The organism is Hymenobacter sp. 102, assembly GCF_049949205.1.
GTDB lineage: Bacteria > Bacteroidota > Bacteroidia > Cytophagales > Hymenobacteraceae > Hymenobacter.
In genome coordinates, this window is record NZ_CP188172.1 from 4,072,509 (window position 1) to 4,186,933 (window position 114,425).

The 114,425-nt window shown below is 59.3% G+C and carries 96 protein-coding genes (2 of these 96 cut by a window edge); 41 read left to right on the plus strand and 55 right to left on the minus strand.

Features of this window, described 5'->3' with window-relative positions; genetic code table 11:
• The 3 genes from ACN19L_RS17570 to ACN19L_RS17580 all read left to right on the plus strand — a co-directional run.
• Window positions 1-1,873, plus strand: partial view of a TIM-barrel domain-containing protein gene (locus ACN19L_RS17570; protein ID WP_426490766.1) — the 3' portion only. Its footprint begins 560 nt before the window's first position; the window shows 1,873 of its 2,433 coding nt (coding positions 561-2,433); its start codon lies off the left edge, out of view; the stop codon is at window positions 1,871-1,873.
• 270 nt (window positions 1,874-2,143) lie between these two features.
• On the plus strand, window positions 2,144-3,037 hold the full coding sequence (locus ACN19L_RS17575) for a hypothetical protein (protein ID WP_426490767.1): 894 nt from the start codon (window positions 2,144-2,146) through the stop codon (window positions 3,035-3,037).
• Between the two features lie 2 nt (window positions 3,038-3,039).
• Entirely contained in the window at window positions 3,040-3,750 is a 711-nt protein-coding gene (locus ACN19L_RS17580; RefSeq protein WP_426490768.1) for a hypothetical protein, read from the plus strand.
• A 439-nt stretch (window positions 3,751-4,189) separates the two neighbouring features.
• Here ACN19L_RS17580 and ACN19L_RS17585 read toward each other — a convergent pair whose 3' ends face one another.
• The 3 genes from ACN19L_RS17585 to ACN19L_RS17595 all read right to left on the minus strand — a co-directional run bounded on the left by ACN19L_RS17585 (window position 4,190) and on the right by ACN19L_RS17595 (window position 7,262).
• Window positions 4,190-5,347, minus strand: coding sequence for an esterase/lipase family protein (locus ACN19L_RS17585; RefSeq protein WP_426490769.1), 1,158 nt, complete (start codon window positions 5,345-5,347; stop codon window positions 4,190-4,192).
• 112 nt (window positions 5,348-5,459) lie between these two features.
• The gene (locus ACN19L_RS17590; protein WP_426490770.1) at window positions 5,460-6,302 is read right to left on the minus strand and encodes a rhomboid family intramembrane serine protease; all 843 of its coding nucleotides are present in this window, start codon (window positions 6,300-6,302) and stop codon (window positions 5,460-5,462) included.
• Window positions 6,303-6,410: 108 nt separating this feature from the next.
• On the minus strand, window positions 6,411-7,262 hold the full coding sequence (locus ACN19L_RS17595) for a hypothetical protein (RefSeq protein ID WP_426490771.1): 852 nt from the start codon (window positions 7,260-7,262) through the stop codon (window positions 6,411-6,413).
• Between the two features lie 160 nt (window positions 7,263-7,422).
• On the opposite strand from ACN19L_RS17595, the gene ACN19L_RS17600 reads away from it, so the two are divergent.
• The 5 genes from ACN19L_RS17600 to ACN19L_RS17620 all read left to right on the plus strand — a co-directional run bounded on the left by ACN19L_RS17600 (window position 7,423) and on the right by ACN19L_RS17620 (window position 11,823).
• On the plus strand, window positions 7,423-7,728 hold the full coding sequence (locus ACN19L_RS17600; RefSeq protein ID WP_426490772.1) for a hypothetical protein: 306 nt from the start codon (window positions 7,423-7,425) through the stop codon (window positions 7,726-7,728).
• Between the two features lie 19 nt (window positions 7,729-7,747).
• The gene (locus ACN19L_RS17605; protein ID WP_426490773.1) at window positions 7,748-7,954 is read left to right on the plus strand and encodes a hypothetical protein; all 207 of its coding nucleotides are present in this window, start codon (window positions 7,748-7,750) and stop codon (window positions 7,952-7,954) included.
• A gap of 90 nt (window positions 7,955-8,044) precedes the next feature.
• Window positions 8,045-9,259, plus strand: a complete 1,215-nt coding sequence (locus ACN19L_RS17610; RefSeq protein WP_426490774.1) for a serine hydrolase — start codon at window positions 8,045-8,047, stop codon at window positions 9,257-9,259.
• Window positions 9,260-9,357: 98 nt separating this feature from the next.
• On the plus strand, window positions 9,358-9,981 hold the full coding sequence (locus tag ACN19L_RS17615) for a M15 family metallopeptidase (protein WP_426490775.1): 624 nt from the start codon (window positions 9,358-9,360) through the stop codon (window positions 9,979-9,981).
• A 69-nt stretch (window positions 9,982-10,050) separates the two neighbouring features.
• A complete protein-coding gene (locus ACN19L_RS17620) occupies window positions 10,051-11,823 on the plus strand; it encodes a glycoside hydrolase family 10 protein (RefSeq protein WP_426490776.1) in 1,773 nt (590 codons plus the stop codon).
• Between the two features lie 87 nt (window positions 11,824-11,910).
• Here ACN19L_RS17620 and ACN19L_RS17625 read toward each other — a convergent pair whose 3' ends face one another.
• The 3 genes from ACN19L_RS17625 to ACN19L_RS17635 form a co-directional block, all read right to left on the minus strand.
• Entirely contained in the window at window positions 11,911-13,188 is a 1,278-nt protein-coding gene (locus ACN19L_RS17625) for a hypothetical protein (protein WP_426490777.1), read from the minus strand.
• A 38-nt stretch (window positions 13,189-13,226) separates the two neighbouring features.
• A complete protein-coding gene (locus ACN19L_RS17630) occupies window positions 13,227-14,795 on the minus strand; it encodes a SusD/RagB family nutrient-binding outer membrane lipoprotein (RefSeq protein WP_426490778.1) in 1,569 nt (522 codons plus the stop codon).
• 66 nt (window positions 14,796-14,861) lie between these two features.
• Window positions 14,862-17,990 (minus strand): SusC/RagA family TonB-linked outer membrane protein, encoded by a 3,129-nt coding sequence (locus tag ACN19L_RS17635; RefSeq protein ID WP_426490779.1) that lies wholly within the window; start codon window positions 17,988-17,990, stop codon window positions 14,862-14,864.
• A 390-nt stretch (window positions 17,991-18,380) separates the two neighbouring features.
• Between ACN19L_RS17635 and ACN19L_RS17640 the strand changes: the two genes are divergently transcribed.
• From ACN19L_RS17640 to ACN19L_RS17650, 3 genes are all read left to right on the plus strand, one after another.
• Window positions 18,381-19,559, plus strand: a complete 1,179-nt coding sequence (locus tag ACN19L_RS17640; RefSeq protein ID WP_426490780.1) for an acyltransferase family protein — start codon at window positions 18,381-18,383, stop codon at window positions 19,557-19,559.
• 188 nt (window positions 19,560-19,747) lie between these two features.
• On the plus strand, window positions 19,748-20,881 hold the full coding sequence (locus ACN19L_RS17645) for an acyltransferase family protein (protein WP_426490781.1): 1,134 nt from the start codon (window positions 19,748-19,750) through the stop codon (window positions 20,879-20,881).
• Window positions 20,882-20,921: 40 nt separating this feature from the next.
• Window positions 20,922-21,431, plus strand: coding sequence for a DUF2059 domain-containing protein (locus ACN19L_RS17650; protein ID WP_426490782.1), 510 nt, complete (start codon window positions 20,922-20,924; stop codon window positions 21,429-21,431).
• Between the two features lie 217 nt (window positions 21,432-21,648).
• Here the strand turns inward: ACN19L_RS17650 and ACN19L_RS17655 are convergent, their stop codons facing one another.
• Complete coding sequence (locus ACN19L_RS17655) at window positions 21,649-23,271, minus strand: 3-(methylthio)propionyl-CoA ligase (RefSeq protein ID WP_426490783.1); 1,623 nt, start codon at window positions 23,269-23,271, stop codon at window positions 21,649-21,651.
• Between the two features lie 2,294 nt (window positions 23,272-25,565).
• Here ACN19L_RS17655 and ACN19L_RS17660 point away from each other — a divergent pair.
• Window positions 25,566-25,922: a T9SS type A sorting domain-containing protein gene (locus tag ACN19L_RS17660; RefSeq protein WP_426493599.1), complete on the plus strand. Its 357-nt coding sequence runs from the start codon at window positions 25,566-25,568 to the stop codon at window positions 25,920-25,922.
• Window positions 25,923-25,976: 54 nt separating this feature from the next.
• On the opposite strand, the gene ACN19L_RS17665 is transcribed toward ACN19L_RS17660, so the two are convergent.
• Window positions 25,977-26,129 (minus strand): hypothetical protein, encoded by a 153-nt coding sequence (locus ACN19L_RS17665; RefSeq protein WP_426490784.1) that lies wholly within the window; start codon window positions 26,127-26,129, stop codon window positions 25,977-25,979.
• 122 nt (window positions 26,130-26,251) lie between these two features.
• On the opposite strand from ACN19L_RS17665, the gene ACN19L_RS17670 reads away from it, so the two are divergent.
• The gene (locus ACN19L_RS17670; protein ID WP_426490785.1) at window positions 26,252-27,454 is read left to right on the plus strand and encodes a TIGR03435 family protein; all 1,203 of its coding nucleotides are present in this window, start codon (window positions 26,252-26,254) and stop codon (window positions 27,452-27,454) included.
• Window positions 27,455-27,490: 36 nt separating this feature from the next.
• Here ACN19L_RS17670 and ACN19L_RS17675 read toward each other — a convergent pair whose 3' ends face one another.
• Both ACN19L_RS17675 and ACN19L_RS17680 read right to left on the minus strand, forming a co-directional pair.
• Window positions 27,491-30,718, minus strand: coding sequence for a glycoside hydrolase family 3 N-terminal domain-containing protein (locus tag ACN19L_RS17675; protein WP_426490786.1), 3,228 nt, complete (start codon window positions 30,716-30,718; stop codon window positions 27,491-27,493).
• Window positions 30,719-30,806: 88 nt separating this feature from the next.
• Window positions 30,807-31,844, minus strand: a complete 1,038-nt coding sequence (locus ACN19L_RS17680; protein WP_426490787.1) for an alkaline phosphatase D family protein — start codon at window positions 31,842-31,844, stop codon at window positions 30,807-30,809.
• Between the two features lie 106 nt (window positions 31,845-31,950).
• Here ACN19L_RS17680 and ACN19L_RS17685 point away from each other — a divergent pair, with 106 nt between their 5' ends.
• A complete protein-coding gene (locus ACN19L_RS17685; protein ID WP_226266401.1) occupies window positions 31,951-32,091 on the plus strand; it encodes a hypothetical protein in 141 nt (46 codons plus the stop codon).
• A gap of 82 nt (window positions 32,092-32,173) precedes the next feature.
• On the opposite strand, the gene ACN19L_RS17690 is transcribed toward ACN19L_RS17685, so the two are convergent.
• The gene (locus ACN19L_RS17690; RefSeq protein WP_426490788.1) at window positions 32,174-33,466 is read right to left on the minus strand and encodes a carboxypeptidase-like regulatory domain-containing protein; all 1,293 of its coding nucleotides are present in this window, start codon (window positions 33,464-33,466) and stop codon (window positions 32,174-32,176) included.
• 199 nt (window positions 33,467-33,665) lie between these two features.
• Between ACN19L_RS17690 and ACN19L_RS17695 the strand changes: the two genes are divergently transcribed.
• Window positions 33,666-34,415 carry a superoxide dismutase gene (locus tag ACN19L_RS17695; protein ID WP_426490789.1) on the plus strand — a complete coding sequence of 250 codons (750 nt, stop codon included), beginning with the start codon at window positions 33,666-33,668 and terminating at the stop codon, window positions 34,413-34,415.
• An 81-nt stretch (window positions 34,416-34,496) separates the two neighbouring features.
• On the opposite strand, the gene ACN19L_RS17700 is transcribed toward ACN19L_RS17695, so the two are convergent.
• The 3 genes from ACN19L_RS17700 to ACN19L_RS17710 all read right to left on the minus strand — a co-directional run bounded on the left by ACN19L_RS17700 (window position 34,497) and on the right by ACN19L_RS17710 (window position 39,497).
• Window positions 34,497-35,588, minus strand: a complete 1,092-nt coding sequence (locus tag ACN19L_RS17700; protein WP_426490790.1) for a DUF6438 domain-containing protein — start codon at window positions 35,586-35,588, stop codon at window positions 34,497-34,499.
• A 133-nt stretch (window positions 35,589-35,721) separates the two neighbouring features.
• On the minus strand, window positions 35,722-37,602 hold the full coding sequence (gene yidC / locus ACN19L_RS17705; protein WP_426490791.1) for a membrane protein insertase YidC: 1,881 nt from the start codon (window positions 37,600-37,602) through the stop codon (window positions 35,722-35,724).
• Window positions 37,603-37,853: 251 nt separating this feature from the next.
• The gene (locus tag ACN19L_RS17710) at window positions 37,854-39,497 is read right to left on the minus strand and encodes a CTP synthase (protein ID WP_426490792.1); all 1,644 of its coding nucleotides are present in this window, start codon (window positions 39,495-39,497) and stop codon (window positions 37,854-37,856) included.
• 170 nt (window positions 39,498-39,667) lie between these two features.
• Here ACN19L_RS17710 and ACN19L_RS17715 point away from each other — a divergent pair, with 170 nt between their 5' ends.
• Window positions 39,668-40,975: a hypothetical protein gene (locus tag ACN19L_RS17715; protein ID WP_426490793.1), complete on the plus strand. Its 1,308-nt coding sequence runs from the start codon at window positions 39,668-39,670 to the stop codon at window positions 40,973-40,975.
• Window positions 40,976-41,124: 149 nt separating this feature from the next.
• Here ACN19L_RS17715 and ACN19L_RS17720 read toward each other — a convergent pair whose 3' ends face one another.
• Window positions 41,125-41,781: a hypothetical protein gene (locus ACN19L_RS17720; protein ID WP_426490794.1), complete on the minus strand. Its 657-nt coding sequence runs from the start codon at window positions 41,779-41,781 to the stop codon at window positions 41,125-41,127.
• 221 nt (window positions 41,782-42,002) lie between these two features.
• Window positions 42,003-43,424: a dicarboxylate/amino acid:cation symporter gene (locus ACN19L_RS17725; RefSeq protein ID WP_426490795.1), complete on the minus strand. Its 1,422-nt coding sequence runs from the start codon at window positions 43,422-43,424 to the stop codon at window positions 42,003-42,005.
• A gap of 173 nt (window positions 43,425-43,597) precedes the next feature.
• Between ACN19L_RS17725 and ACN19L_RS17730 the strand changes: the two genes are divergently transcribed.
• Window positions 43,598-44,614, plus strand: a complete 1,017-nt coding sequence (locus ACN19L_RS17730; RefSeq protein WP_426490796.1) for a dipeptide epimerase — start codon at window positions 43,598-43,600, stop codon at window positions 44,612-44,614.
• An 88-nt stretch (window positions 44,615-44,702) separates the two neighbouring features.
• Here ACN19L_RS17730 and ACN19L_RS17735 read toward each other — a convergent pair whose 3' ends face one another.
• The 11 genes from ACN19L_RS17735 to ACN19L_RS17785 form a co-directional block, all read right to left on the minus strand.
• Window positions 44,703-45,473, minus strand: coding sequence for a 3-keto-disaccharide hydrolase (locus tag ACN19L_RS17735; RefSeq protein WP_426490797.1), 771 nt, complete (start codon window positions 45,471-45,473; stop codon window positions 44,703-44,705).
• A 151-nt stretch (window positions 45,474-45,624) separates the two neighbouring features.
• Window positions 45,625-46,515 (minus strand): hydroxypyruvate isomerase family protein, encoded by an 891-nt coding sequence (locus tag ACN19L_RS17740; RefSeq protein WP_426490798.1) that lies wholly within the window; start codon window positions 46,513-46,515, stop codon window positions 45,625-45,627.
• 48 nt (window positions 46,516-46,563) lie between these two features.
• A complete protein-coding gene (locus ACN19L_RS17745) occupies window positions 46,564-47,820 on the minus strand; it encodes a nucleoside permease (RefSeq protein ID WP_426490799.1) in 1,257 nt (418 codons plus the stop codon).
• Between the two features lie 205 nt (window positions 47,821-48,025).
• The gene (locus ACN19L_RS17750; protein WP_426490800.1) at window positions 48,026-48,496 is read right to left on the minus strand and encodes a c-type cytochrome; all 471 of its coding nucleotides are present in this window, start codon (window positions 48,494-48,496) and stop codon (window positions 48,026-48,028) included.
• A gap of 18 nt (window positions 48,497-48,514) precedes the next feature.
• Complete coding sequence (locus tag ACN19L_RS17755; protein WP_426490801.1) at window positions 48,515-49,567, minus strand: sugar phosphate isomerase/epimerase family protein; 1,053 nt, start codon at window positions 49,565-49,567, stop codon at window positions 48,515-48,517.
• A 69-nt stretch (window positions 49,568-49,636) separates the two neighbouring features.
• Window positions 49,637-50,812, minus strand: a complete 1,176-nt coding sequence (locus ACN19L_RS17760; RefSeq protein WP_426490802.1) for a Gfo/Idh/MocA family protein — start codon at window positions 50,810-50,812, stop codon at window positions 49,637-49,639.
• A gap of 134 nt (window positions 50,813-50,946) precedes the next feature.
• Window positions 50,947-51,561, minus strand: coding sequence for a gluconate 2-dehydrogenase subunit 3 family protein (locus tag ACN19L_RS17765; RefSeq protein WP_426490803.1), 615 nt, complete (start codon window positions 51,559-51,561; stop codon window positions 50,947-50,949).
• A 12-nt stretch (window positions 51,562-51,573) separates the two neighbouring features.
• Window positions 51,574-53,250 carry a GMC oxidoreductase gene (locus ACN19L_RS17770; RefSeq protein WP_426490804.1) on the minus strand — a complete coding sequence of 559 codons (1,677 nt, stop codon included), beginning with the start codon at window positions 53,248-53,250 and terminating at the stop codon, window positions 51,574-51,576.
• 95 nt (window positions 53,251-53,345) lie between these two features.
• Window positions 53,346-54,230 carry a sugar phosphate isomerase/epimerase family protein gene (locus tag ACN19L_RS17775; protein WP_426490805.1) on the minus strand — a complete coding sequence of 295 codons (885 nt, stop codon included), beginning with the start codon at window positions 54,228-54,230 and terminating at the stop codon, window positions 53,346-53,348.
• A gap of 204 nt (window positions 54,231-54,434) precedes the next feature.
• Entirely contained in the window at window positions 54,435-57,251 is a 2,817-nt protein-coding gene (locus ACN19L_RS17780; RefSeq protein WP_426490806.1) for a substrate-binding domain-containing protein, read from the minus strand.
• Window positions 57,252-57,468: 217 nt separating this feature from the next.
• A complete protein-coding gene (locus ACN19L_RS17785; RefSeq protein WP_426490807.1) occupies window positions 57,469-58,035 on the minus strand; it encodes a DUF6799 domain-containing protein in 567 nt (188 codons plus the stop codon).
• 199 nt (window positions 58,036-58,234) lie between these two features.
• Here ACN19L_RS17785 and ACN19L_RS17790 point away from each other — a divergent pair, with 199 nt between their 5' ends.
• Window positions 58,235-58,684 carry a MarR family winged helix-turn-helix transcriptional regulator gene (locus tag ACN19L_RS17790; protein ID WP_426490808.1) on the plus strand — a complete coding sequence of 150 codons (450 nt, stop codon included), beginning with the start codon at window positions 58,235-58,237 and terminating at the stop codon, window positions 58,682-58,684.
• 55 nt (window positions 58,685-58,739) lie between these two features.
• On the plus strand, window positions 58,740-59,378 hold the full coding sequence (locus ACN19L_RS17795; protein ID WP_426490809.1) for a YceI family protein: 639 nt from the start codon (window positions 58,740-58,742) through the stop codon (window positions 59,376-59,378).
• A 79-nt stretch (window positions 59,379-59,457) separates the two neighbouring features.
• Here the strand turns inward: ACN19L_RS17795 and ACN19L_RS17800 are convergent, their stop codons facing one another.
• Both ACN19L_RS17800 and ACN19L_RS17805 read right to left on the minus strand, forming a co-directional pair.
• The gene (locus tag ACN19L_RS17800) at window positions 59,458-60,165 is read right to left on the minus strand and encodes a hypothetical protein (RefSeq protein WP_426490810.1); all 708 of its coding nucleotides are present in this window, start codon (window positions 60,163-60,165) and stop codon (window positions 59,458-59,460) included.
• Window positions 60,166-60,333: 168 nt separating this feature from the next.
• Window positions 60,334-60,891, minus strand: a complete 558-nt coding sequence (locus tag ACN19L_RS17805; protein ID WP_426490811.1) for a hypothetical protein — start codon at window positions 60,889-60,891, stop codon at window positions 60,334-60,336.
• A gap of 216 nt (window positions 60,892-61,107) precedes the next feature.
• On the opposite strand from ACN19L_RS17805, the gene ACN19L_RS17810 reads away from it, so the two are divergent.
• The 5 genes from ACN19L_RS17810 (at window position 61,108) to ACN19L_RS17830 (ending at window position 66,976) form a co-directional block, all read left to right on the plus strand.
• On the plus strand, window positions 61,108-61,389 hold the full coding sequence (locus ACN19L_RS17810) for an ATP-dependent Clp protease adaptor ClpS (protein WP_125422917.1): 282 nt from the start codon (window positions 61,108-61,110) through the stop codon (window positions 61,387-61,389).
• A 136-nt stretch (window positions 61,390-61,525) separates the two neighbouring features.
• Entirely contained in the window at window positions 61,526-62,140 is a 615-nt protein-coding gene (gene recR, locus ACN19L_RS17815) for a recombination mediator RecR (RefSeq protein WP_125422914.1), read from the plus strand.
• 159 nt (window positions 62,141-62,299) lie between these two features.
• A complete protein-coding gene (locus tag ACN19L_RS17820; protein WP_426490812.1) occupies window positions 62,300-64,294 on the plus strand; it encodes a glycosyltransferase in 1,995 nt (664 codons plus the stop codon).
• Window positions 64,295-64,546: 252 nt separating this feature from the next.
• Window positions 64,547-65,770 carry a pyridoxal phosphate-dependent aminotransferase gene (locus ACN19L_RS17825; RefSeq protein ID WP_426490813.1) on the plus strand — a complete coding sequence of 408 codons (1,224 nt, stop codon included), beginning with the start codon at window positions 64,547-64,549 and terminating at the stop codon, window positions 65,768-65,770.
• Window positions 65,771-65,962: 192 nt separating this feature from the next.
• Window positions 65,963-66,976, plus strand: a complete 1,014-nt coding sequence (locus tag ACN19L_RS17830; RefSeq protein ID WP_426490814.1) for a bifunctional heptose 7-phosphate kinase/heptose 1-phosphate adenyltransferase — start codon at window positions 65,963-65,965, stop codon at window positions 66,974-66,976.
• A gap of 88 nt (window positions 66,977-67,064) precedes the next feature.
• On the opposite strand, the gene hemE is transcribed toward ACN19L_RS17830, so the two are convergent.
• Genes hemE through ACN19L_RS17845 form a run of 3 tightly spaced genes read right to left on the minus strand, consistent with a single transcriptional unit; the run spans window position 67,065 to window position 69,335 of the window.
• On the minus strand, window positions 67,065-68,099 hold the full coding sequence (gene hemE / locus ACN19L_RS17835) for a uroporphyrinogen decarboxylase (RefSeq protein ID WP_426490815.1): 1,035 nt from the start codon (window positions 68,097-68,099) through the stop codon (window positions 67,065-67,067).
• 51 nt (window positions 68,100-68,150) lie between these two features.
• The gene (locus ACN19L_RS17840) at window positions 68,151-68,702 is read right to left on the minus strand and encodes a hypothetical protein (RefSeq protein ID WP_426490816.1); all 552 of its coding nucleotides are present in this window, start codon (window positions 68,700-68,702) and stop codon (window positions 68,151-68,153) included.
• A 6-nt stretch (window positions 68,703-68,708) separates the two neighbouring features.
• Window positions 68,709-69,335, minus strand: coding sequence for a MarC family protein (locus ACN19L_RS17845; RefSeq protein WP_426490817.1), 627 nt, complete (start codon window positions 69,333-69,335; stop codon window positions 68,709-68,711).
• 161 nt (window positions 69,336-69,496) lie between these two features.
• On the opposite strand from ACN19L_RS17845, the gene ACN19L_RS17850 reads away from it, so the two are divergent.
• A complete protein-coding gene (locus ACN19L_RS17850) occupies window positions 69,497-70,666 on the plus strand; it encodes an endonuclease/exonuclease/phosphatase family protein (protein ID WP_426490818.1) in 1,170 nt (389 codons plus the stop codon).
• Window positions 70,667-70,727: 61 nt separating this feature from the next.
• Here the strand turns inward: ACN19L_RS17850 and ACN19L_RS17855 are convergent, their stop codons facing one another.
• Complete coding sequence (locus ACN19L_RS17855; RefSeq protein WP_426490819.1) at window positions 70,728-71,876, minus strand: FAD-dependent monooxygenase; 1,149 nt, start codon at window positions 71,874-71,876, stop codon at window positions 70,728-70,730.
• A 183-nt stretch (window positions 71,877-72,059) separates the two neighbouring features.
• Between ACN19L_RS17855 and ACN19L_RS17860 the strand changes: the two genes are divergently transcribed.
• Window positions 72,060-72,488 carry a hypothetical protein gene (locus ACN19L_RS17860; protein ID WP_426490820.1) on the plus strand — a complete coding sequence of 143 codons (429 nt, stop codon included), beginning with the start codon at window positions 72,060-72,062 and terminating at the stop codon, window positions 72,486-72,488.
• Between the two features lie 122 nt (window positions 72,489-72,610).
• Here the strand turns inward: ACN19L_RS17860 and dnaK are convergent, their stop codons facing one another.
• The gene (gene dnaK / locus ACN19L_RS17865; RefSeq protein WP_426490821.1) at window positions 72,611-74,551 is read right to left on the minus strand and encodes a molecular chaperone DnaK; all 1,941 of its coding nucleotides are present in this window, start codon (window positions 74,549-74,551) and stop codon (window positions 72,611-72,613) included.
• Window positions 74,552-75,075: 524 nt separating this feature from the next.
• Here dnaK and ACN19L_RS17870 point away from each other — a divergent pair.
• Together ACN19L_RS17870 and ACN19L_RS17875 are read left to right on the plus strand one after the other, a co-directional pair.
• Window positions 75,076-75,801 carry a helix-turn-helix transcriptional regulator gene (locus tag ACN19L_RS17870; protein WP_426490822.1) on the plus strand — a complete coding sequence of 242 codons (726 nt, stop codon included), beginning with the start codon at window positions 75,076-75,078 and terminating at the stop codon, window positions 75,799-75,801.
• Between the two features lie 349 nt (window positions 75,802-76,150).
• Window positions 76,151-76,963: a CPBP family intramembrane glutamic endopeptidase gene (locus ACN19L_RS17875; protein ID WP_426490823.1), complete on the plus strand. Its 813-nt coding sequence runs from the start codon at window positions 76,151-76,153 to the stop codon at window positions 76,961-76,963.
• A 204-nt stretch (window positions 76,964-77,167) separates the two neighbouring features.
• On the opposite strand, the gene ACN19L_RS17880 is transcribed toward ACN19L_RS17875, so the two are convergent.
• From ACN19L_RS17880 to ACN19L_RS17895, 4 genes are read right to left on the minus strand one after another with little or no spacing between them, the layout of a single operon-like run.
• Complete coding sequence (locus ACN19L_RS17880) at window positions 77,168-78,133, minus strand: alpha/beta hydrolase (RefSeq protein WP_426490824.1); 966 nt, start codon at window positions 78,131-78,133, stop codon at window positions 77,168-77,170.
• On the minus strand, window positions 78,133-79,065 hold the full coding sequence (locus ACN19L_RS17885) for a pseudouridine synthase (RefSeq protein WP_426490825.1): 933 nt from the start codon (window positions 79,063-79,065) through the stop codon (window positions 78,133-78,135). The genes ACN19L_RS17880 and ACN19L_RS17885 overlap by 1 nt, the downstream gene beginning before the upstream one ends.
• 52 nt (window positions 79,066-79,117) lie before the next feature.
• Window positions 79,118-79,522 (minus strand): hypothetical protein, encoded by a 405-nt coding sequence (locus tag ACN19L_RS17890; protein WP_426490826.1) that lies wholly within the window; start codon window positions 79,520-79,522, stop codon window positions 79,118-79,120.
• A gap of 37 nt (window positions 79,523-79,559) precedes the next feature.
• On the minus strand, window positions 79,560-81,626 hold the full coding sequence (locus ACN19L_RS17895; RefSeq protein WP_426490827.1) for a VWA domain-containing protein: 2,067 nt from the start codon (window positions 81,624-81,626) through the stop codon (window positions 79,560-79,562).
• Between the two features lie 211 nt (window positions 81,627-81,837).
• Here ACN19L_RS17895 and ACN19L_RS17900 point away from each other — a divergent pair, with 211 nt between their 5' ends.
• On the plus strand, window positions 81,838-82,398 hold the full coding sequence (locus tag ACN19L_RS17900; RefSeq protein WP_426490828.1) for a hypothetical protein: 561 nt from the start codon (window positions 81,838-81,840) through the stop codon (window positions 82,396-82,398).
• Here the strand turns inward: ACN19L_RS17900 and ACN19L_RS17905 are convergent.
• Window positions 82,392-83,597, minus strand: coding sequence for an acetate/propionate family kinase (locus ACN19L_RS17905; RefSeq protein WP_426490829.1), 1,206 nt, complete (start codon window positions 83,595-83,597; stop codon window positions 82,392-82,394). The two genes, ACN19L_RS17900 and ACN19L_RS17905, sit on opposite strands and share 7 nt — an antisense overlap.
• A gap of 264 nt (window positions 83,598-83,861) precedes the next feature.
• Window positions 83,862-84,800 (minus strand): DUF808 domain-containing protein, encoded by a 939-nt coding sequence (locus ACN19L_RS17910; RefSeq protein ID WP_426490830.1) that lies wholly within the window; start codon window positions 84,798-84,800, stop codon window positions 83,862-83,864.
• Between the two features lie 420 nt (window positions 84,801-85,220).
• On the opposite strand from ACN19L_RS17910, the gene ACN19L_RS17915 reads away from it, so the two are divergent.
• Window positions 85,221-86,024, plus strand: coding sequence for a hypothetical protein (locus ACN19L_RS17915; RefSeq protein WP_426490831.1), 804 nt, complete (start codon window positions 85,221-85,223; stop codon window positions 86,022-86,024).
• 206 nt (window positions 86,025-86,230) lie between these two features.
• Here the strand turns inward: ACN19L_RS17915 and pta are convergent, their stop codons facing one another.
• The 5 genes from pta to fabG all read right to left on the minus strand — a co-directional run bounded on the left by pta (window position 86,231) and on the right by fabG (window position 91,169).
• Entirely contained in the window at window positions 86,231-88,321 is a 2,091-nt protein-coding gene (pta, locus tag ACN19L_RS17920) for a phosphate acetyltransferase (RefSeq protein WP_426490832.1), read from the minus strand.
• A gap of 116 nt (window positions 88,322-88,437) precedes the next feature.
• The gene (locus tag ACN19L_RS17925; protein WP_426490833.1) at window positions 88,438-88,779 is read right to left on the minus strand and encodes a DUF5615 family PIN-like protein; all 342 of its coding nucleotides are present in this window, start codon (window positions 88,777-88,779) and stop codon (window positions 88,438-88,440) included.
• Window positions 88,780-88,781: 2 nt separating this feature from the next.
• Window positions 88,782-89,012 (minus strand): DUF433 domain-containing protein, encoded by a 231-nt coding sequence (locus tag ACN19L_RS17930; RefSeq protein ID WP_426490834.1) that lies wholly within the window; start codon window positions 89,010-89,012, stop codon window positions 88,782-88,784.
• Between the two features lie 398 nt (window positions 89,013-89,410).
• Window positions 89,411-90,022 (minus strand): YiiX family permuted papain-like enzyme, encoded by a 612-nt coding sequence (locus tag ACN19L_RS17935; RefSeq protein WP_426490835.1) that lies wholly within the window; start codon window positions 90,020-90,022, stop codon window positions 89,411-89,413.
• Between the two features lie 397 nt (window positions 90,023-90,419).
• Window positions 90,420-91,169 (minus strand): 3-oxoacyl-[acyl-carrier-protein] reductase, encoded by a 750-nt coding sequence (gene fabG / locus ACN19L_RS17940; protein ID WP_125424454.1) that lies wholly within the window; start codon window positions 91,167-91,169, stop codon window positions 90,420-90,422.
• Between the two features lie 140 nt (window positions 91,170-91,309).
• Here fabG and ACN19L_RS17945 point away from each other — a divergent pair, with 140 nt between their 5' ends.
• Window positions 91,310-92,545, plus strand: coding sequence for a geranylgeranyl reductase family protein (locus ACN19L_RS17945; protein ID WP_426490836.1), 1,236 nt, complete (start codon window positions 91,310-91,312; stop codon window positions 92,543-92,545).
• Between the two features lie 183 nt (window positions 92,546-92,728).
• Here ACN19L_RS17945 and ACN19L_RS17950 read toward each other — a convergent pair whose 3' ends face one another.
• On the minus strand, window positions 92,729-93,466 hold the full coding sequence (locus tag ACN19L_RS17950) for a tetratricopeptide repeat protein (RefSeq protein ID WP_426490837.1): 738 nt from the start codon (window positions 93,464-93,466) through the stop codon (window positions 92,729-92,731).
• A 236-nt stretch (window positions 93,467-93,702) separates the two neighbouring features.
• On the opposite strand from ACN19L_RS17950, the gene lpdA reads away from it, so the two are divergent.
• Window positions 93,703-95,097 (plus strand): dihydrolipoyl dehydrogenase, encoded by a 1,395-nt coding sequence (lpdA, locus tag ACN19L_RS17955; RefSeq protein ID WP_426490838.1) that lies wholly within the window; start codon window positions 93,703-93,705, stop codon window positions 95,095-95,097.
• A 59-nt stretch (window positions 95,098-95,156) separates the two neighbouring features.
• Here lpdA and ACN19L_RS17960 read toward each other — a convergent pair whose 3' ends face one another.
• From ACN19L_RS17960 to argB, 5 genes are all read right to left on the minus strand, one after another.
• Window positions 95,157-95,822 (minus strand): hypothetical protein, encoded by a 666-nt coding sequence (locus ACN19L_RS17960; RefSeq protein WP_426490839.1) that lies wholly within the window; start codon window positions 95,820-95,822, stop codon window positions 95,157-95,159.
• 26 nt (window positions 95,823-95,848) lie between these two features.
• Window positions 95,849-96,382 (minus strand): TetR/AcrR family transcriptional regulator, encoded by a 534-nt coding sequence (locus ACN19L_RS17965; protein WP_426490840.1) that lies wholly within the window; start codon window positions 96,380-96,382, stop codon window positions 95,849-95,851.
• Window positions 96,383-96,938: 556 nt separating this feature from the next.
• Window positions 96,939-98,246 carry an argininosuccinate lyase gene (gene argH / locus ACN19L_RS17970; RefSeq protein ID WP_426490841.1) on the minus strand — a complete coding sequence of 436 codons (1,308 nt, stop codon included), beginning with the start codon at window positions 98,244-98,246 and terminating at the stop codon, window positions 96,939-96,941.
• A 155-nt stretch (window positions 98,247-98,401) separates the two neighbouring features.
• On the minus strand, window positions 98,402-99,469 hold the full coding sequence (locus tag ACN19L_RS17975) for a M20 family metallo-hydrolase (RefSeq protein ID WP_426490842.1): 1,068 nt from the start codon (window positions 99,467-99,469) through the stop codon (window positions 98,402-98,404).
• Window positions 99,457-100,239 (minus strand): acetylglutamate kinase, encoded by a 783-nt coding sequence (argB, locus tag ACN19L_RS17980; RefSeq protein WP_426490843.1) that lies wholly within the window; start codon window positions 100,237-100,239, stop codon window positions 99,457-99,459. Before argB ends, ACN19L_RS17975 begins: the two co-directional genes overlap by 13 nt.
• 603 nt (window positions 100,240-100,842) lie before the next feature.
• Between argB and ACN19L_RS17985 the strand changes: the two genes are divergently transcribed.
• From ACN19L_RS17985 to ACN19L_RS18025, 9 genes are all read left to right on the plus strand, one after another.
• Complete coding sequence (locus ACN19L_RS17985; RefSeq protein WP_426490844.1) at window positions 100,843-101,412, plus strand: GNAT family N-acetyltransferase; 570 nt, start codon at window positions 100,843-100,845, stop codon at window positions 101,410-101,412.
• 209 nt (window positions 101,413-101,621) lie between these two features.
• Window positions 101,622-102,812 (plus strand): argininosuccinate synthase, encoded by a 1,191-nt coding sequence (gene argG, locus ACN19L_RS17990; protein WP_426490845.1) that lies wholly within the window; start codon window positions 101,622-101,624, stop codon window positions 102,810-102,812.
• A complete protein-coding gene (argC, locus tag ACN19L_RS17995) occupies window positions 102,802-103,782 on the plus strand; it encodes an N-acetyl-gamma-glutamyl-phosphate reductase (RefSeq protein WP_426490846.1) in 981 nt (326 codons plus the stop codon). The genes argG and argC overlap by 11 nt, the downstream gene beginning before the upstream one ends.
• Before the next feature lie 161 nt (window positions 103,783-103,943).
• Window positions 103,944-105,083: an aspartate aminotransferase family protein gene (locus ACN19L_RS18000; protein ID WP_426490847.1), complete on the plus strand. Its 1,140-nt coding sequence runs from the start codon at window positions 103,944-103,946 to the stop codon at window positions 105,081-105,083.
• A 513-nt stretch (window positions 105,084-105,596) separates the two neighbouring features.
• Window positions 105,597-106,682 (plus strand): glutamine-hydrolyzing carbamoyl-phosphate synthase small subunit, encoded by a 1,086-nt coding sequence (carA, locus tag ACN19L_RS18005; protein WP_426490848.1) that lies wholly within the window; start codon window positions 105,597-105,599, stop codon window positions 106,680-106,682.
• A 168-nt stretch (window positions 106,683-106,850) separates the two neighbouring features.
• Window positions 106,851-107,258 (plus strand): hypothetical protein, encoded by a 408-nt coding sequence (locus tag ACN19L_RS18010; protein ID WP_426490849.1) that lies wholly within the window; start codon window positions 106,851-106,853, stop codon window positions 107,256-107,258.
• 117 nt (window positions 107,259-107,375) lie between these two features.
• A complete protein-coding gene (locus ACN19L_RS18015) occupies window positions 107,376-107,717 on the plus strand; it encodes a hypothetical protein (RefSeq protein ID WP_426490850.1) in 342 nt (113 codons plus the stop codon).
• Window positions 107,718-107,776: 59 nt separating this feature from the next.
• Entirely contained in the window at window positions 107,777-111,025 is a 3,249-nt protein-coding gene (gene carB, locus ACN19L_RS18020) for a carbamoyl-phosphate synthase (glutamine-hydrolyzing) large subunit (protein ID WP_426490851.1), read from the plus strand.
• 294 nt (window positions 111,026-111,319) lie between these two features.
• The gene (locus ACN19L_RS18025; RefSeq protein ID WP_426490852.1) at window positions 111,320-111,643 is read left to right on the plus strand and encodes a hypothetical protein; all 324 of its coding nucleotides are present in this window, start codon (window positions 111,320-111,322) and stop codon (window positions 111,641-111,643) included.
• 235 nt (window positions 111,644-111,878) lie between these two features.
• Here ACN19L_RS18025 and trpS read toward each other — a convergent pair whose 3' ends face one another.
• The 4 genes from trpS to ACN19L_RS18045 all read right to left on the minus strand — a co-directional run.
• The gene (gene trpS, locus ACN19L_RS18030; RefSeq protein WP_426490853.1) at window positions 111,879-112,856 is read right to left on the minus strand and encodes a tryptophan--tRNA ligase; all 978 of its coding nucleotides are present in this window, start codon (window positions 112,854-112,856) and stop codon (window positions 111,879-111,881) included.
• Between the two features lie 10 nt (window positions 112,857-112,866).
• Window positions 112,867-113,415 carry a hypothetical protein gene (locus ACN19L_RS18035; protein WP_426490854.1) on the minus strand — a complete coding sequence of 183 codons (549 nt, stop codon included), beginning with the start codon at window positions 113,413-113,415 and terminating at the stop codon, window positions 112,867-112,869.
• Between the two features lie 75 nt (window positions 113,416-113,490).
• Window positions 113,491-114,240: a queuosine precursor transporter gene (locus tag ACN19L_RS18040; RefSeq protein ID WP_426490855.1), complete on the minus strand. Its 750-nt coding sequence runs from the start codon at window positions 114,238-114,240 to the stop codon at window positions 113,491-113,493.
• A gap of 83 nt (window positions 114,241-114,323) precedes the next feature.
• Window positions 114,324-114,425, minus strand: partial view of a ribonuclease Z gene (locus tag ACN19L_RS18045; RefSeq protein ID WP_426490856.1) — the final stretch only. Its footprint extends 816 nt past the window's final position; 102 of the gene's 918 nt are visible here — the last part of the coding sequence; the start codon falls outside the window, past its right edge; its stop codon occupies window positions 114,324-114,326.

The following is a 114,425-nucleotide window of genomic DNA, read 5'->3' on the forward strand; positions in this document are numbered from 1 at the left end:
GGGCTCCGACCCGCTCTACAAGAACATTCCCTTCTTCCTGGCCCTGCACCAGAAAGTTGCCCACGGCATTTTCTTCGATAACACGTTCAAAGCCTCCTTCGATTTTGCCGCCGAGCGGGCCGACGTGGCCTCGTTCTGGGCCCAGGGGGGCGAGATGAACTATTATTTCATCTACGGTCCTTCCCTGATGGAGGTAACTGAGGAGTACACTCGCCTCACGGCCCCGCCCGAGCTGCCCCCGCTGTGGGCCCTGGGCTACCAGCAGTGCAAGTGGAGCTACTTCCCCGAGAGCAACGTGAAGGCCATTGCCCAGGGCTTCCGCGACCGGAAAATCCCCTGCGACGCCCTGTACCTCGACATTGACTACATGGACGGGTACCGGTGCTTTACCTGGAGCCCCACGCACTTCCCCGAGCCTAAGCGCATGGTGCAGGAGCTGGCCCAGGATGGCTTCAAAACCGTGGTGATTATCGACCCCGGCATCAAGATTGACCCCGATTATGCGGTGTTCCGGGAAGGCCTGAAAAATGACTACTTCTGCCGCCGCGCCGATGGCCCGCTGATGAAGGGCTCGGTGTGGCCCGGCCTCTGCAACTTCCCCGACTACACCCGCCCCGAGGTGCGCGAGTGGTGGGCCGGCCTGTTCAAGGGCCTGATTCAGGAAGTGGGCGTGAAGGGCGTGTGGAATGACATGAACGAGCCGGCCGTGTTCGAAAAGGGCACTTTCCCCGACGACGTGCGCTTCGGCTACGACGGCCACCACGCCTCCCACAAGAAGGCTCACAACATCTACGGCATGCAGATGGCCCGCGCCACCAATGAAGGCGTGAAGCGCTTTAGCTACCCCAACCGGCCGTTTACCATCACGCGCAGCACCTACGCCGGCGGGCAGCGCTACTCCTCCGGCTGGACCGGCGACAACATTGCCAGCTGGGAGCACCTGTGGCTGGCCAACATCCAGTGCCAGCGCCTGAGCATCTCGGGCTTCTCGTTTATCGGTTCCGATATCGGGGGCTTCATCGACACGCCCGATGGGGAGCTGTACGTGCGCTGGGTGGCTCTGGGAGCCTTCCACCCGTTCTTCCGCACCCACAGCTCCGGCGACCATGGGGACCAGGAGCCCTGGAGCTTCGGGGAGCACTACATGGAGCTGGCCCGGGGCTTCATTGAGCTGCGCTACCGCCTGCTGCCCTACATGTACACCACATTCTGGCAGCACACTACCCAGGGCACGCCCATGCTGCGCCCGTTAGCCTTTCTCGATCAGACCGATACTGACACGTACCTGCGCATGGCCGAGTTCAGCCTCGGCGACCATCTGCTGGTGTGCCCCATCACCACGCCCGGCGCCGATGGTCGCTGGATGTACCTGCCCCGCGGCGACTGGTTCTACTACTACACCGACGAGGCCAAAACCGGCGGCCAGGAAGTGTGGGCCGCCGCCGACCTGAGCCGGATTCCGCTGTTCATCAAGGCCGGAGCCGTGGTGCCCATGTACCCGCTCATGCAGTACGTAGGCGAGAAAGTGGTGGAAGAAATAACCCTGCACGTGTACTTCAAGCAGGGCACCGAAACCAGCGTGCTGTACGAGGATGGGGGCGAAGGCTACGGCTACCAGCAGGGCCAGAGCACCACCCGCCGCTTCCGCGTAACCGGCTCCGAACAGGGCCTGCTGCTGCAACAGGAGTTGGAAGGTCAGTACCAACCCACCTGGAGCACCTACCGCGTGGTGCTGCACGGCCTACCATTCCAGCCCACCGCCTTCAGCACCGACGGCCAGCCCGCCACCGCCACCGAAGCCACCCTGGAAACCGGCCTCACCCTGCCCGCCGTGGTAGTAGGTGCCGGCTTCACGGAGCTGGTGATTGGGTAGGCAGTGAGTGAGTGAGTGAGTGAGTGAGTGAGTGAGTGAGTGAGTGAGTGGCCGTCATTGCGAGCGGAGCGAAGCAATCCGTCCTTCACACGGCGCTAAACGCTGACCTAAATAAAAGCCCCTGGCGTTCGTGCTGGCGTCAGGGGCTTTCTGTATTTCAGATAGTGCGCTAGATGAAAAAAATAGTTGGCAATTCAGAAAATAGCTTTGATATTGGTGCCGTTAATCATTCAAGTAATAATTCTTTAGTGTCATGAGAAAAGTAGTACGATGGAGTATAGTAGCTGCTGTTTTTTTTGGGGGGTAAGCTGTGAGAAAGAAAATCCTGTAACCAAAACAAGGCCACAAAAGCAGCAGGAGGAAAAATTGTGGACTGAGTTTCTTAACCAGGTTGAAAAAGATGAGCAGGAGGATCCGCTAGGTCAGTACGTAAGTAAAAAGCATCAGCTAAAATCCAGTGCTGATGGCAGCCGGCCCGTTCGCCCGAAGTACAATGATTACGAGCGTTCGATAGAGAAAAAGGCGAACGGAAAATACAGCAGTAATAAAATTGCGCCGGACGAGCCTTGTGAAACGGGCGGCTGCGGTGGCGGAGGATACATCCCGCCCACGTTCGTGTCAAGCGAGAATCAGGGGGCTTATAGTGGTCCGGATAACCCTAATGGATATATCTATGACCTGAAAATTGTCAGTAACAGTGGCGTTAACCCTACTAATCCGCCGGGTTATACTCGTCTTCCTATAGACTTGAACGATAAAGCAGGAGGTAGTTATATATACCTGACTTTCATTCGTGACCCTAAAGGTGTTCATAACGGCGTAGAATACTATAGGAACCATAATTATGCATCAGGGCCAGTTACCAATGTAGAGATAAAAACTGGGGGAAGCAGTGCGCCTAGTCCTAGCTTTAATTATTATCATATATACGAATATAGCACCTACGGGTACGCGTATTACGGTCCGCAAGATTTGAATAATGGTGCATGGGGCTCATATATATGGTCATACCAGACGAAACAGCCTGGTATTCCAATAGAAATCGGTATTCTGTCGGGAGATAATGACAGAATACAGCCGCCTATAGGCTGGTATAAATATCCCACTGATCTTAATCAGGGTGCAGGCGGAAAGTTTATTTATTTGTGTAAAAAAGACAGATAAATATGAAGAAGTATTTTCAAATAATATTGTTGTTAGTATGTTGTTTTAATAGTAAAGCTCAGAATTTTAAGCCAAAAACAGCAAGTTATAAGCCGAGGTTTTATTTGGGTATAACGCGGGGGTATAGTAAACACGAAATTTTTTATAAAGAAAATATTGTTCAGCCTGGAACATTTTACTTTGGTCCTTGGCAGTTAGTTGGTGGCTTTACTATTCACGATAAACTAGCTGTTGAAACAATTTTACTTATTCACAAGGAAAGTAGTAGGAGTAGGGCTGAAGGAATTTCACTGGACGGCTTGCCAATGGCGGAGTATCTGAATAGTAATGCGAAAGGATTTGCTATACCTGTAAAGTTTAAATATGTAGTTAGAAAAAATAATATAAGTCCCTTTCAGATTGATATAATTGGAGGAGTTATATTAGTCAGGCAACAGGCAGATTCAGAGTTCACGAAAGTTAAGAATCAGCAGATAGTAGATTACTATTATATAGAAGGTGTGTCATCAAACATGTATGCTACATTTGGGATAAGCGGACGATACTTACTATGGAATCGGCTGGAGTTGGTGGCTGAATCAGGGTTCAACCGTATTTTGAAAAATGTCCCGGCAGAAGTTCATCGGAATATTATCGGCAATCCGTCGGGTCTGACCGGAAACCATAATATCGGCGTGCGCTACAGATTTGATTTAAAATTTTCGAAAAAGTAAATGTGGCGGTGGTCTAAAAGCAGGTGATAGTGTTTTGCTATCATCGGTAAAAAGGTGGCAGGCTTTTGCTACGTATGGCTTTCAGGCCATTCAGCAAAAACACTATCACCTGCTTTTAGACCACCGCCGTAAATATATTAGAGTTGCTTCACGAACGACGTAGTTGGGGCGTATGGTTGCCTGATTAAGTATTCGTACTGAAGACCCCACGGCGCAGATACGCGTCTGTGTACTGTTCGAAAACAGTTAGGGGTGCTATAGAAGCTGAGTTTGGTAATCGTCATCCTGAGCAGCGCGAGGGGCCTTATCATGCAGAAACGATAATCGTAGCAACAGCAACGATTCGTTCTTGCGTAATAAGGCCCTTCGCGCTGCTCAGGATGACAGTGCAATGACAGCCAACCCTTACCCTCTTACCCCCAAACCCTCCTACCCTAAACTACCCAACCCTCTTCCGTAGGTATTGGTACACTTCGGGGCTGCTGAGCAGGGTGCCGTGGTGGAGCTTGGAATACACGTGGGTGCTGATGAGTAGTTCGGGTGGGGCGGCGGGGTCCTGGAAGATGCGGCCCCGGGCGCTGCCCGCGCCCACCAGCCCGTCGCCGAAGTAGTCGTGCAGGGCGGAGGTAGCGGACTTCAGCAACGAGCCCACCAGAATATGGTAGCGCACTCCCGGCAGCGGCGGCACCACCGTGCGGGGCGGAAACAGGTCGTCGGCGTGCTCACTCTGCCAGTCCTCATCCACCAGCCGGGCGTGGCGCAGGTCCTTGATGCCGTTGCTGCGCTTGTCAATGAGGCCACTGATGGCACGGGTGGGCCAGAGGTTGATTTTGCGCAGAATCAGGCTGGTGAGGTGGCTGTTCTGCTCCAGAAATGACCCGTCATTGGGTACGCCCAGCAAAAAAACGTCCCGTAAACGGTTCAGCCAATGTGAGTTACTTGTTGCCGACTGCTCGTTGTTGGAGCCTGACAACTGACAACCAACAACTGACAACTCATCCCGACTTCCATAATACCCCGCCGAGCGAATGACCAGCCCGCCCATGCTGTGGCCCACCAGCACCAGCTCACCCACGGCGTCGGGGTAGGTGAGGAGTAGCTCGGAGAGCAGCTGGTGGAGCAGGCGGCCGTTTTCGGAAATGTGCAGGCCGGAGTTGTAGCGCACGTATAGGCAGCATACGCCGGTTTCCTGCTGCAGGCGCGGGCCGAAGCGTACATCGTCGGGGCCGTTGCCGGTTTGCCAGATGATTTCGTCGCCCATCAGCCCGTGCAGAAACACCACGGTTTTGCGAGGCCTGCCATCAGCCGCCGGCTGCAGGGCCAACTCCGCTACCGCTACATCGGCTTCGTAGCGGCGGAAGCTCATCCGGATGGCGCGCCGGTCGTGGCGGGCGGCCAGCTGGTCGCCGAACGCGCCATTGAGTACCGGCAGCGTGAAATGCAGATTATCCTGGCTTACCCGATAAAGCAGACCCGCCCCATCAAACGGGGCCCGGGCCGCGCGCCCCACGGCCGCCGCCACCCGCCGCCAGCGCGAAGGCCGCGGCGTTCCATCATCGGGGGTATTATCGTTCGGAAGGTCTGGTGATTCGGACACGGAAGCAGGAGTGATGCAGGTGCAGCGGGTGGGTGGCAGAAAGCCGGCAAAAGATACGCAGCTGCGAATGGTTATGCTGTGCGAGCCTGCACTTCGGTGAAGTTCAGGCAGCTTAACTGGTTGGCGGAGTAGCCGCCGCCGCTGGCGGAAACGCGGCCCCCAGCACCGCGCCGGTTACCAATCCGCCAAGGTGGGCGGCATTATCGGTGGTGTAGGATTGCAGCCCCCCGGCCAGGCTGCCGGCCAGCAGGTACAGCACAAACAAGCCCACGGTGTAGCGTTGGGGCCGGGAAAAGACCTCGGGCCGCCTGAGCAGCGTAGCCAGGAGAAGTCCATATAGTCCAAAAATAGCCCCCGACGCACCCACCGAGTTGACGCCCTGCGCGTGCCACCACAAGCTGGCCAGACTGCCTGCCACTCCGCACAGCAGGTAGATGAGCAGGAGCCGACGGGGGCCGGTCAGCCTTTCAGTAAGCAACCCCAGAAATACCAGCGAGGCCATGTTCATCAACAGGTGGCCCACGCCACCGTGCAGGAATACGCTGGTTAGCAGCCGCCAGGGTTGTCCGGGCAGGGTAAGCGGTGAGAAGTTGGAACCCCACTGCACCAGCGTCGCCGCCGTCGGCTGCCAGAAGTTCCGGCCGGCCAGGGCCAGCAGCGCGTAGCCCAGCAGGTTCAGCCACAGCAGCAAGGGCGTGATGCGGTAGCCCTCCCGGAATCCAAAAATGCCGGCCAGTGTGCTGCCAATGGTTGCCTCGGTGGTAGGGGCGGAAGAAGCTGCTGGCGGTGTCGGCTGTCCGGCCGAAATATCGGGTACCAGGCCCCGGCGCTGCAATTCGCGCACGGCGGCCTGCCCTACAGCGGGCGGGTACTGCCGGGCATGCTGCGCTAGGTACAGCAGCTCGGCATCCGTTTTCTCAGCAAATAAATCAGCGGGTGAATTGGGCTCCTGCATACCACAGCGCGCGTAGCAAAACCCCAACGGCGGGGCTTCACTACGCGCGTCATAAACCCTGCCAGCCCACCAAGCCTGACAGGATAGCACGATGCCAGTGGCCGGGGCTTACAATTCAGAAAGTTTACCCTGCATGGGAGCCCGCTTGATGGGCTGGCCCTGCAACTCCCCGCTAATGTCGGAAGCCTCAAAATCGGCGCGGTTCAGGTCCCGGTCCAGGTAGGTTTCTCCGTACGTTTCGTAGCGGGTTTTCAGGTTTTCGAGGGAGTTGCGACGTAACAGCAAGCCTTGCTGCATGAGCTGCAGCCGTTCTTCCATAACCGGCGTCAGGTGCTGATTATAGGCTTTGGCTTTCATAAACCAGGTAATGCGCTCCAGGGCAATCGTAACCTGGCCCGGAAACACGTCGGGTACCTTTTTGCTGGTGGCCTGCTTGGTGAGGTAAGCGGCGGCGTTTTCGGCCAGCCAGTAGCGGCGGGCCATGCGGCCGTAGCGGCCGGTAGCGGTAGTATCGGCCCGGTCAGTGGCCGAAAGCTGCCGTTTGGCGGTGGCTACCTGCCGGGCGGTTTCCGCCTCAAAATCGGGCATGCGGTCCGTCTTAACGGCTTCCAGCAAAATGGGCGCGGTGGAAGCGGGTTTGGCGGCCACTGCCGCTGACGTGGCAGTAGAAGAGTCAGACAGGCCCCACCACGCTAAGCCCGCCACGGCCACGGCAAGCAGGCCGGCGGGCCACCAGCGGCCCAGGGAAGAGGGAGCGGGTTCTTCGTAGGCATGGGCAGCGGAAACCGGAGCAGCAACAGTTGGCTCCGCTTCCTGATAACGCGGAAGCGCCACACCCCGGCGGCGTAGCTCCCGGCCGGCTTCCGCTACCAGCGTGGCATGATACAGCTCGGGATGCTGCACCAGATACAATAATTCTTCGCTGGTTTTCTGTAAAAACGAATCAGATGAGGCAGACATGGATAGGTAAGTAGGCGGGTAGACAAATGAAAACGGCCCTAATTTGACGAAATGCGCCCGAATTTCAAATGGCGCAGGCTGAACGCCGCCTGCCCTCGTGCGTATAGACAGCCAAACGGCCCGGCTCCTGTGCTGGGTATTTCACCGAACCTCTCTACCCATGACGCAGCCCCCCGAAAAACCCACCGACGCCCGGAACCTGCCCGAGGCTACTGATAACCAACCGGCTCAGCGCCAGCCTGAAGGCCGCCAGGCCCCCGGCAGCCACGATACCGGCCTGAACGCCGACGATAACTCCGGCAGCGGCGGCACCGACGGTGGCCAGCCCATCAGCGGCAGCCGAATCCGCTCCGGGGCCCCCACCTACGACGCCCCCGGCAATGCCCAGGACGGCGACGTGGGCGGCAACACTACCAGCAGCGGCACCGGTGTATCGGGCGGCGAAACCGGTCAGGTAAATCTGTAACTCTTTAGCACCTACTTCTATGACTCAGCACCCCCAACAACCAAGCCAGGAGCAGCCCGAACCTGCCAAAACGCCCGAAACCACTCAGGAGCAACTCCGCCACGACAGCGGGGCCGGCATCCGGGGCGGCTACGGCAACGCTGACCAGACCAACGGCCTGGAAGGTGGTCCCGATTCGCCCTCGGAAAACAGCCCTGCCACCCCTGATTCTGAGCGGCAGAAGTAGCGCGAAGTCAAACGATCAACACAACCGGGCCCGACTACCGCTAACTTGGTGGTCGGGCCCGGCTGCGTACAGACCAGTATCTTGCCAGCTATGAAACGACTACTGGCTTTGGGCGGATTGATCTGGCTGCTGGGCGGCAGCGCACACGCGCAGAATCCGCTGCCCCGCCTGCTGCGCTCCGATGCGGTGCTGGCCCCGGTAGTGCGGGCCGCCGGCCACTACCGGCTCCAGGTGCTGTACACCCAAATCCGGCGCGATAGGCAGGGCCAGCCCCATTTCCGGCAGTACCGGTACCGGGTGCGGCCTCGGGAATATTTTTACCCGGCCAGTGCTATCAAGTTGCCCACGGCCATCCTGGCCCTGGAAAAGGTACACCAACTAAGTCAACAGGTGCCGGGGCTAACCAGCAGTTCTCCGCTCCGCATTGATTCGGCTGCCTACGCGCAAACCCGGGTGCTGCGCGACACCAGCAGCCAAAACCAGCGGGCCAGTGTGGGACAGTACGTGCGTAAGTTGTTGCTGGTGAGTGATAATGATGCCTACAACCGATTGTATGAGTTTGTGGGGCCGGCCGCCCTGCAGGCCGGCCTGCGTCGGCATGGCCTGCGCCGCACGGTGCTACGCCACCGCCTGTCCGTCGGCGACCAGGATTCCACGGCCCGGCGCACCAATCCGGTAGCTTTTTTCACGGATTCCAGCCTCACGCGGCCCCTGTACGTGCAGCCGGCCGCCACGTTTGCGAGGCGCTGGCAGCCCGGGCCCCGGCAGCGGCGCACGGTGGGGGAAGCCTACCTGCAAAACGGACAGCGCCTCAGCCAGCCCATGGATTTCAGCACCAAAAACGCCACCACGCTGGCCGATTTGCAGCGCATCCTGCGGGCCGTGGTATTTCCGGCGTCGGTGCCCCGGCGGCGGCAGTTTCAGCTGGATTCGGCTGATAGGCGGTTGCTGCTGGATTACCTGCACCGGCTGCCCCGCCAGAGCCAGTGGCCGCGCTATCCGGCCACGCAGTACCCCGATAACTACGCCAAATTTTTGCTGGTGGGCGGAAACCCCGGACCGTTGCCGGAGGGCGTCCGTATCTACAACAAAATCGGGCAGGCCTACGGGTTTCTCATCGATAACGCCTACCTCACCGACCCGGCCCACGGCGTGGAATTCCTGCTCAGCGCAGTACTGTACGTGAACCACGACGGGGTGCTCAACGACGACCAGTATGACTACGACACCGTGGGGCTGCCGTTTCTGCGGCGGCTGGGTGAGGTCGTGTACCAGCGGGAACTACAACGTGCACGCAAACAATAGCCCCGCCTATGCAGTAGTAGCTGCATAACAGTATGATCCAGTTCCGCGTATGCCACCAGTACTGATGAGTTTCGGCTTTCGTTTGTTTTGAGTAGTGTATGGCCGTAAACTCTTTCGGACTCACCGTAATTTCTTCCGCTGATGAGTACCGGCAGCGTGTGGCCCACCAGGCGGAACGCGAACTGGTAGACCTCGCCGCCCTGATTCCGGGGCTGGTGCTGGACGTGCGGTACGCCACCGCGCGCAACCTGCTGGGGCGGCCGGCTTACCAGCAGGCCCGCGCCTTTTTGCGGCGGCCCGTGGCCGAGGCCTTGGCGCGGGTGCAGGAGGCGTTGGGACGGTTAGGACTCGGGCTGTGCATATACGATGCCTACCGGCCGTACAGCGTTACGGTACAGTTCTACGAGCACGTCCGCAACGAGAAGTTTGCGGCCCCGCCCTGGCGTGGCTCCCGTCACAACCGGGGGTGCTCCGTGGATGTGGGCCTGGTAGAGCGTACCACTGGCCGCCACTTACCGCTGCCGACTGATTTTGATGAGCTGACCCCGGCCGCCAATTCCCGCTACGCCGATCTGCCCCCGCATGTGCTGTTCAACCGCAGCATTCTGCTGGCAGCCATGAAGCGCCAGGGGTTTGTAAACTACGTGGATGAGTGGTGGCACTACGACCATAAATGCTGGTCAGATTTTGAGTTGCTGGATTTGCCGTTTGAGGAGCTATGAGGTAACGCGCTGACGCCGGGTCGCAAAAAAAGGCCGGGTTCCTGCGGCCGAATGCGCTATTTTTGGGTAATGACCCAGTTGCGTACCACCTACCGTTGCCTGTTTTTGCTGTTGCTGACCTGTGGTCTGCTGCTTTCCGCCAGTGGCCACGCCGCCGACGTACCGCCCAAGCGGGAGTTGCGCGGCGTCTGGATTGCCACCGTCGAGAATATTGACTGGCCCAGCAGCCGCAGCCTCACCCCCGAGCAGCAGCGCCGTGAATACCGCCGCATGCTCGATGACCACCAGAAAAGCGGCGTAAACGCGGTGTTTGTGCAGGTGCGGCCCGCCTCCGATGCCTTTTACCAGAGCAGTCTGGAGCCCTGGAGCAAGTGGCTCACGGGTACTCAGGGCAAAGCCCCCGCGCCCCTTTGGGACCCATTGCCGTTCCTAATCGACGAAGCCCACCAGCGCGGCATGGAGTTTCATGCCTGGTTTAACCCCTACCGCGCCACTATGGACACCGTGACGCGCCGGCTGGCTCCCAACCACCCGTACCGCCACCATCCCGAGTGGTTCATCCGCTACGCCGGCAAGCTACTCTACAACCCCGGTCTGCCCGAGGTGCGCACCTACATCAATGAGGTGATTCTGGACGTGGTGCGCCGCTACGATATTGACGGGGTGCACTTCGACGACTACTTCTACCCGTACCCCGAGGCCGGGCAGGTGATTCACGATGAGCAGGCTTACGCCCGCTTCAACCCCGATAACCTGCCCGTGGCCGATTGGCGGCGACAGAACGTAAACATCCTGATCCGGGATTTACACGACTCTATTCACCGGGCCAAGCGCTGGGTGAAGTTTGGCATTTCGCCCTTTGGCGTGTGGCGCAACCAGACGTCCGACCCCAACGGCTCGGCCACCAAAGCCTTCCAGGGCTACGACGGGCTGTACGCGGATGCTTTGGAGTGGACCCGCCAGGGTTGGGTTGACTACGTGCTGCCCCAACTATACTGGAGTACCGGCTTCAAGGTGGCGCAGTATCCGGTGCTGGTGGAGTGGTGGGCCCGCAACGCCAATGGCCGCCACGTGTACATCGGGCACGGGGCCTACCGCATGCTGGAAAGTACCCGCTCCGATACCGTGTGGCGCAACCCCCGCGAGCTGCCCCGGCAGGTACGCTTCAACCGCACGTTTCCGGCGGAGGTGAACGGCAGTGTGTTCTTCAGCTCAAAATCCCTGATGGCCAACGCCCTGCACACCACCGATTCGTTGCGGGAGCATGAGTTTCGGTACCCGGCCCTGCCGCCGGCTATGCCCTGGCTCGATGCCGTGCCGCCGCTGCCGGCCCAGCAACTCAGCGTGAGTACCCAGCTCAACGTGAATACGTTGAGCTGGCAGCCCGGCCCCGCCGCCCCCGATGGCGACGAGGCCGTCTACTACGGCCTCTACCGCTTTACTCCCGATCAAACGCCCTCGCCCGACGACCCCCGCAACCTGCTGGCCATCGTTCGGCCGCAAGCGGGCCGCAAGTTGCAGTTTCAGGATACCACGGCCCGCTTCGGCCATGCCTACGCCTACTACCTTACGGCTTTCGACCGGCTGCACAACGAAAGCCGGCCCATTTCAGTGCGTACTACAGGCCGCCCCGCCGAGGTGGTAGTGGCCCAGCAGGCCCCGCCTGCGCCGGTTCCCGCTCCGCCGTCTGCCCCGGCGCCAGGTACACCCCCACCAGCTGCGACGCCTCAACCAGCTGCCCCGCGGCCGGTAGTGACCCGCCCGGCCCCAGTACCTGCCAAGGTGAAGGTGAAAACCAAGGGTAAGCGCGGCGGCTTCTTCCGGCGACTGTTTGGTGGATGATAGCCTCGCTGTAATAGAGAGTACTCTTCACAAAAAAGGCCCTTTCTGAAACTCAGAAAGGGCCTTTTTTGTGAAGAGTACTCTCTATTACAGTGTCCGATACTCAAACTTTACGCGGCCGGTAGAGCCAGCAGAACTGCTTTTGATGCCGGTGACACGTAATAGCATCATCTCGCCGGTGCCCCGCACACGCACAGCGTACACGTCATTCACGGCCACGATACCCAGGTCGGCGGAAGTGGTGTTCTGGAACAGCAGCAGGCCAATGGCGTTGGCCGTGGCCGAGGTGTACAGGCCCGAAGCTACCTGCGCGGGCGTGAGCTTGTAATAGCGGGTGGTATTGGCCGCCGCCAGCGTAAAACTAGTGGTTGAGATGCCCGAGACATACAAATCCTTATTGGCCGTGGGGCCGTTGTTCGGCTCATTCAGGGCCGTTTTCAGGTTGAAGGCCACGGAATCGGCCGGAGCCCCGGCCCCAAATACTACCCGGCCGGTTTTCAGGGCCGTAGCGAAGGAAGTGGGCCCCACAATATTGATGGGAGCCGCCGTGAGCGAAGTGGACGTGTTCTGGGCGTAGGCCACGAATGAGTACGTGAGCGTCTGGCCGTTGGAGTTGGCCGGTACGGGCGCATTCACGGTGACGGTGGTAGCCGCGCCGGCCGAGGGGCCCCGTACTACACCCAGGCGCTTCGGGGCATCTGTGCCGCTCCGTACAAAGTAAGTAAGGCTATCCACGTTCTTGAACAGTGTAGCCGTGCTGCCGGCAGTGGGTACCGTGGCAATACCGCCTTCGTTCAGCAAAATAGAGTAACCCAGCACGTCGCCGGAAGACTGCTGGGTGGCACTCAGACCATTACGGTAAGTAACCGGCGTAGTTCCGAACTTAAGCGTAGGCGAGTTGGCCGCCGTGTACGTGAAACGACGCAGCCGCTTGCTACCATCGGCAAAATTCAGGGTCACATCTACCCGCACGGGCGTTTTGTTGGCAAGCGTGCCAGGCACCGTGTAGGGTACAATCTGGGTGTACAGTTGCGGGGTGCTTTGATATTGCCCATTAGCTGAATATGTACCCACTACCATGGAGTCCAGCTTATTAATTACCTGGAATACGGTGATGTCCTTCAAATTATCAGCTTGGTTGAAGGCCACAATTACTGGTACGGTTTCGCCGGGGGCATACTTAGTGGCCAAAGATCCACCTATTGTGGAAACAGAGCCAAAGCCGGCATCGTCCTGCAGGGTGTAATGGTCATCAAACTCTTCCTTTTGGCAGCTGGCTGTAACCAAGCCCAGCGCTAGGAGGCCGGTTAGTACCAGCGGCTGCCATCCGTGGGAGGAGACGAAAAGAGAACTATATCGTGTCATGAGAGAAGTAAATGAAAGAGGACAATTGGGTGCCAGCCTTACGGACGGTCCCACCACAGGGGCTTGCCAATGTAGTCGTCGTTGGAGGTAGCCATGGCATCGGCAAACAGCTTGGCTACGGCCTGTGGGTTGTACAATACCTCCGTGGCACCCGGCAGCATGCGTCGGGGCCACCGATCCTTGAAATCGGGCTTGGTAGCCAGGGTGCTGTTTATATTGGTGCCCGTGGGGTAGCGCAGGTTCGGGTAAATGGTAGGGTCGTAATCTAGGCGGCGCAAATCGGCCCACGACTCCGGATTCAGGAAAAGGGCAATATACTTCTGCTCCATGATGCGCTTGAGCGTAAGCTCGGAAGTATTCTGGGCAACAGCGGCGCTATTCAGGTAGGTTTCAATCTGAGCCCCGGAAATCAGGGGAAAAGAAACCGGCGGCACGGAATTGTTGCCGCCTACGCCAATTTTGGCAATGTGCGCCCGAATACCTTCCCGATACGCCGTCAGTGCCCGGTTCAGGTTGCCGGCCCGGAAAGCAGCTTCGGCCTCAATGAACTTGATTTCGTGGTAGCTCATCACCTCAAAATACCCCAGGTCGCGGGCATACCAGGAGCTGTAAAAGTCCGTAAAGCCATTCACCGTAGCCGCTGCCGAAGTGGTGCCCACGCCGGGGTCGGCGCCGGGGCTGCCGGCCGTAGCCATAATGGTCAGGCGCGGGTCCACTACACCGGGGTAGGCGGCACCAGCGGCGTTACCGTTCAGGTACTTAATGAGGTTGGTGGAAAAAGTGGCCGTGCTGAAGTTGTTGCGCGTTGTGCCGAAGATGCTGGTGGTACCCGTAAGCGGTGCTACCGCCACCTGATATTGCAGTTGCGCGTCATCGGCTGAGGAGGTCATGCTCTGATCCACCAGCGCCAGCACTTTGGCCGGGTCGTAGCTACTCTTCTTGGTGAGGTGGTTGAGCTGCCGTGCCTTCAAGCCGTTGGCGAATTTGATCCATTTTTGGGTGTTGCCTTGGAACAGGATGTCACCGGAAATGCTGGGCGACGTCACATACAGGGGCCGGAAGTTTTCTGAGGACGGCTTCTGCATCAGAGCAATGCCCTCGTCGCAGAGCATATTGATGGTGGCGTAAATCTGCTCCTGAGAATCGTACTTGGGGGTATAGTTGGCCGCGCCCTGGTATGCCTCCGAATACGGAATGTCGCCCAGCATATCGGTGGCGTGCGCCAGCAGCATGGCTTGGATGATTTTGGCCGCCCCGATGTAGTACGGCGAGCCTTCCTGCTCCGCCGCCTTCGTTAGCGTCGGGATGGTGCCACCCGAGTAGAAGTAGCTGTAGTTGAAGGTATTGGTGCTGTTGGCGTTGGTCAGAAGAAACTGGTCGGAGCCGCCAATGGCCGACTTGCGCACCAGATACTGCGTCAGGTAAGGCGTTACCAGGGAGGTAAACATCTGGGTCTGTACACCCTGTGAGATAATGCCGGGCAGTAGGAAGTTGGGTGTGGAGGTAACCGGGTTGTTGGGGTCAGTATTAACGTCGAAGAATTTGTCGCAGGACGTCAGTACCCCACTGCTTACGGCCAGTCCCAGCAGCAGAATATACTTTTTCATCAGAAGAAAGTCAGTTGAGAATAGAAATTACTCATTGTCAGTGTTATGCTGACAGCGAGTAACTGATTAAAAATTCACGCGCAGGCTCATATCTACGCCGCGGGTGCGGGGTACTCCGCCATAGTCGAAGCCACCCGAGCCGCCACCGCGTACCCCGGCACCGGCCGAAGATGTTTCCGGGTCGCCGCCCGAGTACTTGGTGAATAGCAGCAGGTTGCGGCCCGTTACCGACAGCTCCACGCCTTTCACTGACTTGGAATCAGTGAACAGCTTGGCTGGTAGCAGGTAGGAAAGTGTGGCGTAGCGCAGCCGGGACCAGGAGCCATCCTCAATAAAGGGAGTCCCAATCACGCCCAGAATATTCTGGTAATAGCTCTGCGTGAGTTCAACAGGGCGGGTGTTAGGTACATAAGTGCCATCGGCCTGCCGAATTACCCCATCAAATACGGCTGTTTTGTAGCGGTCCAAAGTCCGCTCGCTCAGGCCGGTGCGGGTGGCCAGCCAGTCGTTGCCATTCACCACTTTACCGCCTTTACGGAAATCCCACAGGAAGGAGAAAGACAGTTCTTTGTAGCGCAACGTATTGGTAACCTGCACTGTGTATTGGGGTGCACGGTTGCCAGCGTACACGAAGGTGCTGGTATTCACCAGCGGGTAGCCGGTAGTAGGGCTGATAAGGATCTGACCATCGGGGGCGCGCTGGTAGTCTAGGGCGCTGATGGAGGAAATAGCGTAGCCGGGGAAGGCACCGCCGCGGGCCACGTCAATCACCCAAGCGTCTGACTGGTACACCTCGGTGAGGAAACCGGGCAGCTTGTTGGCCTGGTTGCGGTTGGCGTAGTAGTTGGCCACCACATCCCAGGTAAAATTGGCCTGCTGCACGGGTGTGCCGCGCAGGGCAATTTCCAAGCCCTTATTTTCCACGGTGCCCCCGTTAATGTACTGCAGAATGAAGCCGGTGGCTTGGCTAACGCGCGGTGCAATCAGCTGGTCGCGGGTGGTTTGCTGGTACACGTTGGCCTCCAGGCCCACGCGGTTGCGCAGAAACTGCAGGTCTACCCCGAACTCGATGGCGCGGGTGTGCTCGGGTACCAAGTTAGCGTTTGAACCGTAGAAGCCGTTACGGAAGCCGCCGCCAATGTAAGTGCCCTGAGCCAGCGGCGAATCGACGCGGTAAGGGCCGGTGTCTTTGCCCACATCCGAGATGGAGCCGCGTAGCTTACCGTAGTTCAGCCAGGGATTCTGCGAGAGGCCCAGCAGTTGGGTGAATTCCCAGCCCGCTGAAACCGCGCCGTAGTAGAATACGCGGCCGTAGTTTTTGCCTTCGCCGGGGCGGGGCAGGGTAGAGGTCTGGTCGCGGCGTCCGTTCAGTTCCAGGCTTACCTGGTTGAATAAGTTCACGTTCAGGCGGGCGAAGTTGCCTATCAAGCGGCGCTCCGAGTTGGTGGTAAGGGCGTTGCGGTTAACCGTGTTGTTGATGGAGGGCACCGCCGGGTTCGGATTCTGGAAAATCAACCCTAGGTTGTCCACAATTTCTGAACGGCTCACGTCCACCATGTTGCCCAGCACCAATGCGCCTCCGATGTTGTCGGAGAAATTATGTTTGAAAGTGAGTAGGGTATTGGAGTTGAGCAGACGGCTCAGCGTGCTGGTTTCCGAAATACCGCCGTCCTGATTACCGGTGAGCGAAGTGCCCACGGCCCGCACCGAGCGGTCCTTTTGGAAATAGAAATCAGTGCCGCTGGTGTTCGATAGATTCAACCATTTCAGAATATCCAATGAGGCCTGAATGCTACCAATGAAGCGGTTGTTGCGGGTAGTTTGAGGGTTGCGGTAGATAGAAAAATACGGATTATCGGCATCGTTGGCCGAGGTAGCCGAGCCCAGCAAGCGACGGCGGGTACCGTCGGGGTTCAGGTACACACTTGCGTTGTCATTGCGGGGCCAATTGAGTAGGCTGGTATAGAAGCCGCCCGTACCGCCAAATAAACCTGGTCCCTGAATCGGCACCGTGCCGCCGGAGTTGATGTACTGCGTGGAGCCCGTCAGGCTCAGTTTCTCCGAAAGCTTAGCCGAGCCGCCCAGTCGCAGAGTAGTGCGCTCGTAGCGGCTGGTGGGCACAATCCCATCGGTGGTATTGCGTGAGGCCGAGAAGATAAAAGAGCTTTTATCTGAGCCGCCCGACATGGTGAGGAAGTGCTGCCAGCTTTTACCTTTCTGAAAGAAGTCACCCACGTTATCGTATACGGTTTCATCGGGCTGGAACTGAGGACCGAAAGAAGAGCGCACCGTAGGGTCGAACGTACCGTTGGTGCCCTGCTTGTACCGGTCTTGCAGCTTGGGTAGCTGCCGCACCTCATCAACCGAAAACTGCGTGCGGTAACTGATGGTCGTGCGGCCGGCGGTACCTTTTTTGGTAGTGATGATGACGGCTCCGTTAGCGGCACGTAGGCCATAAATAGCGGCTGCAGCCCCGCCTTTCAGCACCGTAAGGGAGGCAATATCCTCAGGATTCAGGTCGCCTACGCGGTTCTGGCTGGCCACCGAGCGACCCAACAGCCCGTTAAAGCCCGAGCCGCCGCCCGGAGCCGTGCTTTCCGTAAACGAGGAGTTATCCATAATTACTCCGTCAATCACGAATAGAGGCTGGTTATTCCCATCTAAGGAATTGCCGCCCCGGATTACAATGGCGGCTCCTTCGCCCGGCGCGCCACCCGAGGATGTGATGCTCACCCCAGCCACTTTGCCCTGCAAGGCATTCACGATGTTAGTCTGGCGGGTTTCCACAAGTTCGCCACCTTGTACTTGGGGGGCGCTATAATTCAACTCGCGCCGCTCCTGCTTAATACCCATGCCCGTTACCACTACTTCACTGAGGCTTTTGGAATCAGGGCCAAGGGCAATGTTGGCGGTAGTGTTGTTGCCTACCCGATACTCTTGCGAGGAATAGCCGATAAAACTAAATACCAGCGTACTGCCCGTAGGTACATTGGCCAGTAAATAGCGACCATCGGCTCCTGTCTGGGTACCAATGGTGGTGCCTTTTACCAGCACGTTCACGCCGGGCAGGGGCTGGCCGTCGTTGGTGCCCGTAACCACGCCTTGCATAGTTACAGTGGCCTGCTGAGCCCACGCAACCGGGGCAGCCAGCAGCAACCCCAGGGCCAGCGGAGAGGACCATAGTTGTCTTTTCATACGCAATAGAGAGAAGTGAGAGAAGGAGGGGGGAAAAGAGGAAGCCAGCGTACCGAAGACGGTGCGCGGCAGTTGGACTATGGCAGGATACCAGCGGTGGGAGGAAGGGGCTGAAAAAGAGGAGAATCAGCCTGGCCGGCTGAAAATTACAGCGGCTAGAACGAGCAACGGGTGGGAGAAGGAAAGGGCGGAAACGGATGGAATGCAGCTAAAACTAGCAGTTGTTGTACAGCGAAACAACTATATATGGTATTTTTTGAAGGCTATACCAACATTCGCACACGGTAACCTACTGGTATGCCTCCGCACGGTTGAGCTGCAAAACAGAAGCGTTAAAACTCAGTCGGATGCTGCATCTTGCTGGCAATTCCGCCCTTCGACCTTTTTCCCATGCAAACCACTACCCAGGCTGCCCGCACCACTACGGGTACCACGCCCTTGGCCGAAGCCTCCCAGCCCGGTCGCCTCATGAGCCTTGATGTATTCCGGGGCCTCACCGTTATGGGTATGATTCTGGTGAACAACCCCGGCGACTGGGGCCACATCTACGCCCCACTGGAGCACGCCCACTGGCACGGCTGCACCCCCACCGACCTGATTTTCCCCTTTTTCCTGTTCATTGTGGGTGTCAGCATTACCTATGCGCTGGACGGGGCCCGGCAGCAGCCCGCCATCCACGGCCGCACCATGCTGCGGGTACTGAAGCGGGCGGCCATCCTGTTCGGGCTGGGGCTGTTTTCGGCGCTGTTCCCGAAGTTCGACTTCAGCACAGTGCGCATACCGGGGGTGCTGGCTCGTATTGCGGTGGTGTTTCTGGTATGCGGCGTGCTATTTCTGAAAACTAACCGCAAGCAGCAGATTGGGTTGCTGGCGGCTATTCTGATTGTGTACAACGTGCTGCTGCAGCTAGTGCCGGTGCCCGGCTACGGGCCGGCCAACCTGGAGGCCGGTACCAACCTGGGGGCCTGGCTCGACCGCACGGTGCTGGGTGAGGCGCACCTCTGGAAACAAAGCCGCACCTGGGATCCTGAAGGACTGCTCAGCACGCTGCCGGCCGTGGGCACCGGGCTGTTGGGTATGCTGGCGGGCCAGTGGCTGCGCCGCCGCGAGGTGGAACCTGCCACCCGCGTGGCCTGGCTGTTTGTGGCCGGCGCGGGTGGCGTGGTGCTGGGTATGATCTGGAATGGGTGGTTTCCCATTAACAAAGCCCTCTGGACCAGTTCCTACGTGCTCTACACCGGCGGGCTGGCGCTGGCTTTTTTAGCGGCCTTGTACTGGCTGGTAGATGTGCAGCAGTACCGCCGCTGGACGCTGCCACCGCTGGTGTACGGCGTCAATGCCATTACCGTATTTTTTCTCTCGGGCCTGATTCCGCGGCTGCTGAATATGATAAAAGTAACGGGTGCAAACGGGCAGGAAACTGGTTTGCGCAACTGGCTCTACGATACCCTGTTCGTGCCCTATTTCAGTCCCGTCAATGCTTCTTTGGCCGGGGCCCTTGCCTGTGTGCTCATCTGGTTTGGGGTGCTGTGGCTGATGTACCGGCGGAATATTATCATCAAAGTGTGACAAAGTGACCAGTGAATTATGACAGGTGGATAGCGTGCAATGAGTATCAACAGAGTGTATAAGCAGCTGTTATCCTGAGCATGTTGCGCATCAAGCAGGGAGAAAGGACCTGAGCACTCCCAGGCCAGTTGCGTAAGCGGGTCCTTCCCAGGCTCAGGAACAGCCACCAATCAACAAGTCCCAACAGAATGTCCGCTGCTAAATCTACCCGTTTACTTTCCCTGGATGTTTTTCGGGGGCTGACGGTGATTCTGATGCTGCTGGTGAACAACCCCGGCGACTACACCCGGTATTACCGGCCATTGGCTCATGCACTGTGGCACGGCTGCACCCCTGCTGATTTAGTGTTTCCGTCCTTCGTGTTCATCATGGGCGTGGCGCTGGTATATGGACTTGCAGGGATACGGTCGCAACCAAAGCAGCATCCGGTTGCTCTTTGGCGCATTGGCCGCCGCATGGTGGTGCTGTTGGTGCTGGGCCTGCTCATTGGGTTGGTGCCCTATTTTTACTTTACTTCCTTCCGCATACCAGGTGTTTTGCAACGTATTGCGTTGGTGTACGGAGTGTGCAGTGTGCTTTTTCTGAAAACAAGCTGGCGCCAACAGCTCTGGATAGGGGGTGGGCTACTGGTAGTGTACAACGTACTGCTCCAGTTGGTGCCGGTTCCCGGCATTGGTTCCGCCAACCTGGAGCCCGCTACCAATCTGGGTGCCTGGTTGGATCGGAAGCTGTTTACATCCAGTCATTTGTACCTGAACCAGCAGGGCTGGGACCCGGAATCAGTACTGGGGACGCTGCCCACTATCGTAACCGGGCTGCTGGGCGTGCTGGTAGGGCAGTGGCTGCGCCGGCCGGGGTCCGATGCACCCACCAAAGCCGTCTGGATGCTGGTAGGCGGCAGCGGGCTGGTGCTGGCGGGCCTGGTTTGGAACGGGTGGTTTCCCATCAACAAAGCCCTCTGGACCAGCTCTTACGTGCTGTACGCCGGGGGCATCAGCGTGCTGGTGCTGGCCGTGCTGTATTTTCTGGTGGATGTGCAGCAGTGGCGCGGGGCCTGGACCAAGCCGCTGGTGGCCTGCGGCAGTAATGCGCTGCTGGTGTTCTTTCTGCCCGAAGCTCTGGAGCGCCTGCTCACCCGCCTGAAGCTGCACGATGCCCACGGTACCGTGTTTTACGCCCGCGACTGGCTGTATGAACACCTGTTCACGGCCCATATTGCCCACCCGTACCATGCTTCCCTGGCGTATGCCGTGTGCTACACGCTGGTATGGATAGGTATTTTGTGGGTGCTGTACCGCCGCCGGATCTTCTTCACGGTGTAATGTTGGCCGACTGCCCGCCCAAATTTTCCGTACTTCGGGTATGAAATACTGCTGGATATTGACCGCCGCACTGGCCCTGACTGCCTCCGCAACGCAGGCGCAGACAACTGCTTCCACCACCGCCGCTGCGGCCCAGGCGCCCCTATCGGCCAGCCAGCGCAAAGCCGCCGAGGAACTGCTGGCCGCTACCAACGCCGAGAAGAACCTCACCACATCCATCGACCGGATGCTGGCCATGCAGATAGAGCAAAACCCCGGCATGAAGACGGTGGAGCCCGAAATGCGCGCGTACATTACCAAGTACATGAGCTGGAGCGCCATGAAGGAAGACATGGTGCAGCTCTACGCCCGCGAGTTCACCGAGAAAGAACTGAAAGAGCTAGCCAAATTCTACCAAACGCCCATCGGCCGCAAAACCATCGACAAGATGCCCCAACTGATGGCTGCCAGCATGGAAATCGGCCAGCGCCGCATGCAGGAACACCTGCCGGAGCTGCAACAGGCCATTGCTGAAAAGATGAAAAGCCAGGCCCCAGCCGACGTGAAGTAGCCGGGTGGTTGCGCTAAAGCTACCGTCATTGCGAGGACGAAGGACGAAGCAATCCGTCCTTCACCCAGTTCTCAGCCCTGACCTACTTAAAAGCCCCTGACGCCAGTTCGGACGTCAGGGGCTTTGTGCTTCTTTAAGGCTTCGCATTCTGCAAAGGACGGATTGCTTCGTCCTTCGTCCTCGCAATGACGGTGGCTGTCTCGCCTTGATACTCAAGCTACCACTGGTAGCCGTCAAAATCCTTGCGGAGCTGGGTTTTGAGCAGCTTACCGGTAGCAGTGTGCGGTAGTTGATCCACAAACTCCACAGCCTCCGGCACCCACCAGCGGGCCACCTTGCCGTCGTAGAAAGTCAGGAGTTCCTCTTTGCTCAATTCCTGATTGGGCTTGCGCACCACTATCAGCAGGGGCCGCTCGCTCCATTTGGGGTGGGGCACGCCAATTACGGCGGCTTCGGCCACGCTGGGGTGGCCGATGGCCAGGTTTTCCAGCTCGATGCTCGAAATCCACTCCCCGCCCGATTTGATGACGTCCTTGCTTCGGTCGGTTATGTGCATGAAGCCAGCCGGGTCGATGGTGGCTACGTCGCCGGTGCGGAACCAGCCGTCGGGAGTGAGGTGGCCGGGCTCGGTGCCGAAGTACTCGGCCACGATAAAGGGGCCGCGCACCAGCAGGTCGCCGAAGGCCACGCCGTCGTGGGGCAGTTCCTGGCCTTCGTCGTCCACAATCTTCATATCTACGCCAAAGATGACGCGGCCCTGCTTGGTCTGGATGGCAAACTGCTCATCGGGGCTGAGGCTGAGCTGCTGGGGCTTGAGCGTGCACACGGTGCCCAGAGGCGAGGTTTCCGTCATGCCCCAGGCGTGGCGGATGGTTACGCCCAGCTCCTCATCGAAGGCTCTCAGCAGCGCCGGCGGGCAGGAGGCGCCGCCTACAATCGTCTGCCGCAATGTGGAAAACCGCAGCTGCTTTTCCCGCATGAAGGTGAGCAACCCAAACCAGATGGTAGGCACCCCGGCCGAAAACGTCACGCCCTCCGTCTCGAACAGCTCATAGAGGCTGGCCGCATCCAGCCCCGGCCCGGGCAATACCAGCTTGCAGCCCACCATGGGCGCCAGATACGGAATACCCCAGGCATTGACGTGGAACATGGGCACCACGGGCAGAATTACGTCGCGGGCCGAGCAGTTGAAGCAGTCGGGCAAGGCGGCGGCGTAGCTGTGCAGCAGGGTGGAGCGGTGCGAATACAGCACGCCCTTGGGCTGGTCGGTGGTGCCGGAGGTGTAGCACAGCGAAGAGGCCGTATTTTCGTCGAACACCGGCCACTCAAAAGCGTCGCTTTCGGCAGCCAGCAAGTCCTCGTAGCAGCGCAGGTCGGGCAGGGTGGAGGTTTCAGGCATGTGGGCCCGGTCGGTCATCAGCACCCAAGCTTCCACGGTGGGGCAGCTGGGCGCCAGCTTTTCCACCAGCGGCAGAAACGTAAGGTCGAAGAACAGCAGCCGGTCCTGGGCGTGGTTGATGATGTACACCAGCTGCTCCGGAAATAGCCGCGGGTTGCTGGTGTGGCACACCGCTCCTGAGCCCGAAATGGCATAGTACAGCTCCAGGTGGCGGTGCGTGTTCCAGGCCAGCGTGCCCACCCGGTCGCCGCCCTCAATACCCAGTCGGCGCAGAGCGTTGGCCAGCTGCCGGCTGCGGCGGCCCAGGCCGGCGTAGGTGGTGCGGTGCAGGCCGCCTTCGGGCAGGCGGCTCACGATTTCCGTGTCGGCGTGCCATTTTTCGGCGTGTTCCAGCAGCCCCGCAATGCGCAGGGGCGTGTTCATCATGAGGCCTTGTAGCATGGTCTGGTGGGGTTTCGCGCAGTGGTTGGGGGTGGAGGACGGAGGGTTTTGCAGGGATAAGGAAGCTAGTCAGAAAATCAGTAGGTTTGGCTCATTACTCCGCTATTCCTTCTGTTATTCTGATGCGTATTTCTTCTTTAGCCGGGACGGCTCTGCTGATGGTCTTGCTTCCCCTGTTTACGTGTGCAGCCTGGGCTGGCACCCCACCGGTCGTTTCCTCACTCGGCGTTCAGGCAATACCCGCGCTAGCTGATGTGTTAAGCCCGGATGGCACGTTGCGGACGGGGGCCAGCGGCTCGTTTGACCCTGCCGGCTACCGGCTGCGGATGGCACCTGACGGCAAGCCCGTGTTTCAGCCGGTTGGCGTTGCCGGTACGGGCGATGAGCAATGGCAAGATGGATTTGGACTAAAGGGCGTAAATGGTCGAATCTATGCGGTGGCCAGTTCAGGGACTGATATATATGTTGGCGGCTTATTCACCACAGCGGGTAATGTAGTCGCGAATAACATTGCTAAGTGGGATGGTACACGCTGGAGTAATCTTGGCTTAGGAGTAACATCTGCAGATTTTGATGGTGGGGTACGTGCGCTGGCCGTGAACGGCCACACGCTATACGTAGGGGGACGGTTGACTGCGGCCGGAGGCCTGCCTGTAAACAACATTGCCAAGTGGGACGGTACTACGTGGAGTAGCTTGGGCACCGGCACGAATGATATTGTGAATGCACTGGCCGTGAGCGGGACTGATTTATATGTGGGTGGAGTCTTCACTACGGCTGGAGGTATAACGGTAAACAGTATAGCTAAGTGGAATGGTACCCAGTGGAGCAGCATGGGAACCGGAACAAGTGGCCACGTCACGGCACTGGCCATAATGGACAATGACCTGTACGTTGGGGGTGGAGGATTCAAAGTGACAGGAACGCATAATTCCATCGTCAAGTGGGATGGTACTGGCTGGAGCTCTCTAGGACCCGAGATGAAAATGTATAACGTCGTGTATTCGATGGCTGTGAGCAACCACACGCTATACATTGGAGGGCGGTTTAGTGAGGTTGGGGGAGTAGCCATAAGCAACATTGCCCAGTGGGATGGTACTACTTGGAGTAGACTCGGTACTGGGTTAACAGAAGGCGTGTTGGCACTGGTAGTACATAATAACGCGCTGTACGCCGGGGGATACTTTTACAGGACTGGGGGTGTAAATACGCTTGCCCAGTGGGATGGAGCTACTTGGCGCAGCATCGGAAACGGAATAAATGGGACCGTGAGTGCGCTGGCCGTGAGCAACGGGAAGTTGTACGCCGGCGGAAATTTTACCACAGCTGGGAGCATAGTTGCCAACAATATTGCTACATGGGATGGTGTAACCTGGAACAGCCTTAGTACTGGGAAGGGCATGAGTGGTACAGTACGCGCCTTAGCCGTGAGTGGTACAGACGTATACGCTGCAGGCCAGTTTACCACGGCCGGAGGCGTAGTTGCCAATAATATTGCTAAGTGGGACGGTACCCAGTGGACGACACTGGGTACGGGAATCGTGTTAGACGGTCTAATGTCCAGCGTACGTGCGTTGGCCGTAAGCGGCCACGATCTGTATGTTGGGGGATCCTTCTTGATGGCCGGTGGGGTATCAGCTAGCTACATCGCCAAATGGGACGGCACAAGTTGGAGTAGCCTTGGCACTGGTATGAATGGTCCTGTGCTGGCACTGGCCATAAACGGCGGAGAATTGTACGCTGCGGGCAGTTTTACCACAGCCGGGGGCGTGGTTGCCAATAACATTGCCAAATGGAACGGCACGCGCTGGAGTAGCTTAGGAACTGGAGTAGATAACATGGTGACAGCGCTGACTCTGAGCGGCGGGGATGTGTACGTTGGCGGAACCTTTACTACTGCCGGGGGCATGGCCGCCAGTAAAGTGGCTAAGTGGGACGGCTCGGGCTGGAGCCCATTGGGAATGGGAGTGGATAGGTTTGGAGTTGTCATTTCGATGGCAGCCAGCGGCCCGAACGTGTACGTTGGGGGTGTTTTCACTTCCGCCGGGGGCGTGGCAGTGAACCATATAGCCAAATGGGACGGTGTGGGCTGGAGTAACTTGGGAACGGGAGTGAATGTGACAGGTGCGAACGGCTCTGGCCTATACGCACTTACCGCCAATGGCCCTAACGTATATGCCGGAGGAACCTTTACCACCGCCGGGGGCGTGACAGTTAACCACGTGGCTAAATGGGATGGTACACGCTGGAGCAGTCTGGGAACTGGACTGAATGACTTCGTGAGAGCACTGGCTATGAACGGGAGTAAGGTGTATGCGGGCGGGGAGTTCACCGGAGTGGGCGACGGCAGTAAAGCAACTGTGCACATTGGTGTTTACGAGAGTACGTCCAGCGGGCCGTTAGCCGCTGCTACGGCCCACGCTGCGGCATTACGGCTTATTCCTAATCCTGCGCGGAACTCCACCACGCTAACGCTGCCAGCTACGAGTCAGCGGCGGCGGGTACAGCTACTCGACGCGCTAGGCCGACAGGTGCAAACGGCGGTAGTTCCGGCCCAGTCAGTAACAGTAGTACTCGACCTACGCGGGCTGCCCGCCGGCCTCTACACCGTTCGGTGCGAAAGCGCTTCTTGTCGCCTCATGGTAGAATAATTCTCTATTTCCATTCTCCTTGAATTGTTGAGATCGAAACAGGATAGTAGATTTTTAGATGGCAGTGTTTATTCCAAGACAGTGTAGGTAGTGCAGGCCGCCTTCGGGCAGGCGGCTCACAATTTCCGTGTCGGCGTGCCATTTCTCGGCGTGTTCCAGCAGCCCCTCAATGCGCAGGGGCGTGTTCATCATGAGGCCTTGTAGCATGGTCGGGTGGGGTTTCGCGCAGTGGTTCGGGGTGGGAGACGCAGGGTTTCGCAGGGATAAGGAAGCTAGTCAGAAAATCAGTAGGTTTAGCTTACTACTCAATTATTCCTTCTGCTATTCTGATGCGTAATTCTTCTTTGCTCGGAGCGTTTCTATTGGTGTCCATACCCTTGTGTACCACCCAGGCCCAGGGGCTGCAAGAGGGCGCACAAGTGCCCTCATTTACGCTGACCACGCTCAACAGTACGCGCTCCACATTTACTTCCTCGGAAGCCGTTGGTAAGCTGCTGGTGCTGGAGTTTTGGGGTACGTGGTGCGGACCCTGCATTCCTGCACTTCAGCACCTTGATTCCTTACAGCAGGCATTTCCCGGCCAGGTACAGGTGGTAGGTGTCGCCAACGACTCAGAAGCGCGAGTGCGCACGTTTCTGCAACGCCGACCGGTGCATATTCCATTGGCACCACTCCCTGACCAGCAGGCCGTATTGTATCGTTATTTTCCCCATCGTACAGTACCACACACTGTAGTAATTGGTCCTACAGGAAAAATATTGGCTATTACTACGCCTGAGCTGATTACGGCGGAGGTGGTAGAAAAGTGGCTAGCTGGCCACAACGCAGCAGTGAAACCCAAACACGACGAACTGCGCAACCCTCTGAGTTTTTTTCCGGCCGATACCAGTACCCGCTTCGCCCTGAATGTGCTGCCTTACCTGACGGGCGTGGGCTCCCAGATGCGCCGCGACCAAACGCCGGGCCTGCGCGGACGCCGGGTGACGTTTATCAATACCACGCTGCAAAACCTGGTGCAGCAAGTGTATCACGTGTCGCATCTGCGGGTCAAGAATCAATTGCCGACCGACCGGAATAAGTACGAGCCTGCCAACCTGTTTTGCGTGGACCTGATTGTGCCCCGCGAGCAGGCCGGACAGCTGTTGGAGCGGCTGCGGCCGGAGCTGGAGCCGCGGTTTGGGTTACAGGTGTCGGTGCGGTCGGAAAACCAGCCGGTGTATGTATTGCGTCGTCTGCCTAATACTGCTGCTTGGCTGCAATCCAACAAAGCCGAACAGGTTTCGTGGTCGGGTGAAGGGTTTGAAGCGGAAGGTGGCCGCGTGGAAACGCTGCGGGAGTTCTTGGAGAATATGGCAAGCAGGCCTGTGGTAGATGAAACTGGTCTGGCAGGCCGCTATGATATGAAGTTGGCATTACAGCCGGAAGACAAAATCCTTGAGGTCAAGCAGCATTTGCAGAAGCTGGGTCTTACTCTGCAAGAAGCTACCCGGCCACTTGATATGGTATACATGGCTGAGAAGAAAACACCATAACGAAAGCGCCCCGACCATCTGGCCGGGGCACTGTGCTTATTCCTCCTTCGGAACGGTGCTTTCCACTTCCTGCTTTTGCGCTTGCCGGACGCTTTGCAGGGCAATCTGGAGCAGGTTGCTCCGCACGCTCAGCTCGGTGAGCTTGTTGTTGCGGCGGGTGGGGTTTACGCGGTTGGTGAGCAGAATGCAGAACAGCTCTTCCTTAGGCTCTACCCAGAAATACGTGCCGGTAAAGCCAGTGTGCCCGTAGCTCTGGGGCGAGGCCAGCGGGGCCGAGTTGATGGCCGGGTTGGCGGCGGGCCTATCGAAGCCCAGGGCGCGGCGGTTGTCGGGGCAGAACTGGCAGCGGGTGTACTCCTGCACGGTTTCGGCTTTCAAAAGTTGCTGCCCGCCGTAGCGGCCGTTCCAGGCATACATCTGCACCAGTTTAGCCAAATCGGTGGCCGAGCCAAACAGGCCGGCGTGGCCGGAGAGGCCGCCGAGTAGGGCCGCGCCTTCATCGTGCACGGTGCCGTGCAGTTGGCCGTGACGGAACAGGGAGTCATACTCGGTGGGCACAATGCGGCTGAGGGGGAAGCGGCGGGTGGGGTTGTAGCCCAGCGTGGTAGCGCCCAGCGGCCGGTATACCTCATCCGTTACAAACTGATTAATCGGCTTGCCCGACACCCGCTGCACAAAGCGCGGGTACAGAATAAACGATAAATCAGAATACACATAACCTGGCTTCTCGTTCAGAGGCGACTCCGCAATGGCCTTCACAATGCGCTCCGGGAAATCCTTGCGGGCCCACAGGCCGGGCCCGGCCGGCAGTGGGAACCGCGCCGATGAATCGGGGCGAAAGTAGCGGCGGTTCAGCTCCGAGGGCTTCGTGGCGGATACCTCTTTGGCTTCGGGGCTCTTGCCCAGCAGCGCGTTGAAGAAGCCGCGGGGCTTGGTATAGTCTTTCCAGAACGGAATCCAGGCTTTCAGGCGGGCCTGGTGCGTTAGCACGTCGCGCAGTTTCAGGTCCTGCTTGTTGGTGCCCATTAGCTCCGGAAACAGCTGGCCCATCGTCATATCGGGGTTGAATTTGCCCTCGTCCTGCAGCTTCATCAAGGAAGGCAGCGCGGCCGATACTTTGGTCAGCGAGGCCAGGTCGTACAGGTCGTTGCTCTGCACGGGGCGGGCTGGCTTGCCGGCCTCGGGGTACTGCTGGGTGCCGTAGTTTTTGCGCAACACCACGGTGCCGCGGCGGGCAATTAGCACCTGTCCGCCGGGGAAGGCCCGGGCGGCAATGGCGGCCTGCATCATCGAATCCACCCGGCTTTCCAGGTTGTTGTTCATGCCCACCGCTTCGGGGAAGCTGTAGCGTAGCCGGGTGCCGCCTTGGGTGGCCAGGCCCGTCCCGTAGGCGTATCGGTCGGAGATGGTAACGGGCAGCTTGCCGCTGGCCGAAATACCGCCGAAAATCACCTCGGCGGCTACTTCCTGAGCGTTCTTGCTTTCCTGATAGGCCATTACCACGGCGTCGGCGCGGTCCAAGTCGCGGAGCTTGGCGGCGGCGTAGGCCGAGCCGAACACCGAGACAATCAGCCGCTGACCTTTGCCGCCCAGCTCCCGCAGCAGCACGTTGGTTTCGGGACTTACCCCAAAGTTGGTTGCGGGCAGGCGGCCCAGGTTGTTTACCCCAATCAGCACGGTGTTGTAGGCTCGCAGGGTTTCGCGCATCCGCGTCAGCTCGTCCATGGTGGGCGTGGCGGGCAGCCAGAAGTGGCGTACCGGGGCATAATCGGCTACCATGCGCTGGAAGTCGGTGGTATCCTTGGTGCCGATGGTGAGGGTAGCCAGCCGCAGCGTATCGAGGCGCTGGAGGGGCAGCACGCTTTTCTGGTTGCGCAGCACCGTTACGCTCAGCTCCGTGAGCTGGCGGCTCAGGTACTGGGCGTGGGGCGTGTTGAGGTCGGCCGTGAGGCCCGCCAGGTTGATGGGCCGGTATTTATTCAGGCCCGCCCACTGTTTCAGGGCCAGTACCTTGCGGCAGCGCCGGTCAATTTCGGCCTGGGTCAGCTCGCCCCTATTAATGGCCTCCCGCACCATGCGCAACGCCAGCGGAATGTTCTTGCTGAACTCCAGAATGTCGTTGCCGGCCACCAGGGCCCGCACGTCGGCATCACCGGGCGGGTACTTGCTGATAACGCCCTTCATGTTCATGGCGTCGGTGAAGATGACGCCTTCAAACCCCAGCTTCTGCTGTAGCAGGCCCTGAATAATGGGTTTAGAAAGGGTGGAGGGCAGGCCCGTGGTATCGAGGGCCGGAATGTTGAGGTGGGCCACCATCATCCCCCCAATGCCGCGCTTGATCAGGCTTTTGAAGGGGTAGAGCTCCAGCGTGTCAATCCGCTTCCGGTCGATGCGGAGTAGGGGCAGGGCCAGGTGGGAGTCGGTGTCGGTGTCGCCGTGGCCGGGGAAGTGCTTGGCTACGGCCAGCACGCCCGCGTCCTGCATGCCCTTCATGTAGAGGTAGCTTTTCTCCGTCACGCTTTCCCTGTTTTCGCCCCAGCTCCGGAAGCCGATGACGGGGTTGGCGGCGTTGTTGTTCACGTCAATTACCGGGGCGAAGTTTACGTGCATACCCAGGCGCTTGAACTGCGCGGCCACCTCGGTGCCCATGTCGTAGATGAGCTGGTTGTCGCGCACGCCGCCCATACTCATCTGGTAGGGGAAGCGCACCACGCTATCCAGGCGCATGCCCACGCCCCACTCGGCGTCCATGGCTACCAGCAGGGGCACTTTGCTCTGGCTTTGGTAGCGGTTCAGCAAGCGGCTCTGGCGCACCGGCCCGCCCTGGAAGAAAATCAGCCCCCCAATACCGTATTGCTGAATCAGGGTCGAAATGGAGTCCTCATCGATGCGCTTCCGGTTGGAGTAGGCCGCCACCATAAACAGCTGGGCCACCCGCTGGTCGGGCGTAAGCGTCTGCATCACCGAATCAACCCACCGCGAGGAGTTCAGCTGTCCGGCAAACGGTACTGGCTGGTTGCGGCTTTTAGCGGTGGTTCCGGGCCGGGGAGCTGGTTTCGCAACCACGGTAGCCGGGGCAGCTGGTGTTGCGCGTCGTGCGGCTGGCGCTGCGGAGCGCGCTTTGCGTACCGGGGCCCGGCGGGCTACGGTACGGGTGGTTGTGCGGGCAGAGGCTTTTTTGCGACGACGCTGGGCCGAGCCAGTATCGGGGCTGAGCAATACCAGCGCCAGCAGCAACAGGGAAAGAAAGCGGGAGAAGGACAAAACGGCGGAAGGCAAAAGGTGAGGCTGCGAAGTTAGCCGAACCAGGGCAGGAACCGACGTACAGGTTCCGGGCCCCCGAGGAAGTTGGCTAACGGTTCAAGTTAATTTCTTCGGTGTAAAACACCTGCCCATCGTCGCCGCGCAGGGAGGCCGTAACGCCCAGCCGCCGCCCGTGGGGGCGGAATTGGAATAGAGCGTAGTGTTTCTGATTCACCAGGGGCCCTACCCGGTACTGGTTGGGCTCCGATGTATTATGCGTGGCCGGGTGAGTGAGGCCACTGGAGGTTATTTCGTACACCGGCCGCTTCAGGCCCGCTACCGGTACCCGGGATATTTCACCGATGTGCCGGTCGCCGCTGATGAGCAGCACGCCTTTCGGTTTGGTGTCCTTGAGCAAGGTAAGCAGGCGCTGCCGGGCCACCGGAAAGTTGGCCCATTTCTCGAACCGGTGCTGGTAAGGCAAAAATTGAATGCCTGAGGCAATGATGTGGGCGTCGGCATCGGAATTGGTGAGCTGCTGCCGCAGCCAGGCCCACTGGGCCTCGCCCAGCACGTCGCCGGTAGGGTTGGGGTGGTACACCAGCGCCGAGTCGCGGAACAGCGGGTCCTGGAAATACCGGTCGTCCAGCAGAATCACCTTCACCTTTTTCTTGCCTACGGCATACTCATACGAGGCGTAAATACCTTCCTGCGTGCGGCGCGGACTGCCGGCGGGCTCCTGCAGAAAATCCAGGGCCAGCTGCTGGTTCTGGGCCTTGAAGGGGTAGTTCTTGTCGCCGTCGTTACGGCCGTAGTCGTGGTCGTCCCAGGTGCCAATTACCTGCGTACCCCGGGCCTGCAGCTGGCGGTAGCCGGGCTGAGCGCGCTGGGCGTCGTATTTGGCCCGCAGCACGGCGGGGTCATCGGAGTCGCCGTAAATGTTGTCACCCAGCCAGATCCACACCTGGGGCTGGTCGTGGGCAATGTCATCCCAGAGGGGCTGGGGCAAGTCGTGGCGGTTGCAGGAGCCGAAGGCAATCCGGAGTTCGGAAGGAGCAGAGGCCGGGGTAGTTTGCGCTTGCGTCTCACCAGGAGGTCCGCTCAGTAAAGCACCTGTCAGCAGCAAGCCAAGCAAAGTTGTTTTCATGCGCCAAAGATGCAGTCCAGCCGTGCAACGCTGCGCCTCAACCATTAAAAACTCCACATTGCCGACTCTGCGGGAGACTTTTTGCCGTTTTGCGGGTTAGCTAGGTATGCCAGTTCGCCGCCCCACCGACCGCCCCACGCATTTTTCCTCGTCCGATGCCCGCCTGCTTAAGGGCATTGCCATCGGCATCGGTAGTTCCTTTCTCATAGGACTATTGCTGATGCTGCTGGTGGCGTTTCTGGGATAGTGCGCCCAAAAGAGAGCCCCGCGCCTGTGCCCCGTAACAGGGTTGTAAGCGTGGGGCTCTTGTAGGGATGCTAGGTGCCTGGTTACCGCACTACGGAGCCATTGCGGAGGCTGCGGGTGGGTTGAGCAGCGGGTTTCTTCACCATTGAGCCGAAAGCGCCTTTCTTCTCGAAGGCACTCACTACTTCTTCCTCCGCCGGGGTACGCTGTACCACGGGGTTGTTGGCCCAGAACTCGGGGTCGTAGGGCTTGGCCCGGATAGCGTCGAGGTCCCGGTCGGTGAGGCTGGCGCGGGTGTAGGGCAGGTTTTGAGGTTTGCTGCTCTGCTCGAAGAAATACGTGAACGACGACACATTGATGGCCAGAGGCTGTTTGCCCGGCTCGGTGAGATTGGTAGTCAGGTCCATCTTCATCAGTTCCAGGGGAGCCACTTCGCCTTTGCCGTTGGTGGCATGGAAGGCCATTTCGATCATGAGCTTGGCCTCGTCGAATTTTTGGCGGGGGTTGTTGGTGCTGCCCGTAAAGCTGGGCTGCGTCATGCGGTAGCGCACCACCTGATAATTCTCAATATCAATCCATACGGTGCCCTCGGCGCGGTATTTTAGCTCAGGGCGGGTTTCAAAGTGAATTTCGGCCACGCCCCCGGTAGAGTCCTCGCCCACAATGCCTTTCAGCTCCAAAAGGTAATTTTTCTCTACGTTGGGGCTCAGCAATGCCAGGGAGGTGGTGCTGTCCTGGCCAGGGTCAAACAAGCCGAACTTGCGGGTATATACTGAGAAGTTGCTCAGGTTGATGGGGGCCTGCACAGCGGCGTAGCGGCCCTGGGCGAGGGTGGTGCCAATGATGCGCGCGGGATTCGACTTCACGTTCCACACTACTTCCTGCAGCTCAGTGGGCTGCTTGTCAATGCGGGTAATCTGGCGGTAAAAGGCCTTGCCGTAATAGGTGCGGCGGTAATTGCGCTGCAGGTTCCGGAAGGCCCGGTCAACCACCTGGAATGGGAAGCTGGCCACCTTCACCTCGGGCAGCACCACGGTAGCTTCGGCCAAAACCGCCGTAATAGGCACCGTGGCCGAGGTAATGCGCAGGGTATCCTTTACGTGGTTCAGCTCCGAAAACAGCAGCGTTACGGGCAGCTGTTTTACCACCAGGGTAAACTCGCCGTCGATGTTGGTGGTAGTGCCGTTGGTGGTGCCGGGTACGGCTACGCTGGCAAACGGCAACACTTCCTGGGTTTCTTTGTCGCGCACCACGCCGCGTAGCTGCACCTGGGCCTGGGCCAGCCGAGTGAGCAGAAGAAGCGTCAGCAATAAACCAAGCCCGCGGCCGGCGCGGGTAATGGAGAACGAAAGAGCGGAACGACGGGTAATGGCCATGGTAGTGGAAGCGAATGAAACGGCAAGGTAGCTTGCGGATGAACGCGCAGCCAACCCAAAACCGTGCCCGCCTGCACAAAAGTAGGCCCCAAATGCAACAGCAAGCCCTTAATTCGGGTAAGTAGTTCTACCTTGAACCGCCGCGGCCGGCGCTGGTCGTCCGCCGTGTTCTTTCCACTTTTTCTGCCTTTCTATTCCCATGCTGAAGCGAGATTTTCTGAAAAATGCCCTGCTCACGGCCATTGGAGCGTTGGTTAGCCCCGCCGTGCTGGCTGCCGCTCACGAGGAAAAGCTGCTGCGCGAAGCCCGCGCCACGCCCATTGCCGATGGCCCCTTCACGCTGCCCGCACTGCCCTACGCCTTCAATGCCCTGGAGCCGCACATCGACGCCAAAACCATGGAAATTCACCACGATGCGCACCACAAAACCTACGTATCGAAGCTGAATGAAGCGGTGGCCGGCAAGCCGGAGGAAAAGCTGAGCCTGGCCCAGCTGCTGGCTTCCGCCAGTAAGCAGTCCGATGCCGTCCGCAACAACGCCGGGGGCCACTGGAACCACTCCTTCTTCTGGCAGATTCTCTCGCCCAAAGGCGGCGGGCAGCCTACGGGCGGCCTGGCCGCGGCCATTAACAAGGATTTCGGGTCCTACGAGAAGTTCACGGAAGAATTCACCAAGGCTGCTACCGGCCGCTTTGGCTCCGGCTGGGCTTGGCTGATCTACGACAAGAAAGCCGGCAAGCTGATGATTACTTCCACCGCCAACCAGGATAACCCCCTGATGGACGTGGCCGGCATCCAGCGCGGCACACCCATTCTGGGCCTTGATGTGTGGGAGCACGCCTACTACCTCAAGCACCAGAACAAGCGCCCGGACTACGTGAAATCCTTCTGGAACGTGGTAAACTGGGGCGAAGTGAACAGCCGCTTCGACGAGGCCCGCAAAGGCTAATATTGCCGGTGATGGCACCAAAAAAGGCGTCCTCCGCAGAGGGCGCCTTTTTTGGTGTTAGCCTCAACAGAAAACCGGTGCCTACCGGTCGTTGGCCGCTCCCACAGCTTTTTCAATCTGGCTGTTGACCAGGGCCAGCAGCTTTTGCAGCTCCTCCGGGGCCCCGTCCTCCACCCGCACCGACTTTGTGGAGCCATCAGGGTAGTTGATGACCAGCGTAGTAGCGGCCATATCGGTGGCGCCACTGGCATACTCCGGCTTGAAGCTGCGGAAGTGACTTGCTTCGGCAGCCTGCAGCAACCGGCTTACCACGGTGGGGTCCAGCATCAGATCCAGGTTTCCTTCCACCGGGGCATACTGCTGGCCCTCATATTGCAAGCGGCCGTTGGCGTACAGCCGGGCCGTGAAGTGTGGGCACTTGCCGAAGCAGGGCGTTTTGCCAAATACCAGCACCGGCCCCGCCTGCACCTCTGAGTCCAACTCAACTTTACCAGGTCCGGAAACAGGAATGGTACTGGCGGTAGGCACCATCTGCGCGCCGGTAGGTGCCGGGGCGTCCAGTGTTTCATTGGGCTGCACGGGTGCTTCATCCACGGGCTTACTGGGCTTGATGCCACCCGTGGGGTACGGATAAGCGGGAGCGGGGGCCGGGGGTGCAGGAGCCGGTGCCGGAGCAGGCGTGGGGGCAGGTGCTGCCGCTACATCCTTGCTAGGCTTGATGCCGCCCGTAGGATAGGGATATGCCGGGGCGGGAGCCGGCGCAGTGGGTGCCGGAGCCGAAGGAGCTGGCGGGGGCGGCGTCACCGGTTTGCTGGGTTTGATGCCACCCGTGGGATAAGGATACGTTTGCGGAGCCGAAGGAGCCGGAGCCGGTGCGGGAGCCGGCGTTTCCTTTACCGGGCTCCGGGGCGGGCCCGGCTGCGGAGGCGGCGTTTGCCGCACCGGGCCGCTAGGCTGCGGAGCCGGTGTGGGCACCGAAGCTACCGGTGGGTACTGCCCCTGGCGGGGCGGGCCCGGTACTTGCTGCCACTGCCCGCGGGGCGGGTACCGGCGGGGGGCGTTGCTGGCCACGGGGGCATCGTTGGCAGCCGGCACGTAGTAGTTCACCGTGCAGGCAGGCAAGGCCGCCAAACCCAGCAGCGTGATAATCGGAGCAAGTAAAGCAGCACGCATAGCGAAGGAGGGAGGGAAGATGAGAGCAGCAATATAGCTGAAAGCCTATAGCCAAACTTGGTGCCAGATATGGGAAACGCCCTGCTGCCGGATGGCAACAGGGCGTTTCACTACGAGGTAACTTCAGCAGCTACTAAGAGCGGCGCGTTTTGCGGGGCTTCTTCGGCGAAATATCCGAAGCACCCGTGCCCGGCTCTGAGTCCGAGTCGTCATCGTCGGAAGCGGCGGCAGTGGCGCGACCACCCTGCCGGTTCTGGGCCTCTTTTTCCTGGGCGGCCTTCATGGCATCCTGCAGGCGGGCCGCAAAGCCGGTAGGCTTTTTGTCCTTGTTCTTCACTTTGTTGGCTTCCAGCTTGGCGCGCACCTTGGCGTCATCCACGAAGCGGCGGGTAATAGCCTGCTGGGCCATTGTCACCAGGTTCGATACCAGGTAGTACCACGTCAGGCCGGCGGCGAAGCTGTTCAGCACGAAGAAGAACACCAGCGGCATCAGGTAGCTGTAGAACTTCATGGGCCCCTGCATGGCGCTGTTGGTCTGGTTGCTCTGGTAGGTCATGGCCAGCGTCGAGAGCGTCATGAGCACCGTGAACAGGCTGATGTGGCTACCCAGGAAGGGCACCTCGAACGGCAGCTTAATCAGGTCGTCGTAGGTGCTCAGGTCGTGGGCCCAGAGGAAGGGCTGCTGCCGCAGTTCAATGGCGTTCGGGAAGAACTGGAACATGGCAAACAGAATCGGAATCGTGAGCAGCGTGGGAATACAGCCGCTGAGCGGGTTCACACCCATGCTCTGGTGCAGCTTCATGGTTTCCTGCTGCTGTTTCACCTGGTCGTCGGGGTACTTCTCCTTGATGGCGTCCAGCTCGGGCTTCAGCACCTTCATCTTGGCCTGGCTCTCGTAGGTTTTGTACGTGAGGGGCCAAGTAACCAGCTTAATCAGCACCACCAGCAGCGCAATGATGATACCGTAGGAGCCAATAAACTGCTCCAAGAAGTGGAACACGGGCAGTACCAGGAAGCGGTTCACCCAACGGAACAGGCCCCAGCCCAGGTACACGTTCCGGTCGAAATCGGGCGCTACTTCTTTCAGAATGTTGAAGGAGTTCGGGCCGAAGTAGAAGCGGAAGTTGGCTTTGCCCTGCTGCACGTCGGCGGCCGGAATGGCCAGCGTGGTGCTGAGGGTTTTGATGTAGGTGGAGTCGTTCAGGTCAACTTTGGAGTTCAGCTGACCCGAGTTGAACTGGTTATCGGCAATGATACCAGCCACGAAGAAGTCGTGCTTGTGAGCCACCCATTTCAGCGGTTCCGTTATCTTAATTTCTTCGGGGTTTTCCGAAGTCTCGGCCAAGGCCGTATGGTCGCCGGAAACCAGGTAGCGGTTGATGGTGGTGTGGTTGCGGTTCTGCTTGCGGTCCTGCTCGGTCTGGCGCACATTGTCCACGAAGGTGAACGTGAGCGGCTCCTGGGCCACGGCCGAGGTCAGGCCGTTGAAGCGCAGGTTGTAGCTCAGCTCGTAGCTGTTGGCGGGCAGGGTGTATAGCTGCTCAATCTGGCCCCCGGCCACATCGGCCACGAAGCGCAGTGCATTGGTGCCCTGGGGCTCCGCCCGGAAATACAGGTCGGAGAGCTTTACCTGCCGGCCGTCGGTGGTGCGGAAGCGGGTATCCAGCTGGGCGCTCTTGGCATCAAAAATATCCAGCGGCTGCCCGAAGAATGTCTTGTAGTTATTCAGGCGGACGGCTTCTATGCGGCCGCCTTTTGAGGAAAACGAAACCGTCAGCCGGTCGTTTTTCAGTTCCGTGGTCTGGGCTGTGCCCTGGGCGGCAGCGGCAAACGTGCCCAGCTGCCGGGCCAGCGCCGCCGAGTCGGCGGGGGCGGGGGCAGCGCCGGGCACCGTAGCGGTGGCCGTGGTTTTGGCGGGGGCCGCCTTTTCCGGCTCTGGCTTGGGCGCGAACTGCAGGTAAAGCAAAAGCAAGGCGGCCATCAGGAAGACGCCAATTGCTGAATTTCTGTCCATCTAGGTACTGGTGAAGCAAATAAAAAAGGTAGCAGGGCAGCCAGCAAAAATCCGGCAACCCTGCTACAAAGGTCGGTGTTGTCAGGCGAATATTTTCCGCCCCGGCGTTTTTGTCAGGAAAGATGAAATGGTGAGGTGGTGAAATGGCGAGTTTTATGTTCGGCTGCCGCTTACGGCGCGGCTTGCGCAGCACCGGACCTCTGAGCCTTCTCAAACAGGAAACTCACCATTTCACCAGTTCACTAGCTCACCTACCCTTTCCGGAACTGAATGGCGGCCTTTACGAAGCGCACAAACAGCGGGTGGGGATTCTGCACGGTGCTTTTCAGCTCGGGGTGAAACTGGCCGGCCACAAACCACGGGTGATTGGGCAGCTCCACCACTTCCACCAGCCCGGTTTCCGGGTTGCGGCCCGAGGCCAGCATGCCGGCGGCCTCGTAGCGCTCCAGGTAGTCGTTGTTGAACTCGTAGCGGTGGCGGTGCCGCTCACTGATGTGGTTACGGCCGTAGGCTTTGGCGGCTTTGGAGCCCTTACGCAATTCGCAGTCGTAGGCTCCCAAGCGCATGGTGCCGCCCTTTTGGGTGATGTTCTTCTGCTCTTCCATCATGGCAATGACGGGGTTAGCTGTCTGGGCGTCCATCTCCGTGGAAGAGGCGTCCTTCAGCCCCAGTACGTTGCGGGCAAACTCCACCACGGCCACCTGCATACCCAGGCAAATTCCGAAGAACGGAATGCCGTTTTCTCGTACGTGCTGCACCGCCAGAATCTTGCCTTCAAAGCCCCGCTCCCCGAAGCCCGGCGCTACCAGCACGCCATCCACGCCGTGCAGCAGCTGGGCCACGTTGTCGGCGTTAATGTGGTCCGACTGCACGCTGCGCACTGTCACTTTACACTCGTTCTGCGCGCCGGCGTGCACGAAGGCTTCAATGATGGATTTGTAGGCGTCGGGCAGCTCCACGTATTTGCCTACCAGAGCAATGGTTACTTCCTCGGTGGGATTTTTCAGGCGGCCCAGGAAATCCTTCCACGCCTCCAGATCGGGGTGGGTGCCACCCTGCAGCTTCAGTTTCTTGATAACCCGCTCATCCAGGTGCTCCTTCAGCATCAGCAACGGCACCGAGTAAATGCTGTCGGCGTCAAGGCTCTCGATAACGGAGTTGATGTTCACGTTGCAGAACAGCGCAATTTTACGGCGCATTTCCGTTGGAATCGGGTACTCGGAGCGGCACACCAGAATATCAGGCTGCAAACCGGCGCTGCGCAGGTCGCGCACCGAGTGCTGGGTGGGCTTGGTTTTCAGCTCGCCGGCCGCCTTCAGGTAGGGCAGCAGCGTGAGGTGAATCACGAGGGAGCTGTTCTCGGGCAGTTCCCAGCGCAGCTGCCGCACCGATTCCACGAAGGGCAGGCTTTCAATATCACCAATAGAGCCCCCGATTTCGGTAATTACCACGTCGAACTGCCCGGTCTGACCCAGCAGCAGCATGCGGCGCTTAATCTCGTCGGTAATGTGGGGTACCACCTGCACGGTTTTGCCCAGGTACGCGCCTTCGCGCTCCTGCCGGATTACGTGGTCGTAGATGCGGCCGGTGGTGACGTTGTTGGCCTGGGAGGTAGGCACGTTCAGGAACCGCTCGTAGTGGCCCAGGTCCAGGTCGGTTTCGGCGCCGTCGTCGGTTACATAACATTCGCCGTGCTCGTAGGGGTTGAGCGTGCCGGGGTCGATGTTGATGTAGGGGTCGAACTTCTGGATGGTGACCCGGAAGCCGCGGGCCTGCAGCAGCTTGGCCAGGGAGGCCGAAATGATGCCTTTGCCCAGCGAGGAGGTAACGCCGCCCGTTACGAAAATGAATTTGGCCGTAGTGGCAGCCGCGGAAGTGGAATTTCGGTCTGGCATAACGGGAAACAAAGGTAGCGTTTATCTCCGGCGGCGCAGGGTTGTATTTCGTTTTCTTTTCAGCTAAGGTACCTCCCGTAACCGGGTCAGTCCCAGTTTAACTACGCGCGGCTTTTAAGTACATTGGCTCCGTTTTCTAATTTATCCAGCATCTACCCTTGATCTTCGGTATGAAATATAGCTACCTCTGCTTCGGCCTGACCTTATTTGCGGCAGAAGCAGCCGCTCAGGGTAAGTTGCCGGTTGTCACGCAGGATATTACCAATTTCTGGAAGGCATACGACAAAATCATAAGCACCCCCGACAGCGCCCAGCAGTATGCCTACCTCAACACGCTTTTTATTGAGCCCGGCTCCCCGGGGCTTCGAGCCATCATGCAGGTTCGCGGCTACACCGCCGCCGACTATATTCAGGCTATTGCCGGGTATCCCCGGTTTTGGCAATCTGTGAGGCCTAACACACTCCGGGCCGCCGCCCTGGGCCAGCGCGGGCAGGCTGCCCTTCGAAAACTGTACGTCCTGTATCCGGAGGCCAAGCCCGCTACCACGTATTTTACCATCGGCGCTTTACGTACCGGAGGTACCACCGCAGGCAATATGGTGCTGATAGGTAGTGAAACGCTACTGGCCGATAAAACCACTGTAACCGAAGAATTCGGGCCTAAGCTGGCACATTTGCCCCCTCATTTTCGGGAGCGGTCCGATGCGGAAATCATCTTTACCAACGTACACGAGTTTGTCCACACCCAGCAGAAAACCACCGCCGCTACTACGTTGCTGGGGCAGTGCCTGTTAGAAGGGGTGGCGGAATTCGTGACCGTACTGACCACGGGCCGGCCCTCAACGCTGCCTGCCTTGCGCGTCGGCTCGGCCCAGGCAACGAAAATTCAGGCCCGGTTTGCCTCTCAACTGCTCAACTCCTTCACCGGCTTCTGGCTGTACTCCAATGACCCCAATGAGTTTGCCACCCGAGACCTGGGGTACTACGTAGGCTATGCCATCTGCGAAAAATACTATGTTCGGGCAGCTGACAAAAAGCGGGCTATCAAGGCCATGATAGAGCTGGACTATAACGACGAGCGGGCCATGCAGCAGTTGGTTGATGAGTCGGGATATTTCAACCGGACTTTTGCGCAGCTCAAGCGGGATTTTGAGCAAAACCGTCCCGAGGTGGTGGGCATTGATCAATTCAGCAACGGCCAACAAGTCGTAAATCCGCAGTTCTCCACTATCACGCTTCGGTTTTCGGTCCCAATGGATCCAAACCACCGCAATTTTGAGCTAGGTCCGCTTGGTTTCCCCAATCTGTTGCGCCTCGGAAAGCTAGTCGGTTTCTCTGCGGACGGTATTACCGCAACCTACGAAATAGCGCCACTGAAACCCGGCCAGCACTATCAGCTGTTAGTTGGTGAAAATTTTCGCAGCCTCGATGGCGTTTCTCTGAAACCGTATTTGATTGATTTCACAACGGCTCCTTAGTCTGCCAGCCCCGCATACGGGTCGTAAATTGCTCAGGACCTGGTGAGTCAGAAACAAGTCGTTGGTACGATGCTTATTCCTGAATCAACAGGTCCCGAACACTGCGCAGAAAGACGAACGGCCTTCTATGTTTTCTCTTTTGCGGAACCTTACCGTACTTCCGCCGAGCCAATGATTTCCTCCACGGGACCGGAAGTAGCCAGCTGCAGGCGCAACGTGTCGGCGTCGGCGTCCAGCTGGGGGCGAATCTGGTCGAGGGCGAGGCGCAGGGCCTGCACGTCGGAAAGGCGGGCGGCTTTCGACTGGCCGTAGCCGTGGTACATGGCCACGCGCACTTTGCTGCGGCCGGTGCCGGTGTAGGTGCCAATTACCTCGCCGCGGGCATTGATGATCTGTACTTCGGCCGTAATGTTGGTGCGGTACCACTCCAGGGGCACGCCCAGCAGGCTCGGCGTCATGAGCGTGAGCATCTGGAAAGCCTGCAATACGCGGCCGGTGCGCTGCTGCTCGGCCTTGGTGACCATGAATTTGGCGTAGCCGTAGCGCGTGGTATCATTCTGCGGCTCGGCTAGGTGGTAGGAAAGCTCTTGGCGGAACAGCTTGCTGGCATCGTCGGGGTGGGCACCTTCCCCTTCCTGCATACTTAAGGGGCCGGGCTCCACTACTGCGTCCAGCTTGGGCAAGCGGCCCAGGGCCACGGAATTGTTGGAGCGCACCGTGCGGTACACGGCCTTTTCCGTCGATTTACAGCTCGTCAAACCCAGAAAACCCATCAGGCACAGGAGCGAGGCGTAGCGGTACATCATAGCAGACGGGAAATAAGAAGGGGAGTCGTTGATTCGCGAAGAAGTTCAAAAATAACCAGTCCGTCGGCAGTAATCCACCGGTTCGGCCGGAATTATGCAAAAACTCGGTGAGCGGCCCGGAATCAGGCGGTTACCGGCACTACGTACTGTCCGGCAAAAACATTCCCGCCCCCCAGAACAGGAAGCGGGAATCCCAAAAAGGCAGGTAGCACTCCGGCTGATTAGTGCCCGTGGTGAGCCAGCGTACTATCGGCCTCGGCCAGCTCTTCCACGGGCTCCGGGGCCACGTAGTTGTCGATAAACTCGCCTTCCCAGCGGGCTACCACGGCCGTGGCCAGGCAGTTGCCCATCACATTGACGGCGGTACGGGCCATGTCCATCAGGGCATCAATTCCCAAAATAATAAACACCGGCCAGGAGGGCAGATTGAATGAGGCCACCGTAGCCAGCAGAATCACTAGCGAAGCCCGGGGCACGCCTGCTACCCCTTTCGAGGTGAGCATAAGCGTAAACACCATCACCAGCTGCTGCCCGAAGGTCAGGTCAACGCCGGCGGCCTGCGCTACAAAAATGGCGGCCAAGGACAGGTACAAGGTGGTTCCATCGAGGTTGAAGGAGTAACCGGTAGGCATCACAAAGGCTACAATCCGGCGCGGCACGCCAATGCTTTCCATAGCTTCCATAGCCCGGGGCAGGGCCGCTTCCGAAGACGTAGTAGCAAAGGCAATGCTCACCGGCTCGGCAATGGCCTGCACGAAGCGCTTGAGCGGAATGCGGGCCAGCAAAGCAATGGGTACCAGTACCAGCAGCACGAAGGCAAACAGGGCACCGTACAGGGTGAGCAGCAGCTTAAAGGCGTTCAGCAGTGGGGCAAAGCCCATCTTGCCTACCGTGTAAGCCAAGGCTCCACCCACGCCCAGCGGGGCGAAGAACATGACCACGTTGGTGAATTTAAACATCACCTCCGAGAGGCTTTCCGTCCACTGCAGCATGGGCTGACGGTGCTTCTGGTGCACCATAGCGAGGCCGATAGCGAAGATGATGGCAAACACGACTACCTGCAGTACCTGCCCTTCGGCAATGGATTTGGCAATGTTTTCGGGGAAGATGTGCAGGATGATGTCGGCGGTGGTTTGCTTGACGGTGGCCAGCTGCTCCGTATCGGCGGCAATGCCGCTGCGGTCCACGCCCTCGCCAGCTTTGGTGAGGTTGATGGCTGCCAGCCCGATGAACAGGGCAAACGTGGTCACCACTTCAAAGTATACCAGCGCCTTCAGGCCCATCTTGCCGACCTGTTTCAGGTCGGCGTGGCCGGCAATACCCACTACCAGCGTAGCGAATACCAGCGGGGCAATGATGGTTTTCACCAGCCGCAAAAACACGTCGCTGAGCACTTTCAGCCCGATAGCCTGCTCGGGAAAGTCGTTGCCGATTTCAGCGCCTACCAGCATGCTCACCACAATCCAGAAGGTGATGGAGCGGCGCTTGACGGCCAGGAAAACGATACCGGCCAACGCCAGCCACCGCGCCACCAGGGCCACCAGGGGGTCGAGGGCGGGGGGCGTTTGGGCCGCCAGCACGGTGCATACCGCCGCTACCAGGAACAGAATAAGTACAACAAGCGAGAGTCGCGAAAACTTCATGCGCGGCAATTCAGGAGAGGAAAAACAGTGGGAACCGGACAAAGATAGGCTTCTCGGGGCTGAGAACTGTGCCCAATGCCGTAGCTTGGCTTACTGGTTGGTAAATTCCTCGTCCGGCAACAGTCAACGGGGCGAGCCAGCCGCTTTTTTGCTGCTCTCTTCAGTTCCTCTCCATGCTCACCTGGTCCCTCACGCTGCTGCAGCTGCCCCTGCGCTACACCTGGAAAATCTCCCGCAACTCCTCCACGTTTAAAACCAACCTGCTGCTGCGGGTGGAAGGCCAGGGCCTGCAGGGCCGGGGCGAGGCGGCCCCCAACATACGCTACGGCGAAACGCCCGAGGGCCTGGAGCAGGAATTTGCCCAGCTGCAGGCGGCGGGCTTGGGCCAGTGCGAAACCATCGAGGAGCTAACGGCTTTTCTGCACCAGCATCAGCCGGCTCACGCCCTGCGGTTTGCGCTGGAATCGGCGTTTGTGCATTGGCAGGCCGCCCGCCGGGGCCAGACGGTGCCGCAGTGGCTGGGTGTGCCCGCGCCAGCGGCGGCCGTGGGCACGGCCGCCACCCTGCCCATCATGGAGCCCGGGGAGGTGGCCGGGTTTCTGGAAGCCCAGCGCCTCAGCCGGTTTCCGCTGCTGAAGGTGAAAGTAAACCGGGAGGGAGCCGTGGACCTGCTGCGGGAAGTAACGCGCCTGCTGCCCGGCCACCCGCTGATTGTGGACGGCAATGAAGCCTGGACCGATGCCGACAGCCTCCGCCAGAGCTGGGAGCAGATTCGGCCGCTGCCGGGCCTGAGTGTGCGCCTGCTGGAGCAGCCCCTGCCCGCCACCTGCGCCGCCGATTACCGCGCCCTGAAAGGGCAGCTGCAGTGCCCGGTTTTCGCCGATGAATCGGTAACCGACGAGGCCGACTTCGCTGACATAGCCCGACAGTTTGATGGGGTGAACATGAAGCTGATGAAGGCCGGGGGCTACCTCAACGGCCTGCGGATTCTGCGGGAAACCCGCGCCCACGGCCTGCAAACCATGTTGGGCTGCATGGTGGAAACCTCGCTGGGTATCTGGTCGGCGGTGCAGCTGAGCGCCCTGGCCGACGTGTGCGACCTGGACGGCATCCTCATCGTGCGCGACGAGCCGTTTGGGCTGGTGCACGAGCGGGACGGCATGTTAGTGGAAGACCCCGCCCGCTTGTAAAAATCACTGGGAAATAAGAAGAGCCCGATATCCTATGCCAAGGATAACGGGCTCTTTAGTGCTGTAGGGTCAATCAATCCCTGAGCGCCTATTTCAGTTCCTGCACCCAGATGTTGCGGAAGCTGAGCGGCGCGCTTGGGTCGCCGTGGGATTGGAGCTTGATGGGGGCGGGGCCGTGGGCTTCGTACTGGGGCGGGCCGATGTAGCGGGTGGGGCCGGCCAGGGCCACATTCTTCTGTACCGTTACGCCGTTAAACTCCACCGTTACGCGGGCCGGGGTGTTCAGCGTGCCATCGGCCTTGAAGGTGGGGGCCGTCCACCACACGTCGTACGATTGCCATTCGCCGGGCTTGCGGCCGGGGTTAGCCAATGGGATGCGCTGCTTGTAGATGCTGCCCGCCATGCCGTTCACGTAAGTCGGGTTCTGGTAAGGGTCGAGGATCTGCAGCTCATAGCCCAGGTCGCCCTTGCCCAGGGAGGCCAGAAATACGCCGCTGTTGCCGCGCACCTGGCCCTGGCCGGTTATATCGGCCGGTACGCGCCACTCCAGGTGCAGGCGGTAGTTGGTGAAGGTGCGCTTGGTTTCGATGTTGCCCTTGGGCTTATCCACCGTCAGCAGACCATTGGCAACGGTCCACTGGGCCGGCTGGGTCCGGTCGTCGGCCGATACCCACTCGTTCAGGTTCTTCCCATCAAACAGTACAATGGCCTTGGCAGGCGGTGGGGTCGTTTTCAGCTTGCCCGCTACCACTTTGGGCTCGGGCTTCCACACCTCGGTATCTTCCGGTTTACCGGCTTGTTGCGCACAGGCGGCCACGGAAATACTGAATAAAGCGGCAGTCAGAAGCGGGAGTTTCATAGAGTGGTGGGGTAAGGCTGGCACAGCAGCTTTAAGTTCTAGTGTCATTCCGAACGAAGTGAGGAATCTGGGGTAAGTACCTATCGAATGGGTAACCCAGATTCCTCATTTCGTTCGGAATGACAAGTTGTAAAAATCGGGCCAAACCGCATTATACGTCGCAGAGCTGCACCGCCTGGCGCAGGGAGGCCAGCTTGTCAGTTTGCTTCGGGATGAACTCCTGGGCCACGTAGCCCTGAAAACCGGTGGCCTGAATGGCGCGCATGATGGCGGGATAGTTCAGCTCCTGCGCGTCGTTCAGCTCGTGGCGGCCGGGTACGCCGGCGGTGTGGTAGTGCGCAATGTAGCGGTGGTGCTCGGTAAGGGTGCGGATAACGTCGCCCTCGTCAATTTGCATGTGGTAAATGTCGTAGAGCAGCTTGAAGTGCTCGGAACCCAGGCGTTTGGCCAGTTCCACGCCCCAGGCCGTGCGGTCGCACTGGTAGTCCTTATGGTCGATTTTGCTGTTGAGCAGCTCCATTACCAGCACCACGTTGTGCTGCTCGGCCAGCTTCATGAGCGGCTTGAGTCCGGCTACGCAGTTGGCCCAGCCCTGCTCGTCCGTTCTGCCCCGGCGGTTGCCGCTGAAGCAAATCAGGTTGCGGTAGCCGGCCTTGGCCACCTGCGGAATCATGGCGGCGTACTGCTTCTGCAGGCGGGCGTGAAACTGCGGGTCGTTGAAGCCGTCGGTGAGGTTGATTTCTGCGCCGTTGCACATGGGCGAATCCAGCCCGTACTTTTTCAGCGTGGGCCACTCTTGCGGGCCCACCAGGTCAATGCCCCGAATGCCCATTTCCTTGGCCGCCGCGCACAGCTGCTCCAGCGACAATTCAGAAAAGCACCAGCGGCACACCGATTGGCGGATATTTCCTTTCAAGGCAGCAGGCATAGCAGTTGTGGTTTCAACGGGCGCGGCGGACCCGCTCAGGCCAATAGTGCTCACGGCAGCGGTAGTAGTCAGCAGTCCTTTCAGAGCGGCGCGGCGGTTCCAGGTGGTAGCCATAAACTCAAATGTATAGGCTGAGCCGAAGGCCCAGCATGCAAAGGCGGATTAGTTGGCGTTGGCTAGGCGTGGAGCAGCATCAGCGTCGGCCGTTTCGGCGGGGGCAGGAGCAGTGTTTCGTTCCTTGAACAGCAGCAGAAACAGCACCAGCACGGTGGCGGCAATACCGGCCGGAATCAGCCAGATCATGCGCCAGTCGTGGGCCCCGGCCGCGAGTTGGTACTGGTCGAAGATGCGGCCCGAGAGCAGCGTGCCAATCAGCATACCCACGCCGTAGGTAGCCAGGGTGATGAAGCCCTGGGCGGAGCTCTTGAACTGCTCGCCGGCCAGGTTATCGGTATAAATCTGGCCCGTCACGAAGAAGAAATCATAGCAGATGCCGTGCAGCACAATACCGGCAATCAGCAGCCAGTAGCCGTTTTCCCCGCCGCCGTAGGCGAAGCACACGTAGCGCAGCACCCAGGCCGCCATGCCAATAGCCAGCATCTTCTTCACGCCCAGCTTGCTGAAAAACAGCGGAATAGCCAGCATAAACAGCAACTCCGATACCTGCCCCAGGCTCTGCACGCCGGCTGCGGCCTTCATGCCCACCTCATTCAGGAAGGGGTTGGTGAAGCCGTAATAAAAGGCCAGCGGAATGCAGATAGCAATGGAAGCCAGAAAGAACGTGAGGTAAGAGCGGTTTTTGAGCATTCCAATAGCATCCAGCCCCAGCAAACTGCCCACGGAGCTGGACTGGCCCTTTTTCACGGGTGGCGTGGCGGGCAGCGTGAAGCTGAACACGCCCAGCAGGGCCGAGGCCCCCGCGGCCATCAGAAACGTAAGCTGCAGGCTGTTGCTCTGCTCCCAGTTCAGCCAGCCAATGGTGAGGCCGGCCACAATCCAGCCCAGCGTGCCCAGCACCCGAATGGGCGCAAACTCCTTCTGCGGGTTCTGCATCTGCCGAAACGCAATGGAGTTCACCAGCGCCAGCGTGGGCATGTACAGAATCATGTAGGTGAGGATGCTGGGGTAGAAGCTGCCGAAATCCGGAGCCTGAGAAGCCCGCCACAGCAGCAGAGCTCCGGCCAGGTGCAGCACGCCCAGTATCTTCTGCGCCGAGAAAAACCGGTCGGCAATGAGCCCCACGATAAACGGGGCCACAATGGCCCCGATGGACTGCGTAAGAAACGCCACACCCACCTGCGTGCCCGAGGCTCCCAGGTTGCGCAGCAAATAGGTCCCCAGCGTGACAAACCACGCGCCCCAGATGAAGAACTCCAGGAACATCATGAGGGACAGTTTTACCCGGATTGCAGAGGTCATAAGCAAGGGCGAATAGGGGGTTGGGAATAGGCTGTCATTCCGAGCGAAGCGAGGAATATGGGGATGACGTTACCTAGGTAATTGTCATGCTGAGCTTGCCGAAGCATCTCTCCCTCTGGCTAAGTAATGGGCCTTGCAACGAAGCGGTAGAGATGCTTCGGCAAGCTCAGCATGACGGCCTTTATAGGTTGTTAAGAGCTGGTTTTTATTTCAGGCTCAGGATGTAGCGGGTCATTTCCTCGGCGTCTTTCTGGGAGAGGCCGGGGTGGGGCGTCATGGCCACCTCGCCCCAGTTGCCGCTGCCCCCGGTTATGATTTTCTTGGCCAGCATGGTCACGTTGGCGGGGGTGTTGGGGTACTTGGCGGCAATGTCCTTGTAAGCCGGCCCCAGCAGCTTTTCATTGTCGCGGTGGCAGGTGGTGCAGTCGGAGCCGGCAATGAGCTTGGCACCCATTTCGGCCGGCGTGCCGGTGGGCGTGGTGCCAATTTTAGTGGCGTTGGTATCTACCTGCGGCTGCCGGGCCACGGCACTGACGTTGGCACCGGTAGTACTGTCCTGGGCGGTTTCGGCCTCGTCAGCCAGGGTGTAGGTTTCCTTGGCGGCGGGCTTATCGGATTCGGAGCCGCAGGCGGCCAGGCCGGCGCAGAGGGTCAGGAGAAGAAGGCTGTTTTTCATGGGTGAGCTTGGGAAGAGTTAGAGGCCGAGCAGGGTATTGTTGCGGGCCGCGTCGATGCCGGAGGCGGCAAAGTCGTCGAAGGCCTTATCGGTGACGCGGATGATGTGGTTTTGAATGAAAGGCGCACCTTCGCGGGCTCCGTCTTCGGGGTGTTTGAGGGCGCATTCCCACTCCAGCACGGCCCAGCCGGGGTAATCGTACTGGGTGAGCTTACTGAAAATGGCGTTGAAATTCACCTGCCCATCCCCCAGGGAGCGGAAGCGGCCGGCGCGGTCTACCCAACCCTGGTACCCCCCGTACACGCCCTGGCGGCCGCTGGGGTTAAACTCGGCATCCTTCACGTGAAAGGCCCGGATTCGCTCGTGGTAGATGTCAATGTACTCCAAGTAGTCCAAGCATTGCAGCACAAAGTGGGAGGGGTCGTAGAGCAGGCAGGCCCGGGGGTGCTGGCCGACTTTCTCCAGGAATAGTTCGTAGCTCACCCCGTCGTGCAGGTCCTCGCCGGGGTGAATTTCGTAGCACACGTCCACCCCGCACTCATCAAACACGTCCAGGATAGGCCGCCAGCGGCGGGCCAACTCGTTAAAGCCGGTTTCTACGAGGCCGGCCGGGCGCTGGGGCCAGGGGTACACGTAGGGCCAGAGCAAGGCCCCGCTAAACGTGGCGTGGGCCGTGAGCCCCAGCCGCTGCGAAGCCTGGGCCGCGTACTTCAGCTGCTGCACCGCCCACTGCTGCCGGGCGGTGGGGTTGCCGCGCACGGCTTCGGGTGCAAAACCATCAAACAGCTGGTCGTACACGGGGTTTATGGCCACCAGCTGGCCCTGCAAGTGCGTGGATAGCTCGGTAATTTCTAGACCGGCTGCCCGCACCGTGCCGCGCACTTCATCGGCGTAGGTCTGACTTTCGGCGGCCAGTTGCAGGTCAATGAAGCGGCTATCCAGGGTCGGGAGCTGTACGCCCTTGTAGCCAAGTCCCGCCGCCCACTGGCAGATGCTGGCGAGGCTATTGAAGGGGGCTTGGTCGCCGATGAACTGGGCCAGAAATATGCCGGGTCCTTTGATTGTTTTCATTGTTAGAGCTTAGAGCCAAGAACGTAGAGCTTAGAAAGTAGGCCTTTTCGGTTGAACGGAAGCTGAGTTCTACATTCTAGGTTCTAAGCTCTCAGAAGCCGGAAAGTCCGTCCATTTCTGCTCGGAGCGGCCCGAGGCAATGACGGTTTCGATGAAGGCCATGCCCCGCACGCCGTCCTCAATACCGGGATAATCCTGGGCTTCGGGCGGGGCGGGGTGGCCGGTTTGCTCGGCCAGCAGGGTCAGGGCGAAATTGCGGTAGAGGTTGGCAAAGGCTTCGAGGTAGCCCTCAGGGTGGCCGGCCGGAATGCGGCTGTTGTGGCGGGCGGCGGCGCTGAGGTAGCCCGCGCCCGTGCGCCGGATTTCGGTGGGCCGGTCCAGCCACTTCACCAGCAGCGTGTTGGCGTCGGCCTGCTGCCAGTCGAGGCCGCCTTTTTCGCCGTAGAGGCGCAGGCGCAGGTTGTTTTCCTCACCGGCCGCTACCTGGGTAGCCACCAGCACCCCGCTGGCCCCGCCCGTCAGGCGCAGCAGCACGGCCCCGTCATCATCCAATTGGCGGCCGGGTACTACGGTATTGATGTCGGCGCAGAGTTGGGTAGCCTGCAGGCCGCTCACGTATTCGAGCAGGTTGAAGGCGTGGGTGCCAATGTCGCCCATGGCTCCGGCCACGCCGCTGCGGGCGGGGTCGGTGCGCCAGGCGGCCTGCTTGTTGTCGCCGCCTTCCTCAAAGGCGCTCAGCCAGCCCTGCGGGTACTCTACGTACACTTTCCGGATGGTGCCCAGTGCCCCGGAGGCCGCCAACTGCCGGGCCTCCTTCAGCATGGGGTAGCCGGTGTAGGTGTGGGTGAGGCAGAGCTTACGGCCGGTAGTGGCCACCACCTGCTGCAACTCCTTCGCCTCCGCCAGGGAAAACGTCATCGGCTTATCCAGCACCACATCGAAGCCGTTTTCCAGGGCCAGCTTGGCCGGCGCAAAGTGCAGGTGGTTAGGCGTCACGATGCTGATAACCTGCACCCGCTCAGCCGCCGGCCGCCGGGCTTCCTGCTCGATAAGCTCCTGATACGAGCCGTACACCCGCTCGGGGGCCAAGCCCAGCTCCCGGCCAGTGGCCCGGGAAGTGTCGGGGTTGCTGCTGAAGGCACCGGCGGTTAGCTCATACAGGCCATCCAGGGCGGCGGCCATGCGGTGCACCGCCCCGATAAATGCTCCCTGCCCCCCGCCAATCATGCCCAGTCGTAGTTTCATGCGGTTGTTAGGTGCTGTAGAGACGCGACACTTCGCGTCTCAATCGTTGCTGATGTTGTTTTGTCAGTTGGTGCATGGTCGTTCAACGCCGAGACGCGAAGTGTCGCGTCTCTACATTGTTCTGTACCTATAACTCAGGTAGTAGCCCAGGCCCGGTCGCCTTTTTTGTAGGGGACGCAGCCCTCGTACTTGCCGGGGACGGGCAGGTAACGCAGGGCTTTGGTGGCCCCTACTTCGGAGGTGAAGTAGCCCAGCAGCGTGAGCTCCTTAATCATGCGGAAGTAGTGGTTGGGCTGCTCCGGCGTTTTGGTTTTGGCGTAGGTTTTCTGCTCCGCGTCCAGGGCCGTGAGCAGGGCCGTGCGCTGGGCAGCGTCCAGTTCCATAAAGCCCTTGCTGTACTTCTGCTTGGCGGCGGCTTCCAGCTTGTTCAGGCCCTGCTTGAAGATTTGCTGGTCTTCGGGCTTGTAACAGTCGCGCACCATCACGGCCATAAAGCCGCCCACGTCGGCGGCTTTGGCACCCGGCGTTTTAGTGGGGGGCAGAATGGTGTCGCCCACTTCGTTCAGGTAGGCTACCTGCTCGGCAGTCAGCACGGCCGGCAGCTCTTTGGGTGCGGTAGCCGTGGGTTGTTTGGTCTTCGTTTTTTCCTCGCTGGGCGAAGAGCAGCTGCTCAGGAAATAGTCGCCCCCGATAACGACTCCGCCCATCAGCAGAGCTACGCGGGCCAGGGCATCACGTCGGTTCATCATCGTTGGTAGGGGTTAGATGTTCTGTTTTTTCAGCTCACCCACGGCGTGGTCCACGGCGCGGGCCGTGAGGGCCAGGTAGGTGAGGGAGGGGTTCTGGCAGGCCGCCGAGGTCATGCAGGCTCCGTCGGTGACGTACACGTTAGGGGCATCCCACACTTGGTTGTGCTGGTTGAGCACCGAGGTTTTCGGGTCGCGGCCCATGCGGGCGGTGCCCATTTCGTGGATGCCGCCGCCCAAAGTATAGCCGCTATTGTAGGTGTTTACGTTTTTGAGGCCCGCTTTTTCCAGCATTTCCTGAGCATCGTTCATCATATCGATGCGCATTTTCTGCTCGTTGTCCCGGATGGTGGCGTCGATGGCCAGCACCGGCAGACCCCACTTGTCCTTTTTGGTTTTGTCGAGGTAGGCGCGGTTATCGTGGTAGGGCAGGGTTTCGCCGAAGCCGGTGAGGCCCATAGTCCAGTTGCCGGGCTCGGTGAGGGCATCCTTGAAGTCGCCGCCGATGCTGAGCTCGGCCACGTCGCGGCCCCAGCCTTCCCGACCGGCCCCGCCCTGGTAGCCAAAGCCCCGCAGGTACTCGCGCTTATCCCCGAACAGGTTGCGGTAGCGGGGCACGTAAATGCCGTTGGCGCGGCGGCCGTAGGTGTACTTGTCCTCGTAGCCGGGCATTTCGCCGTGGGCCCCCACCCGGAAATGGTGGTCCATGAGGTTGTGGCCTAGCTCTCCGCTGCTGCTGCCCAGGCCCTCGGGCCATACATCAGTAGCCGAGTTCATCAGCACCCAGGCCGAGTTCAGGGCCGAGGCATTCACAAACACGATTTTGGCGAAGTACTCGTAGGTCTGGTTGGTTTCCGCGTCCAGCACCTCCACGCCCTTGGCCCGCTTGGTGTCCTTGTCGTAGAGGATGCGGGTGACGATGGAAAACGGCCGCAGCGTGAGGTTGCCGGTAGCCATAGCCGCCGGCAGGGAGGCCGACTGCGTGCTGAAATAGGCCCCGAACGGGCAGCCCAGCCAGCATTTGTTGCGGTACTGGCAGTTTACGCGGTTGTTGTGGGGGCGGGTGATATTGGCCGTGCGGCCAATGACCATGTGGCGGTCCTTGTAGTTTTTGCGGATGCGGGCGGCCACGTCCTTTTCCACGCAGTTCATCTCCATGGGCGGCATAAACTCGCCGTCGGGGAGCTGGGGCAGGCCGTCCCGGTTGCCGCTGATGCCGGCAAACTTCTCGGCGTGGCTGTACCAGGGGGCCAGGTCTTTGTAGCGGATGGGCCAGTCCACGGCAATGCCGTCCTTGGCGTTGGCCTCAAAGTCGTACTCGCTCCAGCGGTAGCTCTGCCGGCCCCACATCAGGGAGCGGCCGCCCACCTGGTAGCCCCGGAACCAGTCGAAGGGCTTCACCTCCACGTAGGGGCTCTCCTTCTCCTTCACCCAGAAATCCAGGTTGGTTTCGTTCAGGGTGTAGTCCCGGCTCAGCACCGGGTAGTCCTTAATCATCTGCTCGGTTTTGCCACCCCGGTGGGCAAACTCCCAGGGGGCCTTATTGGCATTCACGTAGTCTTTGATGTGCTCTACGTTGCGGCCCCGCTCCAGCATAATAGTTTTCAGGCCCTTTTCGGTCAGCTCCTTGGCCGCCATGCCGCCCGAAATACCGGACCCGATGACAATGGCATCATAGGTATTCTTTTCCATATCGAAAGAAGTTGCTGGTTGTCAGTTGCTGGTTGTCAGTTAAGCAGACAGAGGAGGTACACCATGCCTAATAACTAACAACCAGCACCCAACAACTAGATGAGGTTGCGCTTGAGGTAAGTGATACTCTGCTGAATGCTGTCGAAGGGGGAGCCGGGGGTTTGGTCCTGCTCCACGAAGTAGTATTTCAGACCCGCCAGCTTGGCCTGGGCGAAGATGCGCTTGAAGTCGATGCTGCCGTTGCCCACTTCGGTGAAGTTGCGCTGGGGTGTTTTGTCCATGTCCTTCACGTGCCAGAGCGGGAAGCGGCCGGGGTTCTTCTTGAATAGCTCCACCGGGTCGTGGCCGGCTCTGGTGGCCCAGTACAGGTCCAGCTCCATCTGCACCAGGTTTTTGTCGGTTTCCTTGAGCAGCACATCGTAGGGTAGCTTGCCGTTCTGGGCGGCAAACTCGAAGTCGTGGTTGTGGTAGGCCATCTGAATGCCCGCTTTCTTGCACCGCTCCCCGGCTTTGTTCAGGCGCTCGGCCAGCAGCTTATAGTGGTCCAGGTTGCCCCGCTCCGACTCGGTTAGCCAGGCGCACACCATGTACTTGATGCCCACCTGGGCGGCATCGTCCACGGCTTTGTCCCAGCCGTGCAGCATGGTGCCCTGAGTGGCCTGGCCGTTATTTTCCTGCTCGCCCAACAGGTAGTGGCTGCTGGGCATCATGAGGCCGGTTTGCTTCAGGAGCTTGGCAAAGGCGGCCGGCTCCATTCCGTAGAATTTCTGGCTGCCGGTGTAGGTGGCGCCTTCCACCGAGTTATAGCCCAGCTTGGCCAACCGGGCCAGGGTGCCGGCCGCGTCCTGCTGCATAGCGTCGCGCACGGTGTACAGCTGCAAACCAATGGTAGCGGGAGCTTTAGCCAGCAGGGCCGGAGCCGCCAGCACGCCGGCCGAGAGCAGGGCGGCGGACTTCATAAACGCACGACGGGAAGTCATAGGAGCAACGAAGGAGTAGGAGGTAGAATGGGTGACTCCGTAAAGATTCAGGGTCCAGCCTCCCGGCTTATGCTCAAATCGTGCAGCGCGCGTTCAATTTAAAATAATTATGTAATTGATTTTGTAGTAATGAGTTATGAGGGGTGTAGGATGTGTTTTCGTCAGGTTACGGTGTGTGTTGGGAGCAGTGGATGCACAATTATTTCAACTGACTCCGGCCTGATGCCGCGCCCGGAACTCCGAGGGAGCCAGCCCGTAGCGGGCCTTGAAGCTGTTAGAGAAGTAAGAGTGAGAGGCATACCCCACTTCATAGGCTATGGCCGTCACGCTAAGTGAGTCATCACGCAGCAGGTCGCAGGCCTTCTGCAATCGTACGCGCTGGATAAAGTCGGTGATGCTGGTGCCGAGCACGGCTTTTACTTTCCGATACAGCTGCATCCGCGAGAAGCCCAGAGCGTGAGCCAGCTCTTCCACCGTAAGGTCGGTGCGGGTAAGATCAGCTTCCACCTGGGCCGTTAGGGCAGCAATAAATTCCTGATCGGGGTTGGGAGCTTTCTGAACGGGCTCGGCAGGGGCTGCGGCCAGCAACTGCCTACTCAGGTGCTCCCGTTGCCGGGCGCGGTTGGCCAGCAGGGTGCGCACGCTCTCCAGCAGGAAGGCCGGGTTGAAAGGCTTGGTCAGGTACACATCGGCGCCGGCCTGCACGCCTTCTACCTGCTGCTCGGGGGCATTGCGGGCCGTGAGCAATATTACCGGTACGTGGGAGGTGCGCCAGTCGGCGCGGAGCCGGGCCACTACTTCCAATCCGCTCAGGCCGGGCATCATCACGTCGCACACAATCAGGTCCGGTATCAGCTCCAGGGCCAGTTGTAGTCCCGCCTTCCCATCGGCGGCCGCCTGCACCCGGAAATGGGGGCGCAGCTTGCGGGCTACAAACTCGTTTACGTCGGCGTTGTCCTCAATCACCAGCACCAGCGCCTCAGCTTCCGCCGGCAGCGTATCGGTTTCGGTGGCCGGCAGGGCCAGTGGCTCATCCAGCGTCATCTCCAGGGGCTCGGCCGGGTTGGTAGCGCGCAGTTCGGTGGGCAGCTCCCGGGGCAACGTTACAGTAAAGGTGCTGCCCTGGCCTACCTGACTGCTAAATGTAAGCTGACCCTGGTGCAGCCGAACCAAGCCCTGCGCCAGGGCCAGCCCCATGCCAGAACCTTTGCCTGTGGCTGGCTGCTCGCCCTGGTAAAACCACTCAAAAATATGGGGGCTATCCTGGGCCCGGATGCCGCGGCCGGTGTCAGCCACCAGTACCTGCAGACTGCGGCCTTCCTCGGCGGACTGCACGCCCACGGTAATCTGGCCGCCGGCCGGAGTGTATTTAAGGGCATTACTGAGCAGGTTCAGGAACACTTTGTCCAGCACGTTCCGGTCCAGCCAGCCCGGTAGGGTAGGAGCAGCCGGCTGGAAGCTTAGCCGCACCTGCTGAACCCGGGCCGCTGGCTCAAAGGCCTCCACCAACTCCCGTACAAACGCCACCAAATCGTCGGGCCGGGCCTGCACGGCCATCTTGCCCACTTCAATCTTGCGGAAATCGAGCAGTTGGTTTACCAGTTGCAACAGGCGTTGGGTGCTTCTCCGGATCAGGCCCAGGTCGTGGCGTTGGGCTGGTAGCAGCGCGGCCCCGCTGCGGCCGGTCAGCATCTCTTCCACCGGGCCCATAATCAAGGTAAGGGGGGTGCGCAGCTCGTGGGAGAAGTTAGTGAAGAAGCGCAGCTTGGCTTCGGTTTCCACCCGGGCCTGTTCGGCCAGCGCCGCCAGCTGGTTGCGCTGGGCCCGGATTTCCTCATTTTGGGCACTGAGCTGACGGTTGATGGCATCGTTGGCCGCATTCTGTCGCACCAACTCCTGGTTAATGGCATCGTTGGCGGCGTTCTGCCGGGCCAGTTCCTGGTTGATGCGGCGGTTGTTGCGCGCCGCCCGCCACGCGCTGGCCCCCAGCCCCAGCGCGGCAGCCAGCGTCAGCAGTAGCCCATACAATACCGTGCGCTGGCTGGCAAACGTGGCCTGTAACGTGTGCAACAGCTGCTGCTGCTGCTTAATGCCTTCCTGCTGACTGGTCAGCTTGGCCGCCTGCTGCTGCAGCGTGAGGGCGTTGGTCGAGTCAATAACGATAGTACCCAGGATATTCTCCCGCTCGTAGGCCTGGTGCTGCAAAATCTTTAGCGCCACCCGAATGGCTTCTTCCCCGCCTGGCGAATAAAACAACGAGGCAGTGCTGCGGCCCTGCTGCACCATTTCCAGCCCGTTGCCCTTGCCCGCCAGGCCATCCACCCCAATAATGCGGATATCCGGCCGATTCAGCCGCTGGCATACCTCGTAGGCGCCTTGGGCCATCTGGTCGCTGTGGGCAAATATCAGGCGGGTTTCGGGGCGTTGCTGCAGCAGGCGGGTCAGGGCCGGCTGCAGGGCCGTAACGCCCCAGTCGCCGGGTACGATGCCGGCCACCTGCATGCGCGGATACTCTTTCAGCGCCTGCGTAAAGCCCTGGTGCCGCTCCCGGGAAACGGAGGAAGTAGCTACCAGTATTTCCACCACCTGCCCCCGTTGCTGCAGCAGCTGCGCGGCGTAGCGGGCGGCCGTAGCTCCTGCGCTGGTATTGTCGCCGCCCACGTAGGCGGCATAGTGGGGCGAGGCAGTGCGGTTATCCAGCAGAATGACGGGCACTCCGCGGCGGTACGCTTCTTCTACTGATGCTGATAATGCCTGCGCGTCGTTGGGAGCCACAATGAGCACATCTGCCCCGGCATCCAGCAAGTCATGAATCTGCTGCTGCTGCTGCCGGCTGCTGCTCTGCGCGTCCCGGGTCAGTAGCTGAATTTCGGGGTGAAACACCAGTTCCCGTTCCATTCCGGCCAGCATGGCCTGCCGCCAGTCGCCGGCACTAACGCTCTGCGAAAAGCCGATACGGTAGGTGGGCACCGGCGGCGTGGGCGAGCAGCCCGCCACCGCCCAGAGCAGCCCCAGCCACAATCCAAAACAACGCAGATGGGCTATACAAAGCACGCTAAACTATTCGGGTAAGAGTGAGGAGTGGAATGCTCAAGATACTGGAATGCTGCGGGAAGTACCGGCCAAAGGCCAGATCCAATGTGCTGACTGCTGGCCGACACTTGTGCCCAAAAGAAAACTCCCCGCCCCATGACGTTGCATCGGGCGGGGAGCTGGTGGGCAGAACACCCGCAGCAGCTTATTTCAGTTTGGCATCAATGGCCTGAATTTTCTGGTCGAGGGAGGCCGTGTCAGTGGGGCGCTGGGCGTTGGTGCTCAGCAGGCTGATTTTCTGATTCAGCAGTTGAATTTTTTCGGCCATGAGGCTGATTTTGCTATTCATCTCCGAGAGGCGGGTTTCCATGGCAGCGGGGGTAGCCGGAGCCGGGCGCGGGTCGGTGTACGTGGCAAACTGGGCGGTGGCGGGCACCGTGTTATCACCGCGCGACTGGGCGGCGCTGCCGGCCGTGGCAAATACAATTTCGCCGGTGGGGCGCACATAGTCGCCTTCTTTCAGGGTAGTAATCTTGCCGCCGGGCAGCTCCACAATGCCGCTTTTATAGTTGATTTTAGTGCCATTGGGCAGCAGCACATTGTGAGTAAGTGGCATGGGCCGGCGGCCACGTACCTGCACTACCTCGCCATTTTGCAGGATGAACCGGTCGGTAGGTGTGGTTTCTACCGCGCTGGCTACGGTGTTAGAGCCAGTTTGGGCGCTGGCAGCCCCGACGCTGCACAGCAGCAGGGCAAGCAGAATTTTTTTCATAACGAAGCGAAGAAGCGTGGAGAATACGCCTACGTACGCACCAGCCGGCCATGGCGTTTGCAACCGGGCATTATAATTGCCCCGGGGTAAGCAAGTATTAGCCGGTTCCTTTATTTTCGTAAAAAGATTCGGAACTGTGTTTGCACATTAAATGTATGTACATATATTTGCAACGCGTTCCGTCATTTTGCCGCAGTACATGAAAATCGAGGACGAAATCAAACAGCCTGCTTTCAAGAACAACTACCAGAAGGCTCTCATCAATCTGGTATTTACGACGGGGTGGGTGCAGCAGCAGCAGAGTGCCCTGTTCAAGAGTCACTCCCTGACCCTGCCGCAATTCAACATCCTGCGCATTCTGCGGGGACAGCATCCTAAGCCGGCCACGGTAAATCTACTCATTGAGCGCATGCTCGACAAAACTAGCAACGCCTCCCGTATTGTGGACAAACTGGAGGCCAAGCAGTTGGTTACCCGTACTGTGTGCCCCAGCAACCGGCGTGCCGTGGATATCCGCATTACCGATGCGGGGCTGGCGTTGCTTAATGAGTTGGACCCTGTGCTGGAAAACCAGCGCAATGGCCTGCAAAACCTGACCGATGAGGAGGCTGCCCAACTCAGCGACCTGCTCGATAAGATCCGCAACTGACGGTTTCAGTTACCCAATTCGACTTTTCGTTTCCCTTTTTCTGTTTTTCTAGATCATGAAAAAACTGTTTACGCCAGCGCTGCTGGCTGCTGCCCTGTTTGCTGTTTCACCCGCTTCGGCTCAGAAAAAAGTAACTCCCGGCTCGGAAAAGGCCGCTTCGCAGTCGTATGCGCTGCAGCCGCAGCTGAGCACGCTGGGTTGGGTTGGTAAAAAAGTAACCGGCCAGCACAACGGTAACGTGCAGTTCAAAGAAGGTACGGTACTGGTGCGTGGCAGCCAGATTGTGGGTGGTACGTTTGTGGTGGACATGAACTCGCTGAAAGTAGAGGACATCAAGGAAGCCGAATACAACGCCAAGCTGGTGGGCCACCTGCGTTCCGAGGACTTCTTCAGCATTGACAAGAACCCGACCTCCACGTTCAAAATCACCAGCGTAACCCCACTGAAAGGCGACGCCAACGGCAACAACGCCACTGTAGCTGGTGACCTGACCATCAAGGGCATCACCCAGAAAATTACCTTCCCCGCCAAAGTAGGCGTGAAAGGCGGCGTTGCCTCGGCTAGCGGCACGGCCACCATCGACCGGACCAAGTTCGACATCAAGTACGGCTCGAAGTCGTTCTTCGAGAGCATTGGCGACAAAGCCATCATGGATGACTTCACCATGAGCTTCAACGTAATTGCCAAGAAGTAATTCCGGACAATGCCACAGTAAAAAGCCCCGCTGCATTGCGCAGCGGGGCTTTTTTGTTTTCGTAGCGAGTTACTGAAAACTACTGGCCGCCGTTGGACGGAGCCGGCGTAGCAGCCGGGGCCGTGGCCGGCACGGTAACCGGAGCCGAGGCGGCGCTGGTGCGGAGCGTGAGCTTCAGCGGGGCCACACTGGTTTCGCGCAATGGCACAATGCCGTACGCCGTTTCTCCCGGCCGAATCACTTTGTTGGTGAGGTCAAACTTGGCAAACTCGTTGCGCATATTCTTATTGGCCGAGCTGGCTCCAATCATATTACCGGCCGCCGCGACAGGACCCCAAGGGAAGATGGTACCGCCGGTAGTCTGGCCAGTGTACGGGTCCCGGGTACCGCCGATCTGACCGATGCCCAGCACGTACAGCAGATAAATAGCCACGCCCTGCTTCAGGTCGCTGGCGGCCTGCACACTGGGTACGGGCATGATGGGCCGGTCGCCGAACGTCAGCTCCAGGTCGCGGGAGAAGTTCAGGTCGGTGCTGGTGTTGTTTTTTACCTTCACGGCGACTACTTGGTAGCCCTGCTTGCGCTCCTTTTTAACGTACTTTTTGTTGGCGCCATTGGCGAGTAGCGCGCTGTACCGGTATTCAAACTCAACCGGAGCACCCGCTTGCGTGGCTGTCTGATAGTTACCGAGGCGGTCGGGCCGGATGGCATGGTAGCTGCCGGCGCAGCCGGACATGGTGGCCGCTACGGCAGCAGCGGCGGCTAAACGAGTAAACTGTTTCCGCATAGGAATAAGATGAAGGGAATACTTGCCAGAATACCAATCTGATATTCTGAATAAAACTAAATAGGAAGCAGTGGTATTGCGAAATAAAGGTGAATAATTGATGAATTATCTTGTAAAAATTATTAAAAACAGTAAAACCTTTTGGCATACTGTACGTTTGGCGGGCCGCTAGCCGGGCAGGACTAATTCCCGGGGTAGTTCAAATTTGAGGCTGCGGCTTTTGCTGCGAGCGTGTAGCTGTTGCAGGAAATCATCCAGCTCCGCTTTGTACTCCAGCCACAGATCCTCGTGCAGGTTGCTGAGAATGAGCTGGGCCGTGCGGGTGGCCAAGCGGGCTGTGCCGGTGTAAAACCCTGCATACACGCTTTCAAACTGCCCGGTGTAGTTCTCGAAAATGTGGCGCAGCGTGTATAGGTTCAGATCTACCTCCAGGCGCTTATCCTTGGTGATGCGGCGGGCCCGGGCTACCTCCTTAGTGGCCTTGCCCAAAGCCTTGGTGAGGCTGCGGTTGAGCAGACGGCCGGTAGCCCCCACGGCAAACAGCTCATGAATCTGGTCAGAGGCCTGCTCGAAAACAGTTTCCGTCGTCACGTCGGGCAGCAGCTCAAAGCACAGCGTATCGTACAACTCCGCGTCGCGGCGGGCCGCGCGCAGCAGCAAGGCCTCCTTTTCTTTATCGGTGAGGCGTTTGAGGGCGCGCTTAAACTCGGCGGACGGAACGGGCATGGGGCGGAGCAGAAAACAGATGCAGGCTAAAAGTACGCTACAAACGCGGCGGCGCAAGAATGGGTGCACTCGCCGGGCCGGCTGGCGACTTCATGGCCTGGAAAACCACCGGGTAGGTTTCAGTTCTCGCAACCAATCAAACAATCAAGCAGTTATATCAATCCGAAGTCGGGCGTTTCCTGCGCCTGTTTAGCGGTTTTTGCGTAATTTTGCCTTATGAACAGTAACCCGCAAATCGAGTACGACGAGGACGTACTGCTCCTGGAAGAAACCACTGATGTGCGTGACCTGGTGGTGTATAACGATGATATCAACACGTTTGACCACGTTATTAAAACCCTGATGGACGTGTGCGGCCACCAGCCCGAGCAGGCCGAGCAGTGTACCCTGCTGATTCACTACAAAGGTCAGTGCACCGTGAAACACGGCGTGTATGAGGAGTTAGCCAGCATGTGCACCGCTATTCACGACCGGGGCATCTCGGCCGACGTAGTATAACCGGCGCCCTCCAAAAAAATCTGTCATCCGGCGTTTGCCAAGGACCTATCGGAGCCCATCTGGTGTTAGTAACCAGGCTCTCTGATATACCGGGCAAGCCCCGGATGATAGTTCTTTTACCCACTTCCCGACCTGAATGGAATTTCCCTCCAAACTGATTGAAAATGCCGTTGGTGAATTGTCGAAGCTGCCGGGCGTGGGCAAGAAAACTGCCCTGCGCCTGGCTCTGCACCTATTAAAGGCGGAGGCCGACAGCACAGCGTCGCTGGCGGAGGCCCTGGCTAAGATGCGCTTCGAAATTCGCTACTGCGACACTTGTCACAATATCTCCGATACGCCGGAGTGTGCTATCTGCGCCAACCACCTGCGCGACCAAAGCACCGTGTGCGTGGTATCGGACATCCGCGACGTAATTGCCATTGAAAACACGGCCCAGTACCAAGGCATGTACCATGTACTGGGCGGCGTGATTTCGCCCATTGAAGGTATTGGCCCTTCTGATCTGACCATTGACTCGCTGGTAGAGCGGGTGACGAAGGAAGGCTCGGAAATCAAGGAGGTGATTCTGGCCATCAGCCCCACCATGGAGGGCGACACCACGGCCTTTTACCTCTCGCGCAAGCTCCGCGACCTGCCCGAAATCAACGTGAGCACCATTGCCCGCGGCATTCCCATGGGCGGGGAGCTGGAATACGCCGACGAAATTACCTTGGGCCGCTCCATTGTGGAACGGCAGCGGCAGGCCCGGTAGTATGGTAGCCGCCGGCAGCCAAAAAAAAAGCTGCAAGCCTTTCCGGGCTTGCAGCTTTTTTTTTGGCTGCTGTACGCAATAGCCCCCGGTAGCTTGCTGCTTACTGCTGCCAGCTTCTCGCTTTTCAACTACCTTTCGGAGCCTTTCTGATTCTGTTCCGTGCCGCCCGCATCCGTTAAGCTTTCCGTCGTCATCGTCAACTACAACGTCTGCTACTTCCTGGAGCAGGCGCTGCTGTCGGTGCGGCGGGCGGTGGAAAAGCTGGGCCAGCCGGTGGAGGTGTTTGTGGTGGACAACAACTCCGTGGACGGGTCAGTGGCCATGGTGAAGGCCCGCTTCCCGGAAGTCATTCTTCTTGAAAATCACGACAACCCCGGGTTCAGCAAAGCCAACAACCAGGCCCTGCGGCGGGCTACCGGCCAGTACCAACTGCTGCTCAACCCCGATACGGTGGTGGAGGAGGACACCTTCCGGCGGTGCTGTGAGTTCATGGATGCGCACCCTGCGGCCGGTGGCCTGGGCGTGAAGATGCTGGACGGGCAGGGCCGGTTTCTGCCCGAGAGCAAGCGGGGGCTGCCCACGCCCTGGGTAGCATTCTACAAGATTTTTGGGCTGGCGCGGCTGTTTCCGAAGTCAAGGCGGTTCGGGCGCTACCACCTGGGCTACCTCAGCCCCGAGCAGACCCACGAAATTCAGGTACTGAGCGGGGCCTTTATGCTCATGCGCAAAACGGCCCTGGATGCCGTGGGCCTGCTGGATGAGGACTACTTCATGTACGGCGAGGATATTGACCTGTCGTACCGCCTCACGCTGGGCGGCTGGAAGAACTACTATTTCGCCGACACCCGCATCATCCATTACAAGGGCGAGAGCACCAAGCGTACCAGCGTGAACTACGTGTTCGTGTTCTACCGGGCTATGGTGATTTTCGCCCGCAAGCACTTCGCGCCGGGGCGGGCGGGTACGTTCAGCTTCCTGATCAATCTGGCCATCTGGCTGCGGGCTGGCGCGGCCGTGGCCCAGCGGCTGGTTGCGCAGGCCGCGCCCATCCTGCTGGACGCTGCCCTGCTATACGTGGGCATGTATTTTTTGAAAGAATACTGGGAAGACAACCACAAGTACGTGCCCACGGCTTACCCGCCGCAGTTTATGTTGGTGGCCGTGCCCATGTACATAGTTGTGTGGCTGCTGGCGGCCTTCTTCAGCGGGGCCTACGATACGCCCACCCGGGCCAGCCGCATTGTGCGGGGCGTATTTTTCGGCACGGTTCTGATTTCGGCCTTCAGCAACTTCCTGGATGCCTGGCGCTTCTCCAAGGCCCTGATTGTGCTAGGGGGCGTATGGGCCACGGCGGCTCTGGTACTACGCCGGGTGGCCGGTAACTTTTTGCGCTACCGCACCTTCAGTCTGGCTAGTCAGCAGCAGAAAAACGTGGGTATTGTGGGCTCCTGGCAGGAAAGCCAGCGCGTGCGCCAGCTGCTGGAGCAGGCCGCCGTGCCGGCCCGGGTAATTGGCTACGTAGAGCCCCCGGCGGCACCGCGCCCAACCCAAGGCGCGGCCGATGACCTGCTGGGCGAAGTGCGGCAGTTGGAAGATATTATCCGCATTTACGGGCTGAATGAGCTGGTTTTCTGCGGCCGTGACCTGCCTGCCAGCCAGATTATTGGGCTGATGGTGGGCTTGCCCCAGCACCCACCGGTAGCCTATAAAATCCTGCCCCAGGATAGTGAGTACATCATCGGTAGCTCCGGCAAGGATTCGCCCGGCGACTACTACGCCCTCGATATCACCCTGAACTTGTACCGGCCCCAGCAGGTACGTAACAAACGGCTGCTGGACTTGCTGTTGGGAGTGGGGCTGCTGGGCTTGGCCCCGATGCTGGTGTGGCGGCAGGAGCACAAGGCGGGTTTTCTGCGCAACTGCCTGCGCGTGCTGGCGGGCCGCAGCACCTGGGTAGGCCTGCGTTACGCTTCCAGCCCCCGCCGCCAGGCCCGGGCCGTGCTTTCCCCCGCCGATGCGGTGCAGGCCGTGGAGCCGCTCACGGAGGCCACCTGCCGCCGCCTGGAGTTGCTGTATGCGAAGGATTACGAGCCTTCCACCGATGTACGCGTGCTGTGGCAGTGCTTCCGCAAACTGGGCCGGGAGGAAGGATAGGGTAGGAGGGTTTGGGGGGTGGAGGGTAGGAATTGTATGGTCTTCCTGAGCTTGCGAGGAACCGCATTACGCAGAAGGAGTCGTTGTTACGAAGTGTCGTTCTGACGTGATAAGCTCCTTTGCAAGCTCAGGAGGACAGTGCCATCCCAACTCATACCCTCACACCCCCAAACCCTCTTACCCTACCAAAACCTCCGTACCTTACCCGTACCTTTGCGTTCCACCCATTTCTCTCTTTATCCCCCCACGTACATGTCGGCTGACGCTACCACCCTCGCGCCCCTCGTTCTTTCTGACCGCATCAATGCCATGCAGGAGTCGCAGACCATTGCTATGGCCAAGAAGGCCCGGGCATTGGCGGCCGAGGGCGTGGATGTGATTAGCCTGAGTTTCGGGGAGCCGGATTTTCAGACTCCGCAGTATATCAAGGATGCCGCCAAAAAGGCCTTGGATGAAGGCTACACCTTCTACACGCCCGTACCCGGCTACCCCGAGCTGCGCCAGGCCATCTGCGACAAGCTGCAGCGCGACAACCAGCTCAGCTACAAGCCCGAAAACATTGTGGTGAGCACAGGGGCCAAGCAGGCCCTGGCCAATGCCGTGCTGGCCCTCATCAACCCCGGCGACGAAGTGCTGGTGCTGGCCCCGTACTGGGTGAGCTACGAGGAGATGGTGAAGCTGGCCGAGGGCACCACGGTGCAACTGATGGGCAGCCTGGAAAACGACTTCAAAGTAACCGCCGAGGAGCTGGAAGCGGCCATTACGCCCCGCACCAAGCTCATCATGTACTCTTCGCCCTGCAACCCCACCGGCTCAGTCTTCAGCCGGGAAGAGCTGGCGGCGTTTGCCGAGGTAGTGGCCCGCCACCCCCAGGTGTACGTGCTGGCCGATGAGATTTACGAATACATCAACTTCACCGGGGAGCACGCCAGTCTGGCCCAGTTCGACGCCGTAAAGGACCGGGTAATTACTGTTAACGGTTTCTCCAAAGGCTACGCCATGACGGGCTGGCGCATCGGCTACTTGGCCGCCCGCAAGGAAATTGCCGCCGCCTGCGAAAAGCTCCAGAGCCAGATTACTTCGGCCACCTGCTCCATTACACAACGGGCCGCCCTGGCCGCGTTGCAGGGCGGGCGCTCCTCGGCCGATGAAATGGTGGAAGCCTACCGCCGCCGCCGGGATATGGTGCTGGAGCTGGTGAAGGATATTCCCGGTTTCCGTACGCCCACGCCCAGCGGAGCCTTCTACATCTTCCCCGACGTGAGCGGCTACTTCGGCAAAACCACGCCCACCGGTGAAACCATCAGCAGCGCCGCCGACCTGGCCCTGTTCATGCTCAACGATGCCCACGTGGCGGCCGTGGACGGCGGCGCGTTCGGCGCACCCAACTGCATGCGCTTCAGTACCGCCGCCGCCGATGAGAAGCTGCGGGAAGCCTTTCTGCGCATCAAAACCAGCCTGGCTAAGCTGCAGTAGGCTTCCTGAAAGAACGTCATTCCGAGCGGAGCCGAGGAATCTCGCGTGCTGATGTTGTAATAATAATCCAACGTCAGCACGCGAGATTCCTCGGCTCCGCTCAGAATGACGGTTTTCTAGCATGCTCCGCCAGACGAGCCTTATTTCTTCCGGTGGGTTACCTTTGCGGCCTCTTACCTTGAACACGCCGTAATGCCCGCTGCCGTTCCCGCTTCGCTGCCCGAGTTATTTGCCGCCTTCAACCGCCTCAGCGTGCTCATTGTGGGCGACGTGATGATGGATGCCTATGTATGGGGCAAGGCAGCCCGACTCTCGCCCGAGGCCCCGGTGCCGGTGGTGAACGTGAGTCGCACCGAAAACCGCCTGGGTGGGGCCGCCAACGTAGCCCTGAACGTGCAGGCCCTGGGCGCCACCCCGCTGCTGTGCGCCGTGATAGGGGAGGACCAGGGTGGCGACCAACTGCTGGAACTGCTGCACACCACCGGCTTGTCGGCCGATGGTATGGTGCGCTCGGCCCACCGGCCCACTACCGTGAAGCAGCGCATTCTGGCCCACGGTCAGCAGCTACTGCGCATCGACTCGGAAGTGGAAACCAACCTCAATGCCGAGGAAAACGCCCAGCTCACCGCCCGCTTTGAGGAACTGCTCGGCCGCGCCGACGTGGTGATTTTCGAGGATTACGACAAGGGTGTGCTGCAGGAAAGCAGCATTCAGCACTTTATTCAACTGGCCCGGGCGCAGGGGGTACCCACGGTAGTGGACCCCAAGAAAAAGAACTTCCTGGCCTACCGGGGCTGCACCCTGTTCAAGCCCAACCTCAAGGAACTGCGCGAAGGCCTGAAGCTGGAGTTTGACGAAACGGACGCGGCCCGCCCACAATTTGAAGCAGCCGTAACCCGCCTGCGCGAAGTTCTGCAGCCCGAATCAGTCTTGGTGACCCTCTCGGAGCGGGGCGTATTCGTGGAAAACGGCCGGCTTCAGCGGACCTACATTCCTGCCCACCTGCGCACCATTTCCGACGTATCAGGGGCCGGCGACACGGTAATCAGCATTGCTGCCCTATGCGTGGCACTGGGCTTATCAACCCCGGCCACGGCCGCCCTGGCCAACCTCGGTGGTGGCTTGGTGTGTGAGCAGGTAGGCGTAGTGCCCATCGAGAAAACCCTGCTGCTGAAGGAGGCTGAACGGGTAGGGCTGGCCTTATAGCTTATCATTGCGAGGAGAAACGACAAAGCAATCCGTCCTGTTCAGGGCGAATTGCTTTGTCGTTTCTCCTCGCAATGACATGTGGCCATTAGCGCAGCGTCGCGCTGTATTCCTTCACCGTATTGATGAATACCTTCACGTTGTCGGGGTTGGTGTCGGGGTACACGCCGTGGCCGAGGTTGGCAATGTGGCGGTGCGGGCCGAACCGGTCGAGCATGGCGATGGTGGCGGCGCGCACCTGCTCGGGCGTGCCGTAGAGGGCGCAGGGGTCGAGGTTGCCTTGCAGGGTTTTGTCGCCCACGAGAGGGCGCACGGCGCGCGGGTCCTGGTTCCAGTCGAGGCCGATGGTGCGGCAGGGCAGCTGGGCGAAATCCTCCACGGCCCAGAAGGCACCTTTGGCAAATACCGTCACCGGCACATCAGCCGGCATGGCTGCGCAGATTTCGGCAATGTAGCGGGTGCTAAACTCCTGGTAGTGGGCGGGCGGCAGGATGCCGGCCCAGGAATCAAACACCTGAATGATATTGGCTCCGGCTGCTACCTGCGCTTTAAGGTAGGCAATAGTAGTAGCCGTGATTTTACGCAGCAAAGCGTGAGCCAGCTCGGGCTCGGCGTAGAGCATGCGGCGGGCCTTGCTAAAGGTTTTGGAGCCGTGGCCTTCCACCATGTAGGCCAGAATCGTCCAGGGGGCGCCAGCGAAGCCGATGAGCGGTACGCGGCCGTTGAGGGCGCGCTTGGTTACCCGGATGGCTTCCAGCACGTAGCCCAGGTGTTCCTCAGGATCGGCGATGCGCATGCGCTCCACGTCGTGGGCCGTTCTGATGGTTTCCGGGAACAGCGGGCCACGGGCTTCCACCATCTCGTAGGTGAGGCCCATGGCTTCGGGTACCACCAGAATATCGGAGAAGATGATGGCCGCGTCCACGTCCAGCGCGTCGATGGGCTGGATGGTTACTTCGGCGGCGAGGTCGGGGGTTTCTACCAGCTCTTTGAAGCCACTGAGGCGGGCGCGCAGAGCGCGGTATTCGGGCAGAATGCGGCCAGCCTGGCGCATGAGCCACACGGGGGTGCGTTCCGTTTCTTCGCCACGGGCGGCCCGGAGGATAAGGTCGTTCTTCAGCATAGGAAGCGCAAAGGTAACGCCTGCCGGGTATGTTGTCAGCCGCTCAGCGGTTCAAATGCTGAATCTGTACATAACAAGTGACTTGCCATCATCCAGCAAACCGATATAGAGTAGATGAAAGCTGTCCTTTTGGGCATAACCATAGGCGTACCGGGAGCATGGAATGGCACCAGCTACCTTTTCAAACGAATGGCTTCGATAGTACTCAGAATTAGTGTCTAAAACACAGGAATGGGGCAAAAACCGGGAGTCGTGCGCCAGATACTGTTGCAACTGTCGGTATTCCTGCGGAGCCACTTCAATAAGCGCACAAGCCTGGTAGTGGCCTTGAGGAAGACTTGGGTAGGAAGCATCTTTCTCAATGATGCGGCCGAAAGGTGGAAAGGGATGTAAGGTTATCTGCTCGTACTTTTCCCTATAAAACTCGTCAAGGGGATAAAGTGCTATGTAGAGACTGTAGAAGACCGGTAGACTCACCCCGGTTAGGAAAAGAATACCTGCCCAATTGCCGCTGCGCCGTCGGAGCCATCTATATACCGCCCAGTAAATGGCGAGGAACGCCAAAATGAGCAGTACAGGAATAATAACGATAAGAATCCACATGCACTGCTACCGGCTCAGCCCCGGAAACAGCGCCACAATGGCCGTAGCCAGGAAATTCACCCCAATAGCCAGCGTCAGAAAACCCATGATGCGGGCCAGCGCCGCCATGCCGGGCCGCCCCAGAAACCGCGTGAGCCGCAACGACGACATCAGAATGATGTAGGCCGCCAGCGCCACCAGGCAGAAGCCCAGCACAATCAGGCCCATATCCGGCACACTTAGCTTCTTGGTGAACAGGCCAATGCACACGGCCATAGAGCCGGGGCCCGAGAGCATCGGCATGGCCAGGGGCGTGAAGCTGATATCATCCTTGTGCATACTTTCCTCCAGGGTAGCTTCCGATACCTTGGCCCGGTTGCCGCCTGGCGTCAGCAAATCGAAGGCCGAGCGCATGAGCAGGATACCGCCCGCAATGCGCAGGTGGTGAATGTTGATACCGAAGAAATTAAGCACGTACTGCCCCGCGAAAAACGAAACCGTGAGCACGCCTACCATATACAGGCAGGCCTTCAGGCCGATGTTGGCCCGCTCGGCGGGGGTGTCCTCCTCCGTGAGCGTCAGGAACACGGGCATGGCCCCGAAGGGATTGACTACGGAGAATAGCGTGGTGAAAGTGGCGAGCAGAATTTCCATCGGCAGGGCAGTAGGGCGCGGGTAAAGGTACGAGCCTTTAAGTAGCCGCAAACAGAGAAAATGCTATGTTTAATGCCTGAACTCTGCCAGAGGGTGTGCGTAGAAGCAACGCCTCCCAACCTGTTCGTACTCCTCTCCCCACCTTTCTTTTTTACTTTCTCTTGCCCGACTTTACTACTCTTCCGTGGTGGCTTACCGTGGCGCACGGCCTCACCTGTTTGCTGGCGCTGGCTTCGCTGGTGGCCACGCTGCTGCCTCTGCTGCGCCAAACCGCGTGGTGGATTCGGGTGTTCGACTTTCCCCGCCTCCAGATTGTGGGCGTAACGCTGGCCGTTATCCTGGCCGGGCTGGCCCTGGGCTGGGCCGATTTGCCAGGCTATTACGGCCCGGGCCTGCTGGTGCTGTTGGGGGCCACCGTAGTGTACCAGGCCTTCCGAATCATGCCTTACACGCCGCTGGTGAGTAAGCAGGTAGGCGACAGTACCCTGAAGGACGGCAAACGCCACCTGAGCTTGGTAATGATGAATGTTCTGCAATTCAACAAGCAGGGAGCCAAGGCCCTGAAAGTGTTGCAGCAGGCCGATGCCGACATCATTATGGCAGTGGAAACCGACGACTGGTGGTACGGGCAGCTGAAGCCGCTGGAAGAAACCCACCCCCACACCTGCCACGAGCCCCTCGACAATACCTACGGCTTGCTCTTTTTCTCGCGCCTGAAGCTGGAAAGCTGCGAGGTAAAGTACCTGCTCGATGATGACGTGCCCAGCCTGCACACCCGCGTACAACTGGCCGACGGCCGCACCTGGGTGCAGGTGTACGGTCTGCACCCCAAGCCGCCAGCACCGGCCGAATCTAAAACCAGCACCAAGCGCGACGCCGAACTGCTGCTGGTGGGCAAGCAGATTGACAAAAAAGACGAGCCTACCATCGTGTTCGGCGATATGAACGACGTGGCCTGGTCGCACACTTCTGAATTGTTCCGGCGCATCAGCGGCCTCATGGATCCGCGCGTGGGCCGGGGCCTGCTTCCCACCTTTCACGCTGACTACTCTTTGCTGCGCTGGCCCCTCGACCACGTATTCGTGTCGGCGCACTTTAAGGTGGATGACATGGAGCGCCTTCCCTATGTCGGCTCCGACCACTTTCCCATCTACATCAAGCTCAGCTACGAGCCCCACGATAAAGAGGAGCAAGAGGAAAACTGCGAGGAAGCCGACGCCGGCGACCATGAAGAAGCCAACGAAAAGATACAGGAGGGCTTCGAGGAAGAGGATGAGGAAGAAGCCGAAGAAGCGGCCAGTTCCGGTGAGAAAAAAGAGCTGACTACCTAAGGTAATACGCCGCGTGTTCTAGAAACGAAACCGCCCCCGGCTGTAGCCGGGGGCGGTTTCGTTATTCACCTTCGTAGAGAAATGCCATCTGTTGCTCGTTGATCCGCCGGGGTAGGTGGCGCATCACCCAGTCGCGCAGACTTACCAGCGGCGCATTCGTCAGCTGGGCCACCTTGCCCAGCTGCCACGACTGTTCCACGATGCGCGTAGTGCGGGGGCGGCGTTGCTTGGTGAACCGGGCAAAGGCCGCGGGCCAGTCGTGCGGAAACTCCTGCAGGCAGCGGGCAAGTATGGCGGCATCCTCCACGGCCATACCTGCGCCCTGGCCCATGTTGGGCGTAGTGGCGTGGGCCGCGTCGCCCAGCAGTAATACCCGCCCAAAATGAAAGCGGGGCAACGGGCGTAAATCCAGAATATCACCCCACAGCAGCTGCCCGGGTGGGGTATGGGCCAGCACCTGCGGAACGGGCGCGTGGAAATGACCAAAGTGTCGCTGCAGGTCGGCTAGCGTATACCGCTGAAACTCCGGGTTACGCGGTGTGCTGCTATTGATGCAGGCAAACCAGTAAGCGCGCCCGTTCGCCAGCGGTACTACCCCGAAGCGGCCGTGACGACCCCAGGTTTCGGTGGTGCGGCCCGGTACCAGCGGAAGGCCAGTAGCATCCATGATGCCCCGCCAGCAGGTGTAGCCGGCGTAGCGGGGCTGGGTGTTGGGCAGTAGCTGCAGCCGCACCCGGGAGCGGATACCATCAGCCGCTACAAGGGCGTCGCCCGTCGCGGCAGTGCCATCATCAAACCGGATGGTAACCTGCTCGGCCGTCTGCTCGAAACTGGCCAGCCGCTTGCCCAACTGCACGGTATCGGGCGGCAGAGCTGCCAGTAGTGCCTGCTGCAGCTCTGCCCGGTGAATAGCCAGGTTATCGAATCCCAGCCGCCGGGTGAAAGGACGGGTATCCACCACGTTCAGCGGGCGGCCGTGCGCATCCAGCAGGCCAATGCTGTCCACCACAAAACCGCGCGCGTGCACGGCCTCGTGCAAGCCCAGCGTGTCCAGGGCACGCATGGCGTTAGCCCCCAGCACCACGCCTGCCCCGATTTCGCGCAGCTCCGGAGCAGCTTCGTACACCCGCACGGTATACCCTAGCCGCAACAACGCATAGGCAGCAGTCAGCCCACCTATTCCGGCCCCGATAATCAGAAAATGCCCCATGCGTTACGTGTTACTGTTCCCGGAGCCATCCTAGCTACCAACAGGCTGCAAGCTGCCTTACATCGGGGAGTGGAAATTAGATAAAACATTGTTCAGCTGTCAGATTTGAAGAGTTCTTAGTAATTACGTGCCCTTTCTGCTCCAAACAGTTTCCCAAGCTGCTCCATAATTTTTTGCTTTTCTATGGCGTTTTCCTTGCAACGTACACGCCTATACTTCGAAAATCCAGTAGGCCGCTTGCTGGAGATAGGAGACCCAACTAATTGCGCGGTGGTTCAATACAAACCAGGCAAGCGGAATTTCGAAGAATTGCAGGCGTTTCTTACCCACACCCGCCAGTTACTCGCTTCCCGCCATTGGTACAAAATTCTCAACGATCAGCGCGACATGATGGCCTTCACGGAGCATGAGCGGGCCTGGATAGCCGAAAACTGGCTCGATGTCCGGCCTGAGGGTGCCCCGCTGTATCATGTGGCCGTGCTCCTCTCGCATGATGTATTCGCCCGTTTATCCATGACCCTGATCATGAATGAAACACGCGAGTTGGGGTTGGTGTATCGGCTGTTTGAGGATGAGGCCCTGGCCCGGGCGTGGTTGCTGCAGTTGGACTGACTTCCGGAGTCAGAAATAATTGCACCCTCATATACCGCAAAAAGGCCCGCAGCAACTTGCTGCGGGCCTTTTTACCTCTGTACTGCGTCTGCGTTATCCGCAGAATCAACACAGTATGGGGTTTATTTGCCTACTTCTTCGTAGTCCACGTCGGTCACGTTGTCGTGGCCGGCGCCTTGCTGGCCGTTGCCACTAGGCTGGCCGGCACCGCCGAAGGGGTTGCCACCTTCCGCGCCGGGCTGACCCTCGGGGCCGCTCTGAGCGTACATTTCCTGTGAGGCAGCCTGCCAGGCGGCATTGATGGCGGCCATTGCCGTATCAATAGCACCTAGGTCTTTGCTCTCGTGGGCTTTCTTGAGGTCGGCCAGCGCCGTTTCCACGGCCGTTTTGTTGCCGCCGCTCAGCTTGTCGCCGTACTCCTGCAGTTGCTTCTCGGTCTGGAAGATCATCGAGTCAGCCTGGTTTACCTTCTCAATTTTCTCCCGCTCGGCTTTGTCCGCATCGGCATTGGCTGCAGCTTCCTGGCGCATGCGCTCAATGTCGGCATCCGACAGGCCCGAGGAGGCCTCGATGCGGATTTTCTGCTCTTTGCCGGTGCCTTTGTCCTTGGCCGTTACGTGCAGGATGCCATTGGCATCAATGTCAAAGGTTACTTCAATCTGCGGTACGCCGCGGGGTGCGGGCGGAATCGAGTCGAGGTGGAACTTACCAATGGTGCGGTTCTGCGAAGCCATCGGACGCTCACCCTGCAACACGTGGATTTCCACGGAAGGCTGGTTGTCCGAGGCCGTCGAGAAGGTTTCCGATTTCTTGGTCGGGATGGTGGTGTTGGCTTCGATGAGCTTGGTCATCACGCCGCCCATCGTCTCGATGCCGAGGCTCAGCGGGGTTACGTCGAGCAGCAGCACGTCTTTCACCTCACCGGTCAGTACGCCGCCCTGGATGGCAGCACCCACGGCTACTACTTCGTCGGGGTTTACACCTTTCGAAGGCTTCTTGCCGAAGAACTTCTCTACCTCTTCCTGAATGCGCGGAATACGGGTCGAGCCACCTACCAGAATCACGTCGTTGATGTCCGAAGTGCTCAGGCCAGCGTCCTGCAACGCTTTTTTCACCGGCTCCATCGAGCGACGGATCAGCGAATCGGCCAACTGTTCGAACTTGGCGCGGCTCAGCTTCACCACCAAGTGCTTGGGGCCCGAAGCCGTAGCGGTGATGTAGGGCAGGTTGATTTCGGTTTCCGTCGACGAGGACAGCTCTACTTTGGCTTTCTCAGCGGCTTCTTTCAGGCGCTGCAGGGCCATAGCGTCCTTGCGCAGGTCGAGGCCTTCGTTTTCCGAGGCAAACGTGTCGGCCAGGAAGTTGATGATAACCTGGTCGAAGTCGTCGCCGCCGAGGTGGGTGTCACCGTTGGTGCTCAGTACCTCGAATACGCCGTTGTCCAGCTCCAGAATCGAAATGTCGAACGTACCACCGCCGAGGTCATACACGGCTACTTTGTGGTTCGAGTGGTCTTTATCGAGGCCGTAGGCCAGGGCGGCGGCCGTGGGCTCGTTGATGATGCGCTTCACATCGAGGCCGGCAATGGCACCAGCTTCTTTGGTTGCTTGGCGCTGGGCATCGTTGAAGTAAGCGGGAACCGTAATAACGGCTTCGGTTACGGGCTGGCCGAGGTAGTCTTCGGCGGTCTGCTTCATTTTCTGCAGAACCATGGCCGAAATTTCCTGGGGCGTGTACTGCCGGTCGCCGATTTTCACGCCAACCGTGTTGTTGGAGCCGCTGCCCAGGGCGTAGGCCACGTGCTTGGCTTCTTCGGAAACCTCCGAGAAGTTGCGGCCCATAAAACGCTTGATGGACTGGATGGTGTTATGCGGGTTGGTAATGGCCTGACGCTTGGCCGGGTCACCTACCTTACGCTCACCTTTACCGTTGTCGAGGAACGCGACAATCGACGGAGTCGTGCGGCGGCCTTCGCTGTTCGGAATCACCACCGGCTCGTTGCCTTCCATTACGGCCACGCAGGAGTTGGTGGTGCCGAGGTCAATACCAATTATTTTTCCCATGTTCAGGAGTATCGTTAGGGTGTTGAGGTGTCAGATAAAAAGAGTGCCGAAGCACTCACGCCGGGGTAGTTACAAGACGCGTACCAGCCCGAAAAACGCCCTTTGTTCGTGACAGATTGTCATTTTAAGCGAAGCTGGACCGTTCTTTCCGGACGGACTGACTTCTACGGAAAACTTACCGTTGAGATTTCCTGACAGGCGGGCAGAGGGTACTACTCGTGACGTTCCCTTACGGTGTTGTTGCATTATAATGGAGCTATTTAACAAGTCTAAAAATCTCAGGAACGTCATGCACTGCATGTGACCCAGCAAGCCGGTTCCGAAGCATGGCGGTCTGCTAACTTCTAAACTGCTTCATTGCCTGCTTGATCGGCTCCAATTTATACTGCCGCGCCTTGCCCATCTTTTTATACCTTACTCCGCGTTGCCACTCTCGCTCTGCGCACCACTAAATGAATCATCTGAGTAAGGAAACCTATCTGGGCACTACCGAACACAAGTTTAGTAGCGGGCAGGGCGTTTCGGTGATTGAGGCGGAGTACAAGCAGAAGGTTTCGGAGAACTGGCACTCGCACCAGAATGCGCACATCACGCTGTTTCTGAAGGGCGGAACCCTCGAAAAAAGGCGGCACGAAACCCACGCCGTGCACCCGGGCTCCGTGCTGTTCTATCACAGCGACGAACTGCATCTAAATCAGGATACCCTGTTCCCGTCGAAAAATATCAACGTGGAATTTGATGAATGCTTTCTGAAAACCCACGGCATTACCGAGGAGCAGCTTCAGCAGGGGGCTGCTAATTTGGTTAAGACACAGCTTCTGGTTCTGCGGATGTACAAAGAGTCGTTGGTGAAGGATGCATTTTCGGATGATTCCATCAAGATGCTGCTTGCCGACTACGCTGCGGATGCGAATTATGCGCAACGGTTTGTGCACAACCCGCAATGGGTGAGTGTGTTGTTTGAGTTGCTGAATGATTGTTGGAATGAAAACCCTAGCTTGGCGCAGCTGTCAGCAACACTTGGTATCAGTCCAGTTTCCATTTCGAAGCATTTCCCCCGATACTTTGGCTGCACCTACGGCGAGTATATGCGGCGCTTAAAGATTAGCCGCTCGCTGGGGCTGCTGGCCCGGCCGGCTTATTCCCTGACGGAAGTGGCCCTGGAGTGCGGTTTCGCCGACCAGAGCCATTTTATCCGGACGTTCAAAGCGCAAACCCGTTTCCTGCCCAAGGATTTCAGGAAGTTGTAACGTGAGTTCGGCTGGCGAACAGCCGACTCGGGTCATCCCGGCCGATGAGCCGATGAGCTTCCCGGCTACGTGGTTAAAGCGCCTGGGAGCCATGCAACGAAGGTGGTGCTTCACCGGCGTGGCATTTATGATAGCGCAGGATAAACCGGGCGCGGCGGCCAAACACCAGGAAACGGGCGCGGTGAAAAAATAAAGGAGATGCTAATTTCATTCTATTTCTGGCCGTCGGTAAGGGGCACATTTGTCACAACAACCCCTAACCCGTACTCCCATGAGCGCTGCATCTTTTAAACAGAGGGTATTGAGCACGTCGATAGCCAGAATATTCGGTGGTATACTGGTTTGCTTCGTGGTATTTATCCTGGCCCAACAGCTCACCGCCGTCCTCTTCGATGTATTTCCTGTCGACAGAAACTCCCGCAACCTCATCAAAGGGCTGATTTCTTCCGCGGCCGTAGTCTGGACTTACCGCAGCTTCTACGGGCGCATCGAGCGCCGGGCCGTTACGGAACTGTCGCTGAGCCGCTGGGGCAGGACTATTGGCCCCGGACTGGCACTGGGCGCGGTTCTGCAAGGTCTGACTATCCTGGTCGTTGCGTTATTTGGCAAGGTGCAGGTGGTAGCCGTAAAGCCGGCGACCAGCGTACTGATTCCCCTATCGGTGGCTTTCTCGGTGGCTATTTTTGAGGAAGTGCTGCTGCGCGGTATCCTGTTCAGAATTGCGGAAGAAAAGCTGGGCAGCTACTGGGCCCTGGCCATTTCAGCACTCGTTTTCGGACTGCTGCACTTGGCCAATCCGGGCAGTACGCTGTTATCAGGACTGTGTGTGGTGGTGGCCGGGGCGGTGTTCGGCTTAGCCTACGTGGCTACCCGCAGCCTATGGTTCCCCATTGCCATTCACTTCGCCTGGAATTTTGTGCAGTCGGGCATTTTTGGGGCCGTGACTTCCGGCAATGAAAAAACCAGCAGCCTGCTCACCACGAACCTCATGGGGCATCCGCTGCTAACCGGGGGCGCGTTTGGGCCGGAGGCCAGCTTCCAGGCCGTGTTACTGCTGCTACTGGCCGCCGCGCTGCTGCAGCAAAAAGCCAAACGCAACCTGATTATTCCACGCCGGAAACACAAGCCCGCTGCCTCCGCCGAGGTTGTGTTGGCAGGGTAGCTCAGGTCGGTTTCTGCGGCTCGTATAATAGCATAAAAAAGCCCTGTCGACGTCGGTAGAGCTTTTTTTGTGAGGCGGATGACAAGTTATTTCACTGCCGGCACTTTCTTAAACTGCCGCGCCTTGCCGGGCAGCGTTTTCTCCCGTTCCTTGCCCAGCGCCGCAACTGGCTCGGGTACCCAGTGGTGACGGCCGCCGGCGCGCTCAACGAACCAGTGCGTGGCGGCTACACCAGCGGGCTACTCTACGTTTCCAAAGCACCTTATGCTTCCACCAGTACGGCTCGTGGCCGGAGCCGGCAAAATCCTGCCGCTGCTTGGGGCCGGCCAATGCCGCAAAAATGGCGTCGGTTTCCGGGCGGGTTACGCGTGGGTCGGCGGTGCCCCAGAGCAGGAGGGTAGGCGTGGTAACGCGGGTGGCGTAGCGCGTCGTATCCAAATCAAAGGCCCAGAAGTTGTTTTCCACCCCGCCCCAGAACACCAGCAGGTTGGCCATCGGGAAGGACGGGACACGCATGGAGCGGAAGCGGCTTTGGGCGGTTTCGAGCATGGAGCCGTAGGGGCACTCCAGCACGTTGGCGGTGGGTTGCACGCCCAGTTCGGCCTCGGCCCGCAGCGTGGCTACTGCGCCCATGGAGTTGGCGTACACCAGCACCGGCCCGCCCCGGCGCTGCAGCCAGCGCACTACCGTGGCCACATCGGCGGCCTCGTGGTGGCCCACGGTGCACACGTTGCCTTCGGAGCCGCCGTTGCCCGCAAAGTCCGTGAGCAGCACGCTGTAGCCGAGGCGGCGGAAATGAGAGGCTTCCGTCAGGAGCTTGCCTTTGGAGCTGGTGTAGCCGTGAAACAGGGCCACCGTGCCGCGCGGGCGGGCTACCGGGCCGTACCAGCATTCCAGGCGGCCGTTGGGGCTGCGCAGGTGCAACGTGGTATAGGGGAAGTCGGGCCGTTGTGCGTTAACGGGCTTGGGGTTTTTGATGCCGGTGAGCAGCACCCCCAGCTTCTGCAGCGGCGTCAGCTGCTCGGGGTTGTTGGTGTGCGGGCTGGCTGCGGTGGTGAAGTGTGTGAAGCGCCAGGCGTGGAAGGCGGCTACCAGGTTCAGGCCCGCAAACACCACGGCCGCCAGCACGAGGGTGCGGCGGCCGTAGCGGAAGAGTGATTGGCTACGCATTAGCCGCGGCGTTTGCCCCCCGAGGGGCCGGGCTTGCGGCCGGGACTGCCACCCGGCGCGGCCGGACCCCGCCCCGTGGGCTTGCTCCCAGGCTTGCGGCCCGCGCCACCCGCTGCCGCGGGGCGGCCACCGCTTTTGCCCCCAGCCGACTTGGGCGAGAAAGAGCCCGCGCCCGCCGAGCGGCCAGCACCCCGGCTGCCGGCGGCGCGTTTGCCGCCTTCAGCGGCGGGTTTGGCGGTGTTGCCACTGCGGTTGAAGCCGCCCGTGGGAGCCGGCTTGGTGCTGGCCGGCCGGATGCCGCCGGGCCAATATTCGGAGCCTTTGCCGGGCGTGCGGAAGGTGCCAGCGGCGGCCGTCTGAGCGGCCATGTCGTCAGTGAGGGACTGCACTTCCTTCTCCGTCAGCTCGCGCCACTGGCCGGGCTGGAGGTCGGCCACTTTGAGGTCGGCCAGCTGCACGCGCACCAGGCGTAGGGTAGGAAAGCCCACGGCGGCCGTCATCTTGCGTACCTGCCGGTTCATGCCCTGGGAAATCCGAATCTGGACCCAACTGGTCGGGATATTGGCCCGGAACCGCACCGGCTTGCTTCGCTCCCAGAGCTGAGGAGTTTCGGGCAGCAGCTCAGCCTCCGCGGGGGTGGTGAAGCCGGTTTTCAGGTCTACGCCGCGCCGCAGGTTCTCAAGAGCCTCCTCGGTGGGCACGCCTTCCACCTGCACCCAATAGGTTTTGGGTACCTTAAAGCGAGGCTCGGAGAGGCGGTGCTGGAGCTGCTTGTCATCGGTGAGCAGCACCAGGCCCTCGGAGTCGTAGTCGAGACGGCCGACGGGGTAGATGTTGGGAACGGATACGAAATCCTTGATCGTTTGCCGGCCGTTTTCGTCGGTAAACTGGGTCAGGACTTCGTAGGGCTTGTTGAGCAGAATGTAGCGCATGCGGGGCGTGGGCCTTCCGGCTCACCATCAAATGTAGGCGGCAAAGGTACGGCTACTTCCCGGCCAACCGCTTGCGCCGGAGGCTTTCGGCCACCAAGCTGCGCACGGTGCCATTGGGGCGGGCCACAAACTCCCCACTGTCCTGCACCATCACGCCGTTGCGCATCTGGTCCCGGTAGCTATGGTACACCAGCGTACCGATGCGCACGGAATCTTTGGGCGTAGGGGCGGGCGGGGCCGGCAGGTTGTTGATGCGGGCCATATCGGCCAGATACAGCAGCGAATCCCGCTTGGTGTAGGGCCGGAACCGAAACTTCTCAGGAAAGTAGTTGCCGGGGTCAGAAGCGCGGGTGCGCACAAAATCCTGTACGGCCAGCTTGGCCTGATCTTCAGTGCTTTTGGCGCAGCTGGCCAGCAGAGCCGTAACCGGCAGCAGAAAGACGATAACGCGTTTCATATCAAGAAAAGAGGAAGAATTAACCCGGCCGCTTACCTTACACGCCGCCGGAGTACTTGCGCGTAGCCCACTCCACCGTCAGCAGGCCCAGCAGCAGGAAAAACAGCCATTTCAGGTTAATCAGATCCTGCAGATCTTCCTGCTCGTACAGCACGGGCTTGTAGTTGGCTTTGCGGATATCCTGAGTCAGCTGCTGTAGCTGCTGCGGGAAATATAGCCGCTGCCCGCTGCGCCGGGCCACCTGCGCCAGCAGGTTATGGTCGGCTTTGGATTGCGTGGCTTCCAGCTGCTGGGCTTGCACCAGTACCTCACCCCGATCCTGCTGGGGCTGGCCGCCGAGCGTGGCGCGGGCAGTGTAGCGGTACAGCCCGGCCGGTAACGGACCCAGGTGCAGCGGGGCCCCGTCTTCGGTATTGGCGAAGGTGAACGTGCGGACTTTCTGCCGCTCGTCGGTGAGGGTAAGGGTGATGGACTGATTATAGATTCGCTCGAAGATGGCGTTGTAGGTTTCCGCCCCGAAGGTTACATCATCCTGGATATCAAAAGCGTCCTGAGTGGGGTACACATCGAGGCGCTTCTTGTTGGCATTCTGGGTGAGCAGCTGCAGAGTGCGCAGCACCAGCCGGTCGTAGGCTTCGGGCCGGTCGTCGTGCTCCACGGCTTCCTGCAGGCGCCACTGCCAACTGCCCTCCGTGAGCAGCGTGGCCTGGCGCTGGGCCGGCGAGCCGCCAAACACCAGCAGCGGCTTCTGGGTTTTCAGGCGGCCCACCTGCTGCCACAGCGCCACCTCCGTACCTCCGCCCACGCGCACATCCCCGAACGGAACCGCCGCGGGCGGGTACGCCAGAAATCGGCGCAACGCATCTTCCTCAAAGGAAAACCGCGTGAAGCTAGGGTTGGGTACGGGCGTTACTTCGTCGGTCTGGCTGCCACGGGGCGTTACGGTAAGGCCGGTGCCCAGGGCGTTGTAGGCCCCGAAGTTGGTCTGGGAGCCCAGCACGTACAGGGCGGGCACCCGGCGGGCTTTCACCTGGGCCAGTACTTCCGCACCCACGCCACTTTGCGCTGGCAGCTGGTGCAGAATGGCCACGTCAAAGTCCTGGCGTTGAAGCGGACTGATGCCGGGCAGATAAGTGGTCAGGTCGAAGTTGTCGTTTTGCAGAATAGCGGCCCGCAATGCCTTCAAATCGGGGTGGGGAGCCGCGCCGGCCAGCAGCACCCGCAGCTTGCCTTTTACCACTTCCAGGTACGCAAATTTCTGGTTGTTGAGGCGGGTGAACTCCCCGGGTAGTGAGGCCACCACCACCTCGTAGCGCCGCTTGCCGGGAGCCGGGGCCGTGAGTAGGAAGGTGGTTTTTACGCGGCGCTGCCCGGCGGGCAGGCGCACCTGCCGGGTTTGCAGCACCCGGCCGTTTTCGCGCACCTGCACGGTGGCCGTGCTGCCGGCGTACGCGTCATAGCCGATTTCGGCTTCAATGGGAAACTGGTTGCCACTGAAGGCTACGCGGTTGTAAGTCAGGGCCGGCAGACTCAGATCCTTCTTCGGAATGGTGTCGCCCACGCCCACGGCATACACCGGAAACGGGTATTCGGCGTACTGCGGCGCCCGGCCCTGGTTCACCAGCCCATCCGACAGCAGCACCACACCCGCCAGATTGCGGCCTTCAAACTCGCTGCCAATGCCCGCGAGCAGTCCATCCACATCGGTAGCGGCGGCCTGAAACCGTACCGAATCAGGCCTGGAAGTTGAAGTAGTCAGCGTGCGGGTTTCTACCTGAAAGCCCTGGCCGCGCAGCTCGGTAGCCAGCTGCTGCAGGCCCTGCGTGGCCTGGCTTAGCACCACCGGGGGCGTAAACAGCCCCACCGATTGGGAGTTATCCAGCGCCAGTACCAGCGTGGGCTCCTGCCGGGTAGTGGTGGTGGATTTCAGAAACGGCGACAACAGCAGAAAGCACAGGAAGCTCACCACCGCGAAGCGCACGGCCGCCAGCGCGTAGTTCACGCTGCGGCTCCACGGAGCTCTGGCTGAGTACAGCAGGGCCGCGTAGCCCAGCCCCACCAGCAGGCACAGCGCAATAAACCAGGGAGAAGCAGATAACAGCAAAAGCCGACAGAAATCAGTGTGAACCTAAAAACCCCAAACCGGCGCCCATAGTTGCGCCGCACGCCGGGTAGCGAAGGTAGCAGGTTGCGGGGGAGCTGGAGAAAAAGTAGGTTTGAATTCGAGCTTTCGATTCAGATACAGATAAAATCGATTTGTAGTGAGCCTAGCGTTAAAGATTATCATTGGTATCAGTACTGTTATTGTTGTGCTGATGGCCGCGTTTCTCGGGTATGTGGGATTCATTGCACATGCCTTTGGGGTATTTGATAAAGACTATACCCGAAAAGAAATAGTGAATAGCTATACCGAACACTACTCCGCAATTCAAACGGCCATCAGTTGTTATGAATCAATAGTACCAGCTGGCAAGCAGGTGGAAGTTGAGTTTGAAGATGGTGATATTGACCGGATAGTGGTGCGTGAAGGGCCTGCGCAACATCCTACGTACAGTTTGGCGTGGGCCAGTTCGTCCAAACATCAACTTGACAGTTTAGTCACCAGTTTAGGGTGGAGTGAAGCCGCAATGCAACAGCTTCAGGAAAAGCTGGAGGCCGCCGATTGTATTTCTATTCAGAACGGTGAGCCGGCCGTTTTAGGCTTCAAGAGAAGCGGGATGGGCATGTACTCATTCAATATTTTCAGCAGGCCAATTTCAGACAGCCTTCGGGAACAATACGCCCGCGGTTGCACCCACATCATTCAGTCCGATGAATTAGTGCTGGAATACGGCGGCGGTGCCATCGGCCCTCAGTGTTTTCCGGCTGGCTACTGATCAACCTCCATTCCCGCACACAGCCGCGCAATTTCCAGCTCCTCGTTGGTGGGCACTACCAGCACCCGCACCCGGCTGCCGGCCGCCGATAAGTCGCGGATGCCGGGGGCGCGGCGGGCATTTTCGGTTTCATCGAGCCGGATGCCCAGGAAGTCTAGGTTGGCGCACACCAGCTGGCGCACCAGCGCGTCGTTTTCGCCCACGCCGCCCGTGAACACCACGGCATCGGCGCCGTTGAGGACGGCCAGGAAGCTGCCGAGGTACTTCTTGATGCGGTGGGCGTAGAGGTCGTAGGCGAGGCGGGCGCGCGGGTCGCCTTCGGTGAGTTGGCGCGTGATGTCGCGCATGTCGCTGTGGCCGGTGAGGCCGAGCATACCGCTTTCCTTGTTGAGCAGGTTCTTCACGTCATCGAGCGAGTAGCCCAGCTGCTCTACCAGGTGGAAGATGACGGCCTGGTCGGTGTCGCCGGCGCGGGTGCCCATCACCAGCCCGTTCATGGGGCCGAAACCCATGCTGGTATCCACGGCGCGACCGGCCACGGTGGCGGTCATGCTGCAGCCGTTGCCCAGGTGCACCGTAATAACGCGGGCGTCGGGCTGGCCCAGGTAGCGCAGGGTTTCCTGGCTCACAAACTGGTGGCTGGTGCCGTGGAAGCCATAGGCGCGCAGCCCGTGCCGGGTGTACAACTCCTCGGGCAGCGCGAAGCGGTAGGCGTGGGGCGGCAGCGTGCTATGGAAAGCCGTGTCGAACACCGCCACCTGCCGGGCCTGCGGAAACAGCTGCTCGGCCACCTCCATGCCCAGCAGGTTGGCCGGGTTGTGCAGCGGGGCCAGCGGAAACAGCTCCCGGATGCGGGCCTTCACCTCCGGCGTTACCAGCGTCGGCTCCCGGAACTCCTCACCGCCGTGCACGGCCCGGTGCCCTACCAGCTGCACATCCTCTGGGTTTTGCAGCACGCCGGTTTCGGGGGCGGTGAGCAGGCGCATGGCCTGTTCCAGGCCGGTGCGATGGTCGGGGATGGGCAGGGTGCGACGCTCGGTGTGCTCCTGGCCATCGGGCCGTAGGGTGGTGTGCGTGAGCTGGCCGTCGGGCAGCCCGATGCGCTCCACCAGCCCCCGGGCCAGCGGCTGCTCCTGCGGCCAGCGAAACAGTTGGTACTTCAGCGAGCTGCTGCCGGAGTTGATGACGAAAATGTGCATGGAAATGACAAGGGGGAAACGGAGCTGCAAAACACCGGACTGTCGTACTTCGGCAAGCTCAGCAAAGTGGTCTGGTTAACCTAAGTTGCAGAAAACAAGGGTTAAAGCTAAAAAACTAGTTCCCCTCCTTGGAAAGGAGGGGTTAGGGGTGGTTGACCTTGCGTTAGAACAGTTTTTAGAACTAGCTCTAGAATTCGTTCTGAAGGTATCAACCACCCCTAGCCCCTCCTTTCCAAGGAGGGGAACTAGCTTCTAACTCTAAATCTAGTGTGCCGCCACCTCCTTCTTGGCCGGCATTAGCTTTTTCACCAGCCGTACTACCTGATCAACTATAAAGCCAACTACCAGACCGCCCAGGCCGCAGGCCACTACTTTAGCCAGCCACGCCACGGCGGGCATGGAGGCCAGCGCCACTTCCAGCTCGTGCAGCAAGTGGGCGGTGAACGGGATGCCGTGGGCAATGATTTCAAAGCCCACCCACAGCATGGCGGCGGTGCCCACGTAGCTCAGGATGCTGAGAAACTTCGGCATGAACTTCACGAGGCCGCGGCCGAAGCTCTTGGTGGCCGCGCTGTTGTCGCCCTCGGCCAGGTGCAGGCCGATGTCGTCGGCCTTCACAATCAGCCCCACGAAGCCGTACACGGCCACCGTGATGAACACGGCCACGGCCAGCATCACCACAATCTGGTTCACGATGGGCTGGTCGGTTACCTGGCTGTAGGCAATGGCCATGATTTCGGCCGACAGAATGATGTCGGTGCGGACGGCGCCGGCCACGCGCTGCTTTTCCAGTTCCTCCGGCGTAATGGTTTCCAGCTGCTCGGTTTCCGCGTGGGCCTCGGGGTGCTTGCTGAACATGGAGTGGACCTTCTCGTAGCCCTCGTAGCACAGGTAGGCCCCGCCCAGCATCAGGATGGGCGTGATGGCCCAGGGCGCGAAGTAGCCCAGTACCAGCGCCGCCGGCGTCAGAATCAGCAGCTTATTGAACAGGGACTTCTTGGCAATCTGGAAGATGATGGACAGCTCCCGGCTGGGGTCGAGGCCCACCACGTATTTGGGCGTCACGGCCGTATCGTCAATCACGATGCCCGATACCTTGCCGGTGGTTTTGGCCACCTGCGCCGGCACATCGTCCAGGCTGGCGGCACTGACTTTCACTAAAGCCGAAATATCATCTAGTAAGGCAAAAAGTCCGGAGGCCATGTAGGTTGGTTGGGTGAAAAAAGCAGAGGTGAAAGCGTGCAGCCGGCCCGCGTGCCCGGGTTATCGGACGGCAGGCTGCTGCAAAGGTATCCGGAGCAGCTGTACGTTGGCTGCAGGCCCGGAGCCGAAGCTCCGCAGGCCATCTTGTATGTAACGACTGCCAAGGCACGCCGTAGTATTACGATTTTCTCGCAAAAAGGACGTTAGGTACACCTATTTCTTGCCTCAATAGCCTCGTGTTGCAAAGACCGGTTTGCGGTAATAAGGCTAACGTCAGTGCTATTGTCGAAAGACTCTTACGTGCAAAGGGTATATTGCCGAAACTCAAACATCTTCGCCACAGTCGGCAACAGGGATGTTAACACCAATTTTATGAACCTCTGTACATCAATACTGTTTGTTCTAATCAGTTTAACCAGCATGACTGCTTCTGGGCAGATAATGGAACCGCTAGATTTAGCAAAGAAGATTTTCGACAAAGAGCCGTTCCCAGACACTGAAAAATACATTGCTGGTGAATATAAAGGACGCCCCAACGGACAAGACTTGCAGAGCGGTTCGATAACACGTTTTTTGCTGCTTAAACAGACAAGTAATAAAGCAGTAGTTGCTATGACTATTTTGGATTCCGCAGGTAAGGGTTTAGACACTTACCTACACTTTGAAAAAGATTCTATTTGGAAGATGCATGCATTCCGAGCTTTATCTATGACAGGTATGATAGAGCAAGCAAAAAATGAGTTGGAAAGAATGACACCAAGACAGGTGGATGAATTAATTGAAAAAGCAAAAAATGCTAAGAGAAAGAGTCATGTCGTGTTTGCTTCGCGAGACGACTACAACTTTGAGCTTGGCAATGCTAGGCTTATATTAGAACTGGATGAAAATATTATTCAGCACTTCATTCAGAATAAAGCTGGGTTTGAACGAATCAAAGAAGCTGCACTAAAAGAGGTTGCCAGTAAAAAAAGTGATGGAGAACGTTCGATGAAGCTGGTAGAAAGTTTCAGAAATGATTTCAGAAAGTTGTTTATTTCTTCTGTTTCTTATGGTGGTTATGAACTTGGTGAAAAATGTGTGAATTTCTCAATTGGAGGAATGGTAGATAATACGGTTGGTTACCTCTTTGCAAAGGATGAAAATGACCTGCCCGAAATGAATGCCAGTCGAATTATTATGCTAAGAGAGATTGGTGACGGGTGGTATCTCTATAAAACGACGTAAGAAAAAATGGCGTTAATATGGTATTTATGCAATAGTAAGTGACATGCATGTTACCAGTTTCGAATATCAAATTAGCTTTTTGTCTTTAGTTAGATCCAAAAGAACAGGAAATGCTACCACTGCATAAATTCCGTCCCGTTAGTCAAATAACCAAAAGGCCCCGTTGCTTCACCTGAAGCAACGGGGCCTTTGTGCTGCTGCCGAAACTAGCCCTGTGCCTGAATGGCCGTCAGCAGCACCGTATTGTAGATGTCGTCGACGGTGCAGCCGCGGCTCAGGTCGTTGACGGGTTTGTTCAGGCCCTGCAGCATCGGGCCGATGGCCAGGGCGCCGGTTTCGCGCTGCACGGCTTTGTAGGTGTTGTTGCCGGTGTTCAGGTCGGGGAAGATGAGCACGCTGGCCTGGCCAGCTACCGGCGAGCCGGGCAGCTTCTGCTGGCCCACGGCGGGGTCTACGGCGGCATCGTACTGGATGGGGCCTTCCACCAGCAAATCGGGGCGGAGCTGGCGCACGAGCTGGGTGGCCTGGCGCACCTTGTCCACGTCGGCACCCTCGCCGGAAGTGCCCGAGGAGTAAGACAGCATGGCTACCCGTGGCTCAATGCCGAAGCGCCGGCTGCTGTCGGCCGAGGAAATGGCAATTTCGGCCAGCTGCTCGGCGGTGGGGTTGGGGTTCACGGCGCAGTCGCCAAATACCGCCACCCGATCCGGCAAACACATAAAGAATACCGACGACACCACCGACACGCCCGGCCGCGTCTTGATAAACTGCAGCGCCGGCCGAATGGTGTGCTGCGTGGTGTGCACCGCCCCCGACACCATCCCGTCGGCCAGACCCTTGTACACCATCATCGAGCCGAAATACGACACGTCGGTCATCAGGTCGCGGGCCATTTCCAGGGTCACGCCTTTGCTGCGGCGCAGCTCAAACAGGGTTTCGGCGAAGTCCTGGAACAGCGCGGAGTTGGCCGGGTCCAGCAGCTGCACGCGCTGCGGGTCCAGGGGGCGGCCGAGGCGCTTGGCGGCGGCCAGCATCTGGGTAGGGTCGCCGAGGATGGTGAGGCTCACCACGTCCTGCTCCAGCAGGCGGGCCGCCGCGCGCAGCACCCGGTCATCGTTGCCCTCGGGCAGCACAATGTGCTTGCGCTGGCTGCGCGCCCACTGCAGCAGCTGGTACTGGAACATGTGCGGGGTGAGGCCGCGCGGCGCAAACGTGCTGAGCTGCTCCAGCAGGCGCGGCGCATCCAAGTGGCGCTCAAACGTCTGGATGGCCAGCCGGATTTTCTTGGTTTGCTGCGGCCCGATGCGCGCCTGAATGTTGCCGATGCGGGTAGTGGTCTGGAACGTGCCGTTTTCCACCAGCAGAATCGGCACGGCCGCAGGCAGGCCCTCAATCAGGCGCAGTACTGAGTTTTCGGGCTTGTAGCCGCCCGTGAGCACCAGCCCCGCCACCCGCGGGTAGCTGGCCGACATATTGGCTTGGAGCGCCGTCAGGATGAGGTCGGCCCGGTCGCCGGGTGTGATGATGAGCACGTTTTCCTGCAGGCGCATCAGGAAGTTGGGCACCTGCATCGAGCCGTTGATGAAGTGGTCGACGGGATTAGCGAGCTGGTCGGCCCCGAACAGCAGCTCCCCGCCCAGCTGATCGTGGATTTCCTGCATGGTGGGGCTGCGCAACGCCGCGCTTTCCGGAATCAGGGCCAGCTGGGTTTCGGGCGGTAGCTGGTCGCGGAGCAGAGCACGCACCTCGTCCACTTGCTCCGGCGCCACGCGGTTGAGCACCAAGGCTAGCACCTGCACCTCGCTTTCCAGGGCGTCGCGCCGGATGGACAGGGCGGCGTTGACGAGCTGCTCCACGGTTTTGTCGAGGCCCGAAATCAGCAGTACCACCGGCACGCTCAGGTTGCGGGCCACCTGCCAGTTGAGGTCCAGCTCCAGGGCCAGGCTGCTACCCACGAAGTCGGTGCCTTCCACCACCACGAAATCGTGGGCGGCTTCCAGCTGCTTGAAGCGGTGGATGATGGTGTCGAGCAGCTCCCCGGCGCGGCCGGCTTCCACCATGCGCAGGGCCTCCTGGCCGGTGGTTGCGTAGGTATCGGGGTAGGCGAGGGGCAGCTGGAAGTGCTGCAGCACCGTCTGGATGTGGTAGTCGGGCTGGCCGTCGGCGAGGGGCGTGATGATGGGCTTGAAGTAGCCCACCCGCTGCGCCTGCCCCAGCAGCAGGTGCACCAGCCCCAGCGTCACAACGGATTTGCCGCTGTACGGCTCGGCAGTGGCAATGAAAACGGCTTTGCTCATGCGGATGCGTGAATGGTCAGGAGCACTTACGGATGGGTCGTAAGGTACGGCTGAATCGTTCGGCAGAATACAGGAGCAATGCAGCAACCCTAATCTGCGCAACGAAGCGCAACGCTTCAGGGCAAGCGCAGTACCAACATACCCGCGGCGGTTGAGTCTCCGAGGAACTCCTGAAGCTGCGGCAGACGAGCCAGCATAAAATCCGCCAGCATCTTCGCTGGTAGCTGGGCATTGGTCACCACCACTATTTTAGGCGGAAAACCATGTGCGAAGAGCAGCCGGATGAAATCCTCGTCTTTGGTCAGGATATGAAATCCGTGCTGCTGGGCATACCGCCAAATGGAGGTGTCCGGGCTGTTATCGAGGTCAACGTCGCGTACGTGCAGCACTTCCGCAAAATGCGGCCGCAGGTAGGCTGCCACCCGCCAGGAAATATTTTCATCGAGCAGCAGGCGCATACTTAGGCTGCTACCAATACCACGCTTTCCTTATAAGCAGCGTACAGCAAACAAGCCCGAACCTGAGCCGGCCCGATACTGGGAAAATCCTCGGCAATCTGCTCCGCTGCCATGCCATTCGCCAACATCTCCAGTACTTCTGCTACTGTAATGCGGGTGCCCTTCACCACAGGCTTGCCAAAGCGTACCTCTGGGTTGAGGACGATATACTGGGTTATTTCAGCTGCGTTCATAGCAAACAAGATACGTAGTTTCGACAGGTAATGATAGGCTTTTCACCACACCATCACCAGCTTCGAATTCTCCAGCCGCCGCACGTGCCAAGTCATTTGCTCATTACCTCCTGCGTTTCCCGGAATTGCTCAGAAATAAAACCATCCGGCCACTTCCGCTGCGGAAATGGTCGGATGGTTTTATTTCTGAGCAATTCTGCTGCGGAAGAGGGCAGATGTATCTGTTTCCAAGCACTTCCTGAGTGGAAGAGCATAGAAATAAATATTTCCGGGCACTTCCGCAGCGGAAGAGGGCAGAAATAACTGTTTTCGGGCACTTCTGGTACGAAAGCGGGCGGCTGCGCTTGTGGTTGGGCACCCGTGCCATCCACACCACACAAGCCAGGGCCACCGAAGTATCACCGTGTCGTTACCGTCACCAACTGCGGACTATCAAACATGGCGACGGGGGAAATGACCTTTTCATCCAGCGGAATCTGCCGGCCGTACCGCTCCCACAGCTTCTGCTGCACGGCGGGGTGGGAGAGGTCGAAGTCACGCAGCTGTTGAAGCTTTCCGATTTCGCGGCCGATGGCTTGTTGGTAGGTTTTCCAGAGCAACTCGGAGCAGTAAATTCGCTCGTCGCTCCAGCCGAAGTATAGGTCGTAGGGGCGGCCCTGGTACTGCAGGCCGGTGCGCCGGAGCTGACGTAAGGTGGCGGGTGTAAGCACTTGGTCGGCGTCGCGCAGGCACTTCACTACGAAGTGGCTGCCCCGCCCGCGACCAATCCACTGTTCCAGCGGGGTGAGGCGCACCGGCTGCACGGCCTCCAGCACCTGCCACTCGCCGCCCTGCCGCAGCAGCATCCCGCAGTGGCTGTAAGTTGAGTGGGTAGCCAGCTGAATGGCCTGGCTCTGGGTGGAGCGCGAAGTCTGGAAAACCAAATTCCCCTCGCGCAACTGCAGCGAAATGGACAGAATCGTCAGCTCGCCCCGGTGCCGCCGCTGAAACCGACTAAACCGGTGCTGCAAATCGTGGCAGCCATAGCGGCCACAATCAGCAGCAGGGCCAGCATAATAGATAAGGGCCGACGCATGTGCTTTTAATTAGGAGCTATCGGGGCAAGTGTATCTGCGTTAACCGCCTATTGAGCTGTTTGCTCCTGATTAAAGTGCTGAATTCTTGCATGTACGGTTTCCCGCTGCGCATAAGGTCTGTAAAGTTGCAACCCAATCCAGAGTAACGTGAATAATAGAAAAAACAGGATTGTGGTCAGAGACAAAAAGTAGAGAGTCTGTCTCATATTGCATTATAAATCAACGTCATGCCGGGCCTGTTGGAGCCGTTTTACCGAACATCGATAGTTCAGTAAGGATGCTCCGACAGGCCCAGCATGACGTTTCGGTTACTTTAGCTGTTTCTGTATTCCTACGTCAGCATGCCGCCGTCCACCTGCAGCACCTGGCCGGTGATGTAGCTGCTGTCGTCGGAGGCGAGGAAGGCGGTGGCTTTGGCAATGTCCTCGGGCTTGCCGCCGCGCTTCAGCGGAATAGCCTTGCGCCACTCATCTACCTGCTTGGGGTCGAGGGCATCGGTCATTTCGGTTTCAATGAAGCCGGGCGCAATGGCGTTGCAGCGGATGTTGCGGGAGCCGAGCTCCAGCGCCACCGACTTCGTGAAGCCGATGATACCCGACTTGGAAGCCGCGTAGTTGGCCTGGCCCGCGTTGCCCTTGATGCCTACCACCGAGGTCATGTTGATGATGCTGCCGGCTTTGGCGCGCATCATAGGCTTGGTGGCCGCCTTGGTCAGGTTAAACACCGACTTCAGGTTCACGGCAATTACCTGGTCCCACTGCTGCTCACTCATGCGCATCAGCAGGCCATCTTGCGTAATGCCGGCGTTGTTCACCAGAATGTCCAGCTTGCCAAATTCGGCCACCACATCGTCCACCAGCTTTTCGGCTTCGGCGTAGATGGAAGCGTCGGAGCGGAAGCCTTTCACCTTGGTGCCGTGGGCCGCCAGCTCCTGTTCCAGCTGCTGGCCTTTCTCCACACTGGATAGGTAGGTGAAGGCCACCTGAGCGCCCTGCTGGGCAAAATATACCGCAATAGCGCGGCCAATTCCTTTGGAAGCGCCCGTAATCAGGGCCACTTTTCCGTCGAGCAGTTGAGTCATGGGGCGAAGATAGGTTTTCTGGTTTATGGTAATTGGTTTTTGGTTTGTGGGTGGAATGCCGAATCCTTGCCATCTTCGGCGCTAGTTGCGGGAGTCTGGAACAACCAAAAACCAAAAACCAGCAACTAAAACCCCACCCAATGACCAATATCTGCATTCTGGGGGCCGGGCCGGGCGGGGCCACGGCTGCCCTGCACCTGGCCAACGCCGGCCACCCTTGCCTGCTGCTGGATAAAGCCACCTTCCCCCGCGATAAAGTGTGCGGCGACGCGCTCAGCGGCAAAGTCATCAGCGAGCTGCGGCGCATCGGGGAGAAGCTACCGGCCCGGCTGGCCGCCGAACCCATGCAGCTGCCCAGCTGGGGCATTGATTTCTACGCCCCCAACGGCCGCCGCCTGGCCGTACCGTTCAAGCCCCGCTACAACCCCGCCCTCGACCAATCCGCCGGCCACATCAGCAAGCGGCTGCACTTCGATAATTTCCTCATCGAAGAAGTGCGCCGCCGCCCCGAAATCGACTTCCGCGAAAACACCGACGTAGCCCGCCACGAGCAGCTGCCCGATGGCACCTGGCGCCTGCTGGCGGCCGATGGCCAGGAAATTGCCACCTGCCGGCTGCTGCTGGTAGCTAACGGGGCGCAGTCGCACTTTGCGCGGGTAGTGGGCGGCCACGAGCTGGAGCCCGCCCACCACTGCGCCGGCCTGCGGGCCTACTACCGGGGCGTGCAGGGCCTGCACCCCGATAATTTCATCGAACTGCACTTCATCCGGGAGTTTCTGCCGGGCTACCTCTGGGTGTTTCCGCTGCCCAACGGCGAGGCCAACGTGGGCGTGGGTATGCTCACCGAAGCCGTATCCAAGAAGAAAGTAAAGCTGCGCGAGCGGCTGGAGGAAATACTACACACCCACCCCGCCCTGAAAGACCGGTTTGCCACCGCCGAGCGGCTGGGCCCGGTGCGGGGCTTCGGGCTGCCGTTGGGCTCCAGGCGCCGCCCGCTCTCCGGTTCCGGCTACTTGCTGCTCGGCGATGCCGGCTCCCTCATCGACCCGTTCAGCGGGGAAGGCATCAGCCACGCCATGGTATCGGGCCGCCACGCCGCCGACTGGGCCGCCCGGGCTCTGGCCGCGCAGGATTTCTCCCCGGCCTTCCTGAAAGGCTACGACGCGGCCGTATACAACCGCCTCTGGCAGGAGCTACGCCTGAGCCGGGCCATGCAGCGGCTACTAAACTACCCCTGGGTGTTCAATTTCGTCGCTAATCGTGCCGCCAACAACCCCACCCTGGCCGAAACCATCAGCAACATGTTCCTGGACCTGGACCTGCGCGAGCGGCTGCGCCAACCCAGCTTTTACCTGAAACTACTGCTGGGCAAGTAAGCCCGGCATTGCAAGCGGAGCGAAGCAACCGGAGGACAGCGCAGCTGATCCGTCCCTTTCAAGGCACAAACCGTAAGAAAAGCACAAAGCCCCTGACGTCCTTGCTGGCGTCAGGGGCTTTCGAGTAGAGGAAGGATGGCGCCTTGAAAAGGAAGGATTACTTCGCTCCGCTCGCAATAATGGTTACTTGCCCGCGTAGCGGCGGAGGCTTTTTTCGGCTTCCGGGTTCAGTTGAGTAGCTTTTTCCAGGTCGGCTTTGGCTTCGGCTGGCTTGTTGATGGAGGCGTAGCTGATGCCGCGGTACTCGTAGGCATCCGCGTAATTCGGGTCGATGCTGATGGCTTTGGCGAAGTCCGGTACGGCCCCTTTGAAATTGAACAGCTGCATTTTGGCCGCCCCCCGCCCGAAGTAGGCTTCCTTATCAGTAGGATTGTATTTCACTGCTTTGCTGAAATCCACAATGGCGGCGCTGTACTCCTTCATTTTCAAGCGGTTCAGGCCCCGGTTGTAGTAGGCCTCAGCACTGGTCGGTTTCAAACGCAATGCCGCGTTGTAGTCGGGCATGGCATCTTTGTAATCTTTCAGATGGCTTTTGGCCTTGGCCCGCATCAGCAACGCGTCGTAGTCGCGGGGCTTGGCCTTCAGCTTCTGATCCGCCATCCGGATTTCGTCCCGGTAATCAGCGTTGGTTTTGCGGGCGGCAGGTTCCACGGGTAAAGGAGTAGCCGGGGCCGCCGAAGCCACTATGGTAGTCGAGGTAGGCCGGGCCACCGAATCGGCGCGCTGGGCTACGGCGGTTTCGCGGGCCACATTCCGGGCGGCGGAGGTGGGGCGCTCTACATCGGCGGTGGTACCCCGGGCACAAGCCCCGGCCAGCAATAGGGTAGAGCCAGCTAACAGCGAGAGTAAACGTAATTTCATGACGGTGAACGAGAAAGGCAGTCAGAAGCAAGAAGTTGGCCGACGGCCAACGGGCGTTGTACGCACTGCTACCGGCAAAGGCTGGGCTCGGGCACAAAATTTTGTCTGAGCTGGTGCACCCCACTTCCCGGCGGCAACGCGGCGGAGTAGCGCGGCCTGCCTATCTTTGCCCGGCCCTTGTCCCGGCGTAGCCGCTGCGGGTGGTTCTTCTTTCCTCACCTTCAATTGAACATACTATGGCATTGCAATACGACCTGGTCGTTATCGGCAGCGGCCCCGGCGGATACGTAGCCGCTATCCGGGCTTCGCAGCTGGGCTTGAAAGTAGGCGTGGTGGAGCGCGAGTCGCTCGGCGGAATCTGCCTCAACTGGGGCTGTATTCCCACCAAAGCCCTGCTCAAGAGCGCCCAGGTATTTGAATACCTCAACCACGCTAAAGACTACGGTCTGACGGCTGAGGGCGTTGGGTACGATTTCGGCGCGGTAATTCAGCGCAGCCGGGGCGTGGCCGATGGCATGAGCAAAGGCATCAACTTCCTGTTCAAGAAAAATAAGATTGATGTGGTTTCCGGCTCCGGCAAAGTGCTGGCTCCCGGTAAAGTAGAGGTAACCAAGGCTGATGGCGGCAAGGAAACCGTAGAAGCCAAGCACATTATCCTGGCTACCGGGGCCCGCTCCCGTGAGCTGCCCGCTCTGCCCATTGATGGCAAGAAAATCGTTGGCTACCGCCAGGCTATGGTGCTGCCCGAACTGCCCAAGCGGCTGGTGGTAGTGGGCTCCGGTGCCATCGGCGTGGAGTTTGCCTACTTCTACCGCACCATGGGCTCAGAGGTAACGGTAGTGGAGTACCTGCCCCGCATCGTGCCCGTAGAGGACGAGGAAGTAAGCCGGCAGATGGAGAAATCCTTTAAGAAAATCGGCGTGAACGTGCTGACCTCGGCCGAGGTAACCAAGGTGGATACCAGCGGTGAAGGCTGCAACGTAACTATCAAAACGGCCAAAGGTGAGCAGCAAATTGCCTGCGACGTGGTGCTGTCGGCTGCCGGGGTAGTTACCAACCTCGAAAACATCGGCCTCGAAGAGCTGGGCATCAAGGTAGAGAAAGGCCGCATCATCGTCGACGACTTCTACCAGACCAACGTGCCCGGCATCTACGCCATCGGCGACATCGTGCCCGGCCCGGCGCTGGCCCACGTGGCTTCGGCGGAAGGCATTATCTGCGTGGAGAAAATTGCCGGCCACCACCCCGAGCCGCTCAACTACCAGAACATTCCCGGCTGCACCTACGCCTCCCCGGAAATTGCCTCGGTAGGCCTCACCGAAGAAGAAGCCAAAAAACAGGGCTACGACATTCTGGTAGGCAAATTCCCCTTCTCGGCCTCGGGCAAGGCCTCGGCCGGCGGCGTGAAGGACGGCTTCGTGAAAGTGATTTTCGACAAGAAGTACGGCGAGTGGCTGGGGGCCCACATGATTGGCTCCAACGTAACCGAAATGATTGCCGAGGTGGTGGTAGCCCGCAAGCTCGAAACCACCGGCCACGAAATCATCAAGGCCGTGCATCCGCACCCTACCATGAGCGAAGCCGTGATGGAGGCCGCTGCGGCTGCCTACGGCGAGGTGATTCACCTGTAAGCAGCAACCCACGCGCACTTAACCAAAGCCCCGGCCAGAGTTACTGGTCGGGGCTTTGGTTAATGTGGTAGTTCCGTGTGGGCCTGGTTAATGGGCAGATAGGGGAAATCGGGTCCAAACATTCCATCCGCACTGAATTTCTCGTCCAGAAAACGCGGGTCAAACTCTTGGCTGAAGTCCCAGGTACCTACGTACTGCACTTCCCCTGGCCGAATATCAAACAAGTAACGAGTATTGCGGAGTGTCTGGCTGTTGCGATGTTTTCGGATTGGTTCTACGTGTAACTCTGCCCCATACCATTTGCTATCTGAAAACTCGTAGTTGATGAGGGCATAGCGGCCCGGAGGCAGAGCGTAACAAAAGGCGTTTTCGCGGCGGGAGCGAAGAATAGGTTTAACACTGAGCCTGAAATAGTTGCCCGTAGTGAGGTTCACTAGCCGAATGTACTGGCCTAAACCGCCACTGCGCGTACCTCCTAAACGCTGCACACAACTGCCATACAGCACGCCCTTATCAGCAGGGAGTTGTTTGTGGGAACTGCTCCAGGCAGCCAGAGGCCACACCAGCACCGGTCCCGGATGCTGGTCGAGCGAATCAGGTTGCAACCGCACGTATGCCAACTCTTGCTCCAGCTGTTGTACCTGTATCCTCGTCTGCGCCTGAGCCGAAGTGATGCCGAATACGCTAGTGAGTGCTACACCTCCTAGCATCCAGTGCAAACGCATAGCTGTAGTGAATAGGTAGTAATATTCTATTGCCGGCCGTATTTCTGCTTGATAAAGTCCAGCATGCCTTGGCCGTGCGTATCGTCGGTCTTAGTGGCTTCCTGCTTCCAGAGCGCCTCCACCAGCAGCAGCAGCAGCTCGGTTTCCTTTTCGGGGTCTTCGTAGCCAAGCTTCCCGAAGGCGTCGCGCAGCAGAGAAGGCACCGGCTTCATAAACCGCTCGTGTTGCTGCCGGGCCATTTCAGAGTCGGCCAGGCGGTACTGCAGCTTCCAGAAGTGCGGCTCGGCCTGCACCAGCTTAAACGGCAACTCAATCACGCTGTAGATGAATGCCAGCGGATCAGGCTCAGCCAGGCCCCCCCGGTTATCTTCAATAATGCGCTTATAGCCGTTGCGGATAACAAATTCCAATAGCTGGTCCTTGGAGCCGAAATGCTTGAAAATAAGGGCTTCGGATACTCCGGCGGCTTTGGCAATCAGCTGGGTGGAAGTATTCTCGAAACCTTTTTCCCCAAATAGCTGCAATGCTATGTCGGCAATGTGCTGTTTGCGGTTTGTCATGTAGCGGTTGGTTTAGCGCAGCGAAGAGAGACGGAGGCGGATGGCACACGGAGTTCCATTCCAGGCGCAAGTTCGGGCTCTATTCGCTAAAAACGCGTTTTTTTTCAAAAAAGCAACGGGATTTCCAAAAGCCCTACTACGTGACCAAACAGAAGCCGGCCGACTCGGAGGTTCCGAATCGGCCGGCTACGTGGTTTCCGAAGATCAGCTGGCGAGGAGCCGGGGGCAAACTCGCGCGATTTTTCGGAAAGGCCGGCTGAGGGTGGGAGTACAGCCGGATTAACAGAGCGTGGGAATTGCTACGCGGCAGCTAGTGGGAGTCGCTACCGTTAGTGGGACAATATTACGCAAGGATTCGGAAACAAGTAAGTATTAGCTTACTTTTTTTCGTGAGTAATCACTCACCACTATAAATATTGTATTTATACTTCTGAAAAACAGTTGTTTATAGTAATTGTATATAATTTTGTCATTTCTATATAGGAGAGTTAAAACCTGTTCGTCACCCAATCCGAGCCCGCGTTACCGACACGAGTCGGCAACACGGGCTGTGGTTTTATCTGGCACTGGTTAGGTGGCTGCCTTGGCGGAACCGCGCCACCTTCGCCCGGATTTCGTCGAGGCCCAGGTTGTGCACGCTACCCAGGTGAGTGGTCTGGAATTCCTTGTGCGGCACGTAGGAGCCATCTTCCACGGCCAGTCCCACCTGCTTATAGGCCGTGCGGAAGGGCGTGCCGGTCTGGATCAGCTGGTTGATGTTCTCCACCGTAAACACGGCGTCGTACTTGGGCTGGTTGAGCAGGTCGGGCTTGATGCGCAGCTGGGGCAGGGCAAACAGCACAATGTCGAGGATGTCGAGAAACTGCGTCATCGGCTCGAACAGGATTTCCTTCAGAATCTGGAAGTCCCGGTGGTAGCCGCTGGGCAGGTTGCTGGTAGCCAGCATGAGCGTGTTGGGCAGGGCCTGCAACGCGTTGCACCGCGCCCGAATCAGCTCAAACACATCCGGGTTTTTCTTGTGCGGCATGATGCTGGAGCCGGTAGTAAACTCTTTGGGCAGCTCTACAAAAGCCATGTCCTGCCCGTTGTAGAGTACTAAGTCGTAGCTCATCTTGGCCAGGGTGGCGGCCATGCCGGCCAGAGCAAAGGCCACAGTTTTCTCAGTTTTGCCGCGCAGCATCTGGGCCCCCACGCTGCTCACGGCCAGGTTGCCGAAGCCCATTTCCTGGGTTGTCCGCAGCCGGTCGATGGGGAAGGAGCTGCCGAAGCCCGCGCCCGAGCCCAGCGGGTTCTGGTCGGCCACGGTATGGGCCGCTTCAAACAGGGCCAGGTCCAGCAGCAGGTGCTCGGCGTAGGCCGAAAACCACAGCCCGAACGAGCTGGGCATGGCCGCCTGGAAGTGCGTGTAGCCGGGCATCAGGTCGGTTTTGTGGGCCTCCGCCTTTTGCAGCAGCACCTCTACCAGTTCCAAGGTTTTGATGGCCGCGCGCCGGGTGTAGTCTTTCAGGAACAGCTGAATGGCCGTCAGCACCTGGTCGTTGCGGGAGCGGGCGGTGTGGATTTTCTTGCCCGCGTCGCCGTAGTGCTCGGTCAGGTACGCTTCGATTTTGGAGTGCACGTCCTCGAAATCCTCGCCGATGGTGAACGTGCCGGCTTCCAACTGGGCGGCCAGCTCCTGCAGGCCCTGCTGCAGCTGCTGGTTTTCCGCCGCGGAAAGCAAGCCCGCCCCGGCCAGCATATTGGCCTGGGCCCGCGACGCCTGCACGTCGAACTGCGCCAGGTACATGTCCAGCTCCCGGTCGCGCCCGACGGTGAACTGCTCGATTTTTTGATCAACGGCAATGCCTTTATCCCAGATTTTCATGTTCAGTTGCTGCTAAAAGCTAAAAGGCTAGTTCCCCTCCTTGGAAAGGAGGGGGTAAGGGTGGTTGATGAACGTTGGAACGCTATACTGAGCTTGCCGAAGCAGTAGAGATGCTTCGGCAAGCTCAGTAGGACGGTCTTTTACCGGCAATATTCTCACAGCTCCAGCCCCTCCAATAGCTCCACGTAGCCTTGCACGCCGGCGCGGATTTCGCTGAGCAGGATGTACTCATCTGGGGTGTGGGAGCGGGCCGAGTCGCCGGGGCCGATTTTGACGGTGGTGAAGGGCATCATCGACTGGTCGGAGAGGGTAACGGAGCCGAACGTACGGCGGCCCAGTGCCCGGCCGCGCTGCACCAGCGGATGCTCAAGGGCAATGCGGGAGGAGTTGAGATGGGTAGAGCGAGGCGTGACGTCGGACGTGAGGTGCTGGCGCACTAGCTCTACTACCTCCGGATTAGAGTATAGCTCGTTGGTACGCACATCAACTACGAAGGTGCAGCGGTCGGGTACCACGTTGTGCTGGGAGCCGGCTTGGAGCTGCGTTACCGTCAGCTTCACCGGGCCCAGCAGCTCCGACACCCGCTCGAACCGATAGTCGCGCAGGCGCTGCACGTCGTCGAGGGCTTTGTAGAGGGCGTTTTCGCCTTCCTCGCGGGCGGCGTGGCCGGTGCGGCCGTGGGCTACGCAGTCGAGCACCACGAGGCCCTTTTCGGCCACGGCCAGGTCCATCTGCGTCGGCTCGCCCACGATGCCCAGGTCAATCCGGGGCAGCAGCGGCAGCAGTCGGCGGATGCCGTTCAGGCCCGATACTTCTTCCTCGGCCGTGATGGCGCAGATGAGGTTGTAGGGCAGGTTCTCCCGTTCGTGGAAGTAGAGGAACGTGGCCAGCAGACTCACCGCTGAAGCCCCCGCGTCGTTGCTGCCCAGGCCGGTCAGCCGGTCGCCTTCCACCGCGGCCCCGAACGGGTCGGCGGTCCAAGACGCGCCGGGCTTCACCGTGTCGTGGTGGGAGTTGAGCAGGATGGTGGGCTTGGCCGGGTCGAAGTGCTTCGAAACAGCCCACACGTTGTTCGCGTCGCGCTGGGGGCGGGCCCCCCGGAACGCCAGAAACCGGAAAATCAGCTCGGCCGTCTGGTCTTCTTCCCGCGAGAAGGAGGGCGTCTGCACCAATTGGGTCAGCAGCTCAATGGCGTCGTCGGTGAGGGCGGTTAGCTCCGGCATAGCACGGTTTTTACGGGCTCGTTGATGCGCAGGGCGTGCTCGATAACCACCCGCTCCACGCCGGCTTCCAGGGCGGCAAAGGCGTTATCCAGCTTGGGCACCATGCCGGCCGCAATAATGCCCGCGGCCTTCAGCTGCTGGTATTCGGCGGCAGTTATCTGCGGAATCACCGAGGCGTCGTCGGCCACGTCGCGTAGTACGCCGTCCTTCTCGAAGCAGTAGTGCAGCTCCACGGCGTAGTGCGGGGCCAGGGCGCAGGCCAGTACGCTGGCAATGGTATCCGCGTTGGTGTTGAGCAACTGGCCCGCTCCGTCGTGGGTGATGGCGCAGAACACGGGTAGCAGGCCGGTTTCCAGCAGCTGGCGCAGCAGGGGCACGTTCACGGCATCGGCCGGCAGGTCGCCCACGAAGCCGTAGTCGATGTCCTTGACCGGCCGCCGCACGGCCCGGATAGCATTGCCGTCGGCCCCCGAAAGGCCCAGCGCATTCACGCCTGTGGCCTGCAGGCCGGCCACCACCTGCTTGTTGGTTTTACCGGCGTAGAACATGGTCACGATGTCGAGGGTGGCCGCGTCGGTGATGCGGCGGCCCTGCACCATCTGAGGTTCCTGGCCCAGGTCGCGCAGCATCTGGCTGGCACCTTTGCCGCCGCCGTGCACCAGCACCTTGCGGCCCGGCACCCGCGCCAGCTCCCGCAGAAACCGCTGCAGCTGGGCGTCATCATCAATAATGCCGCCCCCGATTTTAAAAATTTTCAGGCCTTCGCTCATAGGATGCAAGTAGGGAGAAATGCGGCATTGCGCGCCGTACGCTGCCAAAACGGGGCTCATCGGGCCCCGGCCGCAACCGGGCGGCTTCACTGTTAAGAAATTTATTTTGCTCCCGGAGCGGCAAAGTTTCCGAAAAAAATCATCTAGTTTTGCAACGATTTAGCGGTTTAAACGATTTAAACCGTGAAAACACTCCCTCGCCGCCCCGCGGCCCCCGTCATGATTCAACTCTCTTCTATTGCGCTTCTGCGACGACCTAGACTGGTCGTGCGAATCATGCCAGCTTAACCGCTGGCTGCAATAGTACGTCCGGGTTCCGCCTCTACCGCGAACCGACGCCGGGTCCTCCCTCCGGAGCCCACCCCAAGAGACACTTTACGAATCAACCGACCATAGTCCGAGTGTAAGCCTTCGTGTGACGTTGCCCGGTATCCGCCGGGATGCCCCGCTCCCCGGCCTGCTGGCCCCACCTTCTTTTTGGGTTTTTGTCGCTATCGGCGTTTCTGCCTGAGCATAGGCTTTGCCTGGCCCGCGCCGTTCCCCTCCTGCTTTTCGTCTTTCCGAGTCTGCTGCCCAACTCAGGCAGCCCACCGAGCTTTGACCATGTTCCTACGAGTCGCCGATGCTGCCGATGCGCAGTACGTGGAAACCCTCTGTCAATGGTACGCCGAATCCGCCAAAACCCGCGGCGTCGGTATTGCCAAGCGTGATCCTAACTATCTGATTAAGAAGATGGAGAAAGGTGATGCCATCATTGCCTTCATCGGTGACCAGCTGGCGGGTTTCTGCTACATCGAAACCTTCGAGGATGCCAAGTTTGTGGTGAACTCGGGGCTGATTGTAAATACTGAGCTGCGCAAAGAGGGCCTGGGCCGCGCCATCAAGCACCGCGTGTTTGAGCTGTCGCGCACCAAATACCCGGCGGCTAAGATCTTCGGTATCACCACTTCGGCGGCCGTGATGAAGATCAACAACGAGTTGGGCTACCGTCCCGTGACCTTCCCCGAGCTCACGCAGTCAGACGACTTCTGGAAGGGCTGCTCCAGCTGCAAAAACTACGGCATCCTGATGGAAAACCAGCGCAAGATGTGCCTCTGCACCGGCATGGTGTACGATAATCTGGATGACAGCTTCACGCAGCAATCCATTGAAATTCTGGAGCAGAAGCAGTAGAGAATACCAACCAGAACGTCATGCTCCATCTGGCGTCCGCTTGCCGAAGCATCTCTACCGCTTCGTGCTCACGAGTGAGTTAGCCATAGGTAGAGATGCTTTGACTACACCTCCGGCTTCGCTCAGCATGACGTTATTTTTCCCACAATATCAGCACGCGAGATGCTTCGGCAAGCTCAGCATGACGTTCTCATAATCTTCAGCACTCCATGAAAAAAAAGGTAGTTCTCGCCTATAGCGGCGGCTTGGATACGTCCTATTGCGTGGTGTACCTGACCCGCGAGCTGGGTCTGGAAGTCCACACGGTGATTGTCAACTCGGGCGGGTTCTCCGAGGAGGAGTTGGCCGGCATCGAGCAGCGCGCCTACGAAATGGGCTCCACCCGCCACGAGGTGATTGACGTGACCGAGCGGTTCTACCAGCAGTGCCTGCGCTACCTGCTGGCCGGTAACGTGCTCAAAAACGATACCTACCCGCTGAGCGTGAGTGCCGAGCGGATGTTCCAGAGCCTGGCGCTGGCCGAGTATGCCCGCGAGAACAAGGCCGACTACATTGCCCACGGCAGCACCGGCGCCGGCAACGACCAGGTGCGCTTCGACGTGGCCTTCTCGGTGATTTCGCCCGACACCGAAATCATCACGCCCATCCGCGACCTAGGCCTCTCGCGCCAGCAGGAAATCGAGTATCTGCAGGCCAACGGGGTGGAGATGAGCTGGGAAAAAGCCAAATACTCCATCAACAAAGGCATCTGGGGCACCAGCGTGGGCGGGGTAGAAACCTTGACCTCCCGCCAGGGCCTGCCCGAGTCGGCCTGGCCGACGCAGCTGAGCAAGCACGAGCCGCTGGAAATCAGTATCACCTTCGAGAAAGGCGAGCCGGTGGCCCTGAACGGCGAAACCATGAAGCCAGTGGACCTGATTGTGGCCCTCAACGAGTTGGCCGGCCAGTATGCCATCGGCCGCGACACCCACGTGGGCGACACGATTCTGGGTATCAAGGGCCGTGTAGGCTTCGAGGCCCCCGCGCCGCTGATTCTCATCAAAGGCCACCACTTGCTGGAAAAGCACACTTCCAGCCGCTGGCAGCTGCTGCACAAGGACTACATCGCCAACTGGTATGGCACGCTGCTGCACGAAGCGCAGTACCTCGACCCGGTGATGCGCGACATGGAGGCGTTCCTGGAATCGTCGCAGGAGCGGGTGTCGGGCACGGTGTACGTGACGCTGAAGCCCTACCAGTTTGAGCTGCTGGGCGTGGAGTCGCCGTTTGATATGATGCAGTCGAAGGTGGCTACCTACGGCGAGGAAAACAACGCCTGGGACTCGCGCGACGCGAAAGGCTTCATCAAAATCTTCAGCAACCAGCTGCGGATTCACGGCTCGTTCAACGATGAAAATTAAGGCTGGTATCGTCGGCGGGGCCGGCTACACGGCAGGGGAGCTGTTGCGGATTCTGCTGCACCACGAGTTTGTGGAGCTGGGTGGCATCGTGAGTTCCTCCAACGCCGGCAACCCCATCTACCAGGTGCACGACGACCTGGTGGGCGACACGGAGCTGCGCTTCGCGGCCGCGCTGCAGGGCGATGAGGACGTGGTATTCCTGTGCCTGGGCCACGGCAACTCCAAGGCCTGGCTGACCAAGCACGAGCTGCCCGAAACCACCCACATCATCGACCTGAGCAACGACTTCCGCCTGGAAGCTGACGCGGAGTTTGAAGGCCGGGAGTTTGTGTACGGGCTGCCGGAGCTGAACAAGAGCCAAATCCAGCAGGCCCAGAGCATTGCCAACCCCGGCTGCTTTGCCACGGCTATCCAGCTGGCGCTGCTGCCGCTGGCCCAGGCCGGCAAGCTCCGGGACGACGTGCACGTATCGGCCATTACGGGCAGTACGGGCGCGGGGCAGAGCCTTTCGGAAACCGTACATTTCTCGTGGCGCACCAACAACGTGTCTATCTACAAGCCCTTCACGCACCAGCATTTGGGCGAGATAGGGGAGAGCCTAGCGCAGCTGCAGCACGCGCTGAACGTGGACATCCACTTCATCCCGTACCGCGGCAACTTCACCCGGGGCATCTTCGCCAGCGTCTACACGCCGTCGGACCTGACCCAGGACGAGGCCCGCACGCTGTACCAGCAGTTCTACCAGGACGCCCCGTTCACCACGGTATCGGAAACGGAAGTGCACCTGAAGCAGGTAGTTAACACCAACAAGTGTCTGCTGCACGTGCATAAACTCGGCAAGCAGCTACTCGTCACCTCGGTTATCGACAACCTGGTGAAAGGCGCTTCCGGCCAAGCCGTGCAGAACATGAACCTGATCTTCGGCCTGCCCGAAACGACGGGGCTGGGGTTGAAAGCTGGACTGTTCTAGTTCAGAACGTCATGCTGAGCTTGCCGAAGCATCTCTACCGCTTCGCAAGACCATTGATTACCCTCGGTAGAGATGCTTCGGCAAGCTCAGCAAGACGTTCTGTTAGGATGTTCTGTAGGCTTGCTTCTAAGTTCTAACCTCTCAGCTCTCACATCTATACCATGGAGCTTTTCAACGTGTATCCGCTCGTCAACATCACGCCCGTGAAGGCGCTGGGGGCGAAACTCTGGGACGACAAAGGCCAGGAGTACCTGGATTTTTACGGCGGCCACGCCGTTATCAGTATCGGCCACTCGCACCCGCACTACGTGCAGCGCATCACCGGGCAGCTGCAGAACCTGGGCTTCTATTCCAACTCGGTGCAGATTCCGATTCAGCGGGAGCTGGCCGAGAAGCTGGGCCGGGTGTCGGGCTACGAGGACTACACGCTGTTTCTGTGCAACTCCGGGGCCGAGGCCAACGAGAATGCGCTGAAGCTGGCTTCCTTCCACACTGGCAAAAAGCGCGTCATTGCCTTCAAAGGCGCGTTCCACGGCCGCACCTCAGGCGCGGTAGCCGCTACGGATAACGCCAAAATCGTGGCACCTTTCAACGCCGACCACCACATCAGCTTCCTGGAGTACGACCTGGCGGCGGTGGAGCAGGTGCTGCAGGGTGGCGACGTGTGCGGGGCCATCATCGAATCCATCCAGGGCGTGGGCGGCATCATTATGCCTTCCGATGAGTTTTTGCAGGGGCTGGCGGCGCTGTGTAAGCAGTACGGCGCGTTGCTGCTGGCCGACGAGGTGCAGAGCGGCTACGGCCGCAGCGGCAAGTTCTTCGCCCACCAGCACGCCGGCATCCGGCCCGACGTTATTTCGGTGGCCAAGGGCATGGGCAACGGCTTCCCCATTGGCGGCATCCTGATTGCGCCCGAGCTGAAAGCCTCCTACGGACTGCTGGGCACCACGTTTGGCGGCAACCACCTGGCCTGCGCCGCCGCGCTGGCTGTGCTGGAAGTCATTGAGCAGGAAAACCTGGTGCAGCACGCCGCCGAGCTGGGCGACTACCTGCGCACGGAGCTGGAGGCCCACGCCGGGGCCGAGGAAATCCGCGGCCGGGGCCTGATGGTGGGCATTAAATACGATTTCCCCATCAAAGACCTGCGCGACCAGCTGCTGGCGGAGCACCACATTTTCGTGGGCAACGCCTCCGACCCCACGGTGCTGCGCCTGCTGCCCCCGCTCAATATCACCAGGGCCGAGGTAGACCGGTTTTTGCAGGCGCTGTACGCATTAATTCCGGCCGAAGTGAAAAAGTAAACGACCTGTGGCCTAACTTGCAGCCCCAATGAGTAGCACCCTGAAGTTACCGAGCCACGCTCCCCTTCTGATAAGCTGCCCGCTGCCATTGGTGACTCCTGCGCAGCAACCGGCCGGTTCTTTCCCCGAAAGAACAGCCTCCCCCTTTTCCTTCCAGCAGTTGTGCCCGCCCGACTTTCCGATGCCCGACATCTGGAAATGGCAGGGTGCGGGACCGATTGAGCTAGTTTCTTTCTCTCCCGTTTGGCTTACCTCCTTGTTCGGCTGGAATAGACCCCCGGTATTCGGTTCTGTTCCAGCCGAAATTGTATCCGGCCGGTTGCAAATCCTGCTCGCAGCCCCGTTGCGCCCCGCTACACGCCCGGCCCCATGCCTCGCCGATAAGCTGTTTCCGACCCGCGTTGCGCGGGCGACCAGGCGCACCTGCCGCCTCCGGGAACGGGCCCGGCAGCTGCATGCTCGCTTTACCGCAGAAAATTAATCATCAGAGTAAACCCTTTTTCGCATAACAGAGTGGAAAACGCTAAATCGGTAAAACTCGTCCTCGAAGACGGTACTGAAATCCAGGGCCAGTCGTTCGGCGCCTTCACCTCCGCCGCGGGCGAGGTGGTATTCAGCACGGCCATGACCGGCTACCCTGAAAACCTCACCGACCCGTCCTTCGCCGGGCAGATCCTGGTGCTGACGTACCCCATCGTGGGCAACTACGGCGTGCCGGGCGAGGAGCTGTACGAGTCGATTTCCAAGATTTTCGAGTCGGACAAGATTCACGTGGCGGGCCTGGTGGTCAACTACTACTCCGAGGAACACAGCCACTGGCACGCTGCCAAGAGCCTGGGCGAGTGGCTGGCCGAGTACAACATCCCCGGCATCTGCGGCGTGGACACGCGCATGCTCACCAAAAAGCTGCGCGAGAAGGGCGCCATGCTAGGCAAAATCGTGGCCGAAGAGGATGTGCCCCTACACGACCCCAACCAGGACAACCTGGTGGCCCAGGTGAGCCCCGCCGGCGTGCAGCACTACGGCACCGGCAAGAATAAAATCGTGCTGGTGGACTGCGGCACCAAGACCAACATCATCCGCTGCTTCCTGGAGCGCGACGTGGAGCTGATTCGGGTGCCCTGGGACTACGACTTCACCCAGCTCGACTACGACGGTCTGTTCCTGAGCAACGGCCCCGGCGACCCGAAAATGTGCGTGCCCACCATCGAGCACCTGCAAAAGGCGCTGGAGCAGGACAAGCCCATCTTCGGCATCTGCCTGGGTTCCCAGCTCATGGGCCTGGCCGCCGGCGGCGACACGTTCAAGCTCAAGTACGGGCACCGCAGCCACAACCAGCCGGTGAAGCTCACGGGCACCCAACGCAGCTACATCACCAGCCAGAACCACGGCTTCGCGGTGGACACGGCCACGCTGCCCGCCGAGTGGGATATGCTGTTCGAGAACCTCAACGACGGCACCTGCGAAGGCATCAAGCACAAAACCAAGCCCTTCTTCTCCACCCAGTTTCACCCCGAAGCCGCCGGCGGCCCCCAAGACACGGAGTTTCTCTTCGACCAGTTTCTGGACGAGGTAGAGAAGTACAAGGCTGGCAAGTAGCCGGACGACCAAGCTCAGCACGACGGAAAAGAACGTCATGCTGAGCTTGCCGAAGCATCTCTACCGCTTCGTTTAGTTTGTCAGTATTTCTCTCTGTCTTCTCTGCTGATAAAAGCATTAGAAACTGCAACCTTACAGAAACCTGACAACTAACTGCGCGTCAACGTCATGACTTCAAATATTAGCTTGGAAATCAAGGTAATTGAAAGGTTTGTCAATAAGGATAAACGCGAACGGTACATTCAGTTTGTTGCTTCTGAGAAGAACAGAGCAAAGTTTATCAAAGACTTGTCTCACTGGAATTTTCTCGAGTCGTCGCTATTCACTCCGGTAAATGGAATTGAAGAAGATGTGGTTATGACAACTACCGCAAGAAACGGCGTAGCTAACGACACCTGTTATGTCATAAGTGAAAACAAGCAAATAGACGGCAGATTCTTAGGTACTAAGGAAGCTCTAGCGGAAACAGTAGGGCATGGGTTAGGCTCGATTCTGGTTTTCGGGAATGCTGAAATGATATTTTATGAGTGCGAAACGCGAAATATTAGATATATAAGTAAAAAGGTCGTTAGGTGATACATTTCAATTCTGCCCCATCTCACCCTCTAACTTCGCTCCCTCAAACGCCCTTCCCACATGCCAGAAAAACGTAGAGGTTTGCCAAACTGGGTGTATTTAGCGGCTGGCGCATTGGTGTTAGCCATTTACCTGTTCAGCAAGTTTCTGGCCCGGCCGTTGCTGCTGAAAGCGGTGAGCAACACGCCGGCCGCGCTAATTACCAAGCTGATGGACTCCACCCGGGTTTCGCCGCGCATTACTGACCGTACCGGCCGGATTCAGAAGCGGGACTTTAAGATGGCGAAGATGAGCCCCAAGCGAGATACCCTCGTTTTTCGCTACCTGATGCACGGTCCGCGGGCCGATGCTACCGTGAAGCTCCGCATGGTCCGGCGGCCCTCCGGGCAATGGGACATGACCACCCTGGACACGCTGTTCAGCGCGCCAGCCCCACCAAAGCAAGCTAGTAAGCGGTAACCTACCTCACACGACTTTTACACAGGACTCGCGCGCGGGTCTGGTACTCAACTCCTAGAATGGAAAAACCACAGAAAGTTCTCATCCTCGGTTCCGGCGCCCTCAAAATCGGGGAGGCCGGTGAGTTCGATTACTCCGGTTCGCAGGCCCTCAAGGCGCTGAAAGAGGAAGGCATCCGCACCATCCTCATCAACCCCAACATTGCCACCGTGCAGACGTCGGACGACATTGCCGACGACGTGTACTTCCTGCCCGTGACGCCCTACTTCGTGGAGGAAGTCATCAAAAAGGAGCAGCCCGACGGCATCCTGGTGGCCTTCGGCGGCCAAACGGCCCTGAACTGCGCCGTGGCCCTGTACCGCGCCGGCGTGTTCGAGAAGTACAACGTGCGCGTGCTCGGCACGCCCGTGCAGAGCATCATCGATACCGAGGACCGCGACATCTTCAAGGAAAAGCTCGACCAGATTGGCGTGCTCACGGCCCGCAGCGAAGCCGTAACCACGATGGAAGACGCCTTGGCCGCGGCTGAGCGGATTGGCTTCCCCATCATCGTGCGCGCCGCCTTCGCGCTGGGCGGCCTGGGCAGCGGTTTTGCCAACAACATGGACGAGCTGCGCACTCTGGCCCAGAAGTCCTTCTCGACCTCCGACCAGATTCTGGTGGAAGAGTCGCTGAAAGGCTGGAAAGAGGTGGAGTACGAGGTGGTGCGCGACCAGTTCGACAACTGCATCACCGTGTGCAACATGGAGAACTTCGACCCCATCGGGATTCACACCGGGGAGAGCATCGTGGTGGCCCCGTCGCAGACGCTGAGCAACCGCGAGTACCACAAGCTGCGCAGCATCGGCATCAAGACCATTCGCCACCTGGGCATCGTGGGCGAGTGCAACATCCAGTACGCCCTCGACCCGCACTCGGAGGAGTACCGCGTGATTGAGGTGAATGCCCGCCTCTCGCGCTCCTCGGCCCTGGCCTCCAAGGCTACGGGCTACCCGCTGGCTTTCGTGGCCGCCAAGCTCAGCCTGGGCTACTCCCTGGCCGAGCTGAAAAACAGCGTGACGCAGACCACCTCGGCCTTCTTCGAGCCCTCACTCGACTACCTGGTGGTGAAGCTGCCGCGCTGGGATTTGAGCAAGTTCGCGGGCGTGCAGCGTCAGATTGGCTCGGCCATGAAGAGCGTGGGCGAGGTTATGGCCATCGGCAAAACCTTCGAGGAAGCCGTGCAGAAGGGCCTGCGCATGCTCGACACCGGCCGGCGCGGCTTCGTGGCCAACAAGCCCGAGCCCATTGACCTGGCGGACCTCGACCGGCTGCTGAGCGAGCCGAACGAGGAGCGCATCTTCGCCATCAACGAAGCTTTCCAGGCCGGCTACGACGTGGAGCGCGTGTACGAGCTGACGCGCATCGACCGGTGGTTTTTGCAGCGCCTCTACGGCATCTACCAGCTGGGCCAGCAGCTCGGCGAGAAGCGCCAGCAGGGCGGCCTCGATGCCCTCGATACCGACCTGCTGCGCCAGGCCAAAAAATCGGGCTTCTCGGACCAGCAGCTGGCCGTGCAATTGCTCGGGCCAGCCGAGGTGAAGGCCAACGAAATGCTGGTGCGCGCCCGCCGCAAGGCCCTGGGCGTGCTGCCCGTGGTGAAGCAAATCGACACGCTGGCGGCCGAATTCCCGGCCCAGACCAACTACCTCTACCTCACCTACCACGGCACCGAAAACGACCTGGCGCCGGAAACCGATAAGTCGGTGGTGGTGCTGGGCTCGGGCGTGTACCGCATCGGCTCGTCGGTGGAGTTTGACTGGTGCGGCGTCAACGCGGCCCAGACGGTGAACGAGGAGGGCTACAAGTCCATCATCATCAACTACAACCCCGAAACCGTCTCGACCGACTACGACGTGTCGGACCGCCTGTACTTCGAGGAATTGAGCTACGAGCGGGTGATGGATATCCTGGACTTCGAGGCGCCGCAGGGCGTGATTCTGAGCACCGGCGGGCAGATTCCGAACAACATTGCCACCCGCCTCGAAGCCGCCGGCGCACCCATCCTGGGCACCGCCGCCTCGCGCATCGACGAGGCCGAAAACCGCCACAAGTTCAGCAGCATCATGGACGAGCTGGGCATTGCCCAACCGCGCTGGAGCGAGCTGACCACTATGGAGGCCATCTACGACTTCGTGAAGCAGGTGGGCTTCCCGGTGCTGATCCGGCCGAGCTACGTGCTGTCGGGCGCGGCCATGAACGTGGTGTCGAACCCGCGGGAGCTGGAGGAGTACCTGAAGCTGGCCGCCGAGGTCAGCGCCGAGTACCCGGTGGTGGTGTCGCAGTTCATCCAGGATGCCAAGGAAATCGAGCTGGACGCGGTGGCCGACAAGGGCGAAATCGTGTCGTACGCCATATCGGAGCACGTGGAGTTTGCCGGCGTGCACTCGGGTGATGCCACCATGTACTACCCGCCGCAGCGCGTGTACGTGGGCACGGTGCGCAAGCTCAAGGTCATTGCCGAGAAGATTGCCAAGCGCTTCCAGATCAGCGGGCCGTTCAACATCCAGTTCCTGGAGAAAAACCGCGAAATCCGCGTCATCGAGTGCAACCTGCGCGCCTCGCGCTCCTTCCCGTTCGTGAGCAAGGTATCGGGCAACAACCTGATCAAGAAGGCCACCAAGGTGCTGCTCGGCCAGCACGTAGACCGCGACGCGAGCGAGCTGGTGTACGACCTGCCCTTCGTGGGCGTGAAGGCCTCGCAATTCTCCTTTACCCGCCTGCAGGGTGCCGACCCGGTGCTGCGCGTGGACATGACCAGCACCGGCGAAGTGGGCTGCCTGGGCGACACGGCCGAGGAAGCGCTGCTGAAGTCGTTGCTGTCGGTGGGCTACCGCATTCCGGAGAAGACGGTGCTGATGTCCAGCGGCCCGCTGACGTCCAAAGTGGCCCTGCTGGAATCGGCCCAGGTGCTGGTGCAGCGCGGGTACACCATCTACGCCACCCACGGCACGCACAGCTTCTTCGCCGAAAACGGCGTGCCCAGCTCCCTGGTCTACTGGCCCGACGAGCTGCAGGAGCCCAACGCCCTGACCTACCTGCGCGAGCGGAAAATCGACCTGGTTATTAACATCCCGAAGAACACGACAAAGGGCGAGCTGGACAACGACTACAAAATCCGCCGCACCGCCGTCGACTTCAACATCCCGCTCATCACCAACGCCCGCCTGGCCAAAGCCTTCATCCACGCCTTCACCACGCTGAAAATGCAGGATCTGAGCATCAAGAGCTGGAAGGAGTTCAAGGCGCAGACTGAGCCGGTGCTGTAAGCCGGTAGCATCGGGCTGAAACGAATGGTTTCCGGGCACCTTCCCAGTGGAAGTTGTTCGGAAACCATCGTTTTTGCCCTACTGCCACTGGGAGGTTGCCCGGAATCAGTTGGTTTTAGCCTACTTCCTAGTGGAAGTGGCTCGGAAACCATTGATTATGTCCTCATGCCACTGGGAAGTTGCTCGGAAACGATGGTTTTCGGGCCACTTCCACCGGAAAGGCGCTTCAAAACCATACATCATCAGGACGTTCTTATGCTTTTGTTCTGGAACCTCTTATAGCGCTTGTCAACGATGGGACACAAAAACGTTTGCCTGAACTGTCGCAAAGCCTTCAATATGCCTTTTGGCGTGACTGGCGAAATGACGTGCAGAGAATGTGGGCAGCAGATGATTCGACTGCCACACCGGTTTCGCCCGCCGAAGAAAACGGAAACGGCTAAATGGGAAACCGTGAAATTTCTTGTTGAGCACGGCTTTTCGTATCAGCACATCTACCACGTTGATGAGAATCCTGTGCGAAACGACAAGGTTGAAAACTATGTCCAGTACCCGGAGAATATGCGGGAGGCGCAGGAGTTTGTAATCATGTACCGCGCCCAGGCTAAACAGAAATAGTAGTTGGTAAGATTACCAGCGCAACGGCCGCAAATACGGTCCAGAAACAAGGAAAAGCGGTAGGCGGCGCTTCGTACCTTCGTACTACCGCACGGTTATTCCACCTCACCACACGGCTGCCTCCTGAAAAGGTGAAGCCCCCGGTGTTGGAGCACCGAGGGCTTCGAGAAGTAGGTGGAAGAAGTACCTGATTTCTTGTTGTAACGAGAAGAAAGTGTGCGTTGAAACCGGGTTGCTACCGCACTTGGTAGCCGACTTTCTCGCGCACTTTGTTGAGGACGGTGCTGCCGTAGGCCTGTGCTTTAGCGGCACCCTCGGCCAGTTTGCGGTCCAGCTCGGGCAGGTTGTTCATGTAGTACGTGAACAGCTCCCGCTCCCGGGCAAAGCGCGTGCGGATGGCCTCGTACAGGGCCTGTTTGGCGTGGCCGTAGCCGTAGCCCCCGCGCAGGTAGTTCTGGCGCATGTCCTCCACCTGCTCGGGCGAAGCTACCAGCGAAAACAGCCGGAAGGTGTTATCTGTATCGGGGTTTTTGGGCTCTTCCAGCGGGGTGCTGTCCGACACGATGCTCTTGATGGTTTTGAGCAGGGCCTTATCATCCACGAAAATGTCGATGATGTTGCCGTAGCTCTTGCTCATCTTCTGGCCGTCGAGGCCGGGCACAATCATCACCTGCTCATCCACGCGGGTCTGGGGCAGCACGAAGGTTTCGCCGTAGCGGCTGTTAAAGGCCGAGGCAATGTCGCGGGTGATTTCCAGGTGCTGCACCTGGTCTTTGCCCACGGGCACAAACTCGGCGTCGTAGAGCAGAATATCGGCAGCCATGAGCACGGGGTACGTGAACAGGCCCGCGTTTACATCGGCAAGCCGCCCGCTTTTGTCCTTGAAGGAGTGGGCGTTGGCCAGCATGGGATAGGGCGTGAAGCAGGACAGGTACCAGGCCAGTTCCGTTACCTGCGGCACATCCGACTGGCGGTAGAGCAGGTTCTTGTCCGTGTCGAAGCCGCAGGCCAGCCAAGAAGCGGCCACGGCGTAGGTGTTCTGACGCAGCGTTTCGGCGTCGCGCACGGTCGTGAGGGAGTGCAGGTCGGCAATGAACAGCAGGCTTTCGTTGGCGCTGCTTTTGGAGAGTTCAATGGCCGGAAGGATGGCGCCAAGCAGGTTGCCCAAGTGCGGGCGGCCGGTGCTCTGAATGCCGGTGAGGATGCGGGACATGAATCAAAGTTTAGCGTGGATGGCTAACCTGTTGGTTATAGCTATGCACGTATGCAGGAAAATTGCGGCAAGTAAGCTGTTGCTGCGTCAGTAGCTGGCGCAAGTTCGAGTTGTTACCGAATACTTTCAACAACAGCTTTTGGTCTCGGGAAGAAAAGGTGCCGTGGTCATAGTGGCTGCTATTATCGTGAATGACGACAAAATTTGTTTCGCCACGTTTTCTTAGCAGGAAGGATGTAGTAGAACGACCTGGGCTTGTAAACAGGTAATATATGAATAGGGCAATATCACCAGTGTCCTTTAATATGGCGAAATCATGCGCTATGTGTATACTTTCTCGCTTGAAGCGCACAGTGAAGTTAGATACTGGTTCAAACCGAGAACTGCCCTGTTCAAACCAGCTTATCTGTTCAGGAGCTAGTATTAGCTGTTTTGCAGAGCCTGTATCGACAATAACATTACGTGTTCCATCTGGGAAATAATGGATCTTTCCAGTGCGTACAGGTTCACCTTGCAATTGATACCTCTGAGCAGTGGCCAGACTTGGAACAATACTCAAACAAAGCCAGAAGCAGTATGCTCGAATGTTCACACTAGTTGAAGATAAATCCTGAATAAAGAGCAATTCTATTTGTTACACAGCCTCGTCGGCCACGGCTTCCTGCTGCAGTTCCCGGGTAGCCTCGTCGCCCAGGTATCGGTCGATGATAGCGTGGGCGAGGTAGAGCACGGGCGTGAGCAGAATGGCCGCCGCAAATTTATACCAGTAGTTGGTGTTTGCCACGCTCAACACCTGATCAAAGCTCCAGTTGCCAAATATGTAGAAGGCCACGAACAGCACCACAAACGAATCGACGAGCTGAGAAATAAGCGTGGAGCCGGTGGCCCGCAGCCAGATGTAGCGCCCGCCCGCTACGCGCCGGAACCACTGAAACACCGAGGCATCCAGCACCTGCCCGATGATAAAAGCCGTAATGGAGCCAATGATAATGCCCAGCCCCTGCCGGAAAATGCTCTGGTAGGCAAACTCGATGTTGAAGGGCCGGCCCTGGGCGTCCTTGCTGTTCACCTCCAGCCAGAACTGGGCTGGCGGCAGCTTGGTAGTGGCCAGAATCACGAGGAAGGCGTACAGAATCAGCCCCACCGTAAGGAAGCTCACGCGCAGCACTCCGGCCCGCCCGAAATACTCATTGATAATGTCGGTGGTAATAAAGACCACGGGCCAGATGATGACGCCCGCCGTCAGATTGCCGGGCAACCCCAGCAGCGTCTCCACCGAAAAAATCTTGACCCCGATAATCTCGGCCAGCAGCGCATTCACGATGAAAATACCGCTGAGCACCAGGTACAGCTGCTGTTTTTTGTGGGATAAAGGTTGGGGCATACGGGAGGAGAAAAGAGAATCAATGGCTGATTCCAGGTACTGAAGCTGGCGTCATGCTTCGCTGCGCGCTGTCTGAGGTTCCGCTACTCGGCCAGCGAAACCGACAGGCCTTCCACGGCCAGCTCGGTCCATTCAAACTGAGTTTTGGCCTCGGCCAGCAGAGGCTGCAAGTCGCGGTAGCGGCT

What these genes read in the sequence shown, in the direction of transcription:
- ACN19L_RS17575 (WP_426490767.1), top strand. Translation starts at nt 2,144, where the DNA reads ATGGAGTATAGTAGCTGCTGTTTTTTTTGGGGGGTAAGCTGTGAGAAA.
- ACN19L_RS17580 (WP_426490768.1), top strand. Translation starts at nt 3,040, where the DNA reads ATGAAGAAGTATTTTCAAATAATATTGTTGTTAGTATGTTGTTTTAAT.
- ACN19L_RS17590 (WP_426490770.1), bottom strand. Translation starts at nt 6,302, where the DNA reads ATGCAGGAGCCCAATTCACCCGCTGATTTATTTGCTGAGAAAACGGAT.
- ACN19L_RS17595 (WP_426490771.1), bottom strand. Translation starts at nt 7,262, where the DNA reads ATGTCTGCCTCATCTGATTCGTTTTTACAGAAAACCAGCGAAGAATTA.
- ACN19L_RS17600 (WP_426490772.1), top strand. Translation starts at nt 7,423, where the DNA reads ATGACGCAGCCCCCCGAAAAACCCACCGACGCCCGGAACCTGCCCGAG.
- ACN19L_RS17605 (WP_426490773.1), top strand. Translation starts at nt 7,748, where the DNA reads ATGACTCAGCACCCCCAACAACCAAGCCAGGAGCAGCCCGAACCTGCC.
- ACN19L_RS17610 (WP_426490774.1), top strand. Translation starts at nt 8,045, where the DNA reads ATGAAACGACTACTGGCTTTGGGCGGATTGATCTGGCTGCTGGGCGGC.
- ACN19L_RS17615 (WP_426490775.1), top strand. Translation starts at nt 9,358, where the DNA reads ATGGCCGTAAACTCTTTCGGACTCACCGTAATTTCTTCCGCTGATGAG.
- ACN19L_RS17620 (WP_426490776.1), top strand. Translation starts at nt 10,051, where the DNA reads ATGACCCAGTTGCGTACCACCTACCGTTGCCTGTTTTTGCTGTTGCTG.
- ACN19L_RS17625 (WP_426490777.1), bottom strand. Translation starts at nt 13,188, where the DNA reads ATGACACGATATAGTTCTCTTTTCGTCTCCTCCCACGGATGGCAGCCG.
- ACN19L_RS17630 (WP_426490778.1), bottom strand. Translation starts at nt 14,795, where the DNA reads ATGAAAAAGTATATTCTGCTGCTGGGACTGGCCGTAAGCAGTGGGGTA.
- ACN19L_RS17635 (WP_426490779.1), bottom strand. Translation starts at nt 17,990, where the DNA reads ATGAAAAGACAACTATGGTCCTCTCCGCTGGCCCTGGGGTTGCTGCTG.
- ACN19L_RS17640 (WP_426490780.1), top strand. Translation starts at nt 18,381, where the DNA reads ATGCAAACCACTACCCAGGCTGCCCGCACCACTACGGGTACCACGCCC.
- ACN19L_RS17645 (WP_426490781.1), top strand. Translation starts at nt 19,748, where the DNA reads ATGTCCGCTGCTAAATCTACCCGTTTACTTTCCCTGGATGTTTTTCGG.
- ACN19L_RS17650 (WP_426490782.1), top strand. Translation starts at nt 20,922, where the DNA reads ATGAAATACTGCTGGATATTGACCGCCGCACTGGCCCTGACTGCCTCC.
- ACN19L_RS17655 (WP_426490783.1), bottom strand. Translation starts at nt 23,271, where the DNA reads ATGCTACAAGGCCTCATGATGAACACGCCCCTGCGCATTGCGGGGCTG.
- ACN19L_RS17660 (WP_426493599.1), top strand. Translation starts at nt 25,566, where the DNA reads ATGAACGGGAGTAAGGTGTATGCGGGCGGGGAGTTCACCGGAGTGGGC.
- ACN19L_RS17665 (WP_426490784.1), bottom strand. Translation starts at nt 26,129, where the DNA reads ATGCTACAAGGCCTCATGATGAACACGCCCCTGCGCATTGAGGGGCTG.
- ACN19L_RS17670 (WP_426490785.1), top strand. Translation starts at nt 26,252, where the DNA reads ATGCGTAATTCTTCTTTGCTCGGAGCGTTTCTATTGGTGTCCATACCC.
- ACN19L_RS17680 (WP_426490787.1), bottom strand. Translation starts at nt 31,844, where the DNA reads ATGAAAACAACTTTGCTTGGCTTGCTGCTGACAGGTGCTTTACTGAGC.
- ACN19L_RS17685 (WP_226266401.1), top strand. Translation starts at nt 31,951, where the DNA reads ATGCCAGTTCGCCGCCCCACCGACCGCCCCACGCATTTTTCCTCGTCC.
- ACN19L_RS17690 (WP_426490788.1), bottom strand. Translation starts at nt 33,466, where the DNA reads ATGGCCATTACCCGTCGTTCCGCTCTTTCGTTCTCCATTACCCGCGCC.
- ACN19L_RS17695 (WP_426490789.1), top strand. Translation starts at nt 33,666, where the DNA reads ATGCTGAAGCGAGATTTTCTGAAAAATGCCCTGCTCACGGCCATTGGA.
- ACN19L_RS17700 (WP_426490790.1), bottom strand. Translation starts at nt 35,588, where the DNA reads ATGCGTGCTGCTTTACTTGCTCCGATTATCACGCTGCTGGGTTTGGCG.
- yidC (WP_426490791.1), bottom strand. Translation starts at nt 37,602, where the DNA reads ATGGACAGAAATTCAGCAATTGGCGTCTTCCTGATGGCCGCCTTGCTT.
- ACN19L_RS17710 (WP_426490792.1), bottom strand. Translation starts at nt 39,497, where the DNA reads ATGCCAGACCGAAATTCCACTTCCGCGGCTGCCACTACGGCCAAATTC.
- ACN19L_RS17715 (WP_426490793.1), top strand. Translation starts at nt 39,668, where the DNA reads ATGAAATATAGCTACCTCTGCTTCGGCCTGACCTTATTTGCGGCAGAA.
- ACN19L_RS17720 (WP_426490794.1), bottom strand. Translation starts at nt 41,781, where the DNA reads ATGATGTACCGCTACGCCTCGCTCCTGTGCCTGATGGGTTTTCTGGGT.
- ACN19L_RS17725 (WP_426490795.1), bottom strand. Translation starts at nt 43,424, where the DNA reads ATGAAGTTTTCGCGACTCTCGCTTGTTGTACTTATTCTGTTCCTGGTA.
- ACN19L_RS17730 (WP_426490796.1), top strand. Translation starts at nt 43,598, where the DNA reads ATGCTCACCTGGTCCCTCACGCTGCTGCAGCTGCCCCTGCGCTACACC.
- ACN19L_RS17735 (WP_426490797.1), bottom strand. Translation starts at nt 45,473, where the DNA reads ATGAAACTCCCGCTTCTGACTGCCGCTTTATTCAGTATTTCCGTGGCC.
- ACN19L_RS17740 (WP_426490798.1), bottom strand. Translation starts at nt 46,515, where the DNA reads ATGGCTACCACCTGGAACCGCCGCGCCGCTCTGAAAGGACTGCTGACT.
- ACN19L_RS17745 (WP_426490799.1), bottom strand. Translation starts at nt 47,820, where the DNA reads ATGACCTCTGCAATCCGGGTAAAACTGTCCCTCATGATGTTCCTGGAG.
- ACN19L_RS17750 (WP_426490800.1), bottom strand. Translation starts at nt 48,496, where the DNA reads ATGAAAAACAGCCTTCTTCTCCTGACCCTCTGCGCCGGCCTGGCCGCC.
- ACN19L_RS17755 (WP_426490801.1), bottom strand. Translation starts at nt 49,567, where the DNA reads ATGAAAACAATCAAAGGACCCGGCATATTTCTGGCCCAGTTCATCGGC.
- ACN19L_RS17760 (WP_426490802.1), bottom strand. Translation starts at nt 50,812, where the DNA reads ATGAAACTACGACTGGGCATGATTGGCGGGGGGCAGGGAGCATTTATC.
- ACN19L_RS17765 (WP_426490803.1), bottom strand. Translation starts at nt 51,561, where the DNA reads ATGATGAACCGACGTGATGCCCTGGCCCGCGTAGCTCTGCTGATGGGC.
- ACN19L_RS17770 (WP_426490804.1), bottom strand. Translation starts at nt 53,250, where the DNA reads ATGGAAAAGAATACCTATGATGCCATTGTCATCGGGTCCGGTATTTCG.
- ACN19L_RS17775 (WP_426490805.1), bottom strand. Translation starts at nt 54,230, where the DNA reads ATGACTTCCCGTCGTGCGTTTATGAAGTCCGCCGCCCTGCTCTCGGCC.
- ACN19L_RS17785 (WP_426490807.1), bottom strand. Translation starts at nt 58,035, where the DNA reads ATGAAAAAAATTCTGCTTGCCCTGCTGCTGTGCAGCGTCGGGGCTGCC.
- ACN19L_RS17790 (WP_426490808.1), top strand. Translation starts at nt 58,235, where the DNA reads ATGAAAATCGAGGACGAAATCAAACAGCCTGCTTTCAAGAACAACTAC.
- ACN19L_RS17795 (WP_426490809.1), top strand. Translation starts at nt 58,740, where the DNA reads ATGAAAAAACTGTTTACGCCAGCGCTGCTGGCTGCTGCCCTGTTTGCT.
- ACN19L_RS17800 (WP_426490810.1), bottom strand. Translation starts at nt 60,165, where the DNA reads ATGCGGAAACAGTTTACTCGTTTAGCCGCCGCTGCTGCCGTAGCGGCC.
- ACN19L_RS17805 (WP_426490811.1), bottom strand. Translation starts at nt 60,891, where the DNA reads ATGCCCGTTCCGTCCGCCGAGTTTAAGCGCGCCCTCAAACGCCTCACC.
- ACN19L_RS17810 (WP_125422917.1), top strand. Translation starts at nt 61,108, where the DNA reads ATGAACAGTAACCCGCAAATCGAGTACGACGAGGACGTACTGCTCCTG.
- recR (WP_125422914.1), top strand. Translation starts at nt 61,526, where the DNA reads ATGGAATTTCCCTCCAAACTGATTGAAAATGCCGTTGGTGAATTGTCG.
- ACN19L_RS17825 (WP_426490813.1), top strand. Translation starts at nt 64,547, where the DNA reads ATGTCGGCTGACGCTACCACCCTCGCGCCCCTCGTTCTTTCTGACCGC.
- ACN19L_RS17830 (WP_426490814.1), top strand. Translation starts at nt 65,963, where the DNA reads ATGCCCGCTGCCGTTCCCGCTTCGCTGCCCGAGTTATTTGCCGCCTTC.
- hemE (WP_426490815.1), bottom strand. Translation starts at nt 68,099, where the DNA reads ATGCTGAAGAACGACCTTATCCTCCGGGCCGCCCGTGGCGAAGAAACG.
- ACN19L_RS17840 (WP_426490816.1), bottom strand. Translation starts at nt 68,702, where the DNA reads ATGTGGATTCTTATCGTTATTATTCCTGTACTGCTCATTTTGGCGTTC.
- ACN19L_RS17845 (WP_426490817.1), bottom strand. Translation starts at nt 69,335, where the DNA reads ATGGAAATTCTGCTCGCCACTTTCACCACGCTATTCTCCGTAGTCAAT.
- ACN19L_RS17855 (WP_426490819.1), bottom strand. Translation starts at nt 71,876, where the DNA reads ATGGGGCATTTTCTGATTATCGGGGCCGGAATAGGTGGGCTGACTGCT.
- ACN19L_RS17860 (WP_426490820.1), top strand. Translation starts at nt 72,060, where the DNA reads ATGGCGTTTTCCTTGCAACGTACACGCCTATACTTCGAAAATCCAGTA.
- dnaK (WP_426490821.1), bottom strand. Translation starts at nt 74,551, where the DNA reads ATGGGAAAAATAATTGGTATTGACCTCGGCACCACCAACTCCTGCGTG.
- ACN19L_RS17880 (WP_426490824.1), bottom strand. Translation starts at nt 78,133, where the DNA reads ATGCGTAGCCAATCACTCTTCCGCTACGGCCGCCGCACCCTCGTGCTG.
- ACN19L_RS17885 (WP_426490825.1), bottom strand. Translation starts at nt 79,065, where the DNA reads ATGCGCTACATTCTGCTCAACAAGCCCTACGAAGTCCTGACCCAGTTT.
- ACN19L_RS17890 (WP_426490826.1), bottom strand. Translation starts at nt 79,522, where the DNA reads ATGAAACGCGTTATCGTCTTTCTGCTGCCGGTTACGGCTCTGCTGGCC.
- ACN19L_RS17900 (WP_426490828.1), top strand. Translation starts at nt 81,838, where the DNA reads ATGGCCGCGTTTCTCGGGTATGTGGGATTCATTGCACATGCCTTTGGG.
- ACN19L_RS17905 (WP_426490829.1), bottom strand. Translation starts at nt 83,597, where the DNA reads ATGCACATTTTCGTCATCAACTCCGGCAGCAGCTCGCTGAAGTACCAA.
- ACN19L_RS17910 (WP_426490830.1), bottom strand. Translation starts at nt 84,800, where the DNA reads ATGGCCTCCGGACTTTTTGCCTTACTAGATGATATTTCGGCTTTAGTG.
- ACN19L_RS17915 (WP_426490831.1), top strand. Translation starts at nt 85,221, where the DNA reads ATGACTGCTTCTGGGCAGATAATGGAACCGCTAGATTTAGCAAAGAAG.
- pta (WP_426490832.1), bottom strand. Translation starts at nt 88,321, where the DNA reads ATGAGCAAAGCCGTTTTCATTGCCACTGCCGAGCCGTACAGCGGCAAA.
- ACN19L_RS17925 (WP_426490833.1), bottom strand. Translation starts at nt 88,779, where the DNA reads ATGCGCCTGCTGCTCGATGAAAATATTTCCTGGCGGGTGGCAGCCTAC.
- ACN19L_RS17930 (WP_426490834.1), bottom strand. Translation starts at nt 89,012, where the DNA reads ATGAACGCAGCTGAAATAACCCAGTATATCGTCCTCAACCCAGAGGTA.
- fabG (WP_125424454.1), bottom strand. Translation starts at nt 91,169, where the DNA reads ATGACTCAACTGCTCGACGGAAAAGTGGCCCTGATTACGGGCGCTTCC.
- ACN19L_RS17945 (WP_426490836.1), top strand. Translation starts at nt 91,310, where the DNA reads ATGACCAATATCTGCATTCTGGGGGCCGGGCCGGGCGGGGCCACGGCT.
- ACN19L_RS17950 (WP_426490837.1), bottom strand. Translation starts at nt 93,466, where the DNA reads ATGAAATTACGTTTACTCTCGCTGTTAGCTGGCTCTACCCTATTGCTG.
- lpdA (WP_426490838.1), top strand. Translation starts at nt 93,703, where the DNA reads ATGGCATTGCAATACGACCTGGTCGTTATCGGCAGCGGCCCCGGCGGA.
- ACN19L_RS17960 (WP_426490839.1), bottom strand. Translation starts at nt 95,822, where the DNA reads ATGCGTTTGCACTGGATGCTAGGAGGTGTAGCACTCACTAGCGTATTC.
- ACN19L_RS17965 (WP_426490840.1), bottom strand. Translation starts at nt 96,382, where the DNA reads ATGACAAACCGCAAACAGCACATTGCCGACATAGCATTGCAGCTATTT.
- argH (WP_426490841.1), bottom strand. Translation starts at nt 98,246, where the DNA reads ATGAAAATCTGGGATAAAGGCATTGCCGTTGATCAAAAAATCGAGCAG.
- ACN19L_RS17975 (WP_426490842.1), bottom strand. Translation starts at nt 99,469, where the DNA reads ATGCCGGAGCTAACCGCCCTCACCGACGACGCCATTGAGCTGCTGACC.
- argB (WP_426490843.1), bottom strand. Translation starts at nt 100,239, where the DNA reads ATGAGCGAAGGCCTGAAAATTTTTAAAATCGGGGGCGGCATTATTGAT.
- ACN19L_RS17985 (WP_426490844.1), top strand. Translation starts at nt 100,843, where the DNA reads ATGTTCCTACGAGTCGCCGATGCTGCCGATGCGCAGTACGTGGAAACC.
- argG (WP_426490845.1), top strand. Translation starts at nt 101,622, where the DNA reads ATGAAAAAAAAGGTAGTTCTCGCCTATAGCGGCGGCTTGGATACGTCC.
- argC (WP_426490846.1), top strand. Translation starts at nt 102,802, where the DNA reads ATGAAAATTAAGGCTGGTATCGTCGGCGGGGCCGGCTACACGGCAGGG.
- ACN19L_RS18000 (WP_426490847.1), top strand. Translation starts at nt 103,944, where the DNA reads ATGGAGCTTTTCAACGTGTATCCGCTCGTCAACATCACGCCCGTGAAG.
- ACN19L_RS18010 (WP_426490849.1), top strand. Translation starts at nt 106,851, where the DNA reads ATGACTTCAAATATTAGCTTGGAAATCAAGGTAATTGAAAGGTTTGTC.
- carB (WP_426490851.1), top strand. Translation starts at nt 107,777, where the DNA reads ATGGAAAAACCACAGAAAGTTCTCATCCTCGGTTCCGGCGCCCTCAAA.
- ACN19L_RS18025 (WP_426490852.1), top strand. Translation starts at nt 111,320, where the DNA reads ATGGGACACAAAAACGTTTGCCTGAACTGTCGCAAAGCCTTCAATATG.
- trpS (WP_426490853.1), bottom strand. Translation starts at nt 112,856, where the DNA reads ATGTCCCGCATCCTCACCGGCATTCAGAGCACCGGCCGCCCGCACTTG.
- ACN19L_RS18040 (WP_426490855.1), bottom strand. Translation starts at nt 114,240, where the DNA reads ATGCCCCAACCTTTATCCCACAAAAAACAGCAGCTGTACCTGGTGCTC.